Origin of the sequence: Halomonas sp. FeN2 (assembly GCF_020595105.1) — a bacterium.
GTDB lineage: Bacteria > Pseudomonadota > Gammaproteobacteria > Pseudomonadales > Halomonadaceae > Vreelandella > Vreelandella neptunia.
In genome coordinates this window covers 2,018,505-2,133,847 of sequence record NZ_CP074200.1, presented here as the reverse complement: position 1 = coordinate 2,133,847, position 115,343 = coordinate 2,018,505, and the positions used below count along the sequence as shown (strand labels likewise).

General features: G+C 55.4%; 98 protein-coding genes and 1 tRNA gene (2 of these 99 cut by a window edge). 35 read left to right on the top strand and 64 right to left on the bottom strand.

Annotated features, from left to right (window positions below; translation table 11 throughout):
• From KF947_RS09705 to dctP, 3 genes are all read right to left on the bottom strand, one after another.
• Positions 1-1,080, bottom strand: partial view of a TRAP transporter large permease gene (locus KF947_RS09705; protein WP_227406115.1) — the 5' portion only. 204 nt of this gene lie to the left of the window's left edge; the window shows 1,080 of its 1,284 coding nt (coding positions 1-1,080); its start codon is at positions 1,078-1,080; the stop codon falls past the left edge of the window.
• On the bottom strand, positions 1,077-1,583 hold the full coding sequence (locus KF947_RS09700) for a TRAP transporter small permease (protein ID WP_227406290.1): 507 nt from the start codon (positions 1,581-1,583) through the stop codon (positions 1,077-1,079). The genes KF947_RS09705 and KF947_RS09700 overlap by 4 nt, the downstream gene beginning before the upstream one ends.
• Positions 1,584-1,645: 62 nt before the next feature.
• Positions 1,646-2,671 (bottom strand): TRAP transporter substrate-binding protein DctP, encoded by a 1,026-nt coding sequence (dctP, locus tag KF947_RS09695; RefSeq protein ID WP_227406114.1) that lies wholly within the window; start codon positions 2,669-2,671, stop codon positions 1,646-1,648.
• A gap of 988 nt (positions 2,672-3,659) precedes the next feature.
• On the opposite strand from dctP, the gene KF947_RS09690 reads away from it, so the two are divergent.
• Positions 3,660-4,712 carry a GlxA family transcriptional regulator gene (locus tag KF947_RS09690; protein ID WP_227406113.1) on the top strand — a complete coding sequence of 351 codons (1,053 nt, stop codon included), beginning with the start codon at positions 3,660-3,662 and terminating at the stop codon, positions 4,710-4,712.
• Positions 4,713-4,811: 99 nt separating this feature from the next.
• Here KF947_RS09690 and KF947_RS09685 read toward each other — a convergent pair whose 3' ends face one another.
• From KF947_RS09685 to KF947_RS09675, 3 genes are read right to left on the bottom strand one after another with little or no spacing between them, the layout of a single operon-like run.
• On the bottom strand, positions 4,812-6,074 hold the full coding sequence (locus KF947_RS09685; RefSeq protein WP_227406112.1) for a TRAP transporter large permease: 1,263 nt from the start codon (positions 6,072-6,074) through the stop codon (positions 4,812-4,814).
• A complete protein-coding gene (locus KF947_RS09680; RefSeq protein ID WP_227406289.1) occupies positions 6,071-6,583 on the bottom strand; it encodes a TRAP transporter small permease in 513 nt (170 codons plus the stop codon). Before KF947_RS09680 ends, KF947_RS09685 begins: the two co-directional genes overlap by 4 nt.
• Positions 6,584-6,595: 12 nt before the next feature.
• The gene (locus tag KF947_RS09675; protein WP_227406111.1) at positions 6,596-7,633 is read right to left on the bottom strand and encodes a TRAP transporter substrate-binding protein; all 1,038 of its coding nucleotides are present in this window, start codon (positions 7,631-7,633) and stop codon (positions 6,596-6,598) included.
• Positions 7,634-7,931: 298 nt separating this feature from the next.
• On the opposite strand from KF947_RS09675, the gene KF947_RS09670 reads away from it, so the two are divergent.
• Complete coding sequence (locus tag KF947_RS09670) at positions 7,932-9,323, top strand: FAD-binding oxidoreductase (RefSeq protein ID WP_227406110.1); 1,392 nt, start codon at positions 7,932-7,934, stop codon at positions 9,321-9,323.
• 14 nt (positions 9,324-9,337) lie between these two features.
• Here the strand turns inward: KF947_RS09670 and KF947_RS09665 are convergent, their stop codons facing one another.
• Together KF947_RS09665 and KF947_RS09660 are read right to left on the bottom strand one after the other, a co-directional pair.
• Positions 9,338-10,303: a LysR family transcriptional regulator gene (locus KF947_RS09665; protein ID WP_227406109.1), complete on the bottom strand. Its 966-nt coding sequence runs from the start codon at positions 10,301-10,303 to the stop codon at positions 9,338-9,340.
• A gap of 107 nt (positions 10,304-10,410) precedes the next feature.
• A complete protein-coding gene (locus KF947_RS09660; protein WP_022521381.1) occupies positions 10,411-11,406 on the bottom strand; it encodes a TRAP transporter substrate-binding protein in 996 nt (331 codons plus the stop codon).
• Positions 11,407-11,550: 144 nt separating this feature from the next.
• Here KF947_RS09660 and KF947_RS09655 point away from each other — a divergent pair.
• Positions 11,551-11,627 (top strand) — tRNA-Arg (locus KF947_RS09655).
• Positions 11,628-11,837: 210 nt separating this feature from the next.
• Here KF947_RS09655 and KF947_RS09645 read toward each other — a convergent pair.
• The 10 genes from KF947_RS09645 to KF947_RS09600 all read right to left on the bottom strand — a co-directional run bounded on the left by KF947_RS09645 (position 11,838) and on the right by KF947_RS09600 (position 23,140).
• Positions 11,838-12,455 (bottom strand): hypothetical protein, encoded by a 618-nt coding sequence (locus KF947_RS09645; protein WP_227406108.1) that lies wholly within the window; start codon positions 12,453-12,455, stop codon positions 11,838-11,840.
• Between the two features lie 133 nt (positions 12,456-12,588).
• Positions 12,589-14,442: a J domain-containing protein gene (locus tag KF947_RS09640; protein WP_227406107.1), complete on the bottom strand. Its 1,854-nt coding sequence runs from the start codon at positions 14,440-14,442 to the stop codon at positions 12,589-12,591.
• A 120-nt stretch (positions 14,443-14,562) separates the two neighbouring features.
• Entirely contained in the window at positions 14,563-16,179 is a 1,617-nt protein-coding gene (locus tag KF947_RS09635; protein ID WP_227406106.1) for a TIGR04141 family sporadically distributed protein, read from the bottom strand.
• 568 nt (positions 16,180-16,747) lie between these two features.
• Complete coding sequence (locus KF947_RS09630; RefSeq protein ID WP_227406105.1) at positions 16,748-17,101, bottom strand: hypothetical protein; 354 nt, start codon at positions 17,099-17,101, stop codon at positions 16,748-16,750.
• A gap of 167 nt (positions 17,102-17,268) precedes the next feature.
• Positions 17,269-18,201: a hydroxymethylglutaryl-CoA lyase gene (locus tag KF947_RS09625; RefSeq protein WP_227406104.1), complete on the bottom strand. Its 933-nt coding sequence runs from the start codon at positions 18,199-18,201 to the stop codon at positions 17,269-17,271.
• The gene (locus KF947_RS09620) at positions 18,201-18,719 is read right to left on the bottom strand and encodes a TRAP transporter small permease (RefSeq protein WP_227406103.1); all 519 of its coding nucleotides are present in this window, start codon (positions 18,717-18,719) and stop codon (positions 18,201-18,203) included. Before KF947_RS09620 ends, KF947_RS09625 begins: the two co-directional genes overlap by 1 nt.
• A gap of 11 nt (positions 18,720-18,730) precedes the next feature.
• Positions 18,731-19,777, bottom strand: a complete 1,047-nt coding sequence (locus tag KF947_RS09615) for a TRAP transporter substrate-binding protein (protein WP_227406102.1) — start codon at positions 19,775-19,777, stop codon at positions 18,731-18,733.
• Between the two features lie 110 nt (positions 19,778-19,887).
• A complete protein-coding gene (locus KF947_RS09610) occupies positions 19,888-21,177 on the bottom strand; it encodes a TRAP transporter large permease (protein ID WP_227406101.1) in 1,290 nt (429 codons plus the stop codon).
• 13 nt (positions 21,178-21,190) lie between these two features.
• Entirely contained in the window at positions 21,191-22,408 is a 1,218-nt protein-coding gene (locus tag KF947_RS09605; RefSeq protein ID WP_088699488.1) for a CaiB/BaiF CoA transferase family protein, read from the bottom strand.
• 39 nt (positions 22,409-22,447) lie between these two features.
• Entirely contained in the window at positions 22,448-23,140 is a 693-nt protein-coding gene (locus KF947_RS09600) for a GntR family transcriptional regulator (protein ID WP_227406100.1), read from the bottom strand.
• An 804-nt stretch (positions 23,141-23,944) separates the two neighbouring features.
• On the opposite strand from KF947_RS09600, the gene KF947_RS09595 reads away from it, so the two are divergent.
• Complete coding sequence (locus KF947_RS09595) at positions 23,945-24,943, top strand: LacI family DNA-binding transcriptional regulator (protein ID WP_227406099.1); 999 nt, start codon at positions 23,945-23,947, stop codon at positions 24,941-24,943.
• Between the two features lie 65 nt (positions 24,944-25,008).
• On the opposite strand, the gene tal is transcribed toward KF947_RS09595, so the two are convergent.
• From tal to KF947_RS09555, 8 genes are all read right to left on the bottom strand, one after another.
• Positions 25,009-25,962 (bottom strand): transaldolase, encoded by a 954-nt coding sequence (gene tal / locus KF947_RS09590; protein ID WP_227406098.1) that lies wholly within the window; start codon positions 25,960-25,962, stop codon positions 25,009-25,011.
• A gap of 53 nt (positions 25,963-26,015) precedes the next feature.
• Entirely contained in the window at positions 26,016-27,494 is a 1,479-nt protein-coding gene (xylB, locus tag KF947_RS09585) for a xylulokinase (RefSeq protein ID WP_227406097.1), read from the bottom strand.
• Positions 27,495-27,524: 30 nt separating this feature from the next.
• Positions 27,525-28,256 carry an SDR family oxidoreductase gene (locus KF947_RS09580; RefSeq protein ID WP_227406096.1) on the bottom strand — a complete coding sequence of 244 codons (732 nt, stop codon included), beginning with the start codon at positions 28,254-28,256 and terminating at the stop codon, positions 27,525-27,527.
• Between the two features lie 9 nt (positions 28,257-28,265).
• A complete protein-coding gene (locus KF947_RS09575; RefSeq protein ID WP_227406095.1) occupies positions 28,266-29,807 on the bottom strand; it encodes an FGGY-family carbohydrate kinase in 1,542 nt (513 codons plus the stop codon).
• 55 nt (positions 29,808-29,862) lie between these two features.
• On the bottom strand, positions 29,863-30,843 hold the full coding sequence (locus tag KF947_RS09570) for an ABC transporter permease (RefSeq protein WP_227406094.1): 981 nt from the start codon (positions 30,841-30,843) through the stop codon (positions 29,863-29,865).
• Positions 30,840-32,342 carry a sugar ABC transporter ATP-binding protein gene (locus tag KF947_RS09565; RefSeq protein WP_227406093.1) on the bottom strand — a complete coding sequence of 501 codons (1,503 nt, stop codon included), beginning with the start codon at positions 32,340-32,342 and terminating at the stop codon, positions 30,840-30,842. Before KF947_RS09565 ends, KF947_RS09570 begins: the two co-directional genes overlap by 4 nt.
• A gap of 58 nt (positions 32,343-32,400) precedes the next feature.
• Positions 32,401-33,342 carry an ABC transporter substrate-binding protein gene (locus tag KF947_RS09560; protein WP_227406092.1) on the bottom strand — a complete coding sequence of 314 codons (942 nt, stop codon included), beginning with the start codon at positions 33,340-33,342 and terminating at the stop codon, positions 32,401-32,403.
• Between the two features lie 163 nt (positions 33,343-33,505).
• Positions 33,506-34,234: an SDR family oxidoreductase gene (locus KF947_RS09555; protein ID WP_227406091.1), complete on the bottom strand. Its 729-nt coding sequence runs from the start codon at positions 34,232-34,234 to the stop codon at positions 33,506-33,508.
• A 462-nt stretch (positions 34,235-34,696) separates the two neighbouring features.
• Here KF947_RS09555 and KF947_RS09550 point away from each other — a divergent pair, with 462 nt between their 5' ends.
• Positions 34,697-35,086 carry a histone-like nucleoid-structuring protein, MvaT/MvaU family gene (locus KF947_RS09550; RefSeq protein WP_227406090.1) on the top strand — a complete coding sequence of 130 codons (390 nt, stop codon included), beginning with the start codon at positions 34,697-34,699 and terminating at the stop codon, positions 35,084-35,086.
• Between the two features lie 284 nt (positions 35,087-35,370).
• Here the strand turns inward: KF947_RS09550 and KF947_RS09545 are convergent, their stop codons facing one another.
• From KF947_RS09545 to KF947_RS09530, 4 genes are all read right to left on the bottom strand, one after another.
• The gene (locus KF947_RS09545) at positions 35,371-37,572 is read right to left on the bottom strand and encodes an EAL domain-containing protein (RefSeq protein ID WP_133731931.1); all 2,202 of its coding nucleotides are present in this window, start codon (positions 37,570-37,572) and stop codon (positions 35,371-35,373) included.
• A gap of 301 nt (positions 37,573-37,873) precedes the next feature.
• Positions 37,874-39,838 (bottom strand): sensor histidine kinase, encoded by a 1,965-nt coding sequence (locus KF947_RS09540; protein ID WP_227406089.1) that lies wholly within the window; start codon positions 39,836-39,838, stop codon positions 37,874-37,876.
• A gap of 249 nt (positions 39,839-40,087) precedes the next feature.
• Positions 40,088-41,236: an ABC transporter substrate-binding protein gene (locus KF947_RS09535; RefSeq protein WP_227406088.1), complete on the bottom strand. Its 1,149-nt coding sequence runs from the start codon at positions 41,234-41,236 to the stop codon at positions 40,088-40,090.
• A 110-nt stretch (positions 41,237-41,346) separates the two neighbouring features.
• Positions 41,347-43,389, bottom strand: a complete 2,043-nt coding sequence (locus KF947_RS09530; RefSeq protein ID WP_227406087.1) for a TonB-dependent receptor family protein — start codon at positions 43,387-43,389, stop codon at positions 41,347-41,349.
• A 105-nt stretch (positions 43,390-43,494) separates the two neighbouring features.
• On the opposite strand from KF947_RS09530, the gene KF947_RS09525 reads away from it, so the two are divergent.
• Positions 43,495-44,154 (top strand): GntR family transcriptional regulator, encoded by a 660-nt coding sequence (locus KF947_RS09525; RefSeq protein ID WP_166650386.1) that lies wholly within the window; start codon positions 43,495-43,497, stop codon positions 44,152-44,154.
• On the opposite strand, the gene KF947_RS09520 is transcribed toward KF947_RS09525, so the two are convergent.
• Positions 44,151-45,005 (bottom strand): sensor domain-containing diguanylate cyclase, encoded by an 855-nt coding sequence (locus KF947_RS09520; protein WP_227406288.1) that lies wholly within the window; start codon positions 45,003-45,005, stop codon positions 44,151-44,153. The two genes, KF947_RS09525 and KF947_RS09520, sit on opposite strands and share 4 nt — an antisense overlap.
• Before the next feature lie 142 nt (positions 45,006-45,147).
• Between KF947_RS09520 and KF947_RS09515 the strand changes: the two genes are divergently transcribed.
• The 4 genes from KF947_RS09515 to KF947_RS09500 all read left to right on the top strand — a co-directional run bounded on the left by KF947_RS09515 (position 45,148) and on the right by KF947_RS09500 (position 49,726).
• Positions 45,148-46,059 (top strand): LysR family transcriptional regulator, encoded by a 912-nt coding sequence (locus tag KF947_RS09515; RefSeq protein ID WP_227406086.1) that lies wholly within the window; start codon positions 45,148-45,150, stop codon positions 46,057-46,059.
• 2 nt (positions 46,060-46,061) lie between these two features.
• The gene (locus tag KF947_RS09510) at positions 46,062-46,970 is read left to right on the top strand and encodes a LysR substrate-binding domain-containing protein (protein WP_227406085.1); all 909 of its coding nucleotides are present in this window, start codon (positions 46,062-46,064) and stop codon (positions 46,968-46,970) included.
• 138 nt (positions 46,971-47,108) lie between these two features.
• A complete protein-coding gene (locus KF947_RS09505) occupies positions 47,109-47,732 on the top strand; it encodes a glutathione S-transferase family protein (protein WP_227406084.1) in 624 nt (207 codons plus the stop codon).
• 20 nt (positions 47,733-47,752) lie between these two features.
• Complete coding sequence (locus KF947_RS09500; protein ID WP_227406083.1) at positions 47,753-49,726, top strand: pyridoxamine 5'-phosphate oxidase family protein; 1,974 nt, start codon at positions 47,753-47,755, stop codon at positions 49,724-49,726.
• Between the two features lie 172 nt (positions 49,727-49,898).
• On the opposite strand, the gene KF947_RS09495 is transcribed toward KF947_RS09500, so the two are convergent.
• Positions 49,899-50,276, bottom strand: a complete 378-nt coding sequence (locus KF947_RS09495) for a Rieske (2Fe-2S) protein (RefSeq protein ID WP_227406082.1) — start codon at positions 50,274-50,276, stop codon at positions 49,899-49,901.
• A 46-nt stretch (positions 50,277-50,322) separates the two neighbouring features.
• Entirely contained in the window at positions 50,323-51,429 is a 1,107-nt protein-coding gene (hppD, locus tag KF947_RS09490) for a 4-hydroxyphenylpyruvate dioxygenase (RefSeq protein ID WP_227406081.1), read from the bottom strand.
• Positions 51,430-51,572: 143 nt separating this feature from the next.
• On the opposite strand from hppD, the gene KF947_RS09485 reads away from it, so the two are divergent.
• Positions 51,573-52,034: an Lrp/AsnC family transcriptional regulator gene (locus KF947_RS09485; protein ID WP_227406080.1), complete on the top strand. Its 462-nt coding sequence runs from the start codon at positions 51,573-51,575 to the stop codon at positions 52,032-52,034.
• Between the two features lie 48 nt (positions 52,035-52,082).
• Here KF947_RS09485 and KF947_RS09480 read toward each other — a convergent pair whose 3' ends face one another.
• The 3 genes from KF947_RS09480 to KF947_RS09470 form a co-directional block, all read right to left on the bottom strand.
• On the bottom strand, positions 52,083-52,565 hold the full coding sequence (locus tag KF947_RS09480) for a DUF6455 family protein (protein WP_133731942.1): 483 nt from the start codon (positions 52,563-52,565) through the stop codon (positions 52,083-52,085).
• A gap of 211 nt (positions 52,566-52,776) precedes the next feature.
• Positions 52,777-53,832, bottom strand: a complete 1,056-nt coding sequence (locus KF947_RS09475) for a TRAP transporter substrate-binding protein (protein ID WP_227406079.1) — start codon at positions 53,830-53,832, stop codon at positions 52,777-52,779.
• Positions 53,833-54,073: 241 nt separating this feature from the next.
• The gene (locus tag KF947_RS09470; RefSeq protein ID WP_133731944.1) at positions 54,074-54,556 is read right to left on the bottom strand and encodes an Lrp/AsnC family transcriptional regulator; all 483 of its coding nucleotides are present in this window, start codon (positions 54,554-54,556) and stop codon (positions 54,074-54,076) included.
• 177 nt (positions 54,557-54,733) lie between these two features.
• Here KF947_RS09470 and KF947_RS09465 point away from each other — a divergent pair, with 177 nt between their 5' ends.
• Positions 54,734-58,264, top strand: coding sequence for an indolepyruvate ferredoxin oxidoreductase family protein (locus KF947_RS09465; RefSeq protein WP_227406078.1), 3,531 nt, complete (start codon positions 54,734-54,736; stop codon positions 58,262-58,264).
• A gap of 55 nt (positions 58,265-58,319) precedes the next feature.
• On the opposite strand, the gene maiA is transcribed toward KF947_RS09465, so the two are convergent.
• The 3 genes from maiA to hmgA are packed head-to-tail and all read right to left on the bottom strand — an operon-like array spanning position 58,320 to position 61,339.
• On the bottom strand, positions 58,320-58,964 hold the full coding sequence (maiA, locus tag KF947_RS09460; protein WP_227406077.1) for a maleylacetoacetate isomerase: 645 nt from the start codon (positions 58,962-58,964) through the stop codon (positions 58,320-58,322).
• A gap of 11 nt (positions 58,965-58,975) precedes the next feature.
• The gene (locus KF947_RS09455; RefSeq protein WP_227406076.1) at positions 58,976-59,995 is read right to left on the bottom strand and encodes a fumarylacetoacetate hydrolase family protein; all 1,020 of its coding nucleotides are present in this window, start codon (positions 59,993-59,995) and stop codon (positions 58,976-58,978) included.
• A gap of 36 nt (positions 59,996-60,031) precedes the next feature.
• Positions 60,032-61,339: a homogentisate 1,2-dioxygenase gene (gene hmgA / locus KF947_RS09450; RefSeq protein WP_227406075.1), complete on the bottom strand. Its 1,308-nt coding sequence runs from the start codon at positions 61,337-61,339 to the stop codon at positions 60,032-60,034.
• A 453-nt stretch (positions 61,340-61,792) separates the two neighbouring features.
• Between hmgA and KF947_RS09445 the strand changes: the two genes are divergently transcribed.
• From KF947_RS09445 to KF947_RS09430, 4 genes are all read left to right on the top strand, one after another.
• Entirely contained in the window at positions 61,793-62,281 is a 489-nt protein-coding gene (locus KF947_RS09445) for a MarR family winged helix-turn-helix transcriptional regulator (protein WP_133731949.1), read from the top strand.
• Positions 62,282-62,636: 355 nt separating this feature from the next.
• The gene (locus tag KF947_RS09440) at positions 62,637-63,686 is read left to right on the top strand and encodes a TRAP transporter substrate-binding protein (RefSeq protein WP_227406074.1); all 1,050 of its coding nucleotides are present in this window, start codon (positions 62,637-62,639) and stop codon (positions 63,684-63,686) included.
• A 27-nt stretch (positions 63,687-63,713) separates the two neighbouring features.
• The gene (locus KF947_RS09435) at positions 63,714-64,256 is read left to right on the top strand and encodes a TRAP transporter small permease (RefSeq protein ID WP_227406073.1); all 543 of its coding nucleotides are present in this window, start codon (positions 63,714-63,716) and stop codon (positions 64,254-64,256) included.
• The gene (locus tag KF947_RS09430) at positions 64,249-65,544 is read left to right on the top strand and encodes a TRAP transporter large permease (RefSeq protein WP_133731952.1); all 1,296 of its coding nucleotides are present in this window, start codon (positions 64,249-64,251) and stop codon (positions 65,542-65,544) included. Before KF947_RS09435 ends, KF947_RS09430 begins: the two co-directional genes overlap by 8 nt.
• Before the next feature lie 118 nt (positions 65,545-65,662).
• Here KF947_RS09430 and paaZ read toward each other — a convergent pair whose 3' ends face one another.
• The 10 genes from paaZ to paaG all read right to left on the bottom strand — a co-directional run bounded on the left by paaZ (position 65,663) and on the right by paaG (position 74,794).
• Positions 65,663-67,705, bottom strand: a complete 2,043-nt coding sequence (gene paaZ, locus KF947_RS09425; protein ID WP_227406072.1) for a phenylacetic acid degradation bifunctional protein PaaZ — start codon at positions 67,703-67,705, stop codon at positions 65,663-65,665.
• Positions 67,706-67,774: 69 nt separating this feature from the next.
• Entirely contained in the window at positions 67,775-68,857 is a 1,083-nt protein-coding gene (gene paaE, locus KF947_RS09420) for a 1,2-phenylacetyl-CoA epoxidase subunit PaaE (RefSeq protein ID WP_133731954.1), read from the bottom strand.
• A 19-nt stretch (positions 68,858-68,876) separates the two neighbouring features.
• Entirely contained in the window at positions 68,877-69,476 is a 600-nt protein-coding gene (paaD, locus tag KF947_RS09415) for a 1,2-phenylacetyl-CoA epoxidase subunit PaaD (RefSeq protein WP_208862689.1), read from the bottom strand.
• Complete coding sequence (paaC, locus tag KF947_RS09410) at positions 69,460-70,284, bottom strand: 1,2-phenylacetyl-CoA epoxidase subunit PaaC (protein WP_227406071.1); 825 nt, start codon at positions 70,282-70,284, stop codon at positions 69,460-69,462. The genes paaD and paaC overlap by 17 nt, the downstream gene beginning before the upstream one ends.
• An 11-nt stretch (positions 70,285-70,295) precedes the next feature.
• A complete protein-coding gene (gene paaB, locus KF947_RS09405) occupies positions 70,296-70,577 on the bottom strand; it encodes a 1,2-phenylacetyl-CoA epoxidase subunit PaaB (protein ID WP_133731956.1) in 282 nt (93 codons plus the stop codon).
• Positions 70,578-70,658: 81 nt separating this feature from the next.
• The gene (gene paaA / locus KF947_RS09400; RefSeq protein WP_227406070.1) at positions 70,659-71,645 is read right to left on the bottom strand and encodes a 1,2-phenylacetyl-CoA epoxidase subunit PaaA; all 987 of its coding nucleotides are present in this window, start codon (positions 71,643-71,645) and stop codon (positions 70,659-70,661) included.
• 304 nt (positions 71,646-71,949) lie between these two features.
• On the bottom strand, positions 71,950-73,263 hold the full coding sequence (paaK, locus tag KF947_RS09395) for a phenylacetate--CoA ligase PaaK (RefSeq protein WP_227406069.1): 1,314 nt from the start codon (positions 73,261-73,263) through the stop codon (positions 71,950-71,952).
• A 110-nt stretch (positions 73,264-73,373) separates the two neighbouring features.
• The gene (gene paaI / locus KF947_RS09390) at positions 73,374-73,841 is read right to left on the bottom strand and encodes a hydroxyphenylacetyl-CoA thioesterase PaaI (protein ID WP_223288993.1); all 468 of its coding nucleotides are present in this window, start codon (positions 73,839-73,841) and stop codon (positions 73,374-73,376) included.
• Positions 73,834-74,001 (bottom strand): 3-hydroxyacyl-CoA dehydrogenase NAD-binding domain-containing protein, encoded by a 168-nt coding sequence (locus KF947_RS09385; RefSeq protein WP_227406068.1) that lies wholly within the window; start codon positions 73,999-74,001, stop codon positions 73,834-73,836. Before KF947_RS09385 ends, paaI begins: the two co-directional genes overlap by 8 nt.
• A 1-nt stretch (position 74,002) precedes the next feature.
• Positions 74,003-74,794 (bottom strand): 2-(1,2-epoxy-1,2-dihydrophenyl)acetyl-CoA isomerase PaaG, encoded by a 792-nt coding sequence (paaG, locus tag KF947_RS09380; RefSeq protein WP_227406067.1) that lies wholly within the window; start codon positions 74,792-74,794, stop codon positions 74,003-74,005.
• A gap of 583 nt (positions 74,795-75,377) precedes the next feature.
• On the opposite strand from paaG, the gene paaY reads away from it, so the two are divergent.
• The 8 genes from paaY (at position 75,378) to KF947_RS09340 (ending at position 83,497) form a co-directional block, all read left to right on the top strand.
• Positions 75,378-75,977 carry a phenylacetic acid degradation protein PaaY gene (paaY, locus tag KF947_RS09375; RefSeq protein WP_133731961.1) on the top strand — a complete coding sequence of 200 codons (600 nt, stop codon included), beginning with the start codon at positions 75,378-75,380 and terminating at the stop codon, positions 75,975-75,977.
• Positions 75,978-76,056: 79 nt separating this feature from the next.
• A complete protein-coding gene (locus KF947_RS09370) occupies positions 76,057-76,209 on the top strand; it encodes a hypothetical protein (RefSeq protein WP_166650388.1) in 153 nt (50 codons plus the stop codon).
• 333 nt (positions 76,210-76,542) lie between these two features.
• Positions 76,543-78,105, top strand: a complete 1,563-nt coding sequence (peaA, locus tag KF947_RS09365; protein ID WP_227406066.1) for a quinohemoprotein amine dehydrogenase subunit alpha — start codon at positions 76,543-76,545, stop codon at positions 78,103-78,105.
• A gap of 9 nt (positions 78,106-78,114) precedes the next feature.
• Complete coding sequence (gene peaB / locus KF947_RS09360; protein WP_227406065.1) at positions 78,115-79,542, top strand: quinohemoprotein amine dehydrogenase maturation protein; 1,428 nt, start codon at positions 78,115-78,117, stop codon at positions 79,540-79,542.
• Positions 79,539-79,892 (top strand): quinohemoprotein amine dehydrogenase subunit gamma, encoded by a 354-nt coding sequence (gene qhpC / locus KF947_RS09355; protein WP_227406064.1) that lies wholly within the window; start codon positions 79,539-79,541, stop codon positions 79,890-79,892. Before peaB ends, qhpC begins: the two co-directional genes overlap by 4 nt.
• Positions 79,892-81,007 (top strand): quinohemoprotein amine dehydrogenase subunit beta, encoded by a 1,116-nt coding sequence (gene peaD, locus KF947_RS09350; protein WP_227406063.1) that lies wholly within the window; start codon positions 79,892-79,894, stop codon positions 81,005-81,007. Before qhpC ends, peaD begins: the two co-directional genes overlap by 1 nt.
• A gap of 97 nt (positions 81,008-81,104) precedes the next feature.
• Positions 81,105-82,805, top strand: coding sequence for an ABC transporter ATP-binding protein (locus KF947_RS09345; RefSeq protein WP_227406062.1), 1,701 nt, complete (start codon positions 81,105-81,107; stop codon positions 82,803-82,805).
• The gene (locus KF947_RS09340) at positions 82,796-83,497 is read left to right on the top strand and encodes a hypothetical protein (protein ID WP_227406061.1); all 702 of its coding nucleotides are present in this window, start codon (positions 82,796-82,798) and stop codon (positions 83,495-83,497) included. The genes KF947_RS09345 and KF947_RS09340 overlap by 10 nt, the downstream gene beginning before the upstream one ends.
• Here KF947_RS09340 and KF947_RS09335 read toward each other — a convergent pair.
• Genes KF947_RS09335 through KF947_RS09325 form a run of 3 tightly spaced genes read right to left on the bottom strand, consistent with a single transcriptional unit; the run spans position 83,410 to position 87,637 of the window.
• Positions 83,410-84,786 carry an FAD-dependent monooxygenase gene (locus KF947_RS09335; RefSeq protein ID WP_227406287.1) on the bottom strand — a complete coding sequence of 459 codons (1,377 nt, stop codon included), beginning with the start codon at positions 84,784-84,786 and terminating at the stop codon, positions 83,410-83,412. The two genes, KF947_RS09340 and KF947_RS09335, sit on opposite strands and share 88 nt — an antisense overlap.
• Positions 84,786-86,099, bottom strand: coding sequence for an alginate export family protein (locus KF947_RS09330; RefSeq protein ID WP_227406060.1), 1,314 nt, complete (start codon positions 86,097-86,099; stop codon positions 84,786-84,788). The genes KF947_RS09335 and KF947_RS09330 overlap by 1 nt, the downstream gene beginning before the upstream one ends.
• Before the next feature lie 53 nt (positions 86,100-86,152).
• Positions 86,153-87,637: an aldehyde dehydrogenase family protein gene (locus KF947_RS09325; RefSeq protein ID WP_227406059.1), complete on the bottom strand. Its 1,485-nt coding sequence runs from the start codon at positions 87,635-87,637 to the stop codon at positions 86,153-86,155.
• 238 nt (positions 87,638-87,875) lie between these two features.
• Between KF947_RS09325 and KF947_RS09320 the strand changes: the two genes are divergently transcribed.
• The gene (locus tag KF947_RS09320) at positions 87,876-89,813 is read left to right on the top strand and encodes a sigma-54-dependent Fis family transcriptional regulator (RefSeq protein WP_133731970.1); all 1,938 of its coding nucleotides are present in this window, start codon (positions 87,876-87,878) and stop codon (positions 89,811-89,813) included.
• Positions 89,814-89,857: 44 nt separating this feature from the next.
• On the opposite strand, the gene paaX is transcribed toward KF947_RS09320, so the two are convergent.
• The 7 genes from paaX to KF947_RS09285 form a co-directional block, all read right to left on the bottom strand.
• Entirely contained in the window at positions 89,858-90,784 is a 927-nt protein-coding gene (paaX, locus tag KF947_RS09315; protein ID WP_133731971.1) for a phenylacetic acid degradation operon negative regulatory protein PaaX, read from the bottom strand.
• A 656-nt stretch (positions 90,785-91,440) separates the two neighbouring features.
• The gene (gene rnk / locus KF947_RS09310) at positions 91,441-91,854 is read right to left on the bottom strand and encodes a nucleoside diphosphate kinase regulator (protein WP_133731972.1); all 414 of its coding nucleotides are present in this window, start codon (positions 91,852-91,854) and stop codon (positions 91,441-91,443) included.
• Positions 91,855-91,966: 112 nt separating this feature from the next.
• Positions 91,967-93,319 (bottom strand): NADP-specific glutamate dehydrogenase, encoded by a 1,353-nt coding sequence (gdhA, locus tag KF947_RS09305; protein ID WP_227406058.1) that lies wholly within the window; start codon positions 93,317-93,319, stop codon positions 91,967-91,969.
• Between the two features lie 348 nt (positions 93,320-93,667).
• The gene (locus KF947_RS09300) at positions 93,668-95,191 is read right to left on the bottom strand and encodes an aldehyde dehydrogenase (NADP(+)) (protein ID WP_227406057.1); all 1,524 of its coding nucleotides are present in this window, start codon (positions 95,189-95,191) and stop codon (positions 93,668-93,670) included.
• 32 nt (positions 95,192-95,223) lie between these two features.
• Positions 95,224-95,934 carry a FadR/GntR family transcriptional regulator gene (locus tag KF947_RS09295; protein ID WP_227406056.1) on the bottom strand — a complete coding sequence of 237 codons (711 nt, stop codon included), beginning with the start codon at positions 95,932-95,934 and terminating at the stop codon, positions 95,224-95,226.
• A 16-nt stretch (positions 95,935-95,950) separates the two neighbouring features.
• On the bottom strand, positions 95,951-96,718 hold the full coding sequence (locus KF947_RS09290; protein ID WP_227406055.1) for an SDR family NAD(P)-dependent oxidoreductase: 768 nt from the start codon (positions 96,716-96,718) through the stop codon (positions 95,951-95,953).
• A gap of 15 nt (positions 96,719-96,733) precedes the next feature.
• A complete protein-coding gene (locus tag KF947_RS09285; RefSeq protein WP_227406054.1) occupies positions 96,734-97,657 on the bottom strand; it encodes a hypothetical protein in 924 nt (307 codons plus the stop codon).
• Between the two features lie 316 nt (positions 97,658-97,973).
• Here KF947_RS09285 and KF947_RS09280 point away from each other — a divergent pair, with 316 nt between their 5' ends.
• From KF947_RS09280 to KF947_RS09265, 4 genes are all read left to right on the top strand, one after another.
• Entirely contained in the window at positions 97,974-98,966 is a 993-nt protein-coding gene (locus KF947_RS09280) for a Bug family tripartite tricarboxylate transporter substrate binding protein (protein WP_227406053.1), read from the top strand.
• Between the two features lie 63 nt (positions 98,967-99,029).
• Positions 99,030-99,491, top strand: coding sequence for a tripartite tricarboxylate transporter TctB family protein (locus KF947_RS09275; protein ID WP_227406052.1), 462 nt, complete (start codon positions 99,030-99,032; stop codon positions 99,489-99,491).
• 13 nt (positions 99,492-99,504) lie between these two features.
• A complete protein-coding gene (locus KF947_RS09270) occupies positions 99,505-100,995 on the top strand; it encodes a tripartite tricarboxylate transporter permease (protein ID WP_227406051.1) in 1,491 nt (496 codons plus the stop codon).
• A 64-nt stretch (positions 100,996-101,059) separates the two neighbouring features.
• The gene (locus tag KF947_RS09265) at positions 101,060-102,082 is read left to right on the top strand and encodes a Gfo/Idh/MocA family protein (RefSeq protein WP_227406050.1); all 1,023 of its coding nucleotides are present in this window, start codon (positions 101,060-101,062) and stop codon (positions 102,080-102,082) included.
• A gap of 132 nt (positions 102,083-102,214) precedes the next feature.
• Here the strand turns inward: KF947_RS09265 and KF947_RS09260 are convergent, their stop codons facing one another.
• A complete protein-coding gene (locus KF947_RS09260) occupies positions 102,215-102,691 on the bottom strand; it encodes an NYN domain-containing protein (protein ID WP_227406049.1) in 477 nt (158 codons plus the stop codon).
• A 217-nt stretch (positions 102,692-102,908) separates the two neighbouring features.
• Between KF947_RS09260 and ovoA the strand changes: the two genes are divergently transcribed.
• Entirely contained in the window at positions 102,909-105,056 is a 2,148-nt protein-coding gene (gene ovoA, locus KF947_RS09255; RefSeq protein WP_133731975.1) for a 5-histidylcysteine sulfoxide synthase, read from the top strand.
• Positions 105,057-105,075: 19 nt separating this feature from the next.
• On the opposite strand, the gene KF947_RS09250 is transcribed toward ovoA, so the two are convergent.
• Positions 105,076-106,158 carry an ADP-ribosylglycohydrolase family protein gene (locus KF947_RS09250; RefSeq protein WP_227406048.1) on the bottom strand — a complete coding sequence of 361 codons (1,083 nt, stop codon included), beginning with the start codon at positions 106,156-106,158 and terminating at the stop codon, positions 105,076-105,078.
• A gap of 304 nt (positions 106,159-106,462) precedes the next feature.
• Between KF947_RS09250 and KF947_RS09245 the strand changes: the two genes are divergently transcribed.
• From KF947_RS09245 to KF947_RS09230, 4 genes are all read left to right on the top strand, one after another.
• Entirely contained in the window at positions 106,463-108,211 is a 1,749-nt protein-coding gene (locus KF947_RS09245) for a GGDEF and EAL domain-containing protein (protein WP_227406047.1), read from the top strand.
• A 167-nt stretch (positions 108,212-108,378) separates the two neighbouring features.
• On the top strand, positions 108,379-109,176 hold the full coding sequence (locus KF947_RS09240) for an IclR family transcriptional regulator (RefSeq protein ID WP_227406046.1): 798 nt from the start codon (positions 108,379-108,381) through the stop codon (positions 109,174-109,176).
• Between the two features lie 6 nt (positions 109,177-109,182).
• Positions 109,183-110,472 (top strand): NAD(P)/FAD-dependent oxidoreductase, encoded by a 1,290-nt coding sequence (locus KF947_RS09235; protein ID WP_227406045.1) that lies wholly within the window; start codon positions 109,183-109,185, stop codon positions 110,470-110,472.
• 34 nt (positions 110,473-110,506) lie between these two features.
• Entirely contained in the window at positions 110,507-111,913 is a 1,407-nt protein-coding gene (locus KF947_RS09230) for a Na+/H+ antiporter NhaC family protein (RefSeq protein WP_227406044.1), read from the top strand.
• Positions 111,914-112,177: 264 nt separating this feature from the next.
• Here KF947_RS09230 and KF947_RS09225 read toward each other — a convergent pair whose 3' ends face one another.
• A complete protein-coding gene (locus KF947_RS09225; RefSeq protein ID WP_227406043.1) occupies positions 112,178-112,741 on the bottom strand; it encodes a flavin reductase family protein in 564 nt (187 codons plus the stop codon).
• 18 nt (positions 112,742-112,759) lie between these two features.
• A complete protein-coding gene (locus tag KF947_RS09220) occupies positions 112,760-113,380 on the bottom strand; it encodes a LysE family translocator (RefSeq protein ID WP_227406042.1) in 621 nt (206 codons plus the stop codon).
• A 330-nt stretch (positions 113,381-113,710) separates the two neighbouring features.
• On the opposite strand from KF947_RS09220, the gene KF947_RS09215 reads away from it, so the two are divergent.
• The gene (locus KF947_RS09215) at positions 113,711-115,000 is read left to right on the top strand and encodes an MFS transporter (RefSeq protein WP_227406041.1); all 1,290 of its coding nucleotides are present in this window, start codon (positions 113,711-113,713) and stop codon (positions 114,998-115,000) included.
• Between the two features lie 55 nt (positions 115,001-115,055).
• On the opposite strand, the gene mapR is transcribed toward KF947_RS09215, so the two are convergent.
• Positions 115,056-115,343, bottom strand: partial view of a GntR family transcriptional regulator MpaR gene (gene mapR / locus KF947_RS09210; RefSeq protein WP_133731981.1) — the final stretch only. It continues 1,122 nt past the right edge of the window; the window shows 288 of its 1,410 coding nt (coding positions 1,123-1,410); its start codon lies beyond the right edge, outside the window — the gene reads right to left on this strand; the stop codon is at positions 115,056-115,058.

The window sequence follows — 115,343 nt, the reverse complement described above, 5'->3', positions numbered from 1 at the left end:
ACCGAACCAGATTGGGTCGAACCCTAGGCTTGTGATCATCGGGAAGGTGATAGGAAGTGTCATGAGTAACAGTGATATACCATCAAAGAAACAACCTAGCACGATGTAGACGATGACGATCATCAGCAGTATGCCATACGGGCCTAGCCCAAAGTTGCCAATCGTTTCGACTGCAGTACGGGGAATGCCTAGTAGGCTGACGGCTTGAGAAAGGATCACTGTACCAATCAAAATCATACCGATAGCGGTAAACATGATCGAGGCGTGCTTAAACGCCTGCCATAGTCTTTTGTAGGTTAAATCGCCCCATGTTAAACCTAAAACGATACTGGCCACTACGCCCAACGCCGCCGACTCCGTAGGCGTCGCGATCCCCAAGTAAATGGTTCCCAGTACGAAGAAAATAAGTATGGGAAGAGGCCATATCTCCTTGAGTCCAGTTATTACGTGCTTGAAGGTCACTTTCTCTTTAAACGTAGGGGTTACTGGCTCGCCAATTTTAGAGCGGATCATAATCCATGTGGAAAAGGCGGCAGCAATGAGTAAGCCTGGCAACATACCAGCGATAAAGAGTTGCCCGATAGAGACGTTTTGCGTCGCTCCGTAGATGATCAATGCCAAGCTTGGGGGAATGAGAAGCCCAAGTGTGCCGCCTGCCGCTAGCGTGCCCACCACTACACTTGGCTTATACCCACGTTTTGTCAGTTCAGGATAGCCAACTGCGCCTATGGCTGCTGCGGTAGAGGTGCTTGACCCGCTAACCGCACCAAACAGCGTGCAGACAGCGATGTTGGTATGGAGCAATTGCCCTGGAACACGCGCGAACAGAGGGGTTAGACCGTTATAGACGCGTTTTGACACGCCGCTTGCGAGAAGTATTTCACCTAAAAATATGAAAAGAGGAACTGCGCTTAGCGTAAAGTCCGTTAGCATGTTCCAAGTTGCGTTAATCGCCAAGGGGGTGGCGCCGTTAGCTTGAAAGTGGAGCAGGAGTAGACCCGTAAGCCCCAGCGCAGCGCCTAGGATCGCGCCACTGGTTAAAAATAGAACTAACGCCCCGCTCAAGAGTAACCAGCTCATATTGCATCCTCCGCTGAAGCAACATCTGTCGTGGGCTGTTTAAAACCATGGCTGAGCTGAATCAAGAGGCACAGCACCATGGAGAAAGGCATGATGGCCATCCACGGCCATAAGAGAATGCTACTGATATCCGTACGTGAATTGAGCGAGAACGAGAAGTTCATGAAATTCCAGGACTCAACGGCGAAGAGGGCACAGAACGTGAGTAATACGACGACGCCTATAAAGTCCATTATCCTAGCGATACCTGCTGGCATCAGGTTGACGAGTATCTCTATGCGTATGTGGCGGCCCTTATTGAGTACATAAGGTAAACAAAGGAAGGTCAATGTTAAGAACAGCAGCCCCGCCAGCTCATCTGAAAACCGCAAAGGATGACCGCCCAGATAGCGCATCAAGGTGCTGACGAATATCAGAGCCGTCATTGCTATACCGCTCATGACGCCCAATAGAAAGGAGGCATAGGCAGTATAGTTCAGTACAGAGTTGATTCTTCTTATCATCACGGCTAGCTCCAAAAAGAAAGAGCCAATAGGTATTGGCTCTCGATGGGTTTATGTATCCATTACTCTTCGGAGATCGCTTGGGTGACTGTCTCGTAGTAGCGTGTGCCATCCTCGCCTGCGTTCTCCGCCATGGCTCGCCACGCCTGCCAAGCTGCGTCTACAAAGGTTTCAACGTCATCATCTGAGAAATCGGGAAGCATGGTGATTCCCAATTCTTTACGCTCTTGACGCGCCTGCGCTTCGCGCTCTGGATCAACTGCAGTGGCGCGGGTCTCGTTCCAAATCTCTTCACCGGCTTCTTCCAGAGCCTGACGTTGGTTGTCGTTGAGGCGGGATAGCGCTTGTTCACTGATACCAAAAAGCCATGGGGAGGCTGCCCAAGGGTGTAAGTAAGACTCGTACTCGGTGACTTCTTGAAGCGAAACGGTAGGGGCCACGGTAGATAAGTAATAGGCACAATCTACAACACCTGTTTGAAGTGCCATATACATATCGTTTTGCGGAATGACTTGAGCTGAAATGTCCAATAATTCAAAAGTATCCACAAGGTGTCTGGACCAGACGCGGACTTTCTTATCCTGTAGATCTGCCAAGGTGTGTACCGGTTCTTTGCAGTGCAAACCTACATCGAAAATAGGAGCAACGACGCCACCAACGATTTGAATATCCCAATCTGAGAAGCCGTCTTCATAAAGCTCCCTGATGACATCAAGAATTTCGTCATGTTGGGAAGATTCCGTAATAGCGCCCTGAGCATATACAGATGCCAATGCAGGCGCATCACGTGTGTAATATTCACCATACAGTAGAGCCATATCGACCATGCCCTGCTGCAATATTCTCAGCATGTCGGTTTCTTTAAGGCCTAAAGCGCCTGCATGGTAGACCTCGATTTCAAGCTCGCCATCTGATTTTTCACTTACTAAGCTAGCGAATCTGTTGATCTGCTCTGCTTCAGGGCGAGATTGCGAAAGTCCGCTATGGAATTTCAACGAGATGTTCTCTGCCTGGACACTCCCCATGGTTGTTAAGGATAAAAGAGTTGCAGCGCCCAGAGTAACTTTTTTGATTTTAGGATTATTCATAAGTTTATTTCTCAGAGGAGAGAGGGTGGATTTTCATCTTGAATCAGTTGCTGCTTTCAAAAAGGTATTTTTTGCGACACTAAGGGACTAAATAGCGACATCGGGTGAACTTTTAAAAAGAACGTGGCGATGGGTATATGTTTGTTGGCTGACGAAGTAAGGCGGTTCAATATTAGTAAGTCTTGTTTCACCGATGGACAGGTTATTGCTATCCTCAAGTAGTATTAGTTTGGTTTTCCTGTATCCGTGCTGTGCTGCGAAATAGTATGAGTAGGTACCCTTTTAAGTGAGGGACGCTAAATTTTTGGCTTGCACGCTTCCATGATGAAGCGCCGCAAGGCGCTTGACGGGGGAAGGCGAGAGGAAGATTCGCGCCGCGGGACGCTAGAGGCTAAGGTTGTGTTAGTAGTAGGCTCATGAGTGAAAATGACAAAGCCATCTCTAACCAGAATGATATTGGAAAGTTCAGTGAAAGCCGATTGATGTACTGCTCGATTGGCTAGTACGGCTGAAATTCGTACTTTTACTATAAAGATTATTAAATAATATAACTATTTTTTACTTTTTAACCAGTCACGTAGAGTTCGTGTAAATTGTTCAACTTGATACATGGTTGGGTTTGAGGTCTTGTAGCGTTGGGGGGTAGTAATCCTGATTTTTTGGTTATTTGTCATTTAATGTGGGTTTAATAGTAACCGGCACATTTTGTGCCTCACAGTTCAGACAGAAGCCACCAAGCCAACTGTCTGTTGTGGGAGGCCGCTTCCAGCGGTGGTTCGACACTTCGGCGAAGGGTACCGAAGGTACCCCGGTGTTGTCAGGCTGACAGCCTAAACGGTCGCGAGCTAAAGCTACCTCCCACAGGCCACTGTTAGACTGCCAGAAATAATTCCATACTGAATGACGAAGAGCCGATTTTTTTGGTTTATTTTTCCATGGTGCGGTTTTTGCATAAAAATAACTATGGCTCAAAAAAGTGAGGTTCATCATGAAGGATAAATTCTCAAGCATATTGAAAAATAAAAATATGGCTTATGTTTCCTCTAGCGACTATGTAGAAAAGCCTAAAATTACAAAAAGAGTAGCTTTTATACTGCTAGAAAATTTTTCAATGATGGCTTTCACTGGCGCTGTGGATGCACTCGTTACAACGAATTTAATGAAGTCTACTACGATTTATGAAGTATTGGTGGTGGGTAGCGAGGCATCGGCAACGGTTTCTGACTTAGGTATTGAGGTGGCCGCGGATTATTCGTTAGACAAGTTCGATGCTACAAGCCTCAAAATTGATGTGTTGATTGTATGCGGCGGCCTGCGTGTACTTCCTAAAACAACTCTCCTCTTGCGCAGCAAACTAAGACAGGCTGACAACAAAGATATGATGTTAGGAGGGTTATGGAACGGCGCCTACTTCCTTGCAGAGGCGGGATTATTGAGCGGCTATCAGTGCGCTTATCATCCTGATGGCCGCGCGATGATGGCAGAGCAGTTCTGGGATGTATCGGTATCTAGCCGTAGCTTTATTGTGGATCGTAATCGTATCAGCTGTGCGGGGGCGAGTAGCTCATTGAGCATGATGCTTGAAGTAGTAAGAACTGATTGTGGCAATGAGGTGGTCAGTGCAGTTGAAGAGATGCTTAGCTGTGATAAGGGCTTAGACTCTCCAGATATTTCAACGATAGGTGTCGATCAAAACTTCACTCTGCCGGAAAAATTGAAAATATCGCTGCAATTGATGAAAAATAATATTGAAGAGCCTTTATCCATATCCGAAATAGCTAATTGGGTCAATATTTCGAGACGCCAGCTAGAACGTATGTTTGGTAATTACGTTGATGCTAGCCCTTCTCGATACTATATGGAACTTCGTCTAACGCGTGCACGTCAGCTTCTTCAGCAAACTAATAAGCCCGTTGCCGAAGTGGCAGTTGCCACTGGTTTTGTGAGTATCTCTCATTTTCGCAGCTGTTTTTTCCAGCTCTTTGAAGTAACACCGGGGCAGTTTCGAAAATCGTGCCAAGCTGGCGAACATTCGATGTGAACTTCTTGTTTGAATTCATGATGGCCGCACTGAGGCTAGGTAAGCGTTACTTTAAAAAGAGAGCCAAACAGGCTCTCTTTAAAAAGTGCAAACGCTGATTTAACCACCCGACCAGCCCAACATAATCGGCACGTAAACTACTAACAGCAGCACCCCGATCAGCCCCAGCAGGTAAGGAATGATCGCACGGGTAATGCGCTCCAGCGGTAGCTGGGTGATCGATGATGCCACATAGAGGTTGATCGCCACCGGCGGGGTAATCATGCCGATGGAGAGCCCTACCACGATAATCAAGCCAAAGTGGATCGGGTCAATCCCCAACTGCAACACCAGCGGTAGCAGTACCGGGGTGAGGATAATCAGCGCACTGGCGGTTTCAATAAACACCCCGGTGAGCAGAATAATCCCCACGATCAGCAGCATGATCACGTAAGGGTTGGTAGACAACGACAGCACCGCCTGGGAAATCGCCCCCGGCACCTGCCAGCTTGAGAGCGTCCAGCTCAGCACCGCCGACATGGCAATCACCAGCATAATCACTGCGGTAGTCATCGCCGAACGGATCAGCAGCTTATAAATCTGGGGCAGGTTAAGGTCACGATAGACAAACAGCGACACCAGCATGGCGTAGTTCACCGCCACGACCGCCGCCTCTGAAGGCGTGAAGATCCCCGAGAAGATACCCCCGAGGATAATTACCGGCGTCATCAAGCCCCAGCTGGCGTCTTTAAAGGTCGTCCAGATGGTTGCCAGCGAGAGCGGCGTGCCTTTGGGGTATTGGCGCTTATACGCCTGAGCAATGGCAATGGCCATTAATCCCAGCCCCATTGCCAAACCCGGCAAAAAACCGTTTAGGAACAGCTTGGAGACCGACTGCTGGGCGATCACCGCGTAGATGATCATCGGCACCGAGGGCGGTATCACCACCCCTATCGTGCCGCTGGCGGCAATTAAGCTGGCCGCCGAGGCCGGGTCGTAGCCTTTGCGCTTTAGCTCCGGCACCAGACTGGAACCCACCGCTGCGGTGGTCGCCGCGCCAGAACCGGAGATGGCCGCAAAGAACATGCCCGCCATCACCGAGACCACCGATAGCCCGCCGCGCATAAAGCCGACTAATGAATCAGCAAAGCTGACCAGCTTTTCGCTCACCTTACCCTGGGCCATTAAATCCCCAGCGAGGATAAACATCGGGATCGCGACCAGGGCAAAGGAGTTAATGCCCTGGAACATCTGCTGGGTGACCACCATCAGCGGCACGCCGGATTGATAGAGCGCATAGAGCGTGCTGGCGCCAATGGCAAAGGCGATCGGCACGCCCAGCAGCATAAACAGGAAGAACAGCCCAAACAGCAGCAGCGTCATAGCGACTCCTCCTGGGGCTGGGTGGTTTCGCCGTTAATCAGCAGCTCGATGATATCGACCAGTGCATACCAGGCCATAATCGCCGCGCAGATTGGCATCACCGCGTAGACGTAGGTCATCGACAGCCGCAGCGAGGCGGATTTCTGAAAGCTCTGTACCTGCATGTAGCGGTAGCCGATAACGATCAGCGTGATCATAAACGCCAGCACCACCAGCAGAGCGGCAAGCCGGGCGATTTGGCGCAGGCGGCCGGGCAGGGCATCCACCACAAAGGTCACGGCAATATGCCGCCCGCGCTGAAACGCCAAGGTGCCGGCTAAGAAGGTGATCCACACCAGCAGAAAGCGGGCGACTTCTTCCGTCCAGCCGACGGCGGTGAATAGCACACGAGAGACGATCTGCAGGGTAATCACCCCAATCAGCGCCGCCATGCCCGCAAAGACCACGGGCTGTAGAATGGCGTCCAGAAAGCGTTCAGAACGCTGTAGCAACATTACCAATGGATGCATGTGAGTGGGCACTTACTTCACTTCCTCCTGGATGCGTTGCAGATAGTCGCCAAACTGATCACCGTACTTCTCATACACCGGGGTAACGGCTTCCTGGAAGGCGGCGATATCGGGCGACTCGTTTATTTCCATGCCTGCCTCAGCCAGTTCGGCTAACTGCTCGGCTTCCATGATGGCATTTTGTTCTCTGGCATAGCTAGAAGCTTCGCTGGCGGCATCGAGTACGATCTCCTGAACCTCCTCTTGAAGGCCGTTCCAGGCGGGTAAGCTCATAATGAAGATCGCTGGCGCATAGATATGCCGCGTCATGGTGAGGTAGTCCTGGGTTTCCGCCAAGTTAAAGGCATGGATGGCGTTAACCGGGTTTTCCTGACCATCAATCGTGCCTTGTTGCAGGGCGGTCAGCGCTTCTGTCCACGCCATGGGCACGGCATTGGCGCCGAGTTCCCGGAACGTATCCACATAAACCTCGTTCTCGATGACGCGCAGTGTCAGGCCTTCGAGATCCTGGGGCGCATTAATCGCGTGCTGACTATTGGTGATATTGCGAAAGCCGCGCTCAGCAAATGCCAGCCCTTTAAGGTTCACATCCTCTAATTTGCCCAGTATTTCCTGGCCGATCTCACCATCCAGCACGGAGTAGGCAGATTCGGCGGTAGGGAAGAGGAAAGGCAGCTCAAACACCGAGAACTCATCAACGAAGTTGGCCACCGGCCCGTTGGTGATCACGCCCATATCGACAGTGCCGATCTGCATCCCTTCCAGAATGGTGCGCTCGTCGCCCAGGGAGGCGTTGGGGAAGATCTCAACGGAGACCGCGCCGTCGGTCTGTTCGCTGACTAACTGCTGAAAGCGCTCGGCGGCGATATGGTAAGTATCTTCTGTATTCACCACGGTCGCTAAGCGCAGGTTAATAGGGGTAATTTCCTCTGCCTGGGCCATGAGCGGTAAACCAAGCAGGCCAGCGCATAGCAAGGTCAAGTTTAACTGTTTGAATTTACTTGTATTACAGGATGCGGCGTGAGCGGTGAAGCGGGCGTTGTGATTCACATTATCTCCTAGTGGTGGCTGTTCTTATTGTCTTATTGGGCTTCATCTATATCACATCGAACTAACAGGGCAAATTACTTATTTTCATTCCACTATTCGCGATAATAATCCAAAAAATCTTTATAGATCTTAGACTTGAGTGATTTAAAGGTTAGCGATAGCCTGCAAGCATTGACGATTGATTAACTGCCTTGGAAAGCGATGGTAAGGCTTGGCCGATGGTGAGTCTTGCTACCCTTGTTCGTGCTACCCACGTTCTTACTAACCATGGCAACGCCAGCTAAAACAGGAATAACCAATGGATAAGTTGCTTAACGACCTAGTAGCGGTAGTCGGCCCAGAAAACGTGTTGCTCGGTGACGATGTCTCCCAGCGTAGCGTCGACTGGTTTACCGGGGCGCCCTGTCGTGCCAAAGCCATTGTCAGGCCCCGCAACACCGAACAGCTCAGCAAAGTCATGGCCTTATGCTACCAGGCCGACCAGCTGGTGGTGACCCATGGTGGCATGACCGGCATTGTGCACGGGGGTGAAGCCAGCCCCGAGGAGTTGGTGGTTTCTCTTGAACTGATGAACCAGATCGAAGAGGTCGACCTGGTCGGTTCTACGATTCAGGTTCAGGCTGGGGTGACGCTCCAGCGTGTGCAGGAAGCCGCGGCGGAGATCGATATGCAGTTTCCGCTCGACCTTGGCGCCCGGGGCTCGTGCACCATCGGCGGCAATATCGCCACCAATGCAGGCGGCATACGGGTCATTCGCTACGGCATGATGCGCCAGCAAGTGCTGGGGCTGGAAGCCGTACTTAGCGACGGCACCGTGGTCAGCTCGCTGAACAAAATGCTCAAGAACAACGCTGGCTACGACCTCAAACAGCTCTTTATCGGTAGCGAAGGCACCCTGGGTATCGTCACTCGCGCCGTGCTCCGGCTGCAGCCGCATATGCCCAGCGAACAAACCGCGCTGGTCGCGGTGTCCTCCTTCGATGCCTTGACCCAACTGTTACGCAGGCTCTCACAACAGCTCGCCAATAGCCTTAGCGCCTTCGAGGCGTTGTGGAATAGCCACTACAGGCTGGTGACCACCGAGAGCGGCAAGCATGCGCCCCCGTTGGCCGACGACTCGCCTTTCTACGCGATCATCGAAACCCTGGGGCTAGATGACGCCCAGGATGCGGAGCATTTCTCCGAGATTCTGCAAAAGGCGATGGAAGACGGCTTGATCACCGATGCCGTGCTGGCCAGTTCCGGTGCCCAGCGCCAGGGCATCTGGGCAATCCGAGAGGATATCGAAGTGCTGGTGCACCAGCTGAAGCCGATGTTCTCCTATGATATCAGCCTACCGATTCCCCATATGGACGCGTACGTCGATACCCTGGAGCAAAACCTCAAGGAGCAGTGGCCCCAAACAGGTAAAATGATCGTGTTCGGCCATCTTGGCGATGGCAACCTGCACATCATGATCACGGTGCGCGACGACAGCCCGCAAAGCCGCCGCCAAGTGGAGCAGTTGGTTTACTCGCCCCTGAAAGAGTACGGCGGCTCGATCTCTGCCGAGCACGGCATTGGTCTCGAAAAGCGCGATTACCTAAGTATTTCCCGCTCCAGCGAGGAGATCGCTTTAATGAAGCGCATGAAAGTCGCTCTGGATCCCAAGCTGTTGTTGAATCGAGGCAAAGTCGTGGCGGTGGAGTGAGTTTGGCGGTTTGATTAAGGGTCGCCCAGGGCGGTGGGGGCTGGTGTCATCAGCTCCCGGGTTAACTGCCGCAACCAGTGTATGCCAGGATCGTGATCCTTCCTTTCATCCCAGCACAGGCAGACTTTGAACGCCGGTACGTCCAGGGGCAGAGCGTAGAACTTCAAGCTATTGTTGCGGCAAATGACCCTGGCCGCGCTCTCTGTCACCACACAAAGCAGTGCTGTGGACACCAATATTTCCTGCAGTGGATTGATGTAGGGCGTCTTGGCGACGATTTTCCGCTCTAATCCTAACTCCCGCAGTTTTTCATTGATTAACAGCGGGCTGTCTTCACGATGCGACAAAGCGACCTGGGGGGAGTTTAAAAACGCCTCAAGGGTAATGGCGCTACTCTCGCCATGAAATGTCGCATCACCCACACAGCCAATCACATCGTCAAACAGGTACTCATGATGAGAGGTGAGCGGCAAGGTTTCGAACTGCACCACCGCCAGGTCGATATCGTGCTCTTGAAGGACTTGTTGGGCACCCTCTGCACTTGCGATGCGCGTGGAGAGCATGTTGAAACACAAATCTGGCGCGTGTTCCAAGCAGTGTTGAATAAGCTTGGGTTGTAGCTGTTGGCTGACATAGTCCACCAAACTGACCCGAAACTCCCGCTTTGATGTGGTAGGTGAAAACTCGTTACTACTGTGAACTGCCTGATCGAGGTAGAACAGCCCTTTGGCTACGGCGGCATCCATCTGCCGGGCAAGCGGGGTCGGTTGCATGCCCTCCAACGTCTTGATGAATAGCGGGTCGTCCATTAATAGACGCAGCTTCTTCAGCGAGTGGCTGACGGCTGGTTGCGTCAGGCAGAGCGCTTGTGCGGTGAGCGTCAAACTCCTTTTCCAATACAGCGTGTGAAAAACCAATAGTAAATTGAGATTGATCTTATTGAGCCTGTTCGCCAGCTTCGTATGGGTGGTGTCAGCCATCAGGCGTGTCTCTTGGTTGGAAGGGCCGTTCCGGCGCGGGAACGGCCCTCAGCCACTGCTGTAAAAGCGCTTGATCTAATGTCGGGCTTGCTTCGATGGGAAGCGAATTACTTGAGCGCTTCCTGGATGCGCGGCAGGTAATCACCGAACTGTTCGCCGTACTTCTCATACACCGGCGCAACGGCGGCTTGGAAGGCCTCCATATCTGGATCGTCGTTGATCTCCATGCCCGCATCGCGCAGGGCCTGCAGCTGTTCGCTCTCCATCTCTGCGTTCACCTGGCGCTCATGCTCCGCTGCTTCCTGTGCCGCTGCTAGCAGTACCTCTTGGGCGTTTTCAGGCAGTTGGTTCCAGGCGGGCATACCCATCACAAAAATTGCTGGGGCGTAGGTATGGCGGGAGAGGGTCATGTAGTTCTGGGTTTCATCCAGGTTGAACGAGTGAATGACGTTCACCGGGTTCTCCTGACCATCAATGGTGCCCTGCTGCATAGCGGTGAGCGCTTCAGTCCACGCCATAGGAATCGCGTTGGCGCCCAGCTCGCGGAAGGTGTCGGTGTAGACCGGGTTTTCCATTACGCGGATACGCAGGCCGTCCAGATCTTCCGGTGAGTTTACGGCACGCTCGCTGTTGGTCAGGTTGCGGAAACCGCGCTCGGCGTAGGCCATGCCTTTCAGGTTCACTTCAGAAAGCTTGTCGAGCAGCTCCTGGCCAATCGGGCCATCAAGCACTTCGTAAGCGGCTTCCGGGGAGGGGAAGAGGAACGGCAGTTCGAATACCGCCATCTCTTCGACAAAGTTGGCCACCGGCCCGTTGGTGATCACGCCCATATCCACGGTGCCGATCTGCATGCCTTCCAGCAGCGTGCGTTCGTCACCCAAGGTGGCGTTGGGGTAAATTTCGATATCTACCTTGCCGTCGGTGCGCTCTTCTACCAACTCTTCAAATTTGGTGGCGGCGATGTGGAAACCATCCTGCTCATTGACCACGTGGGCCAGGCGCAGAGTGACAGGATCCATATCAGCAAAATCAGCGGCGTTCGCGGCGCTCACCAGCGCCAGTGAGATGCCCAGTGCCAGCGTGCTACGTGCAAATGTTTTCATATTATTGTGTTCCCAATGGACTAAGGTGCAGAAGTGCTCCCAAAGCATGCACCACACCAGGGAAAACGGTCAATTGACTAAAGGTACTCAAGCGCCATACGGCTGGACACAGCGCCCCTGCACAGTTACGATACGCACCCACAAGCGCCCGTAGCTCAGTTGGATAGAGTATCGGCCTCCGAAGCCGAGGGTCGCAGGTTCAAATCCTGCCGGGCGCGCCAAATTGTTAAAAAGGGGCCTACGAGAGATCGTGGGCCCTTTTTTTGGGTTTGGCTGCTATCGGCCAGTAGCGGTTTTTTAGGTAGTGCTGATATAGCGCCGCATATAAGGTTTGAGCAACGCAATAACGATGCTGCCGCATACCACCTGAAACACTAAACGCAATGCGTAGTAAAAATGCCGCGCGTTGCGAATCACTCTTAAATGCCTTGTTAGCCAAAATTTGATTCAATATCCGCACTCTTAAGAACTGCATTTAAAAGACCAAAGTCATAGCTTTTTAGATTAGGGTTGTCCAATCTTATGCTGTCTATCATTTGCTGAAGGTTACGTCCTTGATGGTCATACCCTATGACCAAATTTACATATTCAACTTCACTATCAAATGGTGGTCTGTACGAATATTTAGTGCGATCTTGCTTTATTTTTGCAAGCTTTCCATATGGAGCAGTATCCCAACAAACCACAAGCAAATTGATGGCGTTCAAAAGTTGTTTGGTTGCAGGGTCAACTTTGCGTGTTGCACTGCCTGTATGTGACGAGTTACTACCTATACTCAATGAGTCTGATTTTAGTGGATTAAATCGTGGTACATCATCTCCACCTGTGAGAGCTAAAAATTTCTTAGCGGTTGGCACACCACAGTAAAAAGCGCCTACGTCCTTATTATCTTTTTTCCCTTTATATTCAAAACAATAATAGCTATCTTTCAAAACACGACCTGTACAGCTATGTTTTCGCTGATTATTAAGAAGCTTAACATGTGCAACAGCAGTTATGTTGTACCGTCTTACCATTCTTTCTCTAGCATCGTCACCAAAACAATCCATATCAACCTTTTACGACTAAAAAATATATAAGGTTAAATCTAACACGAATTCAAAATGCTGCATATTGGAGAGGGATCGTTTTGGCTAACGCTGTTGTTAGCTCCCCAATGACCTCGCCATGACGTCATGGGCTTCACATCAAAAGCCCCTGAATTTCGACTTGATGCTGTCGAGTTTGGACAACCACTCCACTATCGGTGGCGTAAATTGCCCGTATAGGGTCTTTCGTCGTCAATTCACCAGCTCTCAGTCCGGCATGCGTGAACCACTGGAGCTGTTTTCCTGTTAGCAAGCCAAACCCTCCTTGTGTTACCAACAACCGCCCCTGCTGAAAGACGTCGAGAAATGCTGCAAGCTTCGTACTATCTTCTATGATGTATAATCGAGTGGGTGTGAGGAAGTAGGTATGCCTGCCAACATCAACGATTTCCTTCGGGCAGGTTCCAATGTCGTACACCACCTCGGGCTGCCCCTCTCTAGAAACTCGGATGACTTTGCCCGAGTATGTAGCCAGATAGGCTCCACCATCGACAGCAGTAAAACTTCCCGCGTAGACCCAATCTTGAGGTACTCCTCCGGTCATGGTGATCTCGAGTCGAAGGCCCTCGACCTCCATAACGTAGTCGGGATCCGTCCGGGCAAAATACGTAACATCAGATTCTTCGTATTCAAGAGTGTTTGGATCGACACCGGTCAAAGTTTCGAACGCAGTGTTCAAGGCTTTCATTTTCTCGGTTGCAGACGGATCCCCAGCATTGCGATCCGGGTGGTGAGCCTGCGCCAACTTACGGTACTTTCGCTTAATGTCCGTTGGATCAACGGGTAGAGACAGCCCGAAAAGCTTTAGCGCCTCCTCAACCTCTTGCGCCACGCCAAAGCGTTCGCTGCGTCCCACGACACGCTTCCAGCCTTCCTTCAGTGGCATAACGAGTCCCCAGACTGCCTCGCCAGAGGTGGTGCAACACCAAGCCTCGTCGGCTAACGTAAAAAGGTACCTATCCCCCTCAGGAGCAATATCCACAGCTCGCACCTGGGATTTAAACTCACCCCAGTAATTTGTGTCGATGGCCCGGAAGTGGTCAACGACGCGGGAATCCTCGCACAAATTTGATTCGACTATGATGTTCAACTCCTCGTCGTAGGCGTGGAGCAATCCGTTGGAATCCATGATCGCTATACCGGAACCAGCGGCGCCTGTTCCGGTGCGATAGGCATCATGGTACAAAGCTTTTTCGCCAACTAGGGCCCCATGTCGATCCATTCTACGAAGTACGCTCTTCACCCCTGCTTGTTCCGTACTGGCCCCGGAACGGTCGAGCAACCAGGTTCCTCTGGAATCGATGGCAGCAATAGTAAAGGCAGGATCTGGACGCTCGTCACCCTTCAGCTTTCGCTCGCCCACAAGCGTCCAAGGGGCATCTTCCGATGCTTCAAACAGCGGAAATGATGTGGGGCTTGCAGCATCTACCGGTTCGTAACCATGCTTCTTACCCGACTTATCCATCTCTTTTAAGATACGATTGAAGCGACGTAAATCAACGTCCTTGACATGCTCGGGGACACGCTCGAACATTTCAACAGATTGCTTTGCCGCCGCCGCTAGCTGCCCAGATTTCACTCGCTGTATAATCAGCTTGGCATACGCTTTGGCTATAACTTCCCCTACTCGTCCTTGCCGTTGCTTTGGAGATAGATCACCGGCGAGCTTTACGACCTTAGTGTATTGACTCTTGAATCCAGCCTGAAACACAGGGCCAATCAATGGGTCATTGTTCTCGCGGTGAAACTCGTCACGCCCGTCCACTTCCCAGGTAGGCGGTGATGGTGGCAGCGGGACATACGCGGCTTGGGACCAATCGAGCTCCTTCGGTGGTTCCCGCCTACCGGACTCTCTATTCGAGTTTTGGGCAATACGCGTCAACCCCATAGAATCTTGGGCGTCCGTGCCTCTTCCATTGCCGAACATTTTTGATAGAAAGCTAAACATTCATCATTTCTCTATTTCGTCTTAAACCAATGCCAGGCACACGGCGCAGGTATATTTTGTATTCGAGCTAACGCCAGCTTAAAAGGCGCGAGCTTGCGAGCGTCTAAATTGACGCGTTTGTTAGTTTTTCTTTGGCTTACACTTTTTAGTTTTCAACCAAGTCGGATCTATCTCTATTTTCGCAAGAGAAATATTGTAATTTAATGCTCTTAACGTTTTTAATGCATTCTTTAGTGTTACCTTAGAAAAAAACGGAAGCTCAACTGGTAGATCTTTCTTTGTCGCTATCGCATAAACCAATTTATATTTGCTTGGATCTGGCCTCAGCTTTGGATCGATTAGTTTGATTGATGGAGGTAATTTAGGATTCAGTTTCTCCCTGTATTCAGAGTCTTTTATAAACGCTTCAGCGGCGACAAACCCTTGAGCGAAAAGATGGCTTAATGTACTTGAGCTTCGATATAGCTTAACATGAATAAACTCATTTCCATCCTTAATTAAGTCGCAGTGTTCTAATTTGTCATAAGCACCTCCGATCTGTATGTTTTTCTTATCCATTAAGCAGAAGCCATTTTCGGTCTTAGAAACATGATCATTGTAGTCAGCCTCATCGTCATGAGAATAGACAGGAAAACTAAAAGAGTGGATGTCAATATCGCTGAGGTAATCATCGACTGCTGATACGAAATCACTATTTACTTTGTACCAAACCCCATTTCTCAATATATAACTATCTTTTCCGAATTTAATTTCAGCATATAAGCATCGATAGACCGACCAACTCTTTACAGATTGATACTCACTATTATTGACATGAATTACATGTCCTTTCATTAATTCTACTGTTGGTGGAATACCGTCAAGATATTTTATATAATCATCAAATGACAATACTACATGACGAAGGGTTTTTTGGTACATATCAAATGAATAACCTATTTGACTTTCCCAATCTACAATTTCCGGCTCACCCAACCAAAAACTATCAAAATCATCTTTGCTTAAATATTGATCCAGTTCTAAATCAAGTATTTCAATCTCATCGTAATCTCGAACCCTGTTTATATTTTCTACCCAACTAAATTTATCCGGCAGGTTAGATCGATATCTTTTGATGGCTTCCGATAAAATTTCAGGTATATCTGATAGTTTGGCTTCTACTGCTATTGTTAGAGCGTCTCGTCCAGTTACATGGCTACCAAACTCCTTTACTAAAGAAGCACCAGTTACCGCGTAGAGCATCTCCATCTCAGAGTCTAAATGGAGATTAAATATATCAACGTCTCTCGTGCTTTGAGTCCTGGAATTCAATGGATTATGATCATAGCTTGCCTTGTCTAGACTTCTCAGCTTATCTGGATTTACCGAGTTCAATGTTACTTTTAATCCAAAATCACGCTCGATGGACTCAGATTTTAAAAGATGAAAGCCAGTGCCGAATGATAGTACAAATGTTGCTCCTGCAGCCCTTACTACAAAGACAGCACCTACATTAGAAGACATTCCAAATTCTGAAGCGTCAACCTGATTATCTATTGTAAATAGTCTAGTCCAGGGGGGCGCACTCTTCGGTGGCTGCCTTTTAACGTAAAGAATCGCAGACTCAATATCTGGCAAGTCCAGTCGAATAGGTTCTTTGGAGTTTTCCACCTTAATAATGTCTGAATCAGGATTATTGCTATCTCTCGCCAAATAAATAGATAGCTTTTCCTTTCTTATTTTCTTGAGTTTCGCCATAACCCCCTGCTCAGTACGATGTAAAACTAAAGTTTAATTTATGCGCATGCGCGTTAACATTATCACCAGTCTCTGAAAATTGTGCATAAGCATGGAAGTGCTGATCATAAGCAATTGTTTTTATATGTGTTAGCAAGATTACACTCTGGCAATACAAGCATTCACGTTACAGAACTGACCAGAAAAAAACGCATTGTGAGCCAGGGCTCCTATTCTGCGGATGGCCGCTTTGGGTCTTTTTCAGTCTTATGCTGCTTAGCTATACGCTGCCTTTTAGCTTTTGGGCACGGCCCAATTCCTACTGAAATTAGCCTAGCACAAGCTACCGAAGTAGGATGAGGCTCGTAAGCTTTTCTTTTCAACGCTCCTTTGTGGCGGGCTCTATTGGGACTCATAACATTTTCCAGCGTTGGCGGGTGTGCTCCAGAAGCAGTATTGCTTAGATGGTAGCTGGTGGGCAGAGACAAAGTGCCGAGTAAGCAAGAGCTCCGCGTAAGCTCTTGAGAACCAAGAGGCGGGCGTATGCTTATGGCCATCATACTGTTAGCTGCCAGTGCGAAGCCGGACTTTAAGCCGACATAAAGTCATTCCAGCGCCTGACCAAATAGTTATGCTCATCCATGACGGTATTCCACACCGCGATGCGGCTCATTCTTGTCTGGTAGTCTCCGCCGTCGCGGATTTCGCCTCGATGAATCATATCAGAGGTACCATCGGGGCCCGGAAGGTTCTTGGCGGCAGGTTGGCCGTCATACCAAAAGTCCCACTCCGCAGCGGAAAGGTGAGGGCGGGTCAGTTCAGGGGTGGAAATGTAATAGCCTTGGCGGGCCATGACGGCGCCGGGCCATCCTGAAATCCACCAGTTGAGGTAGTCATAAGCCGCATCTAGCGTGCGTCCCTTCACATGCCGTGAGATTGACATGCCAATTTCTCGCAGATCCTTGTTTTATGTTGCCTAGTCCTTCGACTTTAGCGCTTTCTGCATGCGGTAATTCAAGTATCGCCCGCCAGTACGATCCACATGGCGACCAGCGAGGCGGGGTCTGAAGAGGTGGAAAAGAAGATGGCGACGATCACCTCCTCCAGCCCTCAGCTCACTCGTTCCCTAGGAACCTGACGCAGATGGCTAGCCGTTTGACCGCCAGGCAGGGCGGCGATCATATCAGCTGCTTCTAGCAGTTTTGGTAGGTCAATACCGGTGGTTACTCCGCCGCCATGTAGGGCATATAACAAATCCTCTGTGGCGGTGTTGCCCGTGGCGCCCGGCGCGAATGGGCATCCACCAAGTCCTGCGCAAGCGGTGTCGACTGCTGTGGCGCCATGGCTGATGGCGAAGAGGGCATTCGCTACCCCCATGCCAAACGTATTATGGCCGTGGAAGGCCCAGTTCACTCCTGCGCTGGCATGCCGTTCGCGCAATTGCGTGAAATAGTCGGCTACTTGGTAGGGTGTGGCTCGTCCGGTCGTGTCACACAGCGCTACCTCTAGGGGCAAGTCGCCAATAAGCTCAAGTGCGGCGCTGAGAATACGATCAACTTGTTGCCAACTGATGGTTCCCTCGAAGGGGCAGTCGAAGCTGGTGCCAAGGTCGAGGCGCAGTCGGCTACCCTCGGTGCGGCGCATACGCTCAATCACCTGGTGTAGTTCTTGAAGTGACTCGGCGGTGCTGCGGCGCACATTACTCTGGTTGTGGGACTCCGATACCGATACGACATAGACGATTTCGCGAATGCCGTGCTCCAACGCTAGTTCTGCACCCTTGAGGTTGGGAACCAGGGCAGAGAAACGTACACCTGGACGGTCAGCAAACGCTTTTACTAACTTGCCGGTATCGGCCATTTGGGGAATGGCTTTGGGGCTTACGAAAGAGCCAATCTCCAAGCGAGTAACGCCTGCATCGAGTAGCGCCTGTATACAGCGCTGTTTATCGGCAGTGGGCAGTATGTCGCGTATCGATTGAAAACCGTCTCGTGGTGCAACCTCGACAAGTTCAATACTGGATGGCGGCGATAGGGGCGTCATTATCTGTTCTCCGCTGGTTGCTCCAAGGAGTGACGAAAGCGCTTAGCGGCACGGGCAGCGTCAATGAGGAATTGTAACCCCAGGGCGGCAAAGCCGATGGGTAGCAGTGCATAGGGGTAAACCATTGGCGTTCCCAGCGAGCTTGAGACACGCTCGCTGTACTCAAACGCCTGCATCGTCATGATGCCGCCACGCCATACCAGAATGATGCAAAACAGCATGCCCATCAGGCCCGTTGTGATATCGATTATGGCGCGGATACGCGTTGGTAGCTTATCTTTAAAGAAGGTAATACGGATATGGGCGTCGTGACGCTGTGCTTCGGCGGCGCCAATCACCGCGAGGTAAACCAGGAGAAAGGAGTTGATCTCCAGGCTCCAGCTAGTGGGGGCCGCGAAGACATATCGCATGGTGGCGTCATAGCAGATAGACACCATCATGAAGACCAACACTGCCATGGATGTCCAGCGTAGAACGGCCAATAGGCCGTCCCAGCTACGCATTGCCATTGTTGTCATTTCACTCTCCCTTAAGCGTTGCCAAGGGCCAGCGCGATGGCGCGATCGCCGACCTCCTCACCGACTTCACCCTTCCAGTGATCCCAGACGTCCTGGACGCCGGCATTGAAGGCTTCAAGGTCTTCATCGGAAGGCTCGACAATCTCCACTCCTGCCTCCTCAATCTGGGGCCAGTACTCGTTGGGGTAAATATCGTTGTTGCAGTGCTCAATGAAGTTCTCGTCGTACCAGTCAGCTGCCTGCTGTAGTACGGCGCGTGCCTCGTTGTCAAGATTGTCCCAGGTGTCCCGCAACATGAAGGGAGCAACCGAGAAACCGGTAATCGGCAGCTTGTAGCAGACCTGCAATTGCTCCTGGAGGCTGCGGCCGATCACCGTTGAGATATTGAATACCCCGGCGTCGACGGTTCCCCGTTGCAGTGCCATATAGGTCTCTGAGGAGGGAATACGGGTCGCGCCTACGTTGTATGGCTCAAAGGCTTTGGTCGCCTCAAAACCGACGATGCGAATCTTCTTCCCGCGGACATCCTCAAGGCGGCGGATGGGGCTAGCCTCTGTACTCCATAGGTACTCCGGTTCAAGGATGCCGCCACCGGAGGTGAGCATGTAGAGATTATCCTCGGCCAGCACTTCGTTGATGAGCTCCATCAGTGGGCTGCCCTGACGCAGGCGCTCCGGATGGCGATAGAGTTCACCAACCACACCGGGCAGACCGGTGACGCCTAGTATCGGAATAGAGCGGGTGACGTAAGAAAAGGTATGGAACATAAAGTCGATGCTACGTGCCCGCAGAGCCGGCAACTGCTCGTCAACCTTGAGCAGTTGACCAGAGTCGTAGAAATCGACCGAGAGGGTGTCGCCTCCCTGCTCTTTGAGCATCTCCACGAAGCGATTGGAGCCATAGGTCAGCGCCTTGTAGGAGTCGGGCAGGTAGGTGACGCCCGTCAGCGTGGTGGCGGCGTAGCTACGGGGCGCCAGCAGGCTCTGGGAGCCAAACAGCGTGGCACCGGCGGTAGCGAAGGTGCCGTACTTTAGCACTTGGCGGCGAGACAGTGTCATGGTGAATCTCCTGATTGTTGTTGTAAGAATCTGCAGTAAGAGTCTGTTGTAAAGGTTTGTTGTGATGCACCTTTGTAACGTTGCACTTCACTGACGTTGAAACACCGGGGTTACATTAACCCCGGCAACCACAGGCTGAGGCTGGGGAAGAACACAAACAGCATCAGCACGAGGAACTGAACGGCGACAAATGGCAGTGCGCTTTTGATGATTTCTTCCACTGAGAGCTCGGGGCAGACCCCACGCAGCGCGTAGAGGTTAAGCCCCACTGGGGGAGTAACCACGGCAATCTCAAGGTTGAGCACCATCACGATACCAAACCACAGCGGGTCGTAGCCCAGGGCGGTGACCAGTGGCAGCAGTACCGGGGTGGTCACCACGATCAGCGACACGGCATCGACAATCATGCCCAGTAGGATCAGCAGTAGCATTACCGCCACCAGGATCGCCCAGGCGGGCAGGCCGGTGGCGGTGAGTGCCTCGGTGAGAAGCTGTGGTACTCGCACCATGTTGAGATAGTCGCCGAAGATCTTGGCACAGCCGATAATGAGTAGGATGGCACCGCTGACGCGCGCAGTCGTTGCCAGTATCTCCAGGAACTTGCCCCAACTGAGACTGCGAAATATCAGGGTGGCGATCAAAAAGGCGCCAGCCGCGCCAATGCCAGCGGCTTCGCTGGGCGTGGCGAGGCCCGAGTAGATTGAGCCCAGCACGGCCACTACCAACAGCGCGGCGTGCCAGATGTTCGCCAGACTCACCCAGCGCTCCTTCCAGGTAAAGCGCTCCTTACTGGCTGGCGCCTCTTCAGGGTTCAGCCACACTCGAATATAGATAAACAGTGATAATGCTAAAGCGAGCACAATGCCGGGAACGATGCCGCCGATAAATAGATCCGCCACAGAGACGCTAGACACTGCGCCATAGATAATAAAGGGCACGCTGGGTGGGATTAGCATGGCCAGGGCGCCAGCACTAACGACGGCACCCGCGGCTAATGATCGGCTATAGCCGCGCTGGAGCATCTGCGGTACGGCAATGGATCCCACTGCCGCAACGCCCGCTAGGCTCACCCCTGATACGGCGCCGAACATGGCCGAAGCCCCCACCGAAGAGATCGCCAGACTGCCCCGCAGCCAGTTGAGCCAGCGCACGGCGGCAGTGAAAAGACTCGACCCCACCGGTGTTGCCCCCAGGAAATTACCCATCAGAATAAAGAGGGGAAGGGCAATCAGCTCGAAGGCATTAAGCTGGCCAAACAGTGATGTAGGAGCGAAAAAAAACGCCATTGAGCCGCGCGCCATGTAGAGGCCGGCTAACCCGGATAAGCCCAGGGCTAGGAAAATAGGGAAACCGATGACAATCAGCCCGACTAAAATGGCAAGAACGATAATGGGATCCATGCTGCTCTCCCTCTCAGATCACGTTGTCGGCGCGAAGAGCGTCGAGAGTATCGGCTGAGAACGCCAGCCAGTCGGCGAGGATTGTATGGGTATGCTCGCCCAGGGCAGGGCCGACGCTACGTACCCTGCCTGGGGTGCTGGAGAGCCGCGGGAAAACATTTTGCATCGGCAGTGGGCGGCCCTGGCGATCAGGCACCGCTACGATCGACTCACGCGCCTGGAAGTGTGGATCGCCAAGCATATCGGGGGCTCGGTAGACTAACCCTGCGGGTACCCCCGCCTCGGCGAGGATATCCACGATATGAGAAGCGTCGTGCTGCTGGGTCCAGGCCGCAACAAGGTCGTCGATAGCCTGCTGGTTCTCCCCGCGTGCGCGATGGGTCGCGTAGTCAGGATGGTCGGCCAGGCGAGGTTGCCCCATGGCCTCACAGAGGCGGCGGAAGACAGTATCCTGATTGGCACCGATAATAACGTCGCGCCCGTCACGGGCTGGGTACGCATTTGAGGGGGCAATTTTGGGTAAGAAGCTGCCGCTGCGCTCGCGGACTTTTCCCGCCCGGGCATACTCGGGAATTAAGTTCTCCATCATGGCCAGTACAGACTCAAATATCGAGCTATCGACCACTTGCCCTTTTCCGCTTCGCTCGCGCTGATGAAGGGCCATCATGGTGCCTAGCGCAGCGTGCAAGCCCGCCAGCGTGTCGCCAATTGAGATGCCAACACGCACCGGGGGGCGATCAGGATAGCCGCTTAAATAGCGTAGCCCACCCATGGCTTCGCACACTGATGCGAACCCCGCCCGGGTTGCGTAAGGGCCATCTTGGCCAAAGCCAGTGACCCGCACCATGACCAGCTTTGGGTTGTGGCGGGAGAGTTCGTCGTAGCTTAGACCCCAGCGCTCCATGGTGCCGGGGCGAAAGTTTTCGATGATGACATCAGCACGCGCCGCTAATTGACGCAACACGTCTTGCCCGCGCTGCTGACGAAGATCGAGGGTCAACGATTGTTTGTTGCGGCCAATCACGTTCCACCACAATGGGTCGCCACTCTCCTGGTCGGCTTCTCCCCACTGCCGCATAGCATCCCCCTTACCGGGAGGCTCGACTTTTACTACCTCAGCACCAAAATCTGCAAGCACTTGGCCGCAATAGGGCCCTGCGATGAGTTGTCCTAGCTCAAGAACCCTAATGTTCTCAAGGGGGAGCGGGGCGGGCGTGTCTTGTTGTCTCATTGTTGTTCTTAGGCCTCTTTATAATCAACCAATGTCTCTTTAACCGGAGGGGGTATTGGTGTGCGGGACGTGCAATGCCTGCGCAGCCAGCAAGTGGGCGCGCATTACATTCTCAGCCCATTCGGGACTGCCAGCAGCGATGGCCTCCAGAATCTCGCGGTGGTGACGCATGCTGCGGCGAAGGTTGGCAAGGTCATAGTTGCCGAAGTTGCGATGAATGACCGATGTGCGAACAACATTTTCGAGCAAGTTTGCTAAACGTTGGTTGTTGCTAGCGAGAATCAGCGTTCGGTGAAATTCGTGATTAAGTGACGCAATGCCGTTGCGTGATTCAGCATTTGTGTCGACCTGTTCGGTGAGCGATTCCATTTGAGTCGCTAGGGTTTCTAAAGACTTAAAGCACGTTTTGCTTATTTGTGTGGAGGCTAAGCGAACCGCTAAGGGCTCTAGCACCAGACGTAATTCGAATACTTCGCGAGCATCTTTAGCTGTCCAAGCCACCACGCGTGAACCACGGTGGGGAATGGCTTCGAGCCAACCTTCCGACACCAGCTCCCGCAGCGCCTCACGCACGGGGGTACGGCTGACGTTAAGCTCATTGGCTACACTCGTTTCACGAAGGTACTCATCTGCTTGGTAATGACCATTTAGAATCCGCTGCTTGACTACATCATGGACTCTAGCCGTGGCGGTCTGAACCACTTTTGAAGTGTGTGTGGATATAGAATCCATCCGTTAGACACCCTAAGTTGCATACAATATCTAAGGTAGATCATTATTTTTGCGGTAAATAATTAGACTTTAGTCTTTTTTGTATGCAATCTTCTTTTCGGAGCATAAGCTGTCGCAGGCTTATGAAATACCTCCAGACCTTATGCTTATGATAGTGTGTGCTTCTACTGAATCGCCCTGTGTTTCGCATGTACCTCCAGGCCTTATATTAAAGTTATCTATGAGTATTAATGTGCCGTCCTCGCTATACTGAAGAATTAAAATTCGAAGCCGCCAGGTAGGCTATATAACGGGGCTCATCGTTATTCTTAGAATAAGGTTCTGTACTGATCTTCTTCCGCCACCACAATTGCTGCGCTTACTGTAGGATGGTTAGCCGTTCTAACTACCCTATTATAAATGTAGACGCTTCTGCGCTTATGAAAGTGGTGTGCCCATTGTCTTCTCATCTAGGTCAGGTGCTTTTGGCATCATGTGCGCGAGCGGATAAATGTTCGTAGTTGTTCCTAACGCTCAAGGTGCCTTCTGTTTGCAACAGTGAAGAGTCTATAGATCATATGTCCTACAGTTTTCGATTATTCTATGTACCTAGGGAACCTATGATTAACGTGATGCGCACAGGCCAGACAAGGCCAAAATTGATGAAAAATGGATCGGGCGCGCGTGCGAGTTTACGGGTTGTAAATGAGCATTTGGGTGGGGACGCCGAGTCTGGGACTCGCGCACGAGGCGATTTTTAACGCCGTATGGACAAGCGCATTAGTTAATCAGAGGTTTCCTAGAATTTTGATATACGAGTAGTACATGATTAAACGCAGCCAAGTCACGATCACCGATATCGCCAAATATGTGGGTATGACCAACATGACGGTGTCGCGTGCATTAAAACAGCCTGAGAAGGTCAGGCCAGAGACGCGTGAGAAAATACTTGCTGCGGCAAATGAGCTGGGCTACGTACCGAATGCCTTCGCCAGCCATCTTCGAAGCCGTAAGAACCGGCTCATTGGTCTTGTGACAGCCAGCGTGGATAATCCCTTTTACAGTGAGGTGATCAAGGCAATTTCACGTGCGGCCAAGGAGCATGACTACACCATCATGCTGATCGACACCGATGGCTCGCCAGAGCTTGAGGAAGTAGCGATCGATACCCTGCTCAGTTATCAGGTAGCGGGTATCATTCTGTCGCCCGTTTCTGACGATGCCAGTTACCGACCCAATTATCTGGAACGCCTGCGTAAGGCCAACTTGCCGGTGGTGATGCTGGATCGAACTCTGGATGTGACTGACTTCAGTCGTGTGGTACTGGACAACCGTCTTGCCGGAAGATTGCTTGGTGAGTTGTTGGTAAATAAGAACATCGAGCGGGTGCTAACATTAACAGGGCCAAGTGGCTCACAAATCACACGGCATCGGCTAGCTGGCCTCAAAGAGGCTTATGAAGAAAGGGGCGTTCCTCTGTCACTGGAGCAATGTCCAGGAGACTACACCTTACAACCTGCCTATCGTGACATGGCCGCCCATCTTCGCCGAGGTAAGCTCCCCGACGCCGTATTCGGTTTCAACCAGTTGATCACCCTGGGGGCGATGCGGGCACTGCACGATGCACATGTATCACGGGATGATGTCCTTGTCGTAGGCATTGATCGGCTTCCCTATGCTGATATTTTCGATGTATCGATCCCCTGTGCAGTGCACGACACCTACCAATTGGGACACGAAGCATTTCAATTGCTCTTCGAGCAAATAAAAGATCCCACGACCGATGGCCGTGAGCTCACGATCTCTGCCACGCTGATACAGTAAGGCGGACGGGAGCTTAACGTGGTTCCCGTGCTGCGTTCATCGATATGCCAATCGTTTCTATTGAATCACAGGGCTGCCAAGCGTTCAGCAATCTGTTCTTCAAGGCGCGACTGGTCATCGGCGAAACGGCGGATACCCTCGGACAGCTTGTCATTGGCCATAGCGTCCTGATTGTGGCCCCAACGAAAAGCAGGCTCGTTGAGAGGTGTTGGCCGTGGGCCACCATTGCGTGTCATAAGCACTTTGGGCTTCACTTCGCCCAATGTAGTCGCCAGTTCTTCGAGCAGTACCGGCGAGATGGTTAACCGTGGGCAGCCAGCGAGTGCTAGCACTTGGTCGACGGTGCGGAAGCTGGCGCCCATCACCACGGTATCGTAACCGCCTTGACTAACCCGCTCGCAGACGCCACGCACGAACTGTACGCCGGGGTCGTTTTCGGGGGTGAAATTTTGCCCGGTCTCCTTTTTGTACCAGTCGGTGACACGGCCGACGAAGGGAGACACCAGGAACACACCCGCATCGAAGCAAGCCTGGGTCTGAGCATCGCTGAACAGAAGGGTCAGGTTGCAGTTGATGCCTTCTTTTTCCAACACTTCTGCGGCACGAATGCCTTCCCAGGTGGAGGCTAACTTTATCAATATGCGTTCTTTGGCCACCCCTCGGTTCTCGTAGAGCGCCACCAGCTCGTGCGCCTTGCGGATGCTGGCCTCGGTGTTGAAGGACAGCTTCGCGGCCACTTCGGTTGATACGCGACCAGGGATAAGTTTGGCAATCTCGCTGCCCATGGCCACGGCGAGGCGATCCATGGCATGTTCTGCCTGCTGATCGCTGGTATCGGCTTTGACTGCAGCGAGTTCCTGATCAATTAAGGCTTGGTAACCCGGTAACTCAAAGGCCTTGAGCAGCAGTGAAGGGTTGGTAGTGGCGTCGTGAGGTTGGTAGCGCTGAATGGCCTCCAGGTCACCGGTGTCGGCGACCACCATAGAGTGCTGACGAAGGGCGTCGAGCTGATATGTCATGGCGTATTGTCCTTCAACTGAGAATAGGTTTGGTCAGGCACAGTGATTGATGTTCAGTAATAGTGATCGGTCAGGGCCTGACGATAACGGGTGTAAGCTTGTTCATAGGCGGCAACGCGTTCCGGCTCGGGATCCGCTCGTGAACCCTCGTCGAGTTGTACTAGCCGGGTGCAAAGGCCCTCAAGCGAGGCGTTGGGGTAACGCTCGCACCAAGCCGCCTGCAATGCCGCGCCAAGAGCAGCGGCATCGGTAACTGCGGGGCAGATCACTGTAGTGTCGGTGATATCGGCGATCATTTGGCGCCATACCGGGTTCTTGGCCCCGCCGCCGATCAGGCGGATCTGGCTGGCACCTTTAGCTAGGTCACCAAATAGTTCGAGACCGTAGCGCAGGCCGAAGGTGGCGCTCTCGACCACTGCCCGGCAAAGATTGGCCTGGGTGGTGTTGACGCTGGTCAGGCCTAGGAAGCTGCCGGTGGCCAAGGGCAGTGCTGGAACCCTTTCGCCGTTGAAGAAGGGCAGCACTGTGACCCCTTCGGCACCGATAGGTGCGGCGGCTAGACGCTCGTTGAAGGTTGTCAGATCGAGCCCCAACAGTTCTCTCACGCGGGTAGTGGCTGAAGTCACGTTCATAGTGCAGATCAACGGCAGCCAACCGCCGCTGCTGGAGCAGAAATTGGCGACCATGGCGCTGTCGGCGATCACCGGTGCATCGGAATAGGCGCACACTGTCCCCGAGGTGCCCAGGCTCAGGGTCACTAGTCCTGGAGTGATATTGCCGGTACCGATGGCCCCCAACATGTTATCGCCGCCACCGCTTGAAACTACCACGCCATTGGCCAGTCCCAGTTCCCGAGCTAGGGCAGGGCGCACCCTCCCAACTGGCGCGTGGGGCTCGATCAGCCGTGGTAGCACTCGCGCTGGATCGAGCTCTGGAGCTATCTCGGCGAGAACGTCCTCGCGCCAGCGTCTGGTATGAGTATCGAAGTAGCCGGTACCGGACGCATCGCCTGCCTCGGTAACCCGCTCTCCGGTCAACCAGAAGTTCAGGTAATCGTGTGGCAGTAGCAGACTGTCAATGCGGTGGTAGGCCTCGGGGTGTGTTTCGCGCAGCCAGGCCAGCTTGGAGGCGGTATAACCGGTTTGTAGCACCAGCCCCAACTTGTCTAGGCAACCCTCTTCGCCGCCCAGCTTCTCGACTAAGACGGAGTTGTGGTTTGCGGTTTCGGTATCGCACCACAGTTTGGCTGGGTGCACGGGCTCCCCAGCTGCGTCCAGCGCTACTAGGCCGTGCTGCTGACCAGAGACACCAATGGCACGGATTGCCTGCGTGTTGATGCCAGCGGATTCCACGGCATCAGCGAATGCACCTCGGAAGGCCGCCAGCCAGTCGGCCGGATTCTGCTCGCGTCGGCCGTTGGCTTCCTCGCGAAGGATATGGGGCCGGCTAGCCTCGCCGAGGATGCGGCCAGCATCTACATCAACCACGACTACCTTGGTACTTTGGGTGCCACAGTCCACACCGATGTACATGTTAGGCTCCTTGCCGGTAAAACACGGTGACTAGTGAGATGTGAAACCGCCATCAATCGGCAGGCTAGCACCGCTGATCATTGAGGCCGCCGAGCTCAGCAGGAAGGCAACCGGCAGAGCAACTTCACGAGGGGTGGCAAAGCGTCCCAAAGGAATGGCTGCCAGCATCGGGTCGCGCTTGGCGGGGTCTGCCCAGGCGCGTTCGGCCATAGGGGTCAGCGTCACCGTCGGGTTGACGCTGTTGACGCGTATGCCCTTAGGGCCTAATTCGAGACACAATACGCGCGTCATAGCATCCATGGCCGCTTTGGACGCGCAGTAGCCGAGATGCCCCGGCAGGGCAGCCATGGCCGCCTGACTGGAAACATTGACGATGCTGCCCTGGCGACCATTCGCAATCATGTGACGTGCTGCCTCCCTGGCTACCACGGCACTGGCGGTGACATTAGTGGCCATGATTTGCTCAAGGTCTTTCGCTTTAACGTCAAGAACGTCGTCAAGTATCGAGATACCCGCACAGTTGACCAAGCCATCAAGAACAGGCATCTCAGAGAAGGCCGCATTGACCGCCGCTTCATCGGTAATATCAACGGCCAGAGTAATCGCACCCAGCGACTGTTCCAGTTCGGCGAGAATGTCCTGATTGCGGCCTATCAACACTAGGTTAGCGCCTAGCTCGGCGAGGGCCTGGGCAATGTCGAGACCGATGCCGCTGGTAGCGCCCGTGACGAGAATGCGTTGATTCTGCAGTTCGAAATTCATGGAATAAGTTCACTCGCTCTGTGTGTGGCTGGTATTGAGCCGATGCATGACCGGCTTGAGCGCCGGATAGAGCTGGCAATAAAGTGTGAAGAGCTCATCGTATCGACAAGCCGCCGTCTCGTATGGCATGGCGCGCTCAACCAGGGTGCCATGCTGTAGAGGCTTGGCGAGGTCGAGCAAACCGCAAGCCTGACCGGCCAGCAGGCCAGCACCTAGCGCTGCCTCAACGCTCTCGCGGTAGGTGTAGACGGGCATGCGGGTAACGTCGGCGATGATTTGCATCCATAGATCCGATTGAGTGGCACCGCCGACCACGATTAGGTGGTCGTCGAGGGCCACTCCTTGTCGGGTGCCTGCTTCCATGTTGTGCCGTAGAGCGAAGGTCACACCTTCCAGCACGGCTCGGTAAAGATGATGGCGCTGGTGATAAAGGCTGAGTCCAATGAAACCTGCGCTGGCATGGGCATCCCACACAGGGCTGCGCTCACCCATCAAGTAGGGTAGGAAGAGCAGACCATTGGCTCCTGGGGGAAGCTCGCGTGCGGGCGGCTCGAGACGTTCAAAGGCGCTGCCGCTCTCAACGGCTGCGGTCTTATCCTCACCACAAAAAGTATCGACGTACCAACTTACTGAAGCACCAGCGGTAAGAGCCCCGCCGAAGGTGTAAATCTCCTGATCGCCGTTCATCACATGGGGCATGCTGATCAGCCCCAGGCTGGCATCGGCGCGCCGATTAATCATTCCCCAGCACATGCTGGTGCCGATCATAGCGACATGATTGCCGGGCCGTGTCGCCCCTGCTGCCAGTGTGGCCATCGCCGCATCGACGCCACCGGCGATCACGGGGATACCCTCGCAGAGGCCCAGTGAACTGGCCAGCGACGGCAGCAATCCGCCGACCGATGTCGCCGAGCTCACCAGCCGACTCGGTAGCTTGTCACGATCAATACCCAAGGCTTCTAGCATCTCTGTCGACCAAGCGCGTTTCTCTAAGTCGTAGATGCCACCGATGTTGCCAGCTGAGCTGTGGTCGATGGCAATTTCGCCACTCAGGAGATAATTGACATAACTGTTGGGCGGCAGCAGGTAACGGGTTTGCTCCCAGACATCGGGACGCTCGGCTTTGAGCCACATCATTTTGGTGAAACCGTAGTAGCTGTCCACCCCGTTTCCGGTGATATCCCCCAGCCGGGTCAGGTTAATGTGCTCCTTTACCCACTTCACCTGAGCTTCAGCTCGACGATCCATCCATATCAAGCAGGGATGGAGGGGCTCGATATCATCGTCAACAGGTATACCCGAGCCACCGTAGAGGCTACTAACACAAAGACCCTTGACGTCCAGAGGGTTAATGCCAGGGGTGCTAAGGCAAGCGCTTAGGCAACCGAGTACTGCTTCCCACCACACATCGGGCCACTGTTCGGCCCAGAGTGGGCGCGGGGTATCGACTCGATAGCCTCTGCTGTGTTCGGCCAGTATTCGGCCATTGCCATCTAGCACTAGAGCCTTAGTGCTCTGGGTGCCGATATCGATACCGATAACCGTTTCCATACAGCTCTCCTTTTCTCGGCTCGGGACTAAACCTCGCCAAAGAGTATGTCGGGACTCAGGGCGAGCGCTTGCGGCTAATATAGATCGCCAGCAGTATGATCAAGCCCTTAATAACTGTCTGGAGGTAGGGTGATACGCCCATCAGGTTCAGGCCGTTGTTGAGCACGCCGAGCAACATGGCGCCAACCAGAGTCCCTAGGATCATGCCACGTCCCCCGGTAATGGCGGTGCCCCCCAGCACTACGGCAGCGATGGCATCGAGCTCGAAGCCGACCCCCGCGTTGGGTTGACCACTCATCAGCCGCGAGGTCAGAATCAAGCCTGCGATAGCCGCTGTAGTGCCGCTTAGGGTGTAGACCAGTAGCTTGTAGCGCGACACTCGGATGCCGGATAGACGAGTGGCCTCTTCGTTGCCGCCGATGGCGTAAAGATAACGACCGGTGGCGGTATGGCTGAGCAGCACATAGCCTAATGCGTAGACGGCGATCATGATCAGTATAGGTACCTCAATGCCGGCTAGGCTTCCGCGCCCGAAGAAGGCGAAGCTATCCGGTAGACCGGAAATCGGGTAGCCGCCGGTATAGATCAGGCCGAGCCCGCGGGCGATGCCCATAGTCGCCAAGGTGACGATAATTGGTGGCATACCAACGAAGGCAACAAAGACGCCATTGAAGGCCCCGAAAGCGGCGCCCACCAGTAGTCCGATGATGATAGCCAGCGAGGGTGGGACACCGGCGACCATCAAGCCAGCCATGACAGTACCTGACAGAGCCATCACCGGGCCCACCGACAGGTCGATGCCGCCGGTGAGAATGGCCAAACTCATACCCACAGCGATGATCGCGATGATCGACGACTGGCGGACCAGGTTGGCTATGTTGCTCCCCGTCAGGAAGTTGTCATTGATCAACGCCATGGCAATGAAGACGACAATGAAACCGATCAGCGGGTAGAAGATTGGAGTACGGCGCCAGCGGGCCAGTCGCGTCTTAAATGACTGAGGTTTGGTGCTGGAAGTAGAGGCGAGCTGGCTCATGCGCTGAGTCCCCCCGTAGCATGGTGCATGATAGATTGTGAATTGATGTTATCGCCTTCAAGCTCGGCGGCAATCTCACCTTGGTAAAAGACCTCGACGCGGTCGCAAAGACCAAGAATTTCAGGCAGTTCTGAAGAAATCATGATAATCGACACGCCCTGCGCGGTGAGCTCCTTCATCAAAGCGTAAATTTCGGACTTGGCACCAACATCAATGCCGCGTGTAGGTTCATCAAAGATCAGTATTTTGCATTGGTGGCCAAGCCAGCGGGCGATCACTACCTTTTGCTGATTGCCACCACTTAGGTTACCGACCGGCGTTTCTGGACTAGGGGCTTTAACCCGCACCGAGTCCATCAGATCGGCGGCGGTGCGCGACTCCTGGCGATGCTTGATCAGCGGTAAGGCGCCCTGGAACTGTTTCAGGTTATTCAGGGAGATGTTATCGCGGCACGAGAACGGCAGTATCAGCCCCTGGGTCTTGCGGCTTTCCGGCAGCAGCCCAATCCCCTGCTTGAGGGCAGTTGCCGGGTGGCGGAGCTTAATCGGTTTGCCTTCCATACTGACCTTTGCATGCACGGGGCGCGTTGCACCTATCAGCCCCATTGCCAGCTCCGTGCGACCGGAGCCCACCAAGCCAGCAAAGCCAAGGATCTCGCCACGATGAAGTTTCAATGAGTACTCAGAACCATCGGGATCGAGGCGCAGTGTTTCGATATCCAGCACCACATCGTCGTAGTCAGCATCGCAACGGCGTTTGGGAAATAGATTCTCGACGCGTCTGCCGACCATCTTCTCAATCAGGTCGTCGGGGGTGGTCGATGCGGTGTCACAGTCATCAACCTTTTCACCATCGCGCATCACAGTAACGCGATCGCAGATGGTGAAAATCTCATCCATATGGTGGGAGATGAAGACCATACCGACCTCTTGCTTGCGCAGCTCGCGCATGATGGTGAACAGATGGTCGGCTTCGCTGGGCGTTAAGGTTGCTGTTGGCTCGTCGAGCACTAGAATGCGTGCATCCAGGGATAGGGCCTTGGCAATCTCGATAAATTGCTGGTCGGCGACGCTCAGCTCAACGATAGGACAGTCCAGGGGGATGGTGACCTTAAGGCGCTCGAACAAGCGTTGAGCTTCGGCGACCATAGCACGTCGGTCACGCAGCCCTAATCGGTTGCGTTTTTCGCGTCCCAGGAAGATATTGTCTACGGCGTCTAGGTAGGGAATCAGGCTGAACTCTTGGAAGATGATGCCGATCCCCGCGTCGAGAGCGTCTTGATAACCGTGAAAATCGCAGCTCTTGCCATCAATGATGATTTCTCCTTCATCTTGTCGGTAGATGCCACAGAGAATCTTCATTAGAGTCGACTTGCCGGCTCCGTTCTCGCCAAGCAGTGCATGCACTTCGCCAGCATGAATATCGAGCGACACATTCTGCAGGGCCTTAACCCCAGGAAAGGACTTCGAAATATGTCTCAGGGATAATAATGGAGTCATAGGGGTACCCTCGTGTGCCACCAGAGGTGGCACACGCTGTCGGCGTCTTTGGTAGGAGTTACCAGCTGAAGTCGGCGGCTTTATCGCGATCAATCAGCTCGACGTCAATGGGAATCTCCGCAGGCGCAGTTTCAGCCCCCCAGTACTTGGCCATTGCCAGGCCGAGCCCCACGCGAACCATATCTGCGGGATATTGCGCTGAGGTAGCGATGAACGGTGAATCGGCTTTCTGGATCTCGGCAACGGCCTCGGGATGTCCGTCGACACTGACCAACTTGATATCCTGACCACTGGCTTCGATAGCGATCAGGGCACCCAAGGAGCCGATATCGTTGACGCTGAATAGACCGTCGAGCTCTGGGTTGGCCTGGATGATGTTCTCCGTCACCGTCATGGCATGGGTGCGTTCCTGACGGCCATTCTGCGTGGTGACAATCTCAATGCCGTCATGCTCGTCTAGCGCGGCGGTGCAACCATCGATACGCTGCAAGATTGGTACGACTGGAATGCCATCTAGCAGGGCTACTTGGCCTTCGCCGTCTAGCTGCTGGGCCAGATATTCGCAAGCTTTATATCCAGCATCGTAGTTTTTTGAACCCACGAATCCGTCAACTGGGCCGTTGGCCTGTGCATCAATGGCGACTGTGGTGACGCCGGCTTCTTTAGCAGCCAGTACCGCAGTTTCAACACCTACGGAGTCGGCGGGGTTAAGCAGTAGGATGTCGATTCCCCGCTGGATCATGTCCTCGACATCGCTGACCTGCTTGGAGACATCGTGGCGGGCATCAGTGGTGATTACTTCGGCTCCCATGCTTTCGGCGGCGCTCTCGAGTGCCTCTTGCATAGTCACGAAGTATTCGTTGTTGAGTTCCTGAAACGACATGCCGATTGTCAGGGTATGCTCATCAGCCGATGCGGTTACTGCTGCTGTTAAGGCAGTGGCGCTGGCGGCGAGGAGAGCCGTCTTGCGAAAGGGGGCTGCGATATTACTAATTTTCATGGTTGGCTCCAGATTTGTTGTTGTTGCGTTGCAAGGTGCAGAAAAGCTGACTTTGTTGGAATGTTAACGTCAACATTAAAAAAGCTAGAAGAGTCCAGCTGACAAAGCAATAGCACTCAGACCAATGTCTACTAGTTCCTAGCCAGTCTCTCTGAATTTTACTTTACATATCGAAATTGCTTGGTAGGACCACCATGTCACGAATGGTCACATTGCGAGGGCGAGTCAGAATGTACATGACAGCATCAGACACATCCGATGGCTCAATAATGCTGCCTGACTCTTTCGCCTTGCGCAGATTTTCTTCAGGCCAGTCAGCAAGCAAGGCACTGTTGACTGGGCCAGGTGAAACCGAAGCAACGCGGATGCCATGTTTCAAAACTTGGCGACGCACGGTCTGGACGAAATTGGTCATGGCCCACTTGGAAGAGGCGTAGACCGGCTCCCAATGGACGGGGAAATGCCCAGCTACCGAGCTCGTCACTATGATGTCACCTGTTCCGCGTTCAATCATGTGTGGCAAGACATTCTGGACGTTCTTCATCACGACGCTTACATTTAGGCTCACCATTCGGTCAATGGCATCTGGGTCAGCGTCGAGCAAGTCACCCCCGATATAGCTACCAGCATTGGCGTGGAAGATATCGAGTTGGCCAGCTTTCTCCAGAATTTGTGACAGCAACGTTGCGCAGTCCTTAGGGTCAAGCAAGTCCATGACCAGGGGAATCGCAGCATCGCCCAATTCCTCACAGATTGTCTTCAGTGAGGCCTGATCGCGATCAACCAGTACGACGCGAGCGCCTGATGCAATCATCGCCTTTACAGTAGCAAGCCCTATTCCCGATGCCGCACCGGTGACAGCTGCGACCTTTCCTTTCAATTCATTAGCCATCAAATTCTCTCCTGTAATTGTCTTTTTTAGTCAAAGCGACTTGAAGTTTTTGAAGCGCTTGTACAGTGGGTGGGTGCTGACGTCTTCTAAATGTTAACGTCAACATTTATCAACACTAGTCGCCCACAATGGGCAAATCAATGGAGGGTAGACCAATGTCTAGAGTAACGAGTGAGGAGAAGGTTTATCCAGTCTCGTTTCTCAGCCTTATTGTTGCTTTTTCGTGTGCAACCAGCCTCCGAAACGAGAGTTGCAGGTTTACCTTCTAAGGGGCTCGCCAAATTACAGAAAAGACCTGCGATTTCTCACAGGTTCTTTACGGGGTGTGACCAAATGGCGCGCCCCGTCTTCAATGTTCAAACTTGAGCTTTCCTTTTCTCAACGACGATATTAAAGCTATAATGCTCAGGATATATATTTAAGTTTTATCTTAAATTTTAAAAAAATATAGGAATGTAGACTATGGCATCAGTACTGAGTGATTATCTCAAAAAAGAACAGATGTTGAAGCAACTGCAGGAAGAGCTGCAAGCGCTGGAAAATAACAGTGAGCTAAAAGCAGAGCTTGAATTCAAAGAAAGACTACAAGCACTTATGACGGAGCACGGCAAATTAGCGCGCGATGTATGTGAAATGCTTGACCCATCTTACCGCTCTAAACCAGCAAAAGCTGGCAAGGTAAGCACAAGCAATACAGATGGTCGTAAAAAACGCCCTTTGAAGGTATACAAAAACCCACACACTGGCGAAACGGTAGAAACCCGTGGCGGCAATAACAAAGTCATCCAAGAGTGGAAGGCTGAATTTGGTAATGAAGAAGTTGTCAGTTGGGTTGTGAAAGTAACCGAGTAATAAAACTGATATTTACTTCGGGGTGGCAGCGCCAGCATGGCAAAGTTACCCCTTAAAATGCTCACTGAGTCTGCTCAGTGAGCGAAAAAGTATTTAATCGCTGTGCTGGAAAAGAAAAGTAGCGAGTAAGTCCATCAGTCATCCGTTAATTAGCATAGTGACCAGCGCTTTGTTGGTTCTTCGTCATTCAGTATGGAATGCTTTCTTTCAGTCTGAGAATGGAACTGTGTGAGATAGGCGTGGCGCACCCAAGAGTTTTGACTGCTCAACTGGGTTAAACGCTATTATTGTTGCGCCAGCCATTGGTTGAACTGCGCTTCATCAAGTGGCCGTGAAAATAAGTAACCTTGTCCTTCCAGGCAGCCGTTCTGCCGCAGGGTATCACGCTGGCTCTCGGTTTCGATGCCCTCGGCAATCGTGTGCATCTGCAAATTAGTCGCCAGCTCTATGACGGTATGCGCTATTCCAAAATGGGGTTGGTTGGCAGCATCGCCACTCACGAAGCTACGGTCAATTTTAAGTCGATCAATCGGTAGGCTGCTCAAAATACTTAGCGACGAATAGCCCGTGCCAAAGTCATCAATCGCAATACTAATACCGTGCTCTCGCATCTGCTTAAGTTTTTGTATAACACTGTTAATATCATGTGCCGCCATCGATTCGGTTAGCTCAATTTCAACGTGATATCCCTGCAAGCCTTGCGTGTGAATATAATGAAGTATATTGGCGACGAAGTTATCTTCTATCAGTTGCACAAGCGAGACGTTGATCGCCACACGGAACGTATCGTCCACGCGCCCTATTAAGCCTGCCCGCCAACGCAGCGCGGTACGAATCACCCAGTCGCCCAGTGCGACGATCATGCCGGATTGTTCAGCCAGGGGAATAAAGTGATCTGGTGGGATATGCTGGCCCTCGGCTGTCTGCCAGCGTAACAAACACTCCGCCCCCATAGCGGCACCGTCGTGTAAGCGAATAAATGGCTGGAAGTGTAACGTTAAACGCTCACTGGAGAACGCCACGCGCAAACGGCTCAACAGCTGCATACGATCACGGGCAGCATCGGCTAATTCTGTGGCGAATAAGACAGTTTTACCGCGGTGAAAATGCTTGGCCTGTTTTAAAGCCACGCCTGCGTTTTTGAGAATTTCCATGGCGTGGCGCGATGTCTTGTCGAGAATAATTAAACCGCTGGTGGCGGAAAGCCGCAGCGGCTCGTTCTGGTGCAGTCTGAAGGGTTCCGCAAAGACGGTTTCGATACTCTCTGGAGTCAAATCGCTTGCATCGCCCAATATGCCAAATACGTCGCCACTCACGCGTGCGATACACAGGCTTTTACTGAGCTGTGAGCATAGGCGCTGGGCAACCGCACGTAGAATGTCGTCGCCATAGGCATCATCAAGCACGCTGTTGATATAGGTAAAGTTATCCAAATCCACCAAAACAACGGCTTGTGGTGTGGTGGCGTTTAATCTCATCTGACGCTCTATCTCGGCAACAAACCCATTGCGGTTGGGCAGGCAGACTAAGGGGTCTTGATAAGCGAGCTGTTCAATCGATCTGTATAGCTGAAAATTTTCATAGGCGACGGCAATATTGCTACACAGTACGGCTAATAAATATTGCTCTGAGCTGGAAATAGCGCGCGGCATATCGACAAACGCGGCTAGCGCTTGGTTATCTTTTCCCGGGAAATAAACACAGACGCCGTCATGGAAAAAATGTTGCCTTTCATTAAGTGCCTGGGTCAGATGGGTACGGATGCGCTCGTTAGGCAGGGATGCCAAAGGCATATTTAACCAGCTGGAAAAGTGCCCCGTGGCGGCGACTATAAAGGACGGTTCGTTGTGCCCATGTGAGGCGGCACAAACTAGACACTCCCGTTCCGTTTTCAATAAGGCGCAAAGCTGCTTTATGACGACTGAGGAAAAATTTTGCCCGTTGGTTAGCCTGGTCAGTTCGGACGTTGCCGCTAAAATTTGCTTTAAACCATCGCGTTTAGCTTCGAGCTGTTTAATCTGCGAATATGAGCGAATGGCGATGGTAACACTGGTAAATAGCCGAATCCTTGTTAACTCTGCTTTGGTTTTATAGTCATTGATATCGTATAAACGAATAGTGTCACTTTCCGGGGCGTATCCAGGCTGTCCGGTGCGTAAAATTAAGCGAATGCTGTGGTTATTGAGCTTATCGCGTATGTTTTGCACCAAATTAAGGCCAGAGTCGTCGCTTTCCATCACCACATCGATCAAGGCAACGGCAAAATCCGCGTTTTGCTCCAGTAGGGAAAGCCCCTCTGCTGCCGAATAGGCATCTACAAAGGAGAGCGTGCGCTCCTCGATCAATGAGCCCTTTAGTGCTAGCTTGGTCGCGGCGTGCACGTCTGGATCATCATCGACGATCAATATTTTCCAGGGCGCTGGCATCGGGCTTGCGAGTTCGGCAATATCCTCCGCAAACACCAGTGGCTCATTGTTGTCGCCCATACTTCATACCCTCCCATGAAAATAATAAGCGTCGTTATGAACACATGGATAGAAGGCGGGGCCGCATGGCTATGCCGGTTCTTCAAGACTCAATAAAAGCTTCTCACTATTCAACCATGTAGGTCGTATTAAGCGAGCAGTAATACATTTGAGCATAACATCCACTTAGTCGCTAATTAGCACATTTTTAATGGTTTCTAACACTCAAAGGTAAATTTTTGTGACTTATGAGCGGGCTAGCAATATGCGGCGGCGCTAGCCTGTTTGAAGCCCGGTGCTGTACCTGCGCGCCATTAAAAGATTATCCGCTCTCTACGATGCGTGGGGCGCTTTTAGGTAAGGTGACCGTAAAACGGCTGCCTCTTCCTTCTACGCTATCAACATCGATGCGGCCACCAAGAACACCTGTTATAAGGTTGAAGGTGATATGCAGCCCTAGCCCAGAGCCCCCTTGACCTAGCTTGGTAGTATAAAACGGATCAAAGATGTGCTTTTGCAACTCAAGGGGAATGCCACAACCATCATCGCTCACGCTCAAGGATACCCAATTGTTGGGCCTGACCCTGGCAGTGATTTGGATACACCCCTGACTACGCTCGCTAAAAGCGTGGACAACCGCATTGTTAATCAAGTTGATCAATACCTGCGAAAGCGCACCCGGATAGCTGTCGAAGTGCAAACCCTCTGGCACGTCGACATCGAGTCGATACGGGGTTCGCTGCAGTGTTGGGCGCATCGATAGGTTGACTTCTTTTACCAGGCTATAAAGGTCAAACTCTCGTCTGTTGGCGCTTTCTTGGTCTACCGCGAGCTGTTTAAACGCGCCGATCAGCTCAGCTGCACGCGCCATATTGCGTTCAATGATCTCCGCGCCTTCACCGACATCCTCAATGAAATTGTTGAGGTCGTTGCGCGTCACCTGGTGGCTAAGCTGTCTGGAGAAATGCCGCTTGGCATCCGCGATTGCCGTCGATGACATCATTGCATTGCCAATCGGCGTATTAAGCTCATGGGCAATGCCAGACACAAGCGATCCCAGCGAGGCGAGTTTTTCACTCTGCACCAGCTCATCTTTAACGTTTTCCAAGTGGGTCAGCAGTGACTTGAGTTTGTCGCCATAGGCATTGACCGCTTTGCGCAGCTCGCCAATTTCGTTCATCGTGCCGGTATCGAGTGCCTGAGCGGTCTCGCCATGGGTTAATTCTCTAATCTGTTGCGTCGTTTGCTGAATCAATCCCAGTAAGTTGCGCGAGATGATGGCCGCCACAATGCCTACTATCACCAGCAACGCACCAATGGCTAGCATCAAAAAGAGTCCCATGCTTTCCGCCGACGCCGTCATGCGGCTCTGGGGCACAACGAGTCCGATTCTCCAGCCGGTTTGGGGATGTTTTACCAGGTTAACGTAGGCTGCCTCGCCCAGAATGCCGTCGTTGCGTAGCGCTACGACCGTCGGGCTTTGCAGGTCGGCGGCTCGGTTTAAAGTCTCGCTGAGCCAGGGCAGTTGCTGGCCGAGTTCGCGCGCGGTCATTAGTGAGCCAGCGGAATGTTCAAGCTGGGCTTCCGACAGGGGAAAGCTGAGCATTTGTCCTGTGGAGTCGAGCGCAAAGGCATAACCACCCTGCTCTGAGCCGTAGCGTGCGAGTATCTCTTTGATACCGTCAAGCCTCATGTCGACGGTGGCCACGCCGCTAAAGCTGCCGTTTTCCTGCATGGGTAAAGTGCAAGTGACCATGGGTATATCGGTGAAGGGATCGGTATAGGCTTTTGACCAGCTGCAGCGATCGATCGGTGCATTGCGGCCGACTTGGTACCATTGTTGAGTGTGATAGCCCACGCCGTCTGGGTCATTGTAATCATCAAGGTATCGCATGTTGCCTGCTGAGCGTGCCCAGAAGAAGCTGCGTCGTTGCGCTTCCTCCGTAAAGGCGCCAGGCTCGGGCCAAATACCGCCACCGGCGATGACCGAGTCGCCGCGGTTGTTGATAATGGGAGGAAACAGCGCCTTAAACAGCGCCTCGTCTTTAGGCAACTGGGAGGCGGCAAGAGCGATCGTACTGGCGAGAAGTTCTGTTTGGCCTAACTTGGCGCTGATAAGGCTGATCAACTGATCCTGGTTGACGGCAAGCTGCTGCTGTTGCTGCTGAATTAGATCAGGCTTTACTCTTAAGTCTACGACGACGAAGATAATTAAGAGCGCCATGATCAGCACCAGCGCAAACCCGAGATTAATTTGCTGGCGAATCATTAAAACGGTTCTAGCCATGCTGATTAATCTCGCAATAAATGGCCAAATCTATGTGTTTTTGTGGCTAACTTTTGAATTTAAAATAATGTTGGCTTTGGCGGCATGGTTTTTGTTATCGATTTATGTGCCAGCTACATTTGTTTAGCCTAGCCTAGCCTAGCCTAGCCTGAAGCTCATAAGCTTTTTTTCAACGTTCCAAGTGTTCTGCAAAATAATATACGCGGTTGAATAGTGTGCCTCCCAGGTATACCAAAGCACATCAAGGCATCATGGCGCGGGTACCAAATCAGCCCAGAAGGTGCCTTCTAGCGAGTAAGGCAGTAAGGTTTCGTGTATGGATTGCCAGGCTGCGGCAGGGTCTAGGTCTGCCATGGCCTCAGGGTGCAGCCACTTTGCGACTTGCTGAACGGCGATAAACTGAAAGGGTGTGTTGTAGAATAGGTGCCAAAGCGCATGCACGCGGCCTTCTTCCACCGCTTTAAGGGTTGACCACCCTGGTCGCGCCGCAATCAGCTCCCGCATGGCGGCGCGGGTTTCTTGCGCTGAAACGTCATAGCCCAGGGGAATTGAACTGCTGCTTAGTACCTGCCAGTCACCCCCGGTTTGAATGATGACGTCGGGATCTCGAGACAGTATCCACTCTATGTGCAGCTGCCCAAATAGGTTCGGCAGTCGCTCAGCGGCAATGTTGTTTCCACCGGCCAGCCGCACAACGCGCCCTAGGTTGTCGTCACCGACGCTTCGACAGCACTCAGGGTGGAGCCCTGCCGCCGTTTCGATCAAAACATCAGGCCGCTGTAGTGGCTCAGGCAGACGCTCGGCGACTTCTTCGAGTGCTTGCTGACGCATGTTAATCAGCGTCTCGGCCCGTGCTTCGGCAGCGAAGATTTTTCCCATCAGCCTCAGGCTGGGCACCATATGCTGGTCTGCTTGGGTCAGGAAGTCCACGAACACCACCGCTACGTCGGCTGTCTCCAATGTGTCGAGCGCCGAGCCTTCACGCAATGCTGGCCAGGCGCTCAGATCAAAAACGATGACGTCTGGATTAAGCGCAATGGCGTGTTCGAGATCGAATTCGCCGGTGGCCGCTTTGCCAAAACGCGCTAACTGTTCGGCATGGGGGAAACGCTGGCGAAGGCGGTGCCAGACGTCTTCATCGAAGCGAATGAGTTCATCACGCCAACCCACAAGGTCTTGGAAAGGGTCGTCAGGCTGGAGAGCGGCAAGGGTATACAGCAGCCGCCCTTCGCCCAGGATTACCCGCTGCGGGTCATCGGGCAACAGAACTTTGCGGCCAGCCAGGTCGGTCACCTCAAACGCATTCGCCAGTGCTGGCATCGTCAGGCTAATCGTCAACATCATCAGGCATAAATGCCCTATTCGCCGCCTTAGGCGACGGTTAAACAAAGCGGGCATACCCACGCTCCTTAATCAAACATGGCCTGTATAGAACGATTTGTATAAAACATGGCGCGAACTGGCGGGCTGAAGTCAGCAGCCCGCCGTTGGCTTAAAAGGTGGCTGGCTTAAAAGGTGACATCCAACCCTAAGCTGTAGGCGCGCCCTGGTAACGGAACACGCCCCACTGGGCTAGTATCTACCCCGCGGAAATAGGCATCCTCGTCGGTAAGGTTATGCACGCCCAGGGTTACGCTTGCCGCGCTGGCGAACGGCAGGCGGTAGCCTAAGCTGGTATCGACTAACCAGTAATCAGGCAGTGGGCCGGTGCTGCCGTTCTCTGTTTCTTGGGCGGTGTTGGCTGCATCGGCGAAGCTTTTATCCACGTAGCGGGCGCCGATATTGCCGAACCAGCGACCTTGTTCCCAGCGAGCCAATAGGTTGAGCAGGTGATTCGGGGCGTTGGGCACCTCGTGGCCGGCAAGCTCCCCACTGCGCTGCTCAGTATCGAGCCAAGTCCAGGTGCCTTCGAGGCTGAAGGGCAGGGTATTCGGCGCCCAGGCCAAACGCGTTTCAAGACCTTGGTAGCGGGTTTCTCCGAGGTTCTTTAGGCTGTTATCCGGCTGCTTGACGACCTGGTCTTCGTAGTTAATCAAAAAGCCTGTGGCCTCCGCTTGCCAGGGGCCGGACTGATAACGCGCGCCAATTTCATGGTTCCAGGCTGTCTCGTTTGATACATCGCCTGGATTGGTGATCTGCGCGAGCTGCACCGGGGTTAACGACCGTTGGGCGGAAGTGAACAAATACCACGCTTCGTTGGCCGCATATCCGACGGTAAGGCCGGGCAGCCAAGCTGAGGCGTCATTCTCATCGCGACCGCCATTTAAGGTATCGGCGTAGTCCATTTCTGCATGCTCGTAGCGGATACCAGGGGTTACTTCCCAGCCACCGCCTAGCTGCCAGGTGTCGCTTAGGTAAGCGGCCATTGCGCGGGTCTCGAAGTCCCAGCGACGAACCGGGGCGGCCGTTTCACTACCAACAGCGCGGCGGTTCACATCAAAGTCGACATCTTCTTCCAGATAGCGGGCACCCATCATTAGTTTGTGGTTCCCCAGTTGCCAGGCAACGCGGGGCTCGCTGGCCCATACTGAGAAGCTGCGCGGCGAGTCGGCGACATGGGTGGCTGGCTCGCCTGGGTCAGACCAATGGCTAGCACCGCCCAGGTTTTGGCCGAACCAGAAGGTTCGATCACTCTGGTGGCCAAATTGGCGCCAACTTATCTCGATATCGTTGCTCGGTTGCCAATGCCAGGTTGCGTGGGCACGCCATGTGTCCGCCTCGAAACGGTCGTAGGGACGCTGAGAATCGCTGCGGTCTTGGGCGTAGGCGCTTGGCGTTAGTGCGCCGGGTAGATCCGTGTCTACGCTGTAGTACTGCAGTTGTCCATCGATCCATTGGGTGTCATTTAGCTGATAATCGGCATCTAAAATGAAATTATCGACCTGTGTTTGGCTACGCTCGCGCCCGCCCTTTCCACGCATCAGGTTGGCCTGAAACTGGAGCCCCAGGTTGTCGCTCACTTGGCCGCCTGCGCGCAGATAGTGATCACTGAGCACATGGCCGGTGGCGTCATCCAGCGTTAGGCGTTCGCGCCACTGGGCTTCCTTTTCTACCGGGATGCCGCGTGTTACGAAGTTGAGCACGCCGCCCACATTGTTTGGGCCGTAGTGAACAGCCGCGCCGCCCCGTACGATGTCAACTTGTTCTAGTGTGGGCAGCGTTACCGGGAATAGTGAAACACCGATATTGCTGTAGGGGCCCAAGGCAGCCGGAATACCGTCCACTAAAATTTGTACCCGCTCGCTACGGCGTGGTGATAAACCGCGAATGCCAATGTTTGGCAGCACGCCCGTGCCGGTCTCATCCTGTACGTGGATTCCTGGAACCCGGGCTAACGCATCTTCAAGCTGACGGATATCGCCGCCGTGTAGCGCTTCTCCCTCCAATATCTGGCGTGCGCCAGGCGTCGTTTGTGGGTTAGTACGAGTGGCGCTCAACCAGTCGCTGGAGACGACTAAGGTTTCCAGCTCACTGTTGGCTTCAGGTTGCTGGGCCCAAGCCAGTGGAGAGGCGGCGACGATGGCCAAAGGCAGCACACGAAGGTAATGCATCTGATGTCCCTTTGTTAATGATTATCATAAGCGAGTGGGGTATCATAAATAATTGGCGCCAATCTGCAAGAAGTTATTATGGTGAAGGCACAGGAGAGCTTAAAAATGAGTCGGGCTGCGGAACGTCAAGAGGCTGTACGTCAAGATAAAGACCAAAGCTGGCTACAGGAGCAGCTTAGAATCGGTATGGGGGGCGGGCGTTTTCCCGCTGATAGCTGGTTGCGCCAAGATGCTCTTGCGGAGCTATATGGCGTCAGCCGCTTTGTTGTGAGAGGCGCCTTGGAGCGTTTGTCGGAAGCGGGGGCCATCGAGCATGTGCCTCATCGGGGCTACCGGGTTAGACGCTGGAGCCACCAGGAGCGCCTGGAACTCACCGAGGCTCGCCTGGTGGTGGAGCTTGCGATGGCGCCATTGATGATGGCGCGCCGAACAGAGGCACTGATGGCGCCTGTTAGGCAAGCTTGTGCCCAGTTTGAACACGCTGCGGTTGAAGGCGATGGTGAAGCCATGTTCCTGAACAATCATGCCTTTCACCGAGCGCTGGCAGTACTTGCTGGCAACCGGCCGTTGGCCGATCAAGTGAATTGGCTGCGTGAGCAGGGCATGCGTGGTGCAGGGCCAGGATGGCCAAAAGCTGGCGGGGTGGAGCGGAGTATCCGAGAGCACTATGCGATGGTCGAGGCGTTAGATACTGGCGATATTCTGGGTTTGCAGGGTACGGTACAGCGCCACTTAACAGCTTGGCAGGAGCGCGTTACCGACTAACGACTAAGCCTTTTGATCTGATACATATGGCTATCTGCATGCCTCAGCAAGGTATCGGCGTCTTTTCCATCGGCGGGATAACAGGCTACGCCGATGCTGCAGGATGGCATTTTAACTTCGCCGAATTCAGCGCCTAGCGGTTCGTTCATGACAGCGAGTATCTGCTCCACCTTTTCTGCTACGGCATTTGGCGACTGAATATCTGTTAACAGCACCGTGAATTCATCACCGCCCATGCGGGCCACCGTATCCGTCTCGCGAACACAGCCTTCCAGCCGTCTGGCTACTGTGCAGAGCACTCGGTCGCCTGCCGCATGGCCATGAATGTCATTGACGCCTTTGAAATCGTTAATATCCAGAAATAGCAATGCCAGGATGTTTTGGTGGCGATGGGCCATACTCAGGCCCAAGGCCAGGCGGTCATAGAAGAGCGCTCGGTTGGTCAACTTTGTCAGCGGATCATGATGGGCGCGGTAGCGTAACTCTTCCTCGGCCTGCATAAGAGCCGTGACGTTGCGCGCGACACCGACCCGCACGCCCTCTTCTTCGTACCAACTGGCAGACCACAGAATATGCACGATACCGCCGTCTTTGCGGATATAGCGGTTGCGGAAATCCGTGTGTGGCTTTCCGTCCATCACACGCACAATGGAGTCCTGCGTGGCGGCTAAATCGTCAGGGTGCATATAGTTCGTGATTAGAGTGCCGATCAACTCTTGAGGAAGGTAACCGAGCAGCGACTCACAGGCATCACTTACGAAGACGATCTGGTTGTCCCTATCCACCACGAAGACGGTGTCCAGCATCAGGTGAATCAGTTTGGGGTAAAGGGCTTGCAGGTCAACGGCCATAGACAAGGGATAATCCGGTTAGCGTTCCTCGACTATAGAGCAATCGCGAAGTGGACGATAAAGAAATCTGAAAACTTTGGGGGAAGGCTAATCGCTATGTAGAGTACCGTTAGTGATACCTACCCCTGTTTCTGGAGCTGTCTTGGATAGATTCGAAGAGATGCGCGTGTTTGCAGCGGTGGCGCAACTGGAGAGCTTTGCGGACGCCGCACGGCAGCTTGCGCTGTCACCGCCTCGGGTTACCCGGGCGGTGGCAGCGCTTGAGGCGCGTTTGGGTGTGGCGTTGTTACAGCGCACCACGCGACAGGTGCGCGTAACGGAAGCGGGACGCCGGTATTTAGAGGATGCTCAGCAGGTGCTTGCCCAGCTTGCGGAGGCCGAGGCCGCTGCGACCGGTAGCTACCTTACTCCCCGTGGCCTGTTACACGTGACCGCGCCGGTACTGTTCAGCGAATACTTTGTTACCCCGCACATCGTCGATTACCTGGATCACTACCCGGATGTGCAGGTTCGCGCCGAACTGATCGATCGGCCGGTTAATTTGCAGGAGGAGGGCGTCGATGTGGCGGTGCGCATCGGCCATGTGCCGCAGGATTGCCAGCACTTTACTGTGCCCGTCGGCGAAGTGAGGCAAGTTGTTTGCGCTAGCCCCGAGTGGCTGACCCAGCACGGTGAACCAACACACCCCCTTGAGCTGGAGGCATTGCCTACGGTAGTGGCCGAAGGCGGCAACTTGAGCGGCCACTGGTGGTTCGAGGAGGAGGGCAAACGCATTGAAGTAACGCCCTCGCCACGGCTGCGCATCAGCGCTATTCACGCGGCGTTAACGGCGGTCGAGGCGGGCGCTGGATTGACTCGGCTGCTGTCTTACCAGGTGGCTGCCAGTGAAGCTGAAGGTCGAGTGCGGCGCGTGTTAACGCGTTTCGAGCCAGTGGCCATTCCCATCAATATCTGGGTGACGGCAGGCCGTGGGCGTGCCGCCAGCGTGCGCACCTTCGTTGACTTTCTTGCCGAGCGGCTGCGTGCCGACCCGGCGCTCGCCTACCACGGTTGACCATGGCGCTCTCACCTGAATCGCCGCTGCGCTTTGAGGCCTTAATGGCGCTTTCCTCCGTTGCCAGGCACGGCAGCGTGCAAGCCGCGGCAGAAGCGAGCAGCCAGTCGGCGGCGAAGTTCCACCGTCTGCTGCGCGCTCAGGAGCAGCGTCTGGGAGTCGCTTTAGTCACTTCCTCAGCCAGCGGCAGCGTGTTGACAGCGGCTGGCGAGCGATTGCGCGACTACGCCGACGCGTTGATCCACGCAGTCACCGACGCCGAAAGCAGTGCGCGCCAAGAGCACCGAGAGCTCAAAGGCACGCTACGTTTGCAGGCACCCCGGGCGTTAATGGAGCCCCTGTTGCTGCCGTTAGTTCTGAGGCTGCAAGAGCGGCACCCAGCGTTAACGGTCTGCCTGCTGAGCGATGAGCACCCGAGTCGTGTGGGAGCTGGAGCACCGGCGCACCTACGACTGATGCGCGGGCCGCTGCCTGCTTCTGTTTATGCCAGGCCCCTGGGTGATTTACGTATTGGTCTGTTTGCCAGCCCCCGCTATCTGAATGAGGCAGGGCGACCGGGTAGCCTGAGTAGCCTGGCCCGCCATGCGCTTATTCACTGCTCACAGGAAGGAGTGGCACCCGTCTGGCCGCTGACCGAAGGCCAAACTCTACGCTTTGAGCCCAGGCTTAGCATGAGCACTTCTAGCGCGGCACTGCGGGCAGCCATTGAGGGCGCGGGTATCGTGTGCTGCTATCAGCTAGAGGCGCGCCGCGCCTGTGCCCAGGGGCTGCTCGAACCCGTCGCTGAACCACTCTGGCCAGCGGCGCACCCTTTGGCGCTGACCTACGCCCTTGGTATTCGGGCGCCCGGCAGCGTTATGACGTTTTTGGAGCTAGCGACCCCTTGGCTGCGGAGGCGGTTGGCCGACTGATTATTTCAGTTGGCGTAATTATCTATTGTTAAAAATCGCCATTCTTGCGGTTCTTGTTTTGGCCCAGGATAGGTGACGTTGCCTAACGGCTGTGACGTCCACTTGTTCTTTACGGAGCTAACTCAAGGAGATAATCGCATGTCTAACGCTATCAAGGTTTACCGCCACGCTCTTTCCGGCCACTGCCACCGCGTCGAGTTGATGCTTTCGCTACTCGGCTTGCCTGCCACCTTCATTGATGTCGATCTTGCCGGGGGCGAGCACAAAGCGCCGCCTTTTCTTGATATGAATGCCTTCGCACAGGTACCGGTGCTCGATGACCAGGGGGTTATCCTGGCGGATTCCAATGCCATTCTGGTCTATCTGGAACGCCGCTATGGTTCTGGTCGCTGGCTACCGGACGATCCGTTGCTTCAAGCCCAGGTACAACGCTGGCTCTCCGTGGCGGCAGGGCCTTTGGCGAACTCGGCGATGAAGGCGCGCTTGATCACGGTCTTTAATGCCCCATTCGACCCTGAACCGCTGATTGCTGATGCCCATGAGCTGTTCGCGATTGTTGATGCCCATTTGGAGCATCAGCCCTTCCTGGCGGGTGAGCACGCCTCGCTGGCGGAGATTTCGCTCTACAGCTATATCGCTCACGCGCCTGAGGGCAATGTCTCGCTGGAACCATACCGCCATATTCGTGCATGGCTGAATCGCGTAGAGGCGCTGGAAGGCTTTGTACCCATGGCTGTCACCAAAGTAGGCCTAGTGAACTGATTACTCGCCAGGAGTCGAGAGTGGAAAACGCCGACACTACCAGCCCGTGGCACGCGGGTGAGCTTGCCCTGCAGCGCGTGGTCGGGGTGGAGCAACAGATGGCGCAGATTGGTCGCAAGGTAATGCGTCCCTTTCTAACGTCGCAGCTGCAGCACTTCTTTCCTCAACTGCCGTTTGTGGCTGCGGCGGCTGTGGATGTTGACGGCTGGCCCTGGGTCACGCTGTTGGAGGGCGCGCCGGGCTTTGTTCATGCGCCGGATGAGTCACGGCTCGATCTTGTATTAACGCCGTCTGCGGATGATCCCGTTACCCCGCTGCTTACCAGCGGCGCTAGCCTCGGACTGCTGGGAATAGAGCTGCCCACGCGCCGCCGTAATCGGGTCAATGGCGTGTTGCGGGGCTCAGCAGGCCGATGGCAGCTAGAAGTCGTTCACGCCTTCGGTAACTGCCCCCAGTATATTCACGACTGGTCGACGATGAGGTCGGTGCAGCCCCAGCCTGGCCCCGTGCTAACCATGCGCGAGGCGACCCTCGATCAGTTGTCAGAGCCGTTGCTGGCGCATATTGATCAGGCGCTAACGGCTTTCGTGGGTAGTTATGCGTATACCGATCAGGGCGCTCAGGTGGATGCCTCCCATCGCGGTGGGCAACCGGGGTTCATTCGTCGCCAGGGGAATGACCTGATCCTGCCCGACTTTGCAGGCAACCAGTTCTTCAACACCCTGGGCAATGTGCTGACCAGTGGTCGCGCGGCCTTGGTGATACCGGACTTTGCCAGCGGGAATGTGCTGCATCTGACCGGGGAGGCGCGGCTTGTGGACGAGGAGACCGCTGGGGCCCGTTATCCTGGCGCTGAACGCTACTGGTGCTTAACGCCACGGCATATTGTTTGGCGGCCGTGGGCCTTACGCTGGCGTAGCCAAGCAAACGCAGTGGCCCATGAGGCGGCGCCCCATGGGCCCTGGCAGCCACTTGCGCTTGCTAAACGGCAGCGTGCTCAAGTGGCCGCTGTGGTGCAGGAGACAACCGAGATCCGCTCTTTTTATTTAAAGAGTGCCCAACAAGACCAGGCGCTGGCGCCTTTTGAAGCGGGCCAGTTTATTACGCTACACGTGCCACGCCTGGATGGCACGGCATTGGTACGCAGCTACACGCTTTCGGGTGACAGCCAGCAGGCCGGCTATCGCATCAGTATTAAGGCCGACGGTGAGGGCTCACGTTACTTGCACAGCGCGCTGCAGGTGGGTACCGAGCTAGCTGTAAGTATGCCAACGGGCTCATTCACAGCAGGGGCTAGCGGCTCAGAGCGTGCCCACTGGGTGCTGCTGGGAGGAGGTATCGGTATTACGCCACTATTGAGCCTGGCACATGAATTGACCGGGGCAGGCCGTGGCCCGGTAACGTTAGTGCAGAGCGTGCGCGATGTGGCCGAGGCACCTTTCGGTGCAGAGCTACTCGACCTTGAGGCGCGCGGGCTGCGTTTGCAGCGGCATGTCACCAGAACTACAACTGCCCTCAATGGATGGATGGCAGGCCGGGTTTCACTGGGGCAGGTGTTTACCGATCAGGTGCTGTCAGAAGTACAGCTGTACCTATGCGGCCCTGCCGCCTTTGTAGAGCGCTACCACCAGGAGGCGCTGGAGCTCGGACTCATGCCCGGGCAAATACACACAGAAGCGTTCGGCCCCTCGGCGCTGACCCAAACATACGCAGTGCCCGTCGCAGAACAAGCGGTAGAAGTTAGCTTTGCCAATTCAAACGTAGTCACCCACTGGCAGCCGGGCGAGAGCCTGTTGGAAACCGCCGAAAAAGCGGGGTTACAGCCTGCCTATGGGTGCCGCAGTGGTAGCTGTGGCGATTGCGCCTGCACGCTGGTGCAGGGGGAGGTTACCTACCCCAATGGCATATCCGCGCCAGAGGGGGAGATTCTGCTGTGCAGCGCCCGCCCAGCGGCTAACTCGGAGAGGCTAGCCATTACGCTGCCTAACGGTTAATCGCTTCTCAAACGATGAGAAGGTGCCAGGGTAGGCGCCGCCATCGAGCTTGAAGAGCTTCATAAGCGAATAGTTGTGCATTCATCGTTCGATTCCAGCATGACTATCCGTTTATGAGCTAGGATTTAATAAAAAAGCAGAATTTCTTGGTTCTTGGTTCTTGGTTCTTGGTTTAAGATTTCCTATACCCAATGCATAAGTTGCCTGCTAAGTCTTCAAATACAGGTAGGGCATCAAGTTTATCGCAGTCGCTTGTTAAGCAGTTTCCTGTTTTGATATCAAACACTGCCCCATGTGCGCTGCATAAAAAGCGGTGACCGTCTGACGAAATAATATTATCAGACCGATAATTTAAAGGTAAATATTGATGGGGGCAGGCATTAACGTAGCAATAAATCCTACCATTGAGGCGCGTTGCAATGACGGGGAATGATTCATCGTTGCTCATCATTTCCATATAGTGAGCTTTGCCTTCTTTTATGACGTTAGAAGGGCAAATAATAGCCCCCTCTTTGGGGGCATTCGCATAGTTACGCCAAGCGTCGTGCACAGTGTTTCCTTTTCGGCATCGCTAATGTTGTTATTCAGCCTTCCTGCTATTCAGTAGCACCTTGCAGCACGCCTCGGTTGATTTGATCCTCTTCGATGGATTCGAAAAGAGCTTTGAAATTGCCCTCACCAAAACCATCATCGCCTTTACGCTGAATAAACTCGAAGAAGATGGGGCCAATGACCGTTTTGGAGAAAATCTGTAGCAAAATTCTGGTTTCGCCGCCGCCCACGACTCCTTCACCATCAATCAAAATGCCACGGTTTTGCAGTTTATCGAGAGGCTCCTGGTGATCTTTTACGCGCTCCAACGACTTTTCATAATAGATGCTCGGCGGGCCAGGCATGAATTCTAGCCCCTCCGCCGCAATCAAGTCTGTGCCGGTGTAGATGTCGTTCGTTGCAATGGCGATATGCTGAATGCCTTCGCCATTATACTCGCGCAAGTACTCTTCAATCTGGCTGTGATCGTCGGCACTTTCGTTAATAGGAATTCGGATTTTACCATCCGGGGAGGTTAATGCGCGGCTGGTAAGTCCTGTTACTTTACCAGAGATGTCGAAGTAGCGTATTTCACGGAAGTTAAAGGTGTCGTGATAAAACTTATACCAGGTATCCATATTGCCGCGAATGACGTTATGAGTGAGGTGATCAAGATAGTAAAAACCAAACCCTTTTGGGTTAGGATCTACCTCATCTAACCATTCAAACTCGTTTGAGTAACAGCTACCTTTTTCGCCATAAGTATCAATAAAGTAAAGAAGCGAGCCACCAATGCCAACGACAGCAGGGGCATCGATTGATTTATTTCCGGTGAACTCTTCAGCCCCCAAGTCGACGGCGCGTTTTAGGGCATGCTGAGCATCAACGACTCGCCAAGCCATTGCCGGTGCACAGGGGCCGTGTTCCTCGATAAACGCTGACGCATGTGAGTTAGGTTCACTGTTAAGAAGGTAGTTGATGTCGCCCTGACGATAAACGGTGATTGATTTGTCACGATGTTTTGCAACGGGGGCGAAACCCATTTGCCTAAATAAGCTATCTAGCTTTTCAGGTTCAGGGTGCGCAAATTCAACAAATTCAAAGCCATCTGTACCCGCTGGGTTTGTATCGCTTATGGTTTCTTTAGGTGCGTCATGAGGAAAAGGTCCCATCGCTGTCTCTCCTTTATTGTTTTGTTGGTCGACCAATTCAGTATAGGGAAGAGACGGTGCAATTAGGTTGCAAACTAACCTAAGATGCAGCCAAATGGTGCACAGCTTGTGTGCAAATGGAGTGTTATATGCACGGGATCTCCTTGGATCGTTACGATTTTGCAATTTTATCAGAGTTGCAAAAGAACTCAGCCCTCACTAATTCAGAATTGGGCGAGCGTGTCAGCCTGTCTCCCTCTCAGTGCTCCCGACGCAAAGCGCGGTTAGAAACCGAAGGTGTGATTAAGGGGTATTCAGCTCGGCTTGATGCCGCCAGCCTGGGCTTTGGGTTACGTGCTATCACCAGAGTTAATCTGAAAGCTCATGGTGAAAGCATGGATGATGATTTTGTGACGTTACTGGCGAAGCACGCCATGGTGCGTGAGGCATATTCAGTCTCAGGGGACGCAGACTATGTATTGCACGTTATCGCCAAGGATCTAACTGAGTTTTCGGACTTTATCCATCATCATTTATTGCCTCATCCTAATGTCACCCAGGTTCGCTCTGAAATCATACTGCGTAGTATGAAAGAGGAGCAGGGGCTGCCGGTGAAAGGTGGTTAAGTAGCTGCATTTGCTTTGCGCCGTGAGGTTTCTATGCGTGTTAATACGTTAATAGGATGCATTGATAGCCGTGCGAGGGTTGTCGTCATGTGAAACTAAGGCATCAAAGGCCTTTGCGTTGGGGCATAATTTGCGGCACTCATCAAGCTCGGCACTTGCTCGCATGGCTTTCCAACAATCGCCCACGGCTGCGCAGGCATTGCAGTTGTCACGCAGTACTACATAGTCGACATGATTAATCAGGCCGCTCTCCTGAAGCGCATCCTCCTGAAGACCAAAGCGTTGCATCATTACTGGCATCAAGGTTCTAGCTGGACTGAAATGAGCCGGTTTGCCTGCTGCCAGTTGCCTTGCCACTTCCTGCTCAAAATGCGGTTCTAGCGGTCTCTCCAGATCATTGATGAGCGCATTAAACGTAGCCCCAGCTTCCTGCTTTACTCTGCGGGCCAAGGTCGTCGTTGACGTTACATAGCAGCGTTCTATTAGACGTCCCCACCAAGAGGTGGTGTCGGTGTTCTGGGCAGTATTCATGGCCATTCTCCCTCAGCGGTGTTTTAGGATGACATCAGTATCAACCGCTGAGCGATGAACTACCTTGACGCGGATCAATTTGGTTTCAAGTGAAACAAGAGGGGGCGGAAGAAAAAGGAGCGCGAAAGGTTGATGGGTTGTTAGCCTCATCGGCTAGTAAGCGGTGTTCTCGCCGCTCATCACGCGCAGCGGCGAGAACGTTCAAACAGGCTCAGTGACTATCAAGGCTCGCAGCGATACTTTCTTCGGCCGCTTCATTGGCTAGCTGTTCATAAAAGAAGGAAAGTGCTGCTGGCGCGTCAACATCACGGCTCTTTACAGATTCACTCCATGTGTCCAGTAAGTTGCTAGCGACGCCCCTTAGGTAATCAATATCTTGCTCGGATGCTTGGGTAGAGGTAGCGCCATTTTCTTCACCAAACTCAACGCCGCGTTGGTCGGAAACATCCATCATGTAACCAAACAAGCGTGAAAGCCGTTCACCCGAGACGCTTTCAATCGCCGCACGGTCTTCGTCGGATACTTGATCCCAGAACATGGGGTTCATAATGATTGCAAAACTGCCGCGGTAGAAACCGCCGTCTACGGTGAGGGTATGCGGGGCTACTTCAACGACGCGAAAGCTGCGTAAGCTCTCAAGCGTTAGCATCGCACCGTCAACAACGCCCTGGGAGGCCGCTTCGTAGGTGCCTGTCGGCGGAATGGCGACGCCTGTCACTGACATTGCCTCGGCTAAACCGCTCATCACTCCGCCGCCTACGCGCAGTCGTTTGCCCGCCAGCTCATCGATAGAGCTTATTTGATCACGGGTAAATATTTGGCCTGGGCCATGTACACCCATAGCAACCACATCAACGCCGCGGTGCTCATTGGCTTGCTGTAAATACTCTTGATGGGTATGCCAATACGCAGCGGAAGCGTCCTCTGAGGAGAACTCCTCAAACGTAGGGAATTCAGGCAACTGGGTCGCTAGAAAACGGCCCGCCATATGGGCGTGGAAAATCCAGCTTGCGTCCGCAATACCATCAGCAACGATCTCCATTTGTGCAGGAGGTGGGCCCATATCGTGCACCACTTCCACCGTGACCCGGTCATCCGTAGCTTCTTCAATCCATGCCTTCCAGGTTGGCCAAACAATGGTGTTAATGCCGTGATTAGGCCCGCCCCAGGTGCTGACGGTGATCGTTGACTGTGCAAGTGACGACATGCTGAACGCCATGCTTGAAATAGCCATGGCACCCACTATCAAGCGAGTTGGTTTATGCATTTTGAAGCTCCAGAGCTGGCGCTCTTAGCGCCTGTGTTGTTATTGGTAACGCCTAACGCTGAGTCAATAGCGCCTGCTCAGGTTTGCGTAAATCACACTCTTTAACCTTGCCTTTAGGTAGTTTCAATAGCAACTAATTTGAGAGGGTCTTTTGCTATACTTAGGTCGTACTTTCTGGAGGCTTTGGAGTGTTAAACCTAACGGCCTATAGGATTGGCGGTAATGAACCCGATCACCTGTTCTAGCGAATAGGGATAGCGGTCTCTTCTTTGATATTCCGTAGCACGAAATTGGAATTGACCTGGGAAATGCCATCCAGGGTGAAGAGTTTCTCATTCAAAAAGCGGTCATAAGCTGCCATATCTTCGATCACCACGCGCAACACGAAATCCGCGTTGCCGGTAGTGGCATAGCACTGCAGCACTTCTGGGTATTGCAGGATGCGATTTTCAAACTCGACGGTGTTGTCGATGTGGTGGCGAACCAGCGTCACCATCACCAATGCCGACAGTGGCTGGCCCACCAGGCTGGGTTCCACCAACGCAGCAAAGCGGCGGATCACGCCACTCTCTTCCAAGGCCTTGACGCGTCGCCAGCAGGCCGCGGGGGATAGCCCGATCTGTTCGGCGAGCTCATTGTTGGTGATGCGCCCCTGCTGCTGAAGCAGGGTAAGAATGCGCTGGTCATGCCTGTCTAAGGCGATCTCTTTGGTAGTTTCTTTCATGGTGCCATTTCTTTTATTTGTGGTTTGTTGAATATCATTGCGTCAAAACTAAAAAAATGAAAGTAATGATCAATAACCAGACGTTTGAAGAGTTAATTAGCAAGCACCTTTAGCGCGCTGTTGGCTAGACTCAAGCGTATTACAACCATAACTCTTCGACCGTACTGGTGAACTCCCATGACAACCCCCTCAATCGCTGAGCAGGCGGGTTCTATTACCCAGCCTCTCGATATCGCACTTGATGACAATCTTCTCGATGACTATGCGCTGGCCGATCGCTATACCCGCGGAGAAGGTCGTGTCTTTCTCACCGGCACCCAGGCATTGGTGCGTATTGCCTTACGCCAAGCCGAGCTTGATCGCCACAATGGCCGACACACGGCAGGACTCATCAGCGGTTATCGAGGCTCGCCATTAGGCGGTGTAGACCAAGAGATTTGGCGGGCGAAAGCCGCCATGGAAGAGCACCACATCGATTTTGTCCCTGCCATCAACGAAGACCTGGCCGCCACCATGATGCTGGGTTGCCAGCAAGTCGAGACAGACCCCGATAAGCAAGTAGATGGCGTGTTTGGCATGTGGTACGGCAAGGGACCAGGCGTTGATCGCGCGGGCGATGCCTTAAAGCACGGAAATGCCTACGGTAGCTCACCCACTGGCGGTGTGCTGGTGGTCGCGGGTGATGACCATGGCTGTGTGTCGTCCTCCATGCCACACCAGTCTGATGTCGCCTTTATGGCGTGGTTTATGCCGGTTGTGAGCCCTGCGTCATTGGCGGAATACGAACGCTTTGGGCTGTGGGGCTATGCGCTTTCGCGCTTTTCGGGCTGTTGGGTGGGTTTCAAAGCCGTTTCTGAAACCGTAGAGAGTGGCGCTTCGGTGGACGTGCCCCCCTTGCCTGAGTATGTGACGCCGGATTTCGATATGCCGGAAGGCGGGCTGCACTATCGCTGGCCCGATTTGCCGGGGCCACAGCTTGAGACTCGCCTTGAGCACAAGCTGGCCGCCGTTCAGGCCTTTGCCACGGCCAACCCGATTGATCAGTACCTATTTCGCCAGGAACAGTCGACGTTTGGGCTGGTCACCACAGGCAAGGGCCACCTGGATTTACTTGAGGCGCTGCGTTTGTTGGGGTTGGATGAAGCGAAGCTGCGTGAAATGGGGGTAGAAATATACAAGGTCGGGATGGTGTGGCCGCTCCATCGGCCCGGCATCCTTGAGTTTATTCATGGCAAGCGCGAAGTGCTGGTCATTGAAGAGAAGCGCGGCATCATCGAAAGCCAGTTGAAGGAGTACATGTCGGAACCCGATCATCCAGGCGAGGTGATCGTTACTGGCAAGCAGGATGAAACCGGCAAGCCCTTGATTCCCTTTGTTGGAGAGCTTAGCCCGCGTCTCTTGGCAGGCTTCGTGGCAGAGCGTTTAGAGCGCTTTTTCAAGATCGATTTTAGCGACAAGCTGGCAACCGTTGATGCCTGCCGCGCCGGCGTTAAAGAGCTCGGCGGTGTGCGCCGCATGCCCTATTTCTGCTCCGGTTGCCCACACAATAGCTCGACCAAGGTGCCTGAAGGCAGCAAAGCCCTGGCGGGCATCGGTTGTCACTTTATGGCTTCATGGATGGATCGCAGCACCGAATCGTTAATTCAGATGGGTGGCGAAGGCGTTAACTGGGTGGGCAAGAGCCGCTTTACCGGAAACGGTCATATTTTCCAAAACTTAGGCGAAGGTACCTGGTTTCACTCGGGCTCAATGGCGGTGCGCCAGGCGGTGGCGGCTAACGTTAATATTACCTATAAAATTCTGTTCAACGACGCTGTCGCCATGACGGGCGGTCAACCCGTGGACGGGCAAATAAGCGTTCCGATGATCGCCCGGCAATCGCTGGATGAAGGCGTTCGCCGGGTCATGGTGGTGAGTGACGAACCGGATAAGTACCGGGGGCATGAAAAGGAATTCCCTAAGGGGGTTACCTTCCACGGCCGTGAAGAGATGGATACGCTGCAGCGTGAACTGCGCGAGATCCCCGGCTGCACCGTGTTGATTTATGATCAGGCATGCGCGGCTGAGAAACGCCGTCGGCGCAAACGTGGTTTGATGGAAGACCCAGCCCGTCGGGTGTTTATCAACCACCATGTTTGCGAAGGCTGTGGTGATTGTTCCGTACAGTCCAACTGTTTATCGGTGGTGCCTCGCGAGACCGAGCTAGGTCGCAAGCGCAAAATCGACCAGTCCTCCTGTAACAAGGACATGTCCTGCGTCAGTGGTTTTTGCCCCAGCTTTGTCACAGTGGAAGGTGGCGAGCTGCGTAAGGGGCAAGGCGTCGCGGCAGATGATGCCTTTTGGCAACGTATAGCGCATTTGCCTACTCCTGCCATTGCCAATTTGACGGCCCCTTACGACCTACTGGTGGGTGGCGTTGGTGGCACGGGGGTGGTGACCGTTGGGCAACTGATCACAATGGCAGCACACCTGGAAGGCAAGGGCAGCAGCGTGCTCGACTTTATGGGGTTTGCGCAAAAAGGCGGGGCAGTACTTAGCTATGTGCGCTTGGCGTCACAGCCCAGCGAGCTTAATCAGGTTCGCATTGAGGCAGGGCAGGCCGATGCGATGATCGCTTGCGATATGGTGGTGGCTAGCTCCCAGAAAGCGCTGAATGTGCTGCAGCCGACCACCCGTATCGTGGCTAATCTGGCCGAGCTAGCCACGGCGGATTATGTGCTTTACCGCGATGCGGATATGCAGCCCATTAAACGCCTCAACATGTTGCGTGAAGCGGTGGGAGATGAGCGCTTTGCCTCTTTGGACGCCAATCGCCTGGCTGAACAGCTGCTAGGGGATACGGTATTTTCCAATATGATGATGCTCGGGTTTGCCTGGCAGCAAGGTTTGGTGCCGCTTTCTGAAGCTGCGCTGCAGCGTGCTCTAGAACTCAATGGCGTCGCAGTGGAAAAGAACCGCCAGGCATTTGCCTGGGGGCGCTTGGCAGCGGTAGAACCCGACTACCTCCAGCAGCATCTGGACACGATGCCACTGTCCGCGAATGCCACGCTGGACGACGTGATGGCGCGTAATCGTCTCCACCTGGAGCGCTACCAGAACCGTGCCTGGGCTGAGCGTTATGTTACCCAGGTGACTAAAATGCGTGACGCAGAAGCAGCGCTAAACGGTGGCCAATCACTGAGTGAAGCCGTCGCCCATCAGCTCTATCGTTTGATGGCGTATAAAGATGAGTATGAAGTGGCACGACTTTACACCCAGAGCGATTTTCTGGATGAGGTTAAAGCAACGTTCTCGGGTGATTACCAGCTAACCTTCCACTTGGCGCCGCCGCTTATAGGCGGTCGTAAGGATGCTCAGGGGCGCCCAGTGAAGCGCCGCTTCGGCCCCTGGATGCTGAAGGCAATGGGCGCGCTGGCAAAGATGCGCGGTTTGCGCAACACGGCTCTCGATCCTTTCCGCTTCAGCGCCGACCGCAAGCTCGACCGCGCCTTATTGGCTGACTACGAGCAGCTTATTGATGAGTTAGTGGCTCGTCTTGATGGCACTAATCATGGGACTGCCTTGGCGCTGGCTAAGCTGCCGGAAGAGATTCGTGGCTTCGGGCCAGTCCGCGAAGCCGCTGCCGAGAAAGCCAGTGAGCGCCGCGAGAAGTTGCTGGTGGAGCTACGCGAAGGTCGCTCTAAGACTATCGCTGTCGAAGCTGCCTGAGGCTGCCCACCAAGCTAAATGCAGGCCGCGCAATGCACGGCCTGTTCAAGATGGTTTAGCTGGCGTCAGGCTGCGCCGCTGGTGCGGCTTTTTCGAAGGCGGGCAGTGAACGGCAATTGGTAACGATACGTTGGGTCGTCGGATAGGCTGACAAATCGCACTCGAAGCGTTCCGCGTTGTACACCTGGGGGATCAGGCATATATCCGCAAGCGTAGGGGTGTCGCCATGGCAAAAATCGCCGCTGCTGGGGTCATTGGAGAGCGTTGCTTCCAGGGCGGTGAAACCCTCGGCAATCCAGTGGTGGTACCAAGCTAGCTTAGCCGCTTCATCTGCTCCCAGTTCACCCACTAGATACTTGAGTACCCTCAGGTTGTTAAGTGGGTGAATCTCGCAGGCCACCGACTGAGCGAGCGCACGAACCCGAGCCCGCTCTAACGCGTTAACCGGCAGCAGGGCGGGCTCTGGGTGTACCTCATCGAGATACTCGCAGATCGCCAGTGACTGGTTAACCACCGAGCTATCGTCCAACACCAGGCTAGGCACTAGCCCCTGAGGGTTGCGCGCCAGATGCTCGCCACCACGCTGCTCACCTTTCACCAGATTGACCGGGATCTGGTCGTACTCCAGTCCCTTAAGGTTTAAGGCAATACGCACCCGGTAAGCAGCCGACGAGCGAAAATAGCCGTAAAGCGTCGTCATGTTGCCTTCCTTTATTTGGGCTGGTACTGCACTACTTGCTGATCGATCGTACCAAATATGTTGCTGCCATCGCGGTCAAACATCTCGATACGCACCCGGTCGCCAAAGCGCATAAAGGGAGTTTTTACCTGGCCGTACAGTATCTGCTCCACCATGCGCACTTCGGCTAGACAGCTATAGCCAACGCCACCGTCAGCCACGGGCTTTCCAGGGCCGCCATCGGGATCCGGGTTGGAAACGGTGCCTGAACCAATAACTGCACCTGCGCCGAGATAGCGGGTCTTGGCCGCATGGGCCACCAGCTGTGGGAAGTTGAAAATCATATCTGGCCCGGCTTCTGGCTCGCCAAACTTCTTGTCATTCAGGTGCACGGTCAGTGGCAGGTGCACTTTACCGTCTTGCCAGGCATCGCCCAGCTCATCCGGTGTCACCGCAATAGGCGAGAACGAAGAGGCGGGCTTTGCTTGGAAAAAGCCGAAGCCCTTAGCAAGCTCACCTGGGATGAGGCCACGCAGGCTGACATCGTTGACCAGCATTACTAGCTTAATGTGCTTGGCGGCTTCCTCCGGCGTGACTGCCATCGGGACGTCATCGGTGATAACGGCGATTTCACCTTCAAAGTCGATGCCATGCTCTTCGCTCACCGCCTCGATATCGTCCGTGGGTGCCAAGAAGCAGTCGCTACCGCCCTGATACATGAGCGGGTCTGTCCAGAAGGTTTCAGGCATCTCGGCATTGCGCGCCTGGCGTACCAACTGGACATGGTTCAGATAGGCGGAACCGTCAGCCCACTGATAGGCACGCGGTAAAGGGGAGTGCAGCGCACTCTGATCAAGCTCAAAAGCGTTTTCAACACCACCACTGTTAAGCTGAGCATAGCGCTCTTCAAGCTGAGGGCTAACCACTTCCCAGCTTTCGAGGGCTGCCTGAAGTGTGGGGGTAATATCAACGGCGCTCACAGCACGGGAGAGGTCACGGGAGACGATAATGAGTTCTCCGTCGCGGCCCTTCTTAAGTGTTGCCAGTTTCATAGTGATTCAATCCTTGTCGTCAGGGTGGTATAGGGTTCAGGGCTGGCTTGGGTTGAAGTGAGAGCGCAGCGTCGACCAAACATCCACATAATCACGTTGACGGAAGTCAGCATTCAGAGCCGCAGGGGTTGGGTGAAAGAAGTAGCGGCTTTCAAACATGAAGGCCAATGTATCGCCTATGAAGTGGGGCTTAAGCTCAGCGTTGGAGGCTTTCTCAAATGTCTCAGCATCGGGGCCGTGGGGCGACATTGAGTTATGTAGACTAGCGCCGCCAGGGGTGAAGCCTTCCGCTTTTGCGTCGTACTCGCCATGAATAAGCCCCATAAACTCGCTCATTAGATTGCGATGGAACCAGGGTGGCCTAAAGGTGTTCTCGGCAACCATCCAGCGTGGTGGGAAAATGACAAAATCAAGATTCGCCATTCCCGGCGTATCGGAGGGGGACGACAATACGGTGAAGATTGACGGATCCGGATGATCGAAGCTCACCGTATTGATGGTGTTAAAGTTGGCGAGATTATATTTATAAGGCGCGCAGTTGCCGTGCCACGCCACGACATCTAACGGCGAATGGTCGAGTTTGCTCTCCCAGAAACGACCAGAGAACTTAGCCACTAGGCGGTAGTCGCCCTCCAGGTCTTCATAGGATGCCACGGGGCTTTGGAAGTCACGCGGGTTGGCTAAACCGTTAGACCCGATGGGGCCGAGGCCTGGAAGCTCTAAAGGACTACCGTAGTTCTCACAAATATACCCACGTGCAGCCTCAACGCCCTGAGCTCTACGCACTTGGAATTTCACACCGCGAGGAATGACGGCAATTTCACCGTTATCGATCTCAATGTCACCAAATTCGGTACGTAGACGAATGGCCCCCATTTGCGGAACGAAGAGCAGTTCCCCATCAGCGTTGTAGAAAAACCGCTGGGTCATGTCCTGATTAAAGGTGTAGACATGCACGCCCACACCCGCTTGGGTACCCGCATCCCCGTTGACGGCAATGGTAAATAAGCCGTCGATAAAATCAGTCGGCTCGCTCGGTAGAGAGACGGGATCCCAGCGCATTTGGTTAGGGTCCGCCGCTGGCTTGTCTAACGGGGCCGTGTGTACGCTGTTATTTTCTAGTGGCTGATACGCGCTCTGAACGACAGAAGGGCGAATGCGGTAAAGCCAGCTGCGAAAGTTTTGATGACGTGGGGCTGTGAATGCGGAGCCGGTTAGTTGTTCCGCGTATAAGCCGTAAGCACAGCGTTGAGGTGAGTTTTGCCCAATCGGCAGTGCTCCCGGCAGCGCTTCGGTTGAAAAGTGATTATGAAAGCCATTTTGATATTTCAATTGTTCAGTCATTGTTAAGACCTGCTTTATTTGAACGTATATTGATAAATGATGGCGGCTGCTTATCGCCCACTAACCCAGGATGAGATGCGAGCTTCTGGCTCATGATGCCTACGGTGCTTGCCAGCTATATGTTAGATAGAATAGTTTCTTATGAAACTAAAAGTCCAGTATTCAGCGCGACGTGTAGACTACCTTTTAAAAAGTTTTGGTAACAATTTTCGTAATATCAGTTGTTTGTCGAAGTTTGATACTTTGGTGTGGTGGTTTTTATTGCTGAATTGGTTGCAAGAGAGATTATGTCGAGGCACTGTTCTTCCTATACTAAGCCCCATTACAGCGAGCTGGTTTGCATCTCATTGATGGTCAGTGTGATAGGCGCGTTGCTGGTGCCCATATTCCCAGCTATCGTGCTGGTTTTTGTCATCACGACCCCTGATAAACGGTGGCTCTAGGAGAAACACAATGACGATGGATAAAGCAGGCGGCGATGCATCACTGGTGTCTTCAGCTAGGGCAGAGTTAGACCTCAATCAGTTTTTACCCTACCAACTCAATCGGTTAGCTGACCGAATCAGCCAGGCATTAGAGAAGCTTTATGCCGAGTCTTATGAGCTCAACATTGCCCAGTGGCGCGTACTTGCCTGGCTTAGCCATTGTGATGATTTAACCGCTAAGAAGGTCTGTGCCTACACCAATATGGATAAGGCTCGCGTGTCTCGCGCGATTCAGTCGTTGGAAGACCGTGGACTGATAAGCCGCACGCCATCACAGCAAGACCAGCGCTTACATGACTTGCAGCTGACAGACGCCGGGCAAGCGTTACTCAATAAGTTAGTACCCGAAGCCCAGGCGTGGGAAGCCGATCTGGTGTCGACCCTGAGCGTTGGTGAATATCGTGATCTGCTTAACACAATGCGCAAGCTTGAACGGCAATTGGAGAGAATTGGCTAGCGGCTTGACGCAGGAAAGTCGAGTCAGGGTGGCCGATGATAGGCTACATTATGTCAATAGCGTGTCATTGGTGTCGGTAATGATATGATTTATGTAACGAAAGGTCTGGCTGTAAATTATCCCCTGCCGTCATTGATAATTCTTCAAAGGAGATGGTGTTTTTAGTAACTACATGTAATTAATGTATATTTTTCATGATGCTACTTAAGTATTAGTATCTATTGCTCGATCAGTCGTTGCATGACTCACGTATCTGGAGGCATTGTGATCATAAACGTGATTCGAATATTTTTTTAATTATAAAAATAAAGTGTCACGTTTGCGCTCCAGTTCGTGACGACCAGAGGAAAGTGAAATGAATAAAACAACAAACCTGATGCTCGGTGCTATTGCCGCTGCAACGCTCAGCACCTCCGCCTTTGCACAAACGACAATCACCGTGAGTACCTGGGCTGGCCCTAATCACGGCATCAACACCATGGTATGGCCAACGTGGAAAGCGTGGATTGAAGAGGCCACTGACGGGCGCGTGACTGTAGACGTTGTGCACGATCTCGGCCCCCCCGCCTCACAGATGGAGATGGTCGCTGACGGCATTGCTGACGCCACTTGGGTGTTCCATGGCTATAACGCAGGGCGTTTTCTGGCCACCCAGTTACCCGAGTTTCCTACCTTTGAAGACTTCTCCTCGGAGAACGCATCTGCTGCTTATTGGCATACTCACCAGGAGCACTTAGCCCAAGCTGATGAACACCGCGGCGTTGATGTAGTGGCTGCGGGTGTGCACGGCCCGGGTTGGATCTTTAGTAGCGAGCAGTACCAAACCCTTGCTGATTTAGAGAATGAGCGTATTCGCGTCGGTGGCGGGGTGATGGGAGATCTCTCTAATGCCCTGAACCTGACCGGCGTGGCTTTGCCGCCAACCGGGGTCTATGAAGCTGGCTCTCAGGGCGTTATTGATGGCGCTATGCTGGTGCCGGAAGGCCTTAGAAGCTTTCGGGTAGCCGAGGTATTTCCCTATACCTTGACGGTGGATGGTGGGTTTTATCGAGGCAGCTTCACCATCGTGGTTAACCCGAGTATCTGGGATGAGATGTCTGCTGAAGATCGTGCCGCTGTGGAAGAAGTCTCGGGTGAGCGTCTGTCGCGACTATTCGGCCACATGATGGATGTATCCGATGAGCGGGGCGTCGAGTTCGCCGAAGAGCAGGGTCATACCTTTACAGCCCTTGGCGGCGAAGATCTTGAGACGCTGCGCGGCATCAGTAATGACCTGGTTGACACCTGGTCCGAGAACGTAAGTGAACGGGGTGTCGATGCGCAGGCGGCGCTCGATTACTTCCACCAACAGCTTGAAGAAGCTGCTACACAAGAGAGCGTGGCATCCTTAGTGCCACAATCATAATTACCCTTCGCCAAGTGGAGGGCGACTATGCAGATCCTGACGACTCGCTGGTCAAATGTCGGTAGGGTCATGCAGCTGGCGCTGGAGGGGGTGGCGGGTGCCACCCTCTTTGCCTTGATGCTGCTGACGACTGCCGATGTAGTAGGCCGTTATTTCTTTAATCTACCTATCCTTGGAACCGTCGAGTTGACCCAGCAGATGCTGGCCGCTGTGGTGTTTCTGTCACTGCCAGTAGCATGCTGGCGTGAAGAGCACGTTAGCGTGGATCTCTTGGATGCCATATTTCCTGCGCGCTGGATATGGCTGCGCCAGATGATCGTCAACGTAATTATCGCAGTGGCTTTGTGGGTGATCGCTACACGGGTTTGGGCACTGGGCGTGCGCGCTTTCGAGTGGGGCGATGTCACTGAGTTTCTACGCATTCCCGATGGTTACCTTATTTACCTGATTGCCATCATGCTGTTTCTTTCCGCTCTACTTACCCTCGGCCGAGCGGTGAGTTACCTGCTAGAAGGCGTGGGTGTGATTAAGTGCGGTGGACCAGTCAGCCAGGGAGATAAGCATGATTGAAGCACTTTATGGGTTTGCAGCGCTGTTGATATTGGTATTCCTGCGCATGCCTCTGGCGTTTGCCATGGGGATCGTAGGTTTTGTGGGCTTCTACTACCTGACCGGTAACTGGAACGCGGCTGAAGCCATGGCGTCGCGGCGGGTGGTCGACACCGCTAGGGACTACGGTCTGTCGGTGATACCACTGTTTATCTTGATGGGTAACCTGGTGTCCCATGCGGGGCTCTCTGATGCGTTATTCCGAGCCTCCAATGGCTTTCTTGGTCACCGTAAGGGCGGTCAGGCGATGGCCACCATTGTGGCTTGTGGTGGGTTTAGCGCGATTTGTGGGTCGAGCCTTGCGACCTGTGCCACCATGGGGCGTGTTGCCATGCCCCAGATGCGTAAGTATGGCTACAAGGACTCGTTGGCGGCAGCCTCCATTGCCGCGGGCGGAACCCTTGGGATACTGATCCCTCCCAGCGTGATGCTGGTGATCTACGGCATCATTACTGAGACCAGCATCCGTGAACTGTTTGCGGCGGGCTTTATTCCCGGCATATTGGGCATTGTGATGTATCTCGGCGCGGTCAAGTGGGTTTTGTGGCGTGATCCCAGCGCTGGGCCAGCGGCTGAAAAAGTACCCTGGAACGAGCGCCTTGCGGCCCTAAAAAATGTGGGGAGTACCCTGGCGCTGTTTGTATTGGTTATCGGCGGCATCTATTTGGGTATATTCACCCCAACCGAAGCGGCGGGTATTGGCGCAATGGGCGCCTTTGTGATTGCCCTACTAAAACGTGCTTTGACGCCGACGATACTCATGAATGTCCTGATGGACACTGTGCGTACAACAGCGATGCTGTTTGCAGTGGTGTTGACGGCGCTAATCTTTGCTAATTTCATTAACCGCGCGGGGCTTCCCAATGACCTCCTGGCGTTGGTCACTGGGCTGAACGTGGCCCCCTTCGTGGTTATTCTCGTCATCTTGGCCATTTACGTACTATTGGGCTGTGTATTTGAAAGCATGTCGATGATGCTGCTGACCGTGCCGGTCTTCTTCCCGGTCGTGGCGGGGCTTGGCTATGATTTGGTGTGGTTCGGCATACTGGTGGTTATCGTCATCGAGATCAGTTTGATAACGCCACCTGTCGGGATGAATGTGTTCGTACTACGTGCCGTATTACCGGACGTATCAACCGGCACTATCTTCCGCGGCGTCACCCCTTTCTGGGTAGCGGGTACCCTACGCGCACTGCTCGTGCTTCTATTCCCAGCGATCGTGCTTTTCCTGCCGCAGTTACTGTATTAAAACGATGCTATTAATACGGTTCTATTAACGTCCTTGCTAAACAAACGGATGACAGGGTAAGTGTCCTGTCATCCGTTTTTTTGTATTACTTTTTTGTCTGGCTGTGTCGGCTGAGGCGTTACTGCCGCTTTGCCACCAGCGTTAGAATGTCGTAGCTGGCGACCAGTTCATCGTTTTGATTGGTCACCGCTACGTCCCACATCACCACCCCTTGTGGGTGCCCGTCAGGAGATGTCCGACCCTGATCAATCTTGCGCTTGCAGGTTAGGCGGGCGCGGATAGTGTCGCCGACCAACACCGGTGTAATAAAGCGCAGTGTATCCAGGCCGTAGTTTGCCAGTACGGGGCCTTCGCCTGGGTAAACGAAGAGACCCGCAGCGGCAGACAGCACAAAGTAGCCGTGGGCGATGCGCTGGCCGAACTGGGTCTCTTTGGCGGCAATGTCATCAAAGTGCATATAGAAGTGGTCGCCGGAGAGGCAGCCGAAGTTGACGATGTCGGCTTCAGTGACGGTACGGCGATGGGTTAACAGTGACTCACCAACCTGCAGGTCGTCGAAATGGCGGCGGAACGGGTGGACGTCAGTCTCGATCACCTTGGCGCCACGCACATATTCCTTTGTGACTGCCGCGAGCATGCTCGGAGAGCCCTGGATGGCGGTGCGCTGCAGATAATGGTGAACCGCACGAATGCCGCCGAGTTCCTCGCCACCGCCTGCGCGGCCGGGCCCGCCATGCTTGAGCATCGGTAGCGGAGAGCCGTGGCCAGTGGATTCCTTTGCTGCCTGAGCATCCAGAATCTGCAGGCGGCCGTGCTGGGCGGCCAGAACGGGGATCATCTCAGCCGCAATGGAGGGGTCTTTTGTGGTCAGCGTGGTCACTAAGCTGCCCTTGCCCTTGGCGGCGATGGTTAGGGCTTCGTCGATGCCGCTGTAGGGCATTAGCGTCGCGACGGGGCCAAAGGCTTCAATGTCATGAGCGCCGCCGTCGTTCAACGGGTTACGGTTGATCAGCAAGTGGGGAGTAATGAAGGCACCGTTTTCAACACCCTGGCCGACAGGCTTGAAGCTGCCGTCTCTGCCGAAGACGCACTCACTGGTCTCTAGCAGCTGTTCAATTGCATGATTAACGTCTCTCAATTGGTCACGGGAAGAGAGCGCGCCCATGCGCACGCCTTCTTCATGAGGATCACCGACTATGATGTTGGCAAGCCGCGACTTAAGCGTGTTCGCCAAGGCATCCAGATGCGCGGCGGGCACTAAAATTCGGCGGATAGCGGTACATTTCTGACCTGCCTTGGCGGTCATCTCCTTGACCACTTCTTTGGCAAAGATCTCGAACTCTTCGTCCTCCGGGCTAACATCCGGAGCCATGATGGCGCTGTTGAGCGAGTCCGCCTCGGCGTTGAAGGGGATGCTCTTGGCCATGATGTTAGGGTGGCTTTTTAATATGAGAGCGGTGTTTGCCGAGCCGGTAAAGGTGACAAAGTCCTGCTCTTCCAGGTGATCCAATAAGTCACCGGCCCCGCCGATAACCAGTTGCAGCGCTCCTTCCGGCAGCAGGCCAGAGTCGTTGATGACGCGTACAGCAGCTTCGGTCAGGTAGCTAGTGGCGGTTGCCGGTTTGAAAATACACGGCATGCCTGCCAGAAAGGCTGGGGCAAACTTCTCCAACATGCCCCAGATGGGAAAGTTAAACGCATTGATATGTACAGAGACGCCGCGGCGGGGCACCAGAATATGGGTGCCATTGAAGTGGTTCTCTTTTCCTAGCTGAGTCACCGGGCCTTCGTGGGCCACATTGCCGGAGGGCAGTTCCTTGCGGCCCGTGGAGGCGTAGGTAAATAGGGTGCCGAAACCGCCGTCGATGTCGATCCAGGAGTCGGCCTTGGTGCAGCCAGTGTGGTGAGAGATGGCATACAGCTCACGCTTACGCTCTTGGATATAGGCGGCCAGCGCTTTAAGAGTGGCGGCCCGCTGCTGGAAATCCAGTGCCAGCATATTTCTCACACCGGTGTTGCGGGCATACGCCACCGCTTCACGAAAGTTGATCTCTTCTTGGTGGGTATGCGCAACGGTTGTGCCGTTAATGGCGCTAATCAGTGCTTTGGATTCGGTCTTTCCGAACCACTGGCCTGCGATGTAACTCTGTAAAACTGACATTGCGTACTCTCCCGCAAAACATAGACTAAGCCGACGCGGTCGCCGGCTTGGAAGTAGGTGGGTTAGGGTTTATACCTCGTCATAGTCAAGCACCACCCTGTCGCTGATCGGATAGCACTGGCAGGACAGCACGTAGCCGGCATCGATTTCGTAATCTTCCAGGGCGTAATTGGCGTCCATTTCCACCTCGCCTTCGATGACTTTTGACTTGCAGGTGGAGCACACCCCAGCCTTGCATGAGAAAGGTATATCCGCGCCGTGCTCGTTACCTGCGTCCAGAATGCTCTGGGTATTGCGGGGCAGGTCGTATTCAATGGTGCGGCCGTCGATGATCACTTTGATGTGCGAGGTTTCTGCTTTCACCTGGGCCGCTTTCGTCGCCTGGCGGCGCTTGGCGCCTGCCGCCGGTAGCCCAGTGGTGAACAGCTCGAAGTGCACTTTTTCCTTCGGCATTCCATGTTGGCTCAGAACACCACGCACGATCTCGGTCATTTCCTGCGGGCCACAGATAAACGCGGCGTCGAGCTTGGGTACGTCTACCCAGCGGTCAAACAGGGCATTGCACTTGTCGGCATCTATGCGCCCGTTATATAGATCGATTTCCTGTTGTTCGCGGCTGAACACATAAATGATGTTGAGGCGTTCCAGGTAGCGGTCCTTGAGATCCTGAAGGCGTTCGCGAAACAGCGTACCCGTGGTGGAACGATTGCCATAGATGACGGTAAAGCGGCTCTTTGGCTCGCTTTCCAGCGTGGTGGAAACAATCGACATAATGGGCGTGACGCCACTGCCAGCGGTCACCGCCAAATAGTGCCCTTCACGGCTGGGGTCGAGCGGCACGAAGAACTTACCCTGGGGTGGCATCACTTCCAGGCGGTCGCCGGGCTGCAAGTGCTGATTGGCAAAGGTGGAAAAGCTGCCGCCGGGCACCAGCTTGACGGCGACTCTTAGCTCATGTTCGTGCACGCCGGTGCAAATCGAATAAGAACGACGGATATCCTCGCCTTCGATGTCGCGGCGTAGCGTCAGGTACTGCCCTTGGGTAAAGCGAAAGGCGTCCAGCAGGTCATCGGGCACGTCGAGGGCAATGGAAACGGCATCATGGGTTTCCTTGCGCACATCCTTGACGGTCAGGGCGTGAAATCGGCTCATGGGAAATGGTCTCGTCGTTTTACAGACACTTGAAATAATCGAAAGGCTCCAGGCAATCACGGCAGCGGTAGAGCGCCTTGCAAGCCGTAGAGCCGAATTCGCTAACGCGTTCGGTGGCGTTGCTGCCACATAAAGGGCAGGGCACTACCGGATCAGGTTGGCCCGTCAGGCTGCGCTTACTAGCACTTTCCACCGGTGGCGCGATGCCGTAGGCGCGCAATTTTTCGCGCCCGGCCTCTGAAAGCCAATCGGTAGTCCAGGCGGGGGACAGGCGGCGCTGAATCAGCGGGTCTGAATAGCCAGCGGCCACCAGCGCTTCATGGATATGCTGTTCGATAACTTCCGTGGCCGGGCAGCCGGAGTAGGTCGGGGTCACGCTGACCGCTAACCTGCCATCCAGCCAGTCGATATCACGCACAATGCCCAGCTCCACCACGCTAACCACCGGCACTTCCGGGTCTGGCACTTCCTGTAGTACAGCCAGCACGGCGTTGACATCGCCTTCATCACCGGCTGGCGGCAGGCCGCTGCGGTCGCTGCCGATCAAGTCGCTGGAGGGCCAGTCATCGATAAGCTTGTCATCGCTAGACGCAGACGGATGGTTACCAGACGGTTGCATCGGGATATGCCCTCGGCAGGTATTGCATTTCCGCTAATAGAAAGCCCAGGTGCTCGGTGTGATGACCGACTTTACCGCCGGTATACATCCAGGAATCGTAGGCAGGGCGTGCCAGGGTAGCTTCCTCAAGTACCTCTTCCACTGTTGCTTTCCAGCGGGTGGCCAGCGTGTCTGGGTCTGGCGCAATACCGGCTTCCAGCATGGCCTGATCAATCTCGTCGACCTGCAGCAGCTCGCCAGTGAACTGCCAGAGATTGTCGAGTGCGCGCTGCGTGCGTGTGTGACTTTCTTCGGTGCCATCACCCAGGCGAATAACCCACTCAGAAGAGCGGCGCAGATGATACGTCGCTTCTTTTAGCGACTTGGCCGCCACTTCTGCAATGCGCGGGTCGCTGGCGTGAGACAGCCCATCGAGCAGGTGTACGTGCCATGCATCGAACAGAAACTGGCGTCCCATGATGTCAGCGAAGTCGCCGTTGGGCTGCTCAACGAGCAACAGGTTGCGGAAGTCCTGAGCGTCGCGGCGAAAGGCCAGATGGTCGGCATCGATCTTGTCAGCCATCAGTTCAGCAGCATAGCCCAGCCAGTTGCGGGCCTGACCAAAGAGGTCGAGACCCACGTTCATTAAGGCCAGTTCCTCTTCCAATGCTGGTGCCTTGCCGCACAGTTGTGCATGGCGCTGGCCGAGTACCAAGGCGTTGTCGCCAAGGCGCAGCAGGTATTCGATCAACGGGGTTTGTGTTTTTTGAGCTGTGTTTTTCTGAGCCGAGCTTCGATGAGCCACGCTTTGATGAGATATGTTTTGCATCGCTACCTTCCTTACATGTGGCCGACTTCTTTCGGCAGTTTGTAGAAGGATGCGTGGCGATAGACCTTGTCGTTAGACGGGTCAAACAGCGCCTCTTTCTCGTCGGGAGAAGAGGCGGTGATTTCGCTGGCCGGAACCACCCAGATGCTCACCCCTTCATTGCGACGGGTGTACAGCTCGCGGGCGTTTTCAATGGCCATGCGGCGATCGGCGGCGTGTACGCTACCAACGTGCTTGTGATTAAGGCCGTGCTTGCTGCGTATAAAAACTTCGAAGAGGGGCCAGTCAGCCATGAGGAAAGCCTCTGTGGTCAAAGGAGCCCCGTGTCGCAGGGCTCTCGATTTTTTTAAGAATCAAAAATCAGGTCTTAAGGATCAGGCCGCTCGGCGTTGACGTTTGGCGGCATGAGCCACGGCGGCTTCACGTACCCAGGCGCCGTTATCGATAGCGTTACGGCGTGCTTCGACACGCTCGCGGTTGCAGGGGCCGTTGCCCTTCACCACGTCGAAAAATTCCTGCCAATCGATTTCACCGAACTCGTAGTGGCCGGTCTCTTGGTTATATTTGAGATCCGGATCAGGGGCGGTGCAGCCCAGCAGCTCTAGCTGCGGTACGGTTTGGTCGAGGAAGCGCTGGCGCAGCTCATCGTTGCTGTGGCGCTTGATCTTCCAGGCCATCGACTGGGCACTGTTAGGAGAATTTTCGTCGGAGGGGCCGAACATCATCAGTGCTGGCCACCAGAAGCGGTTAATGGAGTCCTGCACCATGGCTTTCTGATCGTCAGTGCCTTCTTGCATCATGGTCAGCAGAATCTGATACCCCTGGCGCTGATGGAAGCTCTCTTCCTTACACACACGAATCATGGCACGTGCATAGGGGCCGTAAGAGGTGCGCTGTAGTGGTACCTGATTGACGATGGCAGCGCCATCAACCAGCCAGCCGATGGTGCCCATATCAGCCCAATTGAGTGTTGGGTAATTGAAGATGCTGGAGTACTTGGCGCGGCCGTCGTGAAGCTTGTCGATCTCTTCGTCGCGGTCGGCACCGAGGGTTTCCATAGCGCTATAGAGGTACAGACCGTGACCTGCCTCATCCTGAATTTTGGCCATTAGCTGCAGCTTGCGCTTGAGGGTTGGTGCCCGTGTCAGCCAGTTGCCTTCCGGCAGCATACCGACGATTTCTGAGTGGGCGTGTTGCGAGATCTGGCGGATCAAGGTCTTGCGGTAGGCGTCCGGCATCCAGTTCTTGGGTTCTATTTTAATTTCATCATTGATGCGCTCCTGGAACTGGCGTTCCTCAGGGCTCATCTCATCAAGCGTTTTGAGTTTGTTAGAACCGGTTTCAACGAGCTGCGCGTACATAGATACCTCCGCGGCGTCGGCATATCAGGGAGTGTGGCTTATCTTCCCTAAAGTATAGTGACACGAAATATTTTATCAATAAGTATTTTTGTGTGTCACTTTAAGACTTTGTGATAGTATATAAATATAATACTATTGATTTATAAAGGAAAATTGGCTAGGAATAAGTGATTCTTAATGTGTCGCGTTCTCTAGCCAGAGATGACTGTTTGAGGGCAAAAAAGCCCCCTTAAAGGAGTTCTTTAAAGGGCTTTGTCTGACAAGAGGGGGCGCTAAACGGCGGCAAGGCGCTAGAGAGGCTGAATCAGCGAAGATCTTTTACACGCCTGGCCTTACCCATCGAACGCATAACACTTTCTACTGGGCACACCTCGACCTGGGTGCTGATACCAATGTGCGTTTTGATGGCATGCTGGAGCTGTAGCGCGGCTTCTTCACAAGCTACGGGGTCGCGGGCGATGTCATGATGATTTGCCTCTACACGAACAAGCACCATGTCCATATTGCCTTGGCGGCTGACTTCGATCTCGTAGTGGGGAGAAAGCGACGCGATCTTGAGCAGTTGTTCTTCGATCTGGGTGGGGAACACGTTCACTCCGCGAATGATCAGCATGTCGTCGCTGCGGCCAGTGATCTTGTCGATGCGTCGCATAGGGCGCGCGGTGCCCGGCAGCAGGCGGGTCAGGTCACGGGTGCGGTAGCGAATCACCGGTAGGCCTTCTTTGGTCAAGGTGGTGAACACCAGCTCGCCATATTCGCCATCTGGCAAGACGTCACCGCTGACCGGGTCGATGATCTCAGGATAGAAGTGGTCTTCCCAGATAGTCGGGCCATCTTTTGTTTCCAGGCACTCCATGCCCACGCCGGGCCCCATTACTTCCGACAGGCCATAGATATCCAATGCGTCGATACCCAGGCGCTTCTCAAGAGCAGTACGCATGCTGTCGGTCCAGGGTTCGGCACCGAAAATGCCGGTACGCAGCGGCAGTGTGTGGGGATCGATGCCCTGGCGCTCCATCTCGTCCGCGATATTGAGCATATACGAGGGAGTGACCATGATGATGTCCGGCTCGAAATCACGGATCAACTGCACCTGTTTCTCGGTCTGGCCACCCGACATGGGGATCACCGCGCAGCCCAGGCGCTCGGCGCCGTAATGGGCACCCAGACCGCCGGTGAACAGGCCGTAACCGTAGGCCACATGCACCTTGTCGTTGCGGCTGCCGCCGGCGGCGCGGATCGAGCGTGCCATCACATCAGACCACACATCAATATCGCTCTGGGTGTAGCCCACCACCGTCGGTTGCCCGGTGGTGCCGCTGGAGGCATGGATGCGAACGATCTCGCTCATCGGCGTGGCCAACATGCCGAACGGGTAGTTGTCGCGCAAATCTGCCTTGGTGGTAAAAGGCAGTTTGGCGAGATCCGCTAGCGTCTGGATATCGTCGGGATGCACCCCAGCCTTGGCGAAAGACTGGCGGTAGAAGGGCACATTGTCGTAGGCGTGCTTCAGGCTCCACTTCAGGCGCTTGACCTGAGTGGCGCGCAGCTCGTCGACGCTGGCGGTTTCCAGGGGATCGAGAGTCGCAGTGTCGATACGCGTTGCGGGCTGATTCATCAGGGGTCTCCGATCAAGCTAGTTGTTATTGGACTAGTTTCTAAATGCGCCATGGGCGATGAAATGGCTTTAGTAATGGGCTTATAAGCGCTCAATGATCAGCGCGTCTTTCATTGTTTATCGCCAGCAGCGGTGTCTTCCAGGCGGCGTACGCTGCCGCGAATTTTGTAGGAACGCCCGCGGAACAAGGCAACGGTATCGCCGTGCTGATTGCGCAACGTAATGTCGTAAATGCCGGTACGCCCGCGGCGGCTGCGCTCTTCGGCGGTGGCGGTGATCTCGTCGCCCAACTGGCCGGGGCCGAGATAGTCGATACTGCAACCGGAAGCTACTGTGGCTTCGTCGTAGCTGTTGCAGGCAAACGCGAAGGCTGAGTCAGCCAGGGCAAACAGAAATCCGCCATGGCAGTTGCCGTGCCCCTGCACCATGTCCTGACGCACGGTCATGGTCAGTTCGGCGAAGCCGGGAGCCACGCGAGTAATGCGCATCCCCAACCCTTGGCTGGCATGGTCGCGGGAAAACATTGCCTCGGCGCAGGCTTCCGCCAATTGCTGCGGGGTCAGTTGGGAATCATGCATGAAAGCTTTCCTCGTGTAGAGCTTCGAGACGAGCAAACACCTGACGTTGGGCCTCAAGGTGCTCGACGATAGCCTCGATAACCAAACGGCTATCGGTCAAGGCATTAATGGCGCCTGTGCTGATGATGCTTATAGTGGCGGTAGAGAGAAGGGCTGGCATATCACTCTCCCTTAAAGGTGGGGCGACGTTTTTCCATAAAAGCGCTGACACCTTCGCGGTAATCTTCAGAGCGCCCGGCCAGCCGCTGAAGGTCGCGTTCCAGGTCGAGCTGTTCGTTGAAACTGTTATCGCTGCTGGCATGCAGAGCGCGCTTAATCAGTGCCATGCCACGGGTGGGTTGAGTGGCCAGGTGGCGCGCCATGTTCATGGCCTCTTCTTGGAGCGCCTCATCGTCGACGCAGCGCCAGATCATGCCCCACTGTTCGGCGGTTTCGGCGGGGAGCTTGTCGCCCAGCATCGCCAGGCCCTTGGCGCGAGCCATGCCCACTAAGTTAGGCAATGTCCAGGTGCCGCCAGAGTCTGGAATCAGACCGATTTTACAGAAGGCTTGAATGAAGTTTGCCGATCGGGCCGCCAAGACGATGTCGCAGGCCAGGGCGATATTGGCCCCAGCGCCAGCTGCTACACCGTTCACCGCACAAATGGTGGGGAACGGCATGTCCTTGAGAGCACGCAGCATAGGGTTGTAGCGTTTCTCCAGCGACTCGCCGAGGTCGGGGGCCTGCTCCCCGGGCGCGACGCTACGGTCGGAAAGATCCTGACCGGCGCAGAAACCTCGGCCGTTGCCCGTCAGTAACAAAGCGCGAACGCTTGAGTCCTGGCGCACGGCTTTTAGCACCTTGCGCATCTCGGCATGCATTTCGGTATTGAAGCTGTTCAAGCTTTCGGGGCGGTTCAGGGTAATACAGGCGACGCCGTCTTCCACGCTGTAAAGCAGGGGCGCTTGGCTCATGGGTAATGTCCTTGTGTCAGTGCCCTTGAAAAGTGGCAGGTCGTTTTTATTGGAAGGCGCATGCCCTTTTCGCGATCGGCGGTGCCCGCCAGCGCCCGTTCGGCCTGTGGTGCACAGGGTGAATCTCTGCCGAGTATAGATTTATTTTGATACACATCAATATTGAATGGGTGTATGTAGTGTGTCGCTTGTTGTTGTTTTTGATAATTTATGCATTGCTAACAATGGCTTGTGATGATTTTTTACGAATATAAGATAATGGTTAGACGATGGTATAAAAGAACCAAGGTCGTCAAAGACTGACTTACAGCAGGGTGCGTCGAGTTTTTAGATAGCGTTGTGCCAATTCTTCAATAGACGGTGACAGGTAAAGTGTTTGATGTTTTGTTACGTAAAATATAATCTTCGATAATATTGCGTATCAAGATGGATTGAGCACAGGAGCGCCCCATGACGCAATCAGTGCAGCAACGGTGCGATACCCCTAGGTGCTACACAACTGATGGGGCAGGGGCCGAACAGTTCGAGGAGCGGGCGATGGGGGCAGCACCCCACACGGCCAATCAAGCTAACGGAGAGTGTTATGCCTTACTATCGACTTGAAGGGGTGACGCCGGTGGTACACCCGACCGCCTATGTCCATCCTACTGCGGTGTTAATTGGCGACGTAATCGTGGGCCCTAACTGTTATGTAGGCCCCGGCGCGGTGATGCGTGGTGATTTCGGGCGGTTGGTGCTGGAAGAGGGATCTAACCTTCAGGATACCTGTGTGATGCACGGCTTCCCTGGCTGCGTCACCAAGGTTGAGAAGGATGGTCATATCGGCCATGGCGCGGTACTGCATGGCTGCGTGATTGGGCGTGATGCCATGGTTGGTATGAACGCCGTCGTGATGGATGGCGCCAATATTGCTGAACGCTCTATCGTTGCGGCAGCAGCGTTCGTCAAGGCGGGCTTCGAGTGTGAGCCCCAGTCGCTTGTGATGGGGGCGCCCGCAAAGGTTAAGCGCGCGCTGAGTGATGAAGAGTTCGCCTGGAAACAGCAGGGTACCCAGGAGTATCAGCGCTTAGTGGGCCGTTGTCGGGACAGCCTGGAGCCCTGTGAACCGCTGGCAGAACTCGATGCTGATCGTCCAACCTTGCTGGCTGGTGATACTCAACCCAAGCAGCAGACCTTAGCATAGCGTGGCAAGGCGAGGCTGTTGGTATGGCTCGCCACCACAACCACGTCCTCCCCTGGCGGGCCATCCCCCACACCCAACCATGGGTCGATGGCCCCAAACGGCTTTTGTGGTCGCCCCTGAAGTTGAAGAGATTCACTGCCACAAACACGGCCGGATCAATGTCTGGTTCCCCTGGGGCCGCTACGCCGCACTAGACGACACCGCTAGTGCACTCTGGTCGGCGGCCCCATAACCCCATCCCCCTTGAGAGGCAGGTCTCAAACCTGAGTCGGCCGGAAAATTCGGCTGCCGCCACGGTCAATGATGACCAAATTCGCAGAGGCAAAGTGTTTCAAGACCATACGCGACTGTTGCAAGTTGGGGCACCGCTGGTCGCCTGCGAACCGAGAATCTAACAAGGCTCGGGCAAGCAAATCACTCCAACCACATGAATAAAAAGAAGTTGTTGATAGTCGGCGCGGTCAATGCAGGTTGAATGGTACTGGCACATACCTTCGATGTTCGCCTACGAAGACAACCGCAGACGAACATCACGACAATAATAATGCGTGGAGAACTCTCCGTGATGAGACATGCACTTCCCATAGGACTCTGTAGCCTAGCCCTGCTGCTGCCTACGAGCATCGTCTTGGCCTCTGCTGGCAGCGAAGCTATCGACAGGCACTGTTCAGCCTGCCACCAGACCCAAAGTGGCCCCCAGAGCTGGAGCCGCATTAGTGCACAGCGCAAGACCCCGGAAGGCTGGGACATGACGATCGCGCGCATGCAGACCATGCACGGCCTGGAGCTGCCCCTGGAGGCGCGCCGGGATATCGTCAAGTTCCTCGCCGATACCCGCGGCCTGGCCCCTGAGGAGAGCGCGCCCCAACGTGAGCTGATCGAGCGACGCCTCAACCGTATCGAGTCTTTCGACCATCCCAGCTATCAGGAAATGTGTGCCCGCTGCCATACTGGCGGCCGCGCCCAACTTCAGCGCCGTCCCCTGGAAGAGTGGGAGAGTCTGGTGCACTTCCATGTGGGCCAGTTCCAGACCATTGAGTACCAGGCCATGGCACGGGATCGTGACTGGTTCGATCTCGCCCTGAACGAGACCGCTCCCTGGCTGGCCGAGACTCAAAGTCTCGAAAATGACGCCTGGGAGGCATGGCAGCAGGCCGAGCTGACCTCTCCTGAGGGCGACTGGCAGCTCTGGGGGTACTGGCCCGGAGAAGGCGACTTTTACGCAGATGTGACGATTAACGCCGCTGAAGGCGAGGATGCCTACTCCCTTAGCCTGGACGGTGCTTTCACTAGCGGTCGTCCGCTCAGTGGCGAGGGCCAGGCCATCGTTTATACCGGCTACGAGTGGCGCGCCAGCCTTAACCTCAACGGCCGTGATCTCAAGCAGGTGCTGGATTTCTCCGGCGCACAGCCCAGCGGGCGCATCTTCGACGACCATGACGAGGCTTTTGGCATGATGGTGGAAATGGTGCCTCACGAAGCGTCCGAGCCTGCGGTGTTGGCCAGCCTGCCCGCCTCGCTCAAGGCCGGCGAGCGCAGCCGGCTGGTGCTGCTGGGCTACGGCCTTGGGGAAGGAGAGATCAATCTGGGGGAGGGCGTCACCGTGCGTAACCTGGTCGAACGTAGCGACATGCGCCTGGTGCTGGACGTTGAGGCCAGCACCGATCTTACGCCCGGCTGGTTGCCTATGCAGATTGGCGAGATCAGCGCTGAGAGACTGCTCGCCGGCTACCGCACGGTGGATCGCCTGGAGGTGAGTCCAGCGCTGGGAGTGGCTCGCATCGGCAACGACAAGACCCCGCCAGTGAGTGGCGTCTTCACCGCCGCCGGCTATCTGGATGGCGCCGATGAGGCCATCCCGCTGGGTCAGGTACCGGTACGTTGGAGCGTGTCCCCCTGGGACGAGATCGCCGAACGCGACGAGGATGCCAGGTTTGCTGGCATATTGGACGCCGCCACAGGGATCTTCTCGCCGGCCGGGGCCGGGCCCAACCCGCTGCGCCAGTACAACGCCAACAGCGTGGGCAACCTGCGAGTGACCGCCAGCGTGGTGGGGCAGGAGGCGATGCAGGACGAAGCCCAACTGATCGTTACCGTGCAACGCTGGAACAACCCACCGCTTCGCTAGGAGATCACCATGGGAATCTTACAAGCCATACCCGAGAACCTGCATCGGATGGAAGTGGAAGGCCAGCCGCTGTGGTTCCATATCCCCACCACCAGCCTGTTTGCCCCGGATGCCCTCAGCGAGGAGCTGCTGGCTCTGGCCGGGCGAAAGGAGGGGCTCGACAGCGGGGCGCTGCCGGGACATCTGACACATCAGGTCAGCGGCGATGATATTCAGGAGCGGCTGCTACAGCTCAAAGCGCTGAAGCTGATCACCGATGGAGTCGTCCAGGCCTATAATCCCAGCGTAAAGGTGGAGCAGTTCCCGCTCTCTACCCTGGTGCTCAACGTCAATACCGGCTGCAACCTGAGCTGCAGCTACTGCTATAAGGAAGACCTGGATACCCCCCGGGACGGCAAAAAGATGGATCTGGCCACCGCCCAGGCCTCCATCGAGATGATGCTGCGCGAGGCCCCCCAGCGGGATCGCTACAACATCGTCTTCTTCGGCGGCGAGCCGCTCAGCAACATGCCGTTGATCCGCCAGGTGGTCGACTGGGCCGAGGCGCGCATCCACGGGCTCGGCAAGGCAGTGGATTTCACGCTGACCACCAACGCCACCCTGCTGAATGAGGAGAAAATCGCCTTCTTCGACGCCCATCGTTTTGGACTCACGGTGAGCATGGACGGCCCCAAAGCGATCCACGACAAGAACCGCATTGCGGTCAACGGCCAGGGCACCTACGATCTGGTGGCCAAGCGCATTAAACCGCTGCTGGCCAGCTATCGCTCACGGCCGGTGGGGGCCAGGGTGACCCTGACTCGTGGCATCACCGACGTCATCGGTATCCACGACCACCTGGTCAATGAGCTGGGTTTCGCCGAAGCGGGCTTCGCTCCCGTCACCTCTGGTGATATGGCGGCCTACAATCTTACCGGCGACGAGCTCAAGCGGGTCTTCGACGGTATGGTCGAGCTCGGTGAGCGGGCCGTGGCAGCCGCCATTCAGGGGCGCGATATCGGCTTCGGCAACTTCAACCAACTGCTCACCGATCTTTGGGAAGGACGCAGCAAGGCGGTGCCCTGCGGCGCAGGCCTAGGGTTGGTCTCGGTGGATCATGCGGGCGATGTACACCTCTGTCACCGCTTTACTGGCTCAGAGATGCCTACCTTCGGCAGCGTCCAGGAGGGGCTTGATCACGCTGGTCTCAAGCAGTTTATCGAAGCCAGGAGCGATCGCTCCGAGCGTGGCTGCAGCAACTGTCGGATCCGCAACCTCTGCTCCGGTGGCTGCTACCACGAGAGCTACGCTCGCTATGGCGACCCCATGACCCCCACCTATCACTACTGCGACCTGATGCGCGACTGGGTCGATTTCGGCATTCAGGCCTATGCTCGCATCCTGCGGCATAACCCCGATTTTCTCGACGGCCCCCTGGCCGGGAGGCAAACAGCATGACGAATAACAAGAAGAACTTGACCGCACTGGGGTTGGCCCCCCTCAACCGCAAGGCCCGCGAAATGGAGCGGGCCGCCAGCCCAGAGGCCCTGGAAGAAGTGCAGGCCATGCAGACTATCGCCGGGTGCACTTCCAGCTTCGACCCGGGCTGGGAAGTGGATCCCTTCGGCGGCGTGGCATCGCTGTGCCAACCGATGGAGGCAGATCTCTATGGCTGCGCTGACCCCTGCTGGTGGCCTGCTCAGGTACCGGACACCATGAACACCTACCCTCACTGGGGGGATGGGGCCGACCGCGCTGAGGATGATTGGCGCAAGTTCGATAGCGTCTATCCGGGAGACGAGAAGTGATGAATACCTCAGAAATGAAGCGGCTCACCCTGCCCCTAATAGGGCTGTTGGCCTTCGCTGCCCAGCCCCTGGTGGTTAATGCTGCTGTCGCCGGTGAAGCCAGCGCGGACGGAGTACGCGAGTATCTGGTAACAATGGCCCGTCCCAACCAGCTCTACGTGATCGACCCAGAGGCCCAGGAAGTGGTGCGCACCTGTGACGTAGAAGGCGACTTCGGTTCCGGCACTCTGCAGCTATCACCGGATGAGCGGATCGCCTATGTGCTGCACAACCGCTGGGAAGACGTGGTGGGCATCGACCTCACCAGTTGTGAGGAAGTCTTCCGTGCCAGCGGCTCAGGCAACTCAATACGCGCTAAATCCATCGCCTCCCTGGCCGTGAGCCCGGACGGTAGCCGACTCTATAGCATCTGGGATCGGGTGCGGCTAGGTATCGACCATTACGAAGTGTTGGAGCCACAGCTGGCGGTCTATGACACGACAGCGGGTCTCGCTGCCGAGCCCCTGACCACCTTCCCGGCACCGCGCCAGGTGACGACCATGGGAGCCGCCGAGGACGGTTATCTCTATCTCGCTGGCGCTGATATCTATCGGGTCGACCCGGAAAGCGGCGAGACTGAGATCGCCATCGCCAACCGGAATTGGGATCGCCCCAGCTTTAGCCCACCAGACTCCTTAGCCGTGTGGTCTATGGGCGAGGTAACCAACGAGTTCCTGCGCCCCTACACGGTGGCGGAGCATCCCGGCGAGGAGAACGAGGCCTGGCACTGGGGCGTCAGCCGAGTCGACCTAGCCACCGGCGAGACTGAGAACAAGGAGATTGTCCCTTTCGAGTTCATCATCTTCTCCATGGTTTCTGATCCCCGGGAGAGGGACGTCTTTTACGGCGTCTACACCCAACTCAGCAAACTGGATGCCCGCACCCAAGAGATCGTGGAGGTGATCGATCTTGATCATACTTACTACAGCATCAACACTTCCTATGACGGCTCGCGGATTTACCTGGGCGGCGCCTCCAGCGATATCGCCATCTATGATGATGACTTCAATGATCTGGGACGCATCCGCCTGCCCGGTGATATGAGCACCGCAACGCTGAAGGTGGCACGCTTCTAGGTTGCCGTTACATGATCCTTCTGGCCGGCGCTTGCTAAAGCGACCGGCCCTTTTTGCTGGGGGCTGCCCCTATGAATGATGAATGAAGAGAGCGTCGATGCGTGAGCCTGACTTCACTCGCGACACAGGGGCGCTGCCCTGGGGCTGGCTCTACCGCCCCCTCAAGGCGCGGCGCCTGGCCCTGGCCCGGCTGCTGACGCTGAGCCTGGTGGCGACCCTGCTGGCGCTGTTGCCGCCGCTGCTCACCCAGCGGCTGATCGATCACGGCCTGATGCAGGGGGACTTCAACACGGTTGCTACCTACGTCGCCGCCCTGGTGGTGGTGGGACTCGCCGCCCTGGCTCTACAGGGACTAACCCGGCTGCAGCATGTGGCGCTCTCCGCCCGACTATTGCTGTCACTGCGCCGCTCCTTGCTGCGTCATCTGCTGCGCCTGGCTCCGGCCCGCTGGCAGGCCCGAGGGCGAGGCGATCTAATGAGCCGTCTCGATGGCGACCTGTCTATCCTCCAGGGGTTCGCCCTGGACGGCCTGCTCAGCGGACTCTCTAACCTGTTAGGGCTGGTGGGGGCGCTGGCCATGATTGGCCTGTTCAGCCCCATGCTGATGGCTCTGGTTGCCGTGCTGGTACCCATCCAGTGGCTGTGGCTGCGCGCTTGGCGCCCGGCCCTGACTCGTCGTCAGCAGGCGCTCCGTGAGCAGAGCGGTGAACTCTCCGGCTTCTGGCAGGATACCCTGGCCCATGGCCCCTGGTTTCAAGGTCAGGCGCTGGAGCCGTCGCGCCTCAATCGCCTCCAGGGGCTTGGCCACGAACAGCTGCGGCGCCTGTTGGAGGTGCGTCAGGTGGGCTTTCTCAGCGACGTGGGCCCCCAACTGATCCTCTCCCTGGCCCGGGCCGGGGTGCTGCTGTTGGGCGGCTATCTGGTGATTCAGGAGCAGTTGCAACTCGGTGAGCTGGTGGCCCTGTTGGCGTATCTCGGTATGGTGATGGCCCCCATCGGCGGCCTGCTGGGACTCTATGGAGGTTGGCAACGGGCCCGGGTCAGCGCTTGCCGCCTGGCCGAACTCTTCAATGAGCCCGCCATGCGTGATCCCTACCGGGGCAGCCGTCCTGCCGGGCCTGGTGAACTTTGCTTGGAGGGTGTGCGTTTCCGCCACCCTGGCCAAGCCGATTGGCTTCTGGATGACATCGATCTCGCGCTTCCGCCGGGCAGCAAGGTGCTGATCGCCGGTCCCTCCGGAGCCGGCAAGAGCAGCCTAATCCGCCTGCTGCTGGGGCTGGAGTCGCCCGAGTCGGGTGAGATTCGTGTCGATGGCGTGCCGCTCGGCGCGCTCTCCCGCCATCACTGGCTCAAGCAGGTTGCCTGGGTGGAGCAACACCCCAGCCTGCTACGCGGTAGCCTGGCCGAGACCCTGCGCGCCCTGGCCCCCGAGGCAAGTGACACCGAACTGATCGATGCGCTTTCCCGCGTTGGACTCGCCGACTGGCTGGATACCCTGCCAGAAGGGTTAGAGAGCGAGTTGGGCGATTTGGGTGGCAAGGTCTCTGGCGGCCAGCGCTCGCGCCTGGCCCTGGCTCGGGCACTGCTAAAAAAGCCTCGCTTAGTGCTGCTGGACGAGCCCATCGCGGCGCTGGATCCGGCGGCTGCCCGAGCCTTCGATGTCCTGCTTGACGAGGTGCTGGGGGATACCACCCGGCTGATCATCAGCCACCAGAGCGACCACTTTGGCAATCTGGATGCCTGCTATCGACTCCGGCGAGGGCAGCTGATCGCGGTGGAGGCGGCATCATGTCTCTAATATCGGCCCTCAGTCCGACCCTGGGCGTGATCGATAGCGGGGTACCTCCTGGTACGGCCCTGGCGCGTTTCCACTCACCCAGTGGTGCCGACCCCGGGGATCGCCTTGGCCATGGTCGGGCGGTCCTCGCCACCCTGGGGCATTATTTGCCGCTGACGCGGCTGGACATCGCCCTCTACAAGCTATTCGAAGAGCGTCTCACCGCTAACGCCGATGCCCTGGCAGCGGCCTTCGAGTGGCAAGCTGAGGTGCCACCGGCCTGGGTGCTCTGTAGTCTGGGGTTGCCCCGGGCCGATGCACGGCTGCAGGCGGCGGTGCAGAGGCTTCAGGCTGCGGGCACCCGCATCGTCGCTGCCAGTCCGCGTTTCGGGGCGCCGGTCTACCCTGCAGCCTGGCCCGGGGTGATAGCGGTGAGCGGCGCCGCGGGGCTGATGCCGGGCCCGCCCCAACGTGACCGGGATGGCCGCTGGTACGCCTGCGTCTGGGCGGGCCGAGGGCACTCCGAGGAAGGCCAGGTCTGGCAGCCCTGGCAGGTGGGGCCGCCACCGGCGGGAACGCCACTATCGCAGGGTGGGTCAAGCTTCGCCGTCGCCCATGCCCTGGGCTATTGGCTGGCGGAATCGACCGTTGAAGGGGTGGTGACGCCGGAAGAGTGGGGTGCGGGCTCGGGTAGCGTCGGCCAGTCGGGGTGATCGGCCCACCAGCGGGCCACCGCCATGGCTGCGGGGCCAGCGGCCACCAATAGCGCCCGGGCCGCGTCGTGGTCGCCCTCCTGCATGGCCTTGACCAGGGGCGCCAGGGGGATTCCCGCCACTGCCTGGATCCCCAATGGCTGATCCGGGGTAAAAACCAGCTCCCGCTCAGCCAATCGTGTACCGATGATGGCCAGGCCGCGGCCCACTCTTACCTGGGCCCAGGGCTCCGGTAGATGCAGCGGTTGATGATCGGGCCAGTGACAGCGTGCTGTCCAGTAGGGCGCCGGATCGATGTCTATCGACTCTTGGTAGGCGGCCTGGCGATAGAAGTCGCGGCCAGCCCGGGCGAAGCGCCAGTACTGGGCATCCTGGCGGCGTTGATGGAAGCGCTCCAGGGGCGCGATGCGGGCTTCTTCGAACAGGCTATTGAGAACCGGTGCCAAGCCGTGGGCCGAGGAGAGCGCATTGAAAATGCCCTGTCCAGAGAGGGGGTCGATAGCCATGGCGGCATCCCCCAGGCGCCAGAGGCGCCCCTCTCTCACCTGGGTGCGCCCCAGCAGGCTGGGGCGCTGGTAGTGGTGGCGAATCTTGGCTTGGCCCCAGAGCTGGGCCAGATCGGGCTGGGCGGCGAGCCAGGCGTCGGGGTCGCAGCGCGCCTGGCATAGCGACGCTTCCGTCAGGGCCAGCTGCAGATACTGCTGGCCCTTGAGCCGCGACCACCAGGCCCAGCCGCCGCCGGGCAACGACAGGGCGGCACTGGCGGGGGCGGAGTCGGCGGCCTCGCCGCGTAGGATCCAGGCCGGGGTTGACCAGGGGGCGGCGTCGCGGAACTGGCGCCGCGCCGCCGCCCGACCCCGGGCCTCCACGCCCCAGGAAGCGGTCAGTATGCGACCATCTGCCAAACCAAGGCGAACGTCACTTTTCAGGCTCTCCAGGAACGTGATCCGCGCCTTGATCACCGGGATACCTGCCTCGTGAAGATCTTCCAGCAGGGCGGCATCGAAGGCCGGGCGCGGCAGCAGCCACTCGGCGTTGGGCGCCCGAATCTCACCACCCCAGATAACCCGCCGCGGCAGGGGCCCCACCGCGCAGTCGGCGGCCCGATGCAGTCCCAGGCTGTGTAGGGCCTGGAGGCTGCGCCGGGCAATGCCCTCGATGGCCCGGTAGTAGCGGACACGCCCCACCAGGGTGACTCGCCGACCGGCGCGATGCAGCAGCATGGCCAGAGCTGCTCCGGCGGGGCCGCCTCCGGCGATCACTATCTCGCTATCCACGTCTTGGCGCATCAGAAGAAGAATCCCACGAGTAGTTGGGCATAGAAAGCGGTGTCGTCGTCGCCAAGCTGAATACCGCCCTGGGCCGCACTCTTGTTCGGACTGTACCAGCCGAGCAGTGGTGAGACATAGAGCCAATCGGTGGGCAGCCACTCGGCATAGAGATTGAACTCACGCCCGCCCATGTCGGGCTGGTTAGTGGTGTCACGGCTGGAGAAGTCGTAAGCCAGGAGTCCCAGGTGCAGGCTCTCATTCAACGAGCCCTCCAGACCCAGCCGCCACACCTCGGTATTGCTATTGAAGGGGCCGGCATAGTTTCCTGCTACCTCGCCCTGGAACCAGGTTCCGTAGCCCCGGGTGAAACCGTAGAAGAGTGGATCCCACTCTTCGGAAAAGCGGCTGTAGCGCAGCGACAGGGTAGGTTGACCGGGTAGCTCGCTGAAAGTCCAGGCAGGCTCTAGTGCCCAGGCGTTCTCACGGGTGTTCTTGCGCTGATGGGCGAGCTCTCCGCGCAGGGTCAAGGCGTCGTCCAGCATGCGCTGTTCGAAGCGCAGTCCATAGACATCCATACCATCGCGCTGGGCCAGGAAGTCGTCAGCTTGGGCCTTGTCAACTCCCAGACCGCGCAAATAGGTCGCCTCCACTAATCCACTACCGTGATCGTGGGCCAGGGTGAGAGCGGCCATCTCGGTGCTGGCTTGTGCCGGATTGTCCGACTCGAACCAGGCCACTTGGCTTTGCCAGCCTGCGTGACTCAGGGCTACCACTGCGGTGCGGTCAAAGGCTTGGCGCCCGGCCAGGTAGTAGGCGCCGCCCCGATCCAGCTCATCGCCCAAGGAGTCTCCCAGGCTGACCGCATCGCCAGCCACCAGGAAGCCGTCGCCGAGGGTAATCGGCTGGCGTCCCGCGGAAACATCCACGCGCCAGGGCAAACTGGAGTCGCCCTGTGACTCGCTACGGTAGCCGAGAAAGGCGTCCTCGAGATCGAGCTCACGCTCGCTGCCAGAGGTAAAGCCAGCGGCGTCGCCGTCGCCCCAGGTGGCGGTGCCTACGGTGCTAACTCGGCCATAGAGACCATCCGCCTTGGGGGCGAGTTCGGCGCCCAGGGTCAGCACTCCTTCCTGCCAGCGGTGACGCTTCGCCTCGGCGGCCCCGGTGGCATACCCCCGGTCGCTATGGAAAGTACCGAGCAACGCCTGAATATCGATATTCACGGTGGAGTGGCCGAGATCGGCCATCTCGTAGGCCTGAGCAGGGAGTGTGGCGGCCAGCATCAGTCCGCCTATGGAGCCGGAGAAACGCGAGTTAAAGTTGTTCTTATGCATTGGATATTCCCTTGGAGGTGGAAGGCCAATCACGATGCCAGGACAGGGCTACATCAAACGATCATCACAACCGATTTCTGCTCTGTGTAATGTTCGATCAGTGAATCGCCAAGCTCGCGGCCAATGCCCGACTGTTTGAAGCCACCGAAGGGCATGCAGGCATCCAGTAGGTTGTGGCCATTGATCCAGACGCTGCCGGACTCAATCTCCGGCACCAGACGATTAACCGCGGCAAGATCGTTGGACCAGATACTCGCGGCCAGCCCATAGGGAGAGTCGTTGGCCAGTAACACCAGTTCTTCCAGCTCGCGGAAGGTCTGTACCACCACTACTGGGCCGAAGATTTCTTCCTGCACGCAGCGGCTCTCCTGGGCCAAGCCGGTGATCACCGTGGGCTCTACGAAGTAGCCCGTTTCGCTGCCCTTACCGCCGCCGGTAACGATGGTGCCGCCGTCGCTGCGTGCCTGCTCGATATACGCCAGTACTCGCTGCTGCTGCTTGGCAGAGACCAGCGGGCCAAGGGTACAAGTGGGTTCCCAACCCGGCGCTAGCGTCAGGCCCTGGGCCTGTTCGGCTAGCTTGGTGACGAAGGCGTCGTGGATCGACTCATGCACATAGATCCGCGATCCGGCGGTACAGACCTGCCCCTGGTTGAAGAAGATCGCCTGAGCCGCGCCGGCAGCGGCTGCCTCAATATCGGCATCGGCCAGCACCATCACCGGTGATTTGCCGCCCAGTTCCAGGGTGGTCCGGGTCAGGTTCTCCATGGCGGAATGCCCGATCTGCTTGCCTACAGGGGTCGACCCGGTAAAGGCCACCTTGTTGATACCTGGGTGGCCAGCCAGCGCTGCTCCAGCGGTATGACCCAGACCAGTGACCACGTTGAGAGTGCCGGCCGGGAAGCCCACTTGCTCGGCCAGCTCCGCCAGCAACAGGGCGGTGAGCGGGGTGTCCTCGGCGGGCTTGAGCACGATGCTGCAGCCGGCGGCTAGGGCTGGGGCCACCTTCCAGGCTGCCATCAACAGCGGGAAATTCCAGGGGATGATGGCGCCCACGACGCCTATGGGCTCGCGGCGGGTATAAGCGACGATCTGCTTGTCTTCGGGCAGGAAGGGCATGGAGGGGGTCATGCTGCGGCCTTCGATCTTGGTGGCCCAGCCCGCGGTATAACGGATGTAGTCGATGGCCAGGGCGACGTCCATATGGCGTGAAAAGGTCACCGGCTTGCCGTTGTCCAGGGTCTCGAGCAGGGCGAAGTCATCGGCGCGGGCCTCTAGAGCGTCGGCGAGATCCAGCAACAGCTTCTCCCGCTGGGAGGGGCGCGACTTGCGCCAGCCACGCAAGGCCTCCCGGGCGGCACTGACCGCGGCGTCGATATCGTTGGCATCGCCCGCCGGAACCCGACTGATCACCTCGGCGGTGGCGGGATTATAGACATCCAGGGTCTGGCCGCTGGTGGCAGGACGCCACTGGCCGCCGATAAAGAGGGTGTGGCTCTTGTCAAGCCAAGCTTGAATGGCGGTGGAGTGCTGCGTCATGGTTGTGCTCCTGTTAGGCTGATTTATGATTGTTTTGAGAGCGTGCCAGTCATTGCACGCCTCCAATACTCCCTAGCAAGCCCCGTGCCAGCTCAGGGGTACAATATAATCAAAACAAAATCAGCGAGTTGCAGATCGGTTTTGAAGATGCTCTGTCGTTGTTCCTGCGTCGTTTTGTCGTCGGACACGACAGCTGTCGCATCCTGGGACAGGTCGCCAACTTCGCGGGGAGAGAACCATGATCTCCAGAGCAGCCCTGAGAACCTCTGACGTGATTCGCCAGGCCCGTGAGCATCTGCTCCGCGGCCAGCAGCTACCGTTAGGCATGCTCGATGCCTGTATCGACCGTTCGTGGCAGCGATGTATGGAGCACGGGCTGCAGCCTGGTACCCGGCCTGAGCTGCCGCGGCTCGATAGTAGCGAACTGCGCACTCAGCGTGAGACGCATCGTCGTCTGATCGAACTGGCTGATCCCCTGATCAGGCGAGTGGCCGAGGATCTACGTGGCTGCCAGTTGCTGCTGGCCACCCCAGATGCCACCGTACTCAAGAGCTATGGTCAGCGCTTCGTGCTTAATGATCGCTTTCACATCGGGGCCGGCATCAACCTGGACGAACGCTGGTTCGGTACCAATGCACCGGCCCTGGCGCTCATCGAGCGGGCACCGGTATTGGTCAAATCCTGCGAGCACTTGCTATTCCCCGACAACCCGGTCTCCTGTGTAGCTGCCCCGCTGTTAGATCTCAACGGTGACTGTCTAGGCTTGATCGATCTTACTTTCGAGGCCGACCACCCCCGCCCCGAAATTTTTCTACGCCGAGTGCAGCAACTCACCGGGGCGCTGGAGCAGCGGCTTTTTTTCCGCCACTACCAGCAGCACTGGGTGCTCCAGGTGCACGCATCGCTGGCCGAGCTGGACAGCGTGAGCTGCGGTTTGGTGGCACTGAATGAGACCGGTCTGATCCTGGCGGTTGATTCCCAGGCCGCCCAATGGCTTGGCGAGGCCTCCGCCGCATTAATCGGCCGTCATATTGAAGAGTTATTGGGTAATTCCTGGAAGGAGATCTGTCGCCAATGCGAAAGTTGTTCGGCCTTGCTGGGGCTGCCGCTCACCGGTGGCCAACTGGTAGGGCGACTCAATCCCCCTGACCAGTGGCAGCCGGCGGCTCTGAGCAACGAAGCCATTGTGGTGCCGGTTTCGCCCGAACCATCCCTCTGCCGTGATCTTGAGGCGCTGGTTGAGGAGTGGCCCATGGCTCTGGCCCGGGAGGCACGCCGGGCTAGTCGGGCGCTGGAAGTAGGCCTGCCAGTACTGCTGCAGGGCAAAACTGGTACCGGAAAAGAGCAATTGGCCCGAGCGCTGCATATCAGTCTTGGTGAGCAGCGGCCCTTCGTGGCACTCAACTGCGCAGCCCTGCCCGAAAGCCTTATCGAGGCAGAGCTGTTTGGCTATGGGGAAGGTGCCTTCACCGGCGCCCGTAAGGGGGGCTACAGCGGGCGGCTGGTGCAGGCTAATGGTGGCACTTTAATGCTCGACGAGATCGGTGACATGCCGCTGGCGCTGCAGGCCCGTCTACTGCGGGTGCTGCAGGAGAGAGTGGTGACGCCGCTGGGCGATCACCGCGAGGTACCTATCGACTGCCGAGTAATAGCCGCTAGCCATCGCGATCTAGAGATCCTGGTGACGGCCGGTGACTTCCGCGAGGATCTCTATTACCGCCTGGCTGGAGTAGTAGTAGAGCTTCCCACGCTGAACGAGCAGGTCGATCTAGCTGGACAGATTCATGAACGTTGGGCATCGCTATGCCGCCATCATGGCCGCCATTTGGTTTTGGATGAGACCTTGGTAGAGCGTTTGACCGCCTACCTTTGGCCTGGCAACTGGCGGGAACTGGAACACTGCCTGGAAGCGGCTCTGGTGGGAGCCGAACCAGAGTGCCAACGGCTGACCATGGAAGGGCTTTCGCCACGCTGGCAGCGCAAGCTGACTCAGCCCATGGAGAGTGGTGTCGACAGTACGGCCACATCGGAGGATGTGTGCAACGGCTCCCAGGAGCTGCGCGAAATGGAGCGGGCCCATATGGTGCGCACGCTCGAAGCCCACGACGGCAACATGACTGCCGCCGCCCGGGCGCTAGGCATCAGTCGCTCGACGCTCTATCGACGGTTGGGGTGAGCCCCACTGGATGTGACGACTGATTCATCGTGCTCGTTTGGCGTTCAATCCAGCCCGCCGAAGCGCTGGTAGAAGCTGGGGCCGGGGGCGGGTAGTGGGCCCTCGGCGTTTTCCAGATGTTGATCCAGCCAGCGTTCTGCACGTTCGGAGAGCAAACGATAAAGGTTGCGGCAGAGCTGATGGGCGTAGCGTCCTTCCCACGCCGTGGGGAGTAGTTCCTCAGGCAGGAGGGGATCGCGTAATTGAACCTTGCGATACTCGTGAATAAGCAAAGTGCGGGCAATGAAACACTCTTCCTGCCCCAAATGGTTCTCTGCGTTGAGTGCATTCCAGAGTGGGCGAAACTTAACCAGAAAACGTTGGTAGAGCTCGGCTAATTCGTCGAGGTTCCAGCTCTCTCTGACCTGGAGACGCAGCGGCTTACTGGTCATGGGCTCCATGGTCTGCGTTTGCATTACAATCGTATCGTCTGCTGCATCCAGTTCTTGCAAGGCCGCCATGGTCTCTGCACATGACAGCGTGGGATGCGCCAGCACACCCTGAGCAAAACTACCAAAGCCTAGCCATTCGAGCTCATCACGAATCTGTTGGCGCCGGTCTGGGGGAAGCTGTGTCAGCAATACCAATGTCCACTGTCCCGACCAAGCTGGCTGGGCGCCGTGATAGACACGCTTGAAGGCTTGTTCGAAACGACGCCGACCAGGGCCACTCAACCGATAGTAGCTGCGACGACCAATCTTCTCTCCCCGTAGCCAGGTTTCATTGGTCAGCCGGTAAACCGATGTGCGCACCAGCCGCTCGTTGATACCGATGGGCTCCACCAGTTTCGATAGACTGCCTAACCAAACGGTACCGCCCCGCGGAACGATAGAGTCGCCATAGACGGTAATAATCAATGAACCGGCGCGAATTGGCCGACGCTTTTGAAAGTCATCAATAAGCGTAGCGACGCACTCTTTAGCTGACGACATGGTGAAAGCTGATTCCCTTTGCGGTGAGGTTGTCTCTAAAAACGACAGAAAATATGACGAATACAAAAGATTATCGTATCACGTTTTTTTGTCGTTTGGCCTGAGTCGACCCTCTCTTGATCGGAAGTCGCTGCGTCCACTTCCTGGCGTAAGGGCGCCTATGAGCGCTGTAATGCTTTGCCAATTCAGGTTTTAAGGTAGCCTTCCAGTGTGTACATTATGACCGGAAGGATTGTGAGGAGTACCATGACTATGACTAAGAGCAGGGACGGTGTGTTTAATGCGATAAAGAGCCGCTTAGATATAGTCTTCCGAAGGGGGTATGTGAATGCTGATGCTGCAAACCAAAAGGGTGTGGCGAGAATCAATGACAGTATGGCACCCTGCATAGACTCCATTCTATGTGGGTTCAGAGGGCTAGAAAAATAGCTGAATCCATATTTAGCAGATAGATAGAGGAAATACAGTCCACCGGCAGCTGAAATAATGGTTAAAAATGCCCATGGTTGTCTCATTTTGAATCTAGTTCCTTGCAATAGGGAGCTCTTGATAAATTTGCACAACAAAATGGTTCTTAGCTAAAGCTTTCTATCTGTCTCTATAAAATAGTTGGCCTAACCATGAGCTAGCGGAGCCAGCTCACTCTTTAGCGCGTCTTATCGATGGAACTGCTTTTCGCGTTCGGGCTGCCAATAAATAGCATCGATGCGGAGCCGTGCTTCGGTATTGTTGGGTAACGGCCATTCGATGATGTCGCCCACTTTAAGGCCAATCAATGCAGCACCAATAGGCGCCATGACCGAAATGCCGTCCGCTACGCTTTCCAGGGAGTGCGGATAGACCAGGGTACGAATCATCTTAAGCCCGCGGGTGAGGTCGGTGAAGCGAACCTGGCTATTCATGCTGACCACGTCATCCGGAATATCCTCGGGATCGCAGACTTCACCTCGTGCTAGCTCTTCCTCAAGTAGCTGAGCCACGGCCATGTCTTTATCAGATGCATTGTCGATCAAGCGCTGAAGGCGTTCGGCATCAAGACGATTAATAATAATAGCAGGACGTTGTCCCATGATTACTCTCCTTGGAACGCAATAAGTTTAAACCAATAAAAAACAGCCCTTCCCCAATAAAGGAAGGACTGCGTGCTTTTTACAGTATAAGCGATTTATAAAATAAAGACGATCAGGTGACGCCTTGTTCAATCATGGCATCAGCCACCTTTCTGAAACCTGCAATATTGGCGCCGAGTACCAAATTGGTTTTATCACCAAACTCTTCGGCTGTGTCGGCGCACTGGCGGTGAATATTGGCCATAATCTGTTTTAATTTTTGGTCGACTTTCTCCAGTGGCCACTGCTCCATGCTGCTATTTTGTGCCATTTCTAGCTGACTGGTAGCAACGCCACCTGCATTGGCCGCCTTGCCGGGCCCATAGGCAATTTTAGCGTCTAGAAACAGGTCGACGGCCTCCTTGGTAGAAGGCATGTTGGCCCCTTCACTGATACACGTTATGCCATTAGCGAGTAAGATTTCCGCATCGCTTTCGGTCAGTTCATTCTGCGTCGCGCAGGGGAACGCAGCATCAGCTTGAATACGCCATACGGCATTCCCACCCTGGGGGTAGTCACGTGCAGAAATGTAGTGCGCGTCAGGGTGCTCGTGTAAGTAGGCTTCTAAAGAGGTGCGCTGCACTTCTTTGAGCTGTTTGAGTAAGCCTAAATCAATACCGTTTTCATCGTGAATGGTGCCACGTGAATCGCTGCAGGTGACTGGTCTAGCCCCCAGTTCGTATAACTTCTCAATGGTATAGATGGCTACATTGCCAGCGCCGGAAACGAGGCAGGTCTTGTCGCGCAGCTCTTCTCCGCGGGCAGCCAGCATGTTTTGTGCAAAGTACACTGCACCGTACCCGGTGGCCTCTTTACGGCCTAGCGAGCCTCCCCAATTAAGCCCCTTACCTGTTAGCACGCCCTCATAGTGGCCAGTGAGTCGCTTGTACTGGCCAAAGAGATAGCCAATTTCACGCGTACCAACGCCGATATCCCCTGCAGGCACATCGCAGTGAGGGCCAATATGACGGTAGAGCTCGCTCATAAACGCCTGACAAAAGCGCATGATCTCGTTATCTGATTTTCCCTTGGGGTCAAAGTCGGCGCCGCCTTTTCCGCCGCCGATCGGCAAACCGGTTAACGCATTTTTGAAAATTTGCTCAAAGCCGAGAAACTTGATGGTGCCCGAGGTAACGCTGGGGTGGAATCGTAAGCCGCCCTTGTAAGGGCCAAGGGCAGAGTTGAACTGAACGCGGTAGCCTTTGTTAACCCGCACTTTGCCAGCATCATCTACCCAGCTTATCCGGAACATAATTTGCCGTTCGGGCTCGACTATTCGCTCAATAATGCTGTGGTGATGATAGTAATCACTCTGCTCGAGTAGCGGGCGCAGGCATTCGAGCACTTCTTCAGTGGCTTGATAAAATTCTGACTGTGCAGGGCTGCTTTTATTAAGCCGTGTCAGCGTATCGTGAACGTAGGGCATTGGAGCATATCATCATGGTTATTCAACAGAGTATTGGCTGGCCAGAGCGTTAGAATATTTAACTGGCAGCATGCTTCTGTGCATAGCCTATGCCGGTTCGGTATGGGCAAATATGATGGAGGGTTTAGACTAAAGTATGCGTTTGATAGGTTCGCCTCGCTTATTTTTCTAAATCTAATAAACGATGCATAAACGTTTTTATAGCGATTAAGTTTGCTTTCAGCCGAAAACAGGGCCAATTTTGGCCTTCCTGTGGTGGCTTGCTATTGGAAAGAGTTCTTTGGCGAAATAAGTAAGCCCCACGTGCTCAGGTCGCGTGGGGCATACTAAGACAAAGACTCTCTGCACTTATTCTGTGGCTGCTAAGTCTTTGGGGAGGAGATCAACGGGTACGTTCTGATAGCTTACTGGGCGCAGAAAGCGGCGAATGGCCATTGTGCCCACTGAGGTGGCACCAAAGTTAGTCGAGGCTGGGTAAGGGCCGCCGTGAACCATTGAGTCCACCACTTCAACTCCGGTTGGAAAGCCGTTGACAAGAAGCCGACCCGCTTTGCGTTCAATGAGTGGCATAAGCGATTTTGCCAATGGTGTGTCGTCGTCGGTCATATGCAGGGTGATGGTGAGCTGGCCCTCGATGTTACGCGCCACCTGCTGCATCTCGTCTGCGTCCTTGACTCGCACGACCAGGCCGAGCGGCCCGAAGACCTCTTCCCCCAGCGTCTCGTCGGCGAGGAACTCTGCCAAGCTCGTTTCATAAAGATTAGGCGAGGCGGTGCGGCCCTCTTGCTGAGTGGCCAGCACGGTCTGAACGGTGCTGCGCTCTTCAAAGTGTTCCTTACCTTTACGGTAGGCCTCGGCAATCCCGTCGGTCAGCATGGTTTGCGGTGCGCTGGCCGCAAGGGTTTCCCGGGTGGCAGCAACGAAGCGGTCAGCTGCCTCGCCCTCGGCTAGAATGGCGATGCCGGGATTAGTACAGAATTGGCCAGCACCCATGGTCAGCGACCCAGCCCAGCCTTTGCCGAGGGCCTCAGCATCGCTGGAGAGTGCTGCAGGCAGGATGAACATAGGGTTCACCGAACCGAGCTCACCGAAGAACGGGATGGGTTCCGGGCGAGCGGCGCAGAGATTGAACAGCGCACGGCCTCCGGTCAGGGAGCCGGTAAAGCCCACGGCTTTTATGCGCGGGTGAGTCACCAGCGCCTCGCCCACTGCGCGGTTGCCGCCCTGAATTAGGCTGAATACGCCGGGGTGCATGCCACACTTCGCAATGGCCGCCGCGATGGCTTCAGCTACGATCTCTCCGGTGCCAGGGTGGGCTGAGTGGCCCTTGACCACCACCGGACAGCCAGCAGCCAGAGCTGAGGCGGTATCGCCGCCAGCGGTAGAGAAGGCGAGTGGAAAGTTCGAAGCGCCAAACACCGCCACGGGGCCGATTGGGCGCTGAACCAGGCGGATCTCAGGGCGTGGGGCAGGGGCGCGGTCAGGCATTGCCGGGTCGAAGCGGCTGTCCAGGTAGGCGCCTGCTTCAATGTGATCGGCGAACAGGCGTAGCTGGCCGGTGGTTCTGCCTCGCTCACCCTGTAGTCGTGCTTCTGGTAGCCCGGTCTCCTGGGTGCCGATCTCGGTAATTGCCTCGCCACGCGCGTCGATTTCGTCAGCGATAGTCCGCAGGAAGCGCGCGCGCTCGGTACGGGAGTTGTAGCCATAGCTTTCGAAGGCAGCTTCGGCGGCTTCGCAGGCGCGATTCACCAGTTCAGGCGTGCCGATACTAAAGGGATGGGCCGGGCCGTGGGCTGGCGATGAGGTGAAGGTGTTCGCTTCTGCGGCCCATTCACCTGCAATGAGGTGTTTTCCGGATGGCGTGTACGGCATTTGGTCTCCTTAACACTCTAAGTGAGCGTCAGTTACGTTGTCTCGCAGCCTTCGAACATACGCTTGCGGGCATTCTCGATGTGCTTCGCCATTGCCTGCGAAGCCGCGGTGGCGTCCCGTTGGCGGATCGCTTCAATGATTTCCGCGTGTTCCTCAACGACAATCTTGTTCCGGGTCGCCGGTTTGAGCAGCGAGAGATTCAGGGCAAGGTTCATCCCGAAGCGTATGTTCTGATCCAGAGAGTTCTGAACCGAAATGTAGTAGGGGTTGCGTGTTGCGGCGGCAACCGCCCGGTGGAACCGGGAATCAGCATCAACGGCGAGTTCGCCCTTGGAAAGCGCCTGGGAGAGTTCGGCGACAGCGCTCTCCAGCTCCACCATTTCCTGAGCCCGCCAAGCGGTTGCGGCCAGGCCCGCGGCACCCGCCTCGAACCCAACACGAAAGTCGTAGCATCGCTGGATATCACTGACGGAGCCGATTTCGACGAAGCGAAAAACGTTGGCATCGGGTTTGCGCATCACGTAGCTACCCGAGCCACGCCGCGATTGGATTAGTCCGTCATCCCGCAGCCGAGCGAGCGCCTCGCGCACGACCGGGCGGGATACGCCGAAGTGACGGCCAAGCTCCACCTCGCTGGGAAGCCTAACGTTCTCCGCTATTTCCCCCGAGGCTATCATCGAGAAGATGCCGTCGTAGACGAGATCGCCCAGCTTCTTTTCCGAGGTTTGTTTCGTGGTGCTCATCGTCTGGTCATTCCCTTCAGGGCATGTACTGCCCACCGTTTACGTCAAGGATCTGACCTGTAACATATCCGCTTAGCTTGCTTGAGCAAAGGAACAGATAAGGCCCGATGCAATCAGCAGGCTCACCCAGCCGGCCCATGGGGATCGCCGCCTTAAAGGAGGCGAGGATGTCGGGCGGGGTAGTGTCATGGAAGGGGGTGACAATAACACCGGGGGCGATGGCGTTGACCCGGATGCCTTTGGCCGCAAACTCTTTCGCCATGCCGCGAGTGACGGTGTGTACATAGCCTTTCGCGGCTGCGTAAAAGCCCGCGCCGGGGCCACCGCCGTTCCATCCTGCAATGGAGCCAGTATTGACGATGGCCGCGGCGTCGGATTTTTCAAGCCAGGGTAGCGCCGCGTGGGTTACTTGTAGCAAGGAGCGACAGTTAACGTCGAAAACGCTCGCGCCTTGCTCGCCGCCAGCCTGGGCGAAGGGGGCTCGTGTGCCCATGGCCCCGGCGTTGTTGACCAGGATGTCTAGGCCGCCAAGCGCCTCGACGGCTTCGGCTACGACGCGGCTTGCCCCGTCGTCCTGGGATAGATCACCCTGGAGCGCTACGGCGTTCTTCCCCTCGCTTTTCAGCTGCTCCACCAGGGCCATGGCATCGCTGCCGTTGCTGTTGTAGTGCACAGCAACCGAGGCGCCATGCATCGCCAGCGCTTCGGCCACAGCGAAGCCGATACCTGAGCTTGCGCCCGTGACGAGAGCCGTACGCCCTGTGAACCCGTAAAAATCGCTCATAATGTCTCGTTTCCTCTAGGCGGCGATGGATCGCGCTTGCATCTCGGCAGCCAGCAGTTCCCTGGCGGCGACCTCGATCTGGGGATGAAGAGCTTCGTCGGCTGCGGTCAGGAAAGGGAGTGGCGCGCCCATATCGGTGATGCCCGCCAGCGTAATCGCAGTGTGAAGGACGCGGATCGGGTCGCCTGCGTCGCGTAGCGTCTCGAGTGCTTCGAAGGCCTTAAGCTGAGCCCTGGCTTTCGCGAAGTCGCCGGACTGAAGGGAGCGCAGGAAAGCTTGCGATAGGCTCGGCGCTATGCAGACGCAGCCAGCGGTGAAGCCGGAAAGCTTATGGTGCTCAAGGTGCGGCAGCGCTGGCGGTTCGCCAAAGCCTGAAACTATCCGCTCTTTTCCGATCGCCGCAATTAGGTCGTCTAATACCGGGTCAATGGCGGTATTCTCGCGTGGAATGGCGTACTTGATTGAGAACAGACTGCCATCCGTCACCAGCGATTCGATCACCTCGTGGGACAAGTAACCATCGCTCTTCATGTAAAGGATGGCTTGGGTGCCGGATGCTTGGACAAAGTCGCGAACCGAGCGGGCAAACCCTGCATCGGTCTTTGGGCCAGTGAAGGGCAGCAGCATGGCTGCAGGGAAGTTCCGCTTTGCCAGCAGCGCCGCTTGATCCAGGATCTTGCCGCCGTCAGGGCCAATCGATGGGATCAGCCAAGTGTCGTCAGCTACCAGCTTGGCCAGCGTGTCTAACCACTCGCCAAATCGCGAGACTGGCCAGTTCTGCACGTTGGCGTTGCCCCCATAGAGCAGTGTTGAGACACCGCCTGCTTCGATGTGACGTATTAACGAATGGTTTGATTCGTCCGCGTTGCCTTCGTAGGCAAACGGAGGGACGGCGATAACCGATTTCGTTAGGTCTTCAAGGGTGATGGTCGTCTTCATTGCGGTGCTGTCCTCGTCCTGGGCCAGCAGTCGCTGGCTGATTGATATGACTAATAATTACAAATACTCTAAAATTTTACAAATATTCTCGTCAAATTTACGCTCATGATGGCCATTAAAGTGCCTTGTTGCCGTCTATAGTCATACCAAAGTCTACTAACTTATTGTAGTGAAAGTGATTTACAACATTTAACAAGTATATTAAAACTTACACTCTGTTTGGCCGCATTTCTGAAAAGTTGTAAGGCATGTTGGTCGTATTCAGCAGGGGCTCGGCCCCAGTGGAATGACAATGAAAAGCACTAGGAGAATTACAATGAAAAGACTGATGATGAAGAGACGCAGCTTCGTAGCGGCCGCTGTGGCGTGCGCTGCCTTGATGAGCATTCCTGGAGTGGCTGTAGCCCAGGATTATCCGACTCGCCCAATCTCTCTTCTAGTGCCCTGGAGTGCTGGCGGTGGCTCAGATGCTGTCGCGCGTATTCTGGCCAGCGGGCTAGAGAAAGAGCTTGGCACGCCAGTCAACGTGATCAATCGCACCGGTGGCAACGGCGTGGTGGGACACCAGTCCATCGCCATGGCTCGTCCCGATGGTTATACGATCGGACTCATTACGGCGGAGATCAACATGATGCATCGCCAGGGCCTGACTGATCTGACTTACCAGGCTTATCGTCCCCTCGCGCTGGTCAACACTGATCCAGCCAGTATCCACGTGGCAGCCGATTCGGACTTTGAGAGTGCCAGCGACATCGTTGAGGCGATCAAGGGTGGTGAGACCGTACGCTTTTCTGGTTCGGGCCAGGGCAGCATTTGGCACCTAGCCATGGCGGGCATGTTAGTGCGAGCGGGTGTCGACCCAGCTGATGCTATCTGGGTACCCAGTCAAGGCGCTGCACCGGCTATGCAAGAACTTGCTGCAGGTGGTGTTGAAGTGGTGTTGTCTTCGGTTCCCGAGGCTGAGGCCATGGTGGCTGCGGGCGAAGCAGAGACCATCACCCTGATGGCGGACGAGCGCGATGCTAACTACCCCGACCTTGAGACGCTGGAAGAGCAGGTGGGCGTGGATTGGACCGTGGCATCCTCCTGGCGCGGCATCGTCGCCCCAGCAGGCACGCCGGATGATGTGGCTGCCACACTGGAGGCAGCACTGAAGAGCGTTTACGAGAGCGCTGATTATCAAGACTTTATGCAAGCCAGGAAATACGGGCTGATCTGGGCCGATGCGTCCGGGCTTGAAGCGTGGCTCGTCGAGAAAGAGACCGAGTTCGGCGAAGTGATGAGCGCCGCGGGCATGACGTCCGAATAACCCATGCAAAATGACTGTCGCCGGCCGGGCGCTGCCCGGCTGGCTGTTGGCTTGGAGGTGCCCATGACACTGCCGGATCGAATCGGTGGAGTAGTTCTCCTAACGCTCGGGGTGGCGGTTGTCATCGCCTCGCTGGGCCTACCTGCCATCCCAGGCCAGCCCGTGGGGCCGGCGATATTCCCCTCTGTGCTTGGCGTGGCACTTGGCCTTTCAGGGCTGATTATCTTCGTTAAGCCGGAGCGCCAGCCAGCCCAAGAGACCCAGCAGCTTGAAGCCTTGAGTGTCATCGGCACGCTGCGCCTGCTATCGCCAGTCGCTGTACTGATCCTGGGCTACCTCATTATGGAGTCGTTGGGCTTTCTAGTGACCGGCTTTTTGATTGTGTTGGTTATCTCCCTGCTGCTGCGGGGCTCGGTCGTCGGCTCGCTGTTGCTCTCCGCGGTTATGACGGTGGTTATCTATACGATCTTCGCCAGCCTGCTCAGAGTGCCGCTGCCCGCGGGCATACTCTCGCTGCCCTGGTAAACGGAAGCATCTCATGGAAAATATCATCCTTTCGCTCCAGACCGTCGCCACTCTCGAAGTGATGATGGTCATTGTTTTGTCCTCCGCTTACGGCATGCTGGTGGGCTGCATTCCGGGTTTGTCGGCCACCATGGCGACGGCCCTGCTAGTGCCGATCACCTTCTATCTGTCGCCCGTCGCCGCCATAGCATCGATCATTTCGGCCTCGGCGATGGCCATTTTTTCCGGGGATATTCCTGGCACTTTGTTGCGTATCCCAGGCACTCCTGCTTCTGCTGCCTATATGGAGGAGGCCAACGCCTTTACTCGACGGGGCGAACCCGAAACAGCGTTGGGCACCGGGCTATGGTTCTCGGCACTTGGGGGCATCTTCGGCACGGTGATACTGGTATTGGTTGCGCCCCTGCTGGCCTCCATCGCTCTTCAATTCTCGAGCTACGAATATTTCTGGTTAGGCTGCCTCGGGTTGCTCTGCGCGACCCTGGTATCCAACGGTCCGCCGATAAAAGCGTTTGCGGCGCTGATGTTTGGCCTGTTGGTCTCCACGGTGGGGATGAACAATGCCGCCGGCGTGCCGCGGTTCACCTTCGGTTCTTATGAGCTCTATTCCGGCATTGATGTGGTGTCTGCTCTAGTGGGGGTCTTTGCGGTGGCCGAAGTTATGCGCGCCATGACTGCCCCCGACACCCCCGCCGCTTCGCGCCGCCGGTTTGGCAGCATCCTGGGCAAACAGTGGGCGCTGACACTGCGCTACAAGAAGCAGATGCTGCGCGGAAACTTGGTAGGCGTAATGATCGGTGCACTGCCCGGTGCCGGGGCAGATATGGCTGCTTGGGTCGCCTATGCTACTTCCAAACGCTTTTCCCGCACTCCTGAGAAGTTTGGCACTGGCCACTCCGAGGGGCTGGTCGAAGCAAGCTCGGCTAACAACTCGGCGCTGGCAGGTGGTTGGGTGCCTTCGCTACTGTTCGGTATTCCGGGCGATACGATCACCGCCATTGCTATCGGCGTGTTGTATATGAAAGGGCTAAACCCAGGGCCTACCCTGTTTACCGAAAATGCGGCCTCGCTCTACTCGCTCTACTGGGTTTTCCTGATCGCCAACATCATCATGGTTCCTCTGGGTCTGCTGATGATCCGTAGCACTACCTATGTGCTGAGCGTGCCGCGCTGGACGATCATGTCCACCGTCTTGCTATGCAGTGCCGTCGGTGCCTATGCCGTCTCTAATAGCCTGTTTTCGATCGTGGTGGTGGCTGCCTTCGGTGCGATCGGCTATGCCCTCGATAAGTACGGTTATTCGGTCGCGGCTTTTGTACTCGGGCTGGTGATGGGGCCGATGGTGGAGCAGAACCTGGTCACCTCACTGATCAAGTCCGGGGGTGACGTAACGCCTTTCTTCACGCGACCTACTTCTGCAGTGCTGGCTTGCTTGACGATCGCTGCCCTGTTAGCGCCGTCACTCCTGCGCTTGCTGCGCAAGCACCGCCGGGTCGCTGTCTGATGCCTGCTGCTTACACTACTTATTCACTATCGACTCACCACGCACTTTCCAAGGAGACCACCCAATGATCGAACCTCTCAATAAGCCAGTTATTCGTGTTGGCATTGCTGGCGCGGGAGCCATCAGCCAGTTCCACTTGGTTGGTTGGGGCGAGGTCGAGGGCATTGATGTTGTCGCTATTTGTGATCCTGACGAGGCGCGTGCCCGGGAACGCGCCGAGGCATTCGGCATTCCTGGCGTTTATACCGATGTTGCCGAGATGCTGGCGGCTGAGTCTTTGGACGCTATCGATATCATTACGCCTGTAGGCTCGCATGCACCTCTGGTTAGGTTGGCTGCCGAACACGGCGTTCACGTGGTGTGTCAGAAGCCGATGACCCCAACCGTGGCGGAGGCTGAAGCGCTAATCCGCGATATCGGTGATCGGGTGCGTTTCTGCGTGCATGAGAATTACCGGTTCCGTCCCCATTACGCCGAGGTGCGCCAATGGGTTGCTGAGGGGCGTATCGGCGAAGTGCAGCATGTTCGTCTCACCATGCGCTCGGCTTCGATGGTCGCCGCCGAGGGCGAAACGCCTTTTCTACTCGGCCGTCAGCCCTACCTAGCTGACTTTCCTCATCTATTGATCTTCGAAATGTTGATCCATCAGATGGATGCGCTCCGCGCTATGCTCGGTGAGCTGGATGTCACCTCGGCGAGTGTCTCGCAAACCAATCCAGCGCTCAAAGGCGAGGATACCGGCGTCATTCTTATGCGTCAGCGGGAGGGCGGTGCCTCGGTGGTGCTGGATGCCAATATTTCTGCCATGGGCTATCCACCGCTGCCAACGGATCGACTCGAGGTGATCGGTTCGCGGGATACCCTTATTATGGATCGTGATGAGATCTATCTTGTCAGCGATCCCGAGAACCGCACGAAACATGATTTAAAGGCAAACTACCAAGCCTGCTTCTCGGGGCTTATCGCTTCTTTTGTGAAGGGGCTTCGCGAGGGGACGCCTTTCCCGACGGATCGGCTCGACAATCTCGAGACGCTGCGCTTGATGGAAAGCGCCTACACCGTATCGGGCTGGACGTCGGCACAATAGGAATATGAATTCGGGCCACTATGGCCCGGATGTGAAATTTGCAGTACTTGCTAACAACAATGCCGCAAGTGGTTACTGTCAACGAGAGAGGTGTTCTCTAGAGCAGCAGGGATAAATATTTCTGAATGAAATTTAACCCAGCAGAAGCCCTTTATCTATCGCTATAAATTCACTGGCCGCATTTATCAGCGACGCTGCCGTCAGTTGGGGAACACCATACACTTCGACTTTTTTCCCGTGCTTCGCACGGATTTTTTGGACTAGCAGATCGAAGTCACCATCGCCGGATACCAGCACGATAACGTCTGCCTGTTCCGCATACTCCATCGCATCGAGGGCGATGCCCACATCCCAGTCACCTTTTGCGGAACCGTCTGAGCGCTGGATAAAGGGCTTTAATTTCACATCAAAACCAATCGCTCTGAGTATATTTTGAAACTCTCGCTGCTTTTGGTCACCCCTATCGATGGCATAGCAAACAGCTTTAATAACCTCTCTGTTAGCGGTTACGCGTGCCCAGAACTTGTTGTAATCAAAGTTTCGGCCATAGGCTTCGCGCACGGTGTAATAGACGTTTTGAATATCAACAAATATGGCAACGGTGGTCATCAATTCGCCTTTTCATGAACATATTAGAAGAAGTCGGGTTAGCTAGCCCCAGTCTAACACTCAGCCGGTTGTCGCCCTTCATCCGCAAAGAGCAAGGTCATGATGGAACAGTTTTGTACAACTAATGGTAGCTTTTGTATGAGTTTTTGGTTTTTAATGTCCTTATATGTTTACCTAGGCGAATCATCGTCGTTTAAAGATAAAGGCGCTCTAACCTATGACTTCCATAAGCTCGCCATTGGGTCTACAAGACACGACCTCATCCGACCTATTTCCCCGCACTGTGATGTTGGCAGGTAACGACCCTGAAGCAACGCGTCGAGAAATAGAGACTTGCTTCACTGCCACCTTTGACCGCTATGAGTCACTGTTTACCACGCTGACAAGCGAAGAAGCCTATGTGCGTAAGCCTATTGCTCTCAGGCATCCTCTGATTTTTTATCTCGGCCATACCGCGACGTTTTTCGTCAATAAGCTGGTACTGGCGAAGCTCTTGCCTGCCCGGATAGACCCCAATATGGAGTCTATCTTTGCGGTGGGTGTCGATGAAATGAGCTGGGATGATCTCAACGAAGCTCACTACTCATGGCCATCGGTCAGTGAGGTAATGGAGTACCGCGCCAAGGTGCGAGCGGCGGTGCTTAATTTGATCCGCGAGCTGCCCGTATCGCTGCCCATCGGTTGGGATAGCCCATTCTGGCCTATCGTGATGGGCATTGAGCACGAACGCATTCACCTTGAAACCTCTTCTGTTCTGATTCGCCAGCAGTCGCTCGATCTGGTCACGCCCCAGCCGGCTTGGGAGCCTATTCGCACTACCGGCGAGCCGCCGGAAAATACGCTGATTACGGTGCCTCAAGGCGAGGTGGTGTTAGGCAAGTCGTTTGACGACCCATGGTATGGCTGGGACAACGAGTACGGCCATCACCGCGCCGACGTGGAAGAGTTTAAAGCCAGCCAGTTTCTGGTTAGCAACAATGAGTTCCTAGAGTTCGTCGAAGCCGGTGGCTACTTGACCGACGCCTTCTGGTCAGAAGAAGGTTTGGGGTGGCGTAATTTTGCCAAGGCGACTCATCCCACCTTCTGGGTGTGGAAAAACGAATGGTTGCTGCGCTTAATGACCGAAGAGGTTGAGATGCCTTGGGATTGGCCTGTCGAGGTCAATTTCCACGAGGCCAAAGCCTTCTGTAACTGGAAAAGCCAGCAGACGGGTCAGCCCGTGCGCATGCCAACGGAAGATGAGTGGCATCGTCTGGTGGAAGAAGCAGGTGTCTCTGAGATTGAGAGTAACAAGCCCGCCAACGCCAACCTGCATTTGGATCACGGCGCCTCTTCCTGCCCGGTCACGCGATTCCAGCATGGCCAGTGGTTCGATGTGGTAGGCAACGTATGGCAGTGGATGGAAACGCCTACCTACCCATTCCCAGGGTTTGATGTGCACCCACTGTACGATGATTTCACAACGCCGACTTTCGACAACCAGCACAACCTGATCAAAGGCGGCTCCTGGATATCCTGCGGTAACGAAACCCGCCTTAGCGCGCGCTACGCGTTCCGGCGCCACTTCTTTCAGCATGCGGGGTTCCGCTACGTAGTATCAGATGCGGAGGTCAAGCTGCCCAGCGCTTATTACGAAAGTAATGCCCGCATGGCGGAGTACGCGGAATTCCATTACGGCGACGAGTGGTTTGGTGTTGCCAACTTCCCGCAGGTACTGGCTAACAAGGCGTTAGCCAGCATGGCCGGCCGCCAGAAAAAACGCGCTCTGGATTTAGGTTGCGCCAGCGGGCGCTCCAGCTTTGAGCTGGCCCGCGAGTTTGAGCATGTCGATGGCGTGGACTTTTCGGCCAACTTTATCCGTCAGGGCGTGGAAATGGCGGAGCAGAAAGTGCTGCGTTACACCCGCACCGAAGAGGGCGAGCTGGTTAGCTATCAGGAGCGCACCCTGGCAAGCCTGGGGTTGGAAGAAGCGGCCAACCGCGTTAGCTTCCACCAGGGGGATGCGTGCAATCTCAAGCCGCAGTTCAGCAATTATGATTTGGTGCTGGCAGCTAACCTGATCGATCGGCTGTATAAGCCTGCCCAGTTCCTGCAGACCATTCATCAGCGTATCAATGCCGGTGGCATCCTGATGATAGCGTCGCCATATACCTGGCTGGAAGAGTACACGCCGATGGAGGAGTGGATCGGTGGCTTCAAGAAAAATGGCGAAAACTTCAGCACGCTGGATGGCCTGAAGGAATTGCTTGAGCCCCACTTCCGGATGATCAGCGATCCCGAGAAAGTGCCCTTCGTGATCCGTGAGACCATGCACAAATATCAGCATAGCCTCTCGGAAGTCACGCTGTGGGAACGTCGCTCTTAGCGCTTCTTAAAACTCGCTATTAAAAAACACAGTCCTCAATGGCCCGGTTAATCGACGTTTGCTCGGTTAACCGGGCAAATAGGTTACCTGCCTCCTCGCCATTGATTAAGCCTAACAACACGCCCAGTACGGCACCTCTATGTACGCTATCGCCGCCAACTTCTGCGTTAATCTGTAAAGCCCGCAAAGGTTCTTGGTGGTGTTTGCAGGCAAGGTATAACACCGCAGGCCATGCGTCGGTAATGTAGCAAGCGGTTGATAGTTCCCTGCCTATTACCTCTCGCTCGGGGCGATTGCTCTCCACCAGCTTCGTTAAGTCCCTACGGGATAAGCCGCGGGTCGCCTTCAGCAGCAGTTCCTGCACGTTGGTATCGTCATCGCGGAACAGTAGCGCGTCGATTAGCTCAACGTAGGCGTCGCAAATGTCGGCAAGAAAGTTGTCTGGATGGGTCAGTGCTAAGTGGCTGCGGCAAAGCTTGCGGGTATCTGCCAGCGAAAGACCCCTTAAGCGCTCGCCGATTGCTAGCGGGGCAATCGTTACCAGGCCACCAATGGAAGGTGTGTCGTGGGTGACGGCGCCGCACTTGTGAGGCGACAGGCCTTTTTCAAGATTAGCGAAAAAGCCGCGATGATAAGACTCGGCGTAGGTGTCCGGGTGAGCCGGTTCCTCTGCGGTCATTAGCTGGATATAGGCTTGCAGGAAGGTGTCGCGGTCATAGTGTTGGTCAGGGCCGCCCATCGTTTGCATTAGGGTCAATGCGCAGTAGGCGTTAAGAGTGTTATCCCCTGGATTCATACCTTGATGGTAGTGAACGTTCGGGCGGTTCCAGAAGGACTGCTTTCCTTTAAGAATCACACCGCCGACGATCTCGTTCTGTGTAGGGCTATCAGTGCGTTTGCGCCCACCACCGCTGGTGGAGTGCATTGACATAATCGATGACGGATGGAATTCCGGCGGCGTTTCAAAGGTGGTTATTCCGTCTGGAAACGCACGGTCGATATCGTGAACGTTGTAGAACCAGTGCACCGGCATCGCTAGTGAATCACCAATAAAAAGGTTTCTAAGCGCGGCAATAGCTCTTGATGACACGTTGTCTGTCATGGATCTGATCCTTTAGATGCGTTTCGCCATCTTATGGCAATCTCCTGATTAGCGAACTGTCCACGGTCAACGCTGAACTCATCGCTGGGCCATAAAGGAAGGTAGGTACATGTCATCATGCTTGCGCAATTGTGATGTTGGGTTTGATCTTATGCTTGGTGTTCTTGGCCTGTGAATATCGCGCTCTCAGCCTGAAAAACAAATAATGGCATCAGAAAAATGAGCGCTATCAAATGCAATTTTTTTATGGGGCTGATATATATTATTAAAGAATCAGTGTTCATCTCGGCGTAGGTTTACGTACATGAATGCCCAGGAACAGGATCGTCTGTTCGCGCTCCGCCAGCTAAACCTGCTGGATACCTCCCCCAGTGAGAGTTTTGATCGCATAACACGGATGGCTAGCCAGCTATTCGGTTTGCCGATCGCCGCCGTATCGCTCACTGACGAGAACCGCCAGTGGTTCAAGTCCCGGGTCGGGGTCGATCATTGGGAGATTCCCCGTGAAACGGCTCCCTGCGGGGAGGTCTGCGATGCCTCGGAAGTCCTGGTCATCCCCGATCTGCTTGCCTCGGACTGTTACCGAAATAGCTACCTGGCAAAGTCAGGTATCCGTTTTTATGCGGGTGCACCGTTGGTCACGCGAGAAGGTCACACTCTGGGCGCGATGTGCGTACTAGACACCCAGCCAAACGAGCTCTCTGAGCAGGAGCAAACAATGCTCCGCGATCTAGCCGCCATGGTCATGGCCCAGATCGAGCTGCAGCACGCTTTTGGCAGGGTCGACCCGTTAACTGGCCTTTCTAACCGAAACCAGTTTGCTGAAGACCTACAGGATATGCAGCGTGACTCGCCACACGAGTGGAGAGTCGCGCTGTTGACCGAGGTGGTCGATGTCAGTGAGATAAGCGCGCTTCACCGTACCCTGGGCCCCGCTTACCTTGACGAGCTGGTAAGGGTTTCCGCCCGCTGTTTACAACAAGCCATCGGTTCGGGAATGAAAATTTACCACCTGGGTGGCTGCCAGTTCGTGCATCTGGTGAACCACGCCAGCGATACGCACTTGCTCCAGGAGGCGCTGCGGCTTCGTCAGGCGCTGCTAGCGCTTGAATCTGCCCGCGCAGTGCCGGTATTGGTTCGGCCCACCGTGGGTATCGCACCATTTTGTTTAGGCAAGATCGCGACTGTGGATATTTTGCGAAGTGCCTATGCCGCTTGCCTGGATGCTCGCCAAGCGAGAAGAGGGGCGGGGCTCTTTTCCTCGGAGCTGGATGCCGATTACCAGCGGCGTTATATGCTGCTGAACGACATTGGCCGGGCGCTGGAAAACGAGGATGAGCTTTACCTGGTCTTCCAACCGCGTGTCCGCCTTGATAGCGGCGAGTGTTCGGGAGCAGAAGCGTTGTTGCGCTGGCGCCATCCAGTCTTGGGGGACTTATCGCCAGACGAGTTTATCCCATTGATCGAACATACGCCGATGGCTAAGCCATTCACCCAATGGGTGTTGCGGCATACCGTTAGTCAGGCAGCAGCGTGGCATCGGCAAGGCGAGACACTGCAGATTTCGGTCAATGTGTCGGCGACCAATCTTGAGGAAGAGCATTTTGCCCTACAGCTACTGGGTGAGATGGCGCACATGGGACTACCGAGAGCCAGCCTGGAGGTGGAGCTGACTGAAAGTGCGCTGGTTAGCCAGGGAGACGTGGCGACTGACCAGCTCAAAGCGCTGATAACCGCTGGAGTGCGGATCGCCATTGATGATTTCGGTACCGGCTACAGCAGCCTCTCCTATCTGCACGAGATTCCCGCCCATACCGTGAAAATTGATCGCCTTTTCATCACCCATCTAGACAGTGATGAGCGTGCTGCGACGCTGGTCAACTCGATGATTTCAATGGCCCATGATCTGGGCTACCGCGTGGTGGCCGAAGGGGTAGAGAGCGATGCTGTTTACCGCCGCCTCGTTCAGTTGGGCTGTGACGAGGCTCAGGGCTATCTTATCGCCAAGCCGCTATCGCCAGCGGCGTTCGAAAATTGGCTGCATCCGGGGTAGGTCGATAATGCGTAACTTAAAAAGTGCGCTCCGCAAATGTCGACGTAAGTAGGCCTGCCAACATCTACCTTGTATGCGCTAAAGCGGCTATGTCTCATTTAGTGAGATGAACTCGTGAATTTGTCTTGTTATGTTTTAGTTCAAATAGACAAATAACGATAAACATAATGCCGGTAAATGAAAGCACCACCACATCAGGTCCTAGCACTCTCGTTCACGCCATGCAGATATTGCAGGTTACCGCACGTGGCGGCCACCGCGGTGCTAGCGTAGACGATTATCTGAATGAGTTGAGTTTCAGTCGTCCTACGCTCTATCGGTTGTTAAAAGGTCTCAAGCAACAAGGATTCTTACGCTCTTCTCCCATTCGTGGGCGCTATCTGCTGGGTTATGAGCTGCTGGTGCTTGGAGCCCAGGCAGGGAATGGTGCTGGGTTGCGTGATTTGGCCCGACCAAGGTTGCTGGCACTCGCGCAGCGCTGGGGCGACAGCTTCTACCTGTTCGCTCGCGATGGCGTTAATGCCGTTTGCCTGGAAGTGCAGAACGGCGCTTATCCCGTGGGCAGCTTTGTTAGAGCGACGGGTGGACGTTTGCCGCTAGGTGTTGGTCAAGCGTCGATTGCCTTGCTTGCCTACCTGGGGGCTGATGAGCGAGGCGAAATACTCAGCCATAACGCTGAACGGCTGATGGACGAATACGCGATCGCCATCGCCGACATCGAAGCCGAAATTTCCCACCAACTGAAACATGGTTACGCCCGTGGCGTAGAAGGTTCTTTGCTTCCGGAATACAGCGGCCTGGCCATTCCTATCCTCGATCATAGCGGCCACCCCCTGGGTGCCATGAGTTGTTCAATGCTCAAATCGCGTATGACGAAGAGCCATAAGCGGGAAGTCCTCCAAGGCATGCAGGAAGAGGTTGCTGCCATGGTCAATCAGGCCCACGGCCTGCTGTATCTGGATTAACGCGCTATGTCACACACTACGCACCCGTCCCATCAGCGCCCTTGCGGCTGGAACGCTTGGTTAACCGAGCGCCAGCCGCGCCCCGCCTTAAGTGGCCAATCTGAGGCAGATGTCGTCATCATCGGGGCTGGTTATACCGGTTTTGCGGCAGCTTCGGCCTGGCACCAAGCGCGCCCTGAAGACCGCATCAAAATCCTCGAAGCTGACCAGGTAGGTGAAGGGAGCCCAGGGCGTAACTCGGGCTTTATGCTGGAAATTGCTCTGGCCAATGATGCTCGCCCCGAAGAGCTTGAGCGCATGGAGAAGCTGAACGCGTTAAGCCGACAAACCATGGCGTTACTGCGCGAGCGCGTCGAACGCCTAGGCATTGACTGCCAACTCGAGCGTAGCGGCACCTATCGCGCTGCCCGTAGCACGATAGGCCAACGTGCCTTGAGACAGTATGAAGCGTTTCTTAAGGCTGCCGGTCTGTCTTACCAGACCTTGAACGCTAACCAACTCGCTGAGCGAATCGGCACGCGCTACTACACACAGGGTATTTATTCACCGGACTGCTATCTCGTTCAGCCCGCAGCATTGATTGTGGGTTTAGCGGATTCATTGGAAGCCGGAATCGAACTGCATGAGCACTCGCCCGCGACTCAAATAAAGCCTGATGGCAAAAAGTGGCGTGTGACTACACCCGAAGGCGAAGTAACGGCTGGACAGGTAATCCTGGCCAATAACGCTTTTTCCAGGGCCTTGGGCGCAGACCCTTCGCGGCTAACCGCTATTTATACCTATGCCGCCATTACCGATCCTTTACCGCAGCCCGAGCGCCAACGCATCGCCGCGACGACATGGGGGCTGCTACCCGCACACCGCTTAGGCTGTACGCTGCGCACCACCGCCGACGGACGTTTGATGATCCGCTCGCGTTACAGCTATGAACGCGAAGCGGATAACGCCCGTATCGAGGCCGAACTAAAAGCGAGCCTTGAGGCCCGCTACCCCGAGCTTACCCCAGTACGCTTCGACAAGGTCTGGGGAGGAACCACCGGGTTGACCTATAACGGCGCTCCCCTCTGGGGCGAGATCCAGCCTGGGTTATATGTGTCAGCGGGGTGCAATGGCGGCGGTATCGTTAAGGGTACCTTCTTGGGGGATGCTTTAGCTCGCCATGCGCTCGGCCAGCCGGTCGAGAATATTGCGTCTTTATTCGGCAAAGCGAGCTGGATGCCGCCCGATCCCGTACGTCGGTTGGGTTTCTACCTGACCAGTGAAATGGAGCGCCGAAAGGCAAAAAACGAAACCTGACTCCTCCCACCACTATAAAAAAAGAGAGATGACAATGGATCCTCAAGATCATATAGGGCTGCTGTCCATCATGCCGGCGGCATTGGCCATCGTGCTGGCATTTGTCACCCGTAATACGGTTTTCTCGCTGGCTGTTGCTTGTTTCGTTGGGGTGATTACCCTGGGCAATGGGCTGATGGGATTTCCGACGCTGTTAAAGGAAACCCTGGGCACCACCAGCTTCTCCTGGATACTGCTGTTGGAGCTATTCATTGGCACGGTGATCGCTTTTTTCCAACGCACCGGGGCGATTCAGAACTTTACTGCCTGGGTGGAACGCCGTGCCTTATCGCGGGTGCGGGTTCAGTTGGTTGCCTGGGTGATGGGCATGTTCGTTTTTTTCAGCGACTACTTCAGCCCTCTGTTTGTCGGCAGCACGATGCGTGGCCTGACGGATCGTTACCGGGTCTCGCGGGAAAAGCTGGCGTATATCGCCGACTCCACCTCGGCTCCGGTGAGTGTAATGGTGCCTATCACTGGCTGGGCAGTGTTTATCTCCGGTTTGTTGATCGGCATGGGCCCCATCGAAAATGCTGCCCAGGCGATGGGGGTATTTCTGCATGCCATACCTTTCAATCTCTATGCATGGCTATCGGTGTTGGTGGTCGGACTGGTGATCGTAGGCGTCATTCCGCTTTTCGGCCCGATGCGTGAAGCTGAGCGTCGGGCTCAGGAAGAAGGCAAAGTCCTGCGCGATGGGGCAGAACCGCTGGTGGGTGAGGAACTGACGGAAATTCCGCCTTATGAAGGAGCACGTACCAGCCTGTTTTGGAATTTTTTCGCCCCGGTTCTGATAGTGATCGGCGTTGCCGTGGGCACCTTTATCGTGATGGACTCAGCCAAGACCATGGAGGCATTTCTGGCAGCTTCTGTGTTTCTCGGTATCGTTATGCGCCTTCAGGGCATTCCCTTTAGCGACATTATGAAAACCTCGATGGCGGGGATGAAGGGAGTAATGCCAGCCATTATCATTCTGGCGTTAGCCTACTCATTGAATCAGCTGTCCAAAGACATGGGGACGGCCAACTATATCGTCGAAGCCACCGCCGGCTGGCTAACACCTGCTTTGCTCCCGGCCATGACGTTCCTTATTGCCGCCGTTATCGCTTTTTCCACCGGCACTTCATGGGGCACTTTCGCGATCATGATGCCACTCGCTGTTCCGCTCGCTTTTAACTTCAGCGGCGATATGATTACACCGCTGGTGTATGCCACAGTGGCCGCCGTGGCGGGAGGCGGTGTCTTCGGTGATCACTGCTCACCCTTGTCGGATACCTCTGTGCTCGCTTCGACCGGGGCCGCCTCTGACCATATCGACCATATCAAAACGCAAATTCCCTTTGCGCTAGCCGTTGCCTTGCTTTCCCTGTCCATGTATCTGTTGCTCGGCCTTACCCTGTAACCCTCTCCGCCCTACGATAACAGAGGAAGGCGTTGTCGTAGGGCTAACACCATTTTGATACTACTCTGCCGGGCGGCACATCATGGTCATCAATATCTTTTCTGCTGCATCTTACGCATCAATGATACCCCTGTTGGTTCCTATCCGAGGTCATTGGTCAGTCTATGAGTCCGCAACGGGACGCTATTGCAGCAAGTTAGTGAGCCGACCTAGCTGGCTAAATTAACAGAAAGGGAGTGGCGAAAGCCTCAATGGCAGTGCTACTCAAATAAGCATTGATGGCTTAAACAGTTCCGTACGGTCAATGGATTGACCCGACAGCATGAACTCTCCCATACCCCGGTAGTGCAGCGATTCTTCCTCATCTGCCGAAGGCGCTGCGTGGGCTTTAACGACCTCAAAAACAAACAGATTGTAGCGCTCAATCATGGCGTCATCGTGCAAGCGGCACTCGAAAGACGCATAGCATTCCTCTATCCGTGGCGCCCCGACCTTTTCTGACTTGCCTGGGGTTAGCTCAAACGCTTTGAACTTGTCGACCTCGCTTCCTGAACAGTTACCGATACTCACGACCTTATCGACAAGTGATGCCGAAGGAATATTGATCACGCATTCGCCGCTGTTGCACACCAGCGCATGGGAGTGATTGCCTGCATCAATAACGCAGCCTAGGAGTGAGGGGGAGAACGCCATGACCATGTGCCACCCCATGGTCATGATGTTGGTGTGTTGTTGCCATTGTGATGACACCAGCACAATGGGGCCAGGTTCAAGAAAGTGTCTGACGTTGGAAACAGGAAAGTCCTGCTTTACTATCGGGTGTGGCATAAATAACCTCCGATTGGATTAGTTAGTCGGGCGGCGCATTAAGGTCATCAATACCCCCGCGCCAATCAAACTACCTGCACCGCAACGGTGTAGCAGGCGGCGAAAATTGGCGGTCATTAGTTGTCGGCTAGTGGTCGACAACAGTGTGTAGCCGAGGTCTGAGATGACACCGATCACAAGAAACGTAGCAAACAGAATCGCCAACTGGGGCGCCAGAGGCTGGGTTTGGTTAATAAACTGCGGCATGAATGCCATGAAGAATAGAATGCTTTTGGGGTTTAGCAGCGTCACCCAAAATGCCTTTGCGGTACCTTGCTGAACGTTCACCCCAGAGGCTTCCAGGTCATTTAACTGGCCAGATTCACGCCACATCTTGATGCCTAGGTAAAGCAGATAGAGAACCCCTAGCCATTTAACCATGGCGAATAGCTCCGCCGATGCCATCAGCAGCGCGCCTACGCCTGCAAACGAAAGTGACATCGCCACCAGGTCACCCAAGAAAAAGCCAGGCAACATCGCCAGAGCAGCTTTGCGGCCTTGATTGATGCCGGTCACTACCAGTAGAGCAACGGCGGGGCCGGGGGACGCGATGACCAAAAACGAAGCCAACACAAACGATAGCCAAAGCTCAATCGACATAGCGTTAATCTTCCTGTTGGTGAATTATTAACTTTATCTCGCCGTATAGTTGTAAGCCCTGGAACGCCGCGTGGCAATTATGTTCAGTGTTCATTTTCTCACCTATGTGAAGGAAAGCAGAGATGGCTGGTAGTCCTTGGTGGTGGCTTCCTTAAGTCTGAAAGCGGTCATTCAACAAAGGCTGCCTGCTTAACTCCACTTATCGTCCTGATGATCACTGGAGGTTACCCGCTAGCTGTTCAAAATCTGCATTGCTCATAGCGGAAGTTGCGACGACAATGCTCAAAGCGACCTTGTATACATGCAATCAATGGCAGTGGAGGGCTCCGTATGAAAGCGTTGTCGAGCATGGGGTTTGCCCTATTTGGAGCCGCGCTGGTGGCGATCAGTTACGGGCTTGCGCGTTTTGCCTTTGGTCTGTTTGTACCTTCTATCAGTGCTGAACTTTCGCTGACGTCTTACCTGGTCGGCATTATCGGGGCGCTGCCGTTTATTAGCTTTGTGCTTTCCACACTGGTCGCGCCGCTTGCCGCTGATCGGCTCGGTGCGCGTAACTTAGCCATTCTCTCTGGGTCTTTCGGTGTTGGCGGTTTAGCGCTGATCAGCCAGTCGTCAGACGCGCTATCGCTGGGTATGGGTGTATTTATCTGCGGTATCTGCACCGGTTTAATGATGCCCGCGCTGACCGCTGCGATGCAGGCGCTGGTGAGCCGCGCAATGCATGGGCGGGTCAGCTCGATTATGAATGCCGGTACTAGCATCGGTATCATCGTGGCGGTACCGACCGTTGTGTTCTTGTCGGATGCATGGCGACTGACCTACACGATATTTGCTGCGCTTACCGCTATGGGAGTCGTGGCGGCATGGTACTTCATCCCTTCCGTGTCACGAGTCATTCCAGCCAACGCTGCACCACCACCGCCCATCACTAGGTCGCAATGGTCGCGCCTCATTCGGCTGACGATTTTTGCCTTCGCCATGGGCTTTGTATCTGCGCCGTACTGGCTTTTTGCTCCGGATCTGGCGGTTACCCTTGGCGCGTTGTCCCCAGGACACACCGGTTGGTTATGGTTCGCGGTAGGGGTCGCCGGGCTCGGCGGCGCTGTAATAAGTGATTTAGCCGACCGAAATAACCCACCCATTACCCAGGCATTGATGTTGATGATGCTGTCTTCAAGCTTGGTGTTGCTGGCCGCTAGCCCTGGTCAATTAGCGCTGGCGATGTTTTCCGCGATGGTTTTCGGTCTTGCCTACATGAGTTTGACAGGACTGTACCTGATGACCGGCATCCGGCTGCTGCCTGGGCGGCTATCGATGGGGCCGGTATTACCTTTTATGGCCTGCGCGCTTGGGCAGGCGGTGGGCTCGCCGGTGACTGGTGTGCTGGTCGACAGGCTTGGGTATGCGGATGCGTTTGCGATCTTTTCGGTGGTCGGCATTCTGGTCGCGGTGCTATCACCACTTTATCCGGGCCATATCGACTATTTGACAGAGGAAGAAGAGCCGCAACCGACAGAGGCTGAAGATACTGGCCTCCAGGCCGCTTACGATCATCAGTTGCTGGATGAAAACGGTGATCCCATCGAACCTGTTGCTGAAGATGCCGAGACCCTTAGCTGACGTGTGCGGCTAGCCAGCCTAGGCGCTTGGCGAAAGGCTGCGTTGGATGTTCACGTTAAAAGAGGGTCAATAGCTTGCCTAGTGTTTCCATGCCGCGCTCGCTGCGTGGCGTCCAGGGGTGGCCATAGCTTAAGCGCACGCAGTTTCGAAACTGCTGGGTCGCGGAAAAGATCGGGCCTGGCGCTAAGCTCACACCATGTTCGAGCGCCGTATTGAAGAGTCGCAGTGAATCCACTTGCTCGGGAAACTCCGCCCATAAAAAGTAGCCGCCCGCAGGGCGGGTAATACGGGTATTGGCAGGAAAGTAGCGATCCGCCGCTGCCAGCATGCTGCTTTGCTGGGC

Bases quoted from the DNA above. Each gene is read 5' to 3' on its own strand.
- KF947_RS09700 (WP_227406290.1), bottom strand. From the start codon at position 1,583: ATGATAAGAAGAATCAACTCTGTACTGAACTATACTGCCTATGCCTCC.
- dctP (WP_227406114.1), bottom strand. From the start codon at position 2,671: ATGAATAATCCTAAAATCAAAAAAGTTACTCTGGGCGCTGCAACTCTT.
- KF947_RS09690 (WP_227406113.1), top strand. From the start codon at position 3,660: ATGAAGGATAAATTCTCAAGCATATTGAAAAATAAAAATATGGCTTAT.
- KF947_RS09685 (WP_227406112.1), bottom strand. From the start codon at position 6,074: ATGACGCTGCTGCTGTTTGGGCTGTTCTTCCTGTTTATGCTGCTGGGC.
- KF947_RS09680 (WP_227406289.1), bottom strand. From the start codon at position 6,583: ATGCATCCATTGGTAATGTTGCTACAGCGTTCTGAACGCTTTCTGGAC.
- KF947_RS09670 (WP_227406110.1), top strand. From the start codon at position 7,932: ATGGATAAGTTGCTTAACGACCTAGTAGCGGTAGTCGGCCCAGAAAAC.
- KF947_RS09665 (WP_227406109.1), bottom strand. From the start codon at position 10,303: ATGGCTGACACCACCCATACGAAGCTGGCGAACAGGCTCAATAAGATC.
- KF947_RS09660 (WP_022521381.1), bottom strand. From the start codon at position 11,406: ATGAAAACATTTGCACGTAGCACGCTGGCACTGGGCATCTCACTGGCG.
- KF947_RS09645 (WP_227406108.1), bottom strand. From the start codon at position 12,455: ATGGATTGTTTTGGTGACGATGCTAGAGAAAGAATGGTAAGACGGTAC.
- KF947_RS09640 (WP_227406107.1), bottom strand. From the start codon at position 14,442: ATGTTTAGCTTTCTATCAAAAATGTTCGGCAATGGAAGAGGCACGGAC.
- KF947_RS09635 (WP_227406106.1), bottom strand. From the start codon at position 16,179: ATGGCGAAACTCAAGAAAATAAGAAAGGAAAAGCTATCTATTTATTTG.
- KF947_RS09630 (WP_227406105.1), bottom strand. From the start codon at position 17,101: ATGTCAATCTCACGGCATGTGAAGGGACGCACGCTAGATGCGGCTTAT.
- KF947_RS09625 (WP_227406104.1), bottom strand. From the start codon at position 18,201: ATGACGCCCCTATCGCCGCCATCCAGTATTGAACTTGTCGAGGTTGCA.
- KF947_RS09620 (WP_227406103.1), bottom strand. From the start codon at position 18,719: ATGACAACAATGGCAATGCGTAGCTGGGACGGCCTATTGGCCGTTCTA.
- KF947_RS09615 (WP_227406102.1), bottom strand. From the start codon at position 19,777: ATGACACTGTCTCGCCGCCAAGTGCTAAAGTACGGCACCTTCGCTACC.
- KF947_RS09610 (WP_227406101.1), bottom strand. From the start codon at position 21,177: ATGGATCCCATTATCGTTCTTGCCATTTTAGTCGGGCTGATTGTCATC.
- KF947_RS09605 (WP_088699488.1), bottom strand. From the start codon at position 22,408: ATGAGACAACAAGACACGCCCGCCCCGCTCCCCCTTGAGAACATTAGG.
- KF947_RS09600 (WP_227406100.1), bottom strand. From the start codon at position 23,140: ATGGATTCTATATCCACACACACTTCAAAAGTGGTTCAGACCGCCACG.
- KF947_RS09595 (WP_227406099.1), top strand. From the start codon at position 23,945: ATGATTAAACGCAGCCAAGTCACGATCACCGATATCGCCAAATATGTG.
- tal (WP_227406098.1), bottom strand. From the start codon at position 25,962: ATGACATATCAGCTCGACGCCCTTCGTCAGCACTCTATGGTGGTCGCC.
- xylB (WP_227406097.1), bottom strand. From the start codon at position 27,494: ATGTACATCGGTGTGGACTGTGGCACCCAAAGTACCAAGGTAGTCGTG.
- KF947_RS09580 (WP_227406096.1), bottom strand. From the start codon at position 28,256: ATGAATTTCGAACTGCAGAATCAACGCATTCTCGTCACGGGCGCTACC.
- KF947_RS09575 (WP_227406095.1), bottom strand. From the start codon at position 29,807: ATGGAAACGGTTATCGGTATCGATATCGGCACCCAGAGCACTAAGGCT.
- KF947_RS09570 (WP_227406094.1), bottom strand. From the start codon at position 30,843: ATGAGCCAGCTCGCCTCTACTTCCAGCACCAAACCTCAGTCATTTAAG.
- KF947_RS09565 (WP_227406093.1), bottom strand. From the start codon at position 32,342: ATGACTCCATTATTATCCCTGAGACATATTTCGAAGTCCTTTCCTGGG.
- KF947_RS09560 (WP_227406092.1), bottom strand. From the start codon at position 33,342: ATGAAAATTAGTAATATCGCAGCCCCCTTTCGCAAGACGGCTCTCCTC.
- KF947_RS09555 (WP_227406091.1), bottom strand. From the start codon at position 34,234: ATGGCTAATGAATTGAAAGGAAAGGTCGCAGCTGTCACCGGTGCGGCA.
- KF947_RS09550 (WP_227406090.1), top strand. From the start codon at position 34,697: ATGGCATCAGTACTGAGTGATTATCTCAAAAAAGAACAGATGTTGAAG.
- KF947_RS09545 (WP_133731931.1), bottom strand. From the start codon at position 37,572: ATGGGCGACAACAATGAGCCACTGGTGTTTGCGGAGGATATTGCCGAA.
- KF947_RS09540 (WP_227406089.1), bottom strand. From the start codon at position 39,838: ATGGCTAGAACCGTTTTAATGATTCGCCAGCAAATTAATCTCGGGTTT.
- KF947_RS09535 (WP_227406088.1), bottom strand. From the start codon at position 41,236: ATGCCCGCTTTGTTTAACCGTCGCCTAAGGCGGCGAATAGGGCATTTA.
- KF947_RS09530 (WP_227406087.1), bottom strand. From the start codon at position 43,389: ATGCATTACCTTCGTGTGCTGCCTTTGGCCATCGTCGCCGCCTCTCCA.
- KF947_RS09525 (WP_166650386.1), top strand. From the start codon at position 43,495: ATGAGTCGGGCTGCGGAACGTCAAGAGGCTGTACGTCAAGATAAAGAC.
- KF947_RS09520 (WP_227406288.1), bottom strand. From the start codon at position 45,005: ATGGCCGTTGACCTGCAAGCCCTTTACCCCAAACTGATTCACCTGATG.
- KF947_RS09510 (WP_227406085.1), top strand. From the start codon at position 46,062: ATGGCGCTCTCACCTGAATCGCCGCTGCGCTTTGAGGCCTTAATGGCG.
- KF947_RS09505 (WP_227406084.1), top strand. From the start codon at position 47,109: ATGTCTAACGCTATCAAGGTTTACCGCCACGCTCTTTCCGGCCACTGC.
- hppD (WP_227406081.1), bottom strand. From the start codon at position 51,429: ATGGGACCTTTTCCTCATGACGCACCTAAAGAAACCATAAGCGATACA.
- KF947_RS09480 (WP_133731942.1), bottom strand. From the start codon at position 52,565: ATGAATACTGCCCAGAACACCGACACCACCTCTTGGTGGGGACGTCTA.
- KF947_RS09475 (WP_227406079.1), bottom strand. From the start codon at position 53,832: ATGCATAAACCAACTCGCTTGATAGTGGGTGCCATGGCTATTTCAAGC.
- KF947_RS09470 (WP_133731944.1), bottom strand. From the start codon at position 54,556: ATGAAAGAAACTACCAAAGAGATCGCCTTAGACAGGCATGACCAGCGC.
- KF947_RS09465 (WP_227406078.1), top strand. From the start codon at position 54,734: ATGACAACCCCCTCAATCGCTGAGCAGGCGGGTTCTATTACCCAGCCT.
- maiA (WP_227406077.1), bottom strand. From the start codon at position 58,964: ATGACGACGCTTTACGGCTATTTTCGCTCGTCGGCTGCTTACCGGGTG.
- KF947_RS09455 (WP_227406076.1), bottom strand. From the start codon at position 59,995: ATGAAACTGGCAACACTTAAGAAGGGCCGCGACGGAGAACTCATTATC.
- hmgA (WP_227406075.1), bottom strand. From the start codon at position 61,339: ATGACTGAACAATTGAAATATCAAAATGGCTTTCATAATCACTTTTCA.
- KF947_RS09445 (WP_133731949.1), top strand. From the start codon at position 61,793: ATGACGATGGATAAAGCAGGCGGCGATGCATCACTGGTGTCTTCAGCT.
- KF947_RS09440 (WP_227406074.1), top strand. From the start codon at position 62,637: ATGAATAAAACAACAAACCTGATGCTCGGTGCTATTGCCGCTGCAACG.
- KF947_RS09435 (WP_227406073.1), top strand. From the start codon at position 63,714: ATGCAGATCCTGACGACTCGCTGGTCAAATGTCGGTAGGGTCATGCAG.
- KF947_RS09430 (WP_133731952.1), top strand. From the start codon at position 64,249: ATGATTGAAGCACTTTATGGGTTTGCAGCGCTGTTGATATTGGTATTC.
- paaZ (WP_227406072.1), bottom strand. From the start codon at position 67,705: ATGTCAGTTTTACAGAGTTACATCGCAGGCCAGTGGTTCGGAAAGACC.
- paaE (WP_133731954.1), bottom strand. From the start codon at position 68,857: ATGAGCCGATTTCACGCCCTGACCGTCAAGGATGTGCGCAAGGAAACC.
- paaD (WP_208862689.1), bottom strand. From the start codon at position 69,476: ATGCAACCGTCTGGTAACCATCCGTCTGCGTCTAGCGATGACAAGCTT.
- paaC (WP_227406071.1), bottom strand. From the start codon at position 70,284: ATGCAAAACATATCTCATCAAAGCGTGGCTCATCGAAGCTCGGCTCAG.
- paaB (WP_133731956.1), bottom strand. From the start codon at position 70,577: ATGGCTGACTGGCCCCTCTTCGAAGTTTTTATACGCAGCAAGCACGGC.
- paaA (WP_227406070.1), bottom strand. From the start codon at position 71,645: ATGTACGCGCAGCTCGTTGAAACCGGTTCTAACAAACTCAAAACGCTT.
- paaK (WP_227406069.1), bottom strand. From the start codon at position 73,263: ATGAATCAGCCCGCAACGCGTATCGACACTGCGACTCTCGATCCCCTG.
- paaI (WP_223288993.1), bottom strand. From the start codon at position 73,841: ATGCATGATTCCCAACTGACCCCGCAGCAATTGGCGGAAGCCTGCGCC.
- KF947_RS09385 (WP_227406068.1), bottom strand. From the start codon at position 74,001: ATGCCAGCCCTTCTCTCTACCGCCACTATAAGCATCATCAGCACAGGC.
- paaG (WP_227406067.1), bottom strand. From the start codon at position 74,794: ATGAGCCAAGCGCCCCTGCTTTACAGCGTGGAAGACGGCGTCGCCTGT.
- paaY (WP_133731961.1), top strand. From the start codon at position 75,378: ATGCCTTACTATCGACTTGAAGGGGTGACGCCGGTGGTACACCCGACC.
- KF947_RS09370 (WP_166650388.1), top strand. From the start codon at position 76,057: ATGGGTCGATGGCCCCAAACGGCTTTTGTGGTCGCCCCTGAAGTTGAA.
- peaA (WP_227406066.1), top strand. From the start codon at position 76,543: ATGAGACATGCACTTCCCATAGGACTCTGTAGCCTAGCCCTGCTGCTG.
- peaB (WP_227406065.1), top strand. From the start codon at position 78,115: ATGGGAATCTTACAAGCCATACCCGAGAACCTGCATCGGATGGAAGTG.
- qhpC (WP_227406064.1), top strand. From the start codon at position 79,539: ATGACGAATAACAAGAAGAACTTGACCGCACTGGGGTTGGCCCCCCTC.
- peaD (WP_227406063.1), top strand. From the start codon at position 79,892: ATGAATACCTCAGAAATGAAGCGGCTCACCCTGCCCCTAATAGGGCTG.
- KF947_RS09345 (WP_227406062.1), top strand. From the start codon at position 81,105: ATGCGTGAGCCTGACTTCACTCGCGACACAGGGGCGCTGCCCTGGGGC.
- KF947_RS09340 (WP_227406061.1), top strand. From the start codon at position 82,796: ATGTCTCTAATATCGGCCCTCAGTCCGACCCTGGGCGTGATCGATAGC.
- KF947_RS09335 (WP_227406287.1), bottom strand. From the start codon at position 84,786: ATGCGCCAAGACGTGGATAGCGAGATAGTGATCGCCGGAGGCGGCCCC.
- KF947_RS09330 (WP_227406060.1), bottom strand. From the start codon at position 86,099: ATGCATAAGAACAACTTTAACTCGCGTTTCTCCGGCTCCATAGGCGGA.
- KF947_RS09325 (WP_227406059.1), bottom strand. From the start codon at position 87,637: ATGACGCAGCACTCCACCGCCATTCAAGCTTGGCTTGACAAGAGCCAC.
- KF947_RS09320 (WP_133731970.1), top strand. From the start codon at position 87,876: ATGATCTCCAGAGCAGCCCTGAGAACCTCTGACGTGATTCGCCAGGCC.
- paaX (WP_133731971.1), bottom strand. From the start codon at position 90,784: ATGTCGTCAGCTAAAGAGTGCGTCGCTACGCTTATTGATGACTTTCAA.
- rnk (WP_133731972.1), bottom strand. From the start codon at position 91,854: ATGGGACAACGTCCTGCTATTATTATTAATCGTCTTGATGCCGAACGC.
- gdhA (WP_227406058.1), bottom strand. From the start codon at position 93,319: ATGCCCTACGTTCACGATACGCTGACACGGCTTAATAAAAGCAGCCCT.
- KF947_RS09300 (WP_227406057.1), bottom strand. From the start codon at position 95,191: ATGCCGTACACGCCATCCGGAAAACACCTCATTGCAGGTGAATGGGCC.
- KF947_RS09295 (WP_227406056.1), bottom strand. From the start codon at position 95,934: ATGAGCACCACGAAACAAACCTCGGAAAAGAAGCTGGGCGATCTCGTC.
- KF947_RS09290 (WP_227406055.1), bottom strand. From the start codon at position 96,718: ATGAGCGATTTTTACGGGTTCACAGGGCGTACGGCTCTCGTCACGGGC.
- KF947_RS09285 (WP_227406054.1), bottom strand. From the start codon at position 97,657: ATGAAGACGACCATCACCCTTGAAGACCTAACGAAATCGGTTATCGCC.
- KF947_RS09280 (WP_227406053.1), top strand. From the start codon at position 97,974: ATGAAAAGACTGATGATGAAGAGACGCAGCTTCGTAGCGGCCGCTGTG.
- KF947_RS09275 (WP_227406052.1), top strand. From the start codon at position 99,030: ATGACACTGCCGGATCGAATCGGTGGAGTAGTTCTCCTAACGCTCGGG.
- KF947_RS09270 (WP_227406051.1), top strand. From the start codon at position 99,505: ATGGAAAATATCATCCTTTCGCTCCAGACCGTCGCCACTCTCGAAGTG.
- KF947_RS09265 (WP_227406050.1), top strand. From the start codon at position 101,060: ATGATCGAACCTCTCAATAAGCCAGTTATTCGTGTTGGCATTGCTGGC.
- KF947_RS09260 (WP_227406049.1), bottom strand. From the start codon at position 102,691: ATGACCACCGTTGCCATATTTGTTGATATTCAAAACGTCTATTACACC.
- ovoA (WP_133731975.1), top strand. From the start codon at position 102,909: ATGACTTCCATAAGCTCGCCATTGGGTCTACAAGACACGACCTCATCC.
- KF947_RS09250 (WP_227406048.1), bottom strand. From the start codon at position 106,158: ATGACAGACAACGTGTCATCAAGAGCTATTGCCGCGCTTAGAAACCTT.
- KF947_RS09245 (WP_227406047.1), top strand. From the start codon at position 106,463: ATGAATGCCCAGGAACAGGATCGTCTGTTCGCGCTCCGCCAGCTAAAC.
- KF947_RS09240 (WP_227406046.1), top strand. From the start codon at position 108,379: ATGCCGGTAAATGAAAGCACCACCACATCAGGTCCTAGCACTCTCGTT.
- KF947_RS09235 (WP_227406045.1), top strand. From the start codon at position 109,183: ATGTCACACACTACGCACCCGTCCCATCAGCGCCCTTGCGGCTGGAAC.
- KF947_RS09230 (WP_227406044.1), top strand. From the start codon at position 110,507: ATGGATCCTCAAGATCATATAGGGCTGCTGTCCATCATGCCGGCGGCA.
- KF947_RS09225 (WP_227406043.1), bottom strand. From the start codon at position 112,741: ATGCCACACCCGATAGTAAAGCAGGACTTTCCTGTTTCCAACGTCAGA.
- KF947_RS09220 (WP_227406042.1), bottom strand. From the start codon at position 113,380: ATGTCGATTGAGCTTTGGCTATCGTTTGTGTTGGCTTCGTTTTTGGTC.
- KF947_RS09215 (WP_227406041.1), top strand. From the start codon at position 113,711: ATGAAAGCGTTGTCGAGCATGGGGTTTGCCCTATTTGGAGCCGCGCTG.